Here is an 81,537-nt window from a genome sequence, read left to right as displayed (position 1 = left end):
GATCGACCTGAGAAATAGGTCGATCATCATGGGTAAAGGATGTTAAAAAGTGTTCACCATGTCCTTGAACACCTGTCTACCATGTCCCCGGTCTGTACACTCCCACAGGGAGAGGGAGCCGTACGGAGCGGAAATCAGGTACGGCAAACAATCGTAGCACGCTCTCAATCACTCGAACATTTTGTGCTCTCCTTGGAAAAATTCACAGACCCGTTTTTCACCTTGCTATAACATCCTTTTTTACCCGCTCAGGAAAAGAAACGATGAAAACGCAGGTTCGTCTTGCTCTGATTGGTGATTACCGCAGCGAAGCCGTTGCCCACCAAGCCATCCCCGTCGCTCTCCAACTTACCGCTTCACACCTGAATCTTGATATCCAATCCCAATGGCTCCCAACAGAAACGTTGAGCGATGTCTCTGCCCTACAGGGTTACGATGCTATCTGGGTAGTCCCTGGCAGCCCCTATCGCAACGATGACGGGGTCTTTATGACGATCCGCCATGCTCGCGAGCAGAACATCCCCTTTCTAGGGTCTTGCGGTGGGTTTCAATATGCGGTGGTGGAATATGCGCGCAATGTGATGGGGTGGCACGATGCTGGTCACGCGGAGACCGATAGCGGGGGCCGCTTGGTGATCGCACCGCTGAGTTGTTCACTGGTTGAGAAAACCGGCACCATCCTGTTTCAGCCAAATTCACTGATCGCCCGCGCCTATGGCAAGCTGGAGACTCACGAAGGCTATCACTGTAACTTTGGTGTTAACCCTGAATTTGTGGCGGATTTGCAGCAACACCCACTGATCATCAGTGGGCATGACATTGAAGGCGATGTCCGCTCGGTGGAGCTGCCAGGGCACCGTTTTTATGCCGCTACCCTATTCCAGTCAGAACGCGCAGCGTTACGTGGGGAGCTTTCTCCACTGATTGTGGCCCTGATCCAGGCCGCTCGTTAAGCCTTGCCGGGGGCTAGCCCAGCCCCTAATTACCACATTAACCGGCCAATCAAGGGTGCCCCGATCACGGTGATAATCCCCGCTAACATCATCACCAGGCTAGACACCACACCTTCCTGCTGGCCTATCTCATAGGCTCTGGCGGTACCGGCACCGTGGGAAGACGCACCAAACCCCGCCCCTTTCGCCAGACCGCTGCGCACCGAGAGGCGCAGGAACAGAATATCGCCTACCGCCATCCCAAACACGCCAGTGATCACCACAAACAGTGCCACCAAGTCAGGTTGGCCGCCCATCTGTTTCGCCGCTTCCAGCGCGAACGGTGTAGTGATGGAACGCACCGCCAAGCTGCGCTGCACCTCATCAGGCAACGTCAACCAACGGGCCAACCACACCGAGCTGTAAACGGCTACCACCACCGCGGTAAATACCCCGGCGCTGAGAGAAAGCCAATGGCGGCGAATAATATGCAGGTTTTCATATACCGGCACGGCAAAGGCGATAGTTGCCGGGCCAAGCAACCACAGGAGCCAGTGCGTTTCGCCGATATAGCTCTGATACGAGATATGCGTCACCACCAGCAATAGCACCAATACCATCGGCGTCAGCACCAACGGCATCAACAGCAGGCTACGGCGGCGGCGGTAGAGCCTTTTATTGGCAAAGTAGAGTACCAATGTCACCACCAGGCAGGTGATGCTGAGGATCACGTCATTCATTACGCATTTTCCGCCGTTGCAGCCAGATCTCGAAACGATAAACGCGATCCACCACCAGCCCGGTCGCTCCCAGCGTCAGCATGGTGCTGATGGCAATCACCAGAAAAATCTTCCAGCCCTCCACCATCAACAGTTGGGCATAGTTCACCACCGCCACCACCGCTGGTACAAAAAACAGCAGCATTTCGGCCAGTAGCCAACGCGACCCCGCTTTTACCCAGTTGAGCGGCAAAATGCGCAGCAGGATCAGCGCCAGCAGCATCAACATGCCCACGATGTTGGCGGGCAAAGGCAGATGAAACTGTTGCACCAGCCGATCGGCAAGCAGGAATAACAAGGCATACAGCACCACTTGAATAGGTACCTGTAAGCGAGTCAGCAAAGCAGGCGCAGCACGGCGTAACGCCAGAGACATGAAAGCAACCTCAGAAAAAATCAAGGCTTACAGTATACGCAGCCGGGAAACCCTGCCTGAAATGAATTAAAATCATCAACATCATGCCGTAAGGGAATAGTTTCCCAGCGGCACCGCCTTCAGGAGAGCCCAAAGTGGATGTCCGCACCCTGCGTTATTTTGTGGAAGTGGTCCGCCAGCAAAGTTTCACCCGCGCGGCTGAGAAACTGTTTGTTACCCAACCCACCATCAGCAAGATGTTGCGCCATCTGGAAGATGAGTTGGAGTGCACACTGCTGGTGCGCGAAGGGCGCAAGCTGCACCTCACCGACAGCGGACAAGCGGTTTATCAGCGCGGCCTGGCGATCCTGGATGAGTTCCGCCAGTTGGAGGCCGAACTGGAGGACATCAGCTCGGTGAAAAAGGGGGTGCTGCGGCTGGGTATTCCACCGATGGTCGGCAGACAGATCGCCGGTTTGATCCGTCAGTTCCGCCAGACCTATCCGGGTATCGAACTGAAGATCTCCGAACTGGGCGGCCTTTCGGTTGAACAGGCGGTGTTAACCGGAGAGTTGGACCTGGCGATGACGATACTGCCCGCAGTATCTGACCAGCCGTTGACCTTTTTGCCCCTGCTAAGCCACCCGATGTGTGTAGTTGTGCCCAAGACGGCACACTGGCTCAACCGCACCAGCATCGCGATCAATGAGTTGGCCGAGTGGCCAATCCTGATTTATAACGAAGACTTCACGCTGTATAAAATGCTGATGGCAGCTTTTCAGCAGGCGGGCTTCGAACCCAAGATTGCCGTACGCAGCGGCCAGTGGGATTTTCTGGCAGCGATGGTGCAGGCCGGCGTGGGAATTGCCACCTTACCAGAGCCAGTCTGCCAATGGCTGGATAAAGAAAACCTGATCTGGCTGCCGCTGGAGCCACGAATGGAGTGGCAAGTGGGGCTGATCTGGCGCCAGGGCAGCTACCTTTCCCACAGCGCCCAGGCCTGGATTGCCTGCTGCCGGGAGTATTGGTCATAGGCGCATAAGATGAGGGGGGATTAGCTTTTACTGACAACCCAGGGTCCCCCTATCATTCCATAACGGCAGCAAATTCACGTCATAATCCCCTGCTATACTTCGGCTAATGCTCACCAAAAATCACTAAAAAACCGCTGATTTACTCTTCCGGCCAACGAAAGAGACAGCATGCCCCTTTATTCAGCCGGATGGAAAAGATATGCAGCGGAAATCCCTCCAGAGTATCGCGCCTGGCCTGATGAACCTGCTCGCTTACGAGCGTAGCTGGTTGAAACCTGATATCCGAGCTGGCCTCTCGGTGGCGGCAGTGGCATTACCGGTGGCGATTGCCTACGCCGAGTTGGCTGGCGTGAGCGCCATCGTCGGGCTTTACTCCTGTATTCTACCGATGATCGCCTACGCCATTTTTGGCTCATCGCGTCAGCTTATCGTCGGGCCTGATGCAGCCACCTGCGCGGTCATCGCCGCAGTAGTCACTCCGCTAGCGGCTGGCCATACCGAACTGCACTGGCAATTGACCATCGTGATGACCCTGATGATGGGAACCTGGTGCCTGATTGCCAGCCGCTTCAAGCTGGGTGCCATTGCAGATCTGCTGTCACGCCCGATCCTCAATGGGTTGCTCAACGGCGTGGCGCTTACGATTATCGTCAATCAGATCAGCAAGATATTCGGGTTTGCCTCGCCCTCCAGCGAGCTGATTGAACGCATTTACGCACTGCCGGTTAACTTACTCAACAGCCATTGGCCCACGGTGCTTATGTCACTGCTGACGCTGCTGATCCTGCTTGGCGTCCACTATGCCCGGCCTAACTGGCCCGCCCCGCTGTTCGCCGTGGTGCTGACGACGGCGTTGACCTGGGCGGCGAATTTGCCACGCTTTGGCATTGATACGGTTGGGGGCTATACCGGTGGCGGTTTGCCCATGGTGTCATGGCCTGATTTTAAACCCGGGCTGCTGCGCGATCTGGTGATCCCGGCACTCAACCTGGCCGTAGTCAGCTTTGTCAGCATGATGCTGACCACCAGGAGCTTTGCGGCAAAAAATGGCTACGAAGTTGACGCCGACAGTGAGTTTCGTGCGCTGGGGCTGGTGAATATCGTCTCCGGGCTTTCACAGGGATTCGCCATCAGCGGTGCCAACTCCCGTACCGCCGTTAACGATGCCAACGGCGGCAAAAGCCAGCTGGTCTCGGTGATTGCCGCGCTGGCGATCGCTTTGGTCGTGGCATTTTTTAGCGAGCCGCTGCAGTTTATCCCCATATCGGTACTCGGCGTGGTGCTGATTTACGCCTCTTGGTCGCTGCTGGATATGCGCAGCATTTTCCGGCTGCGCAAACGCAATCGCCCCGCGTTCTATCTGGCGCTGTTTACTTTCTTGAGCGTGCTGCTGGTAGGGATCATTCCCGGCATTGGGCTGGCGGTGCTGCTGGGTCTGTTGCAGTTTCTACAGACGGTTTTCCGGCCCACCGAGCAGCTACTGGGGGTCAATGCAGACGGTATGATCCATTCGCTGGGTAAGAGCAACGGCGTCCAGCCGGTCGATGGCGTGCTTATGTACCGCTTTAATTCGCCGTTGACCTACTTTAACGTCGCCTATTTCAAGCGGCGGATCACCAATCTGGTAGATGGATCGCAGGACCAGCCACGTTGGGTGGTGATTGACGCGGTGGCCAGCTTCACCCATGCGGATATCAGCGTGCTCGCGGCCGTCGAAGAATTGAAGCGGGATCTGCAACTGCGGGGGATCGGCCTGGTACTTGCAGGCCGCCGTACAGAGCTGACACGTTGGTTTCGCCTGGATCGCTCCGGCAGCAAGGAGAATAAACTGATCCTGGTTCCCGACCTGTATCTGGCGTTAAAGCTGATCCAAAGCAAGGAGAGTAAAGCGCAAGGGGAACGAGATGCCGAAGCCTTGGCGGAGTAAGATAGGGGCCGCATAGCGGCCCCCGTAAAGATGTGGTTAGCCTTCTCGCTCAACCAGCAAGGCTTCCAGCAGATCGAGATCGTGCAGCAGTTTTTGCAGCGTCTCGTTGCTGATTTTTTGCGTGGCGCGCAGGTGATAAAGCTCACCACGCTCCGCCCGCAAGGCGGTCAAACGGAAACGCCGCTCGAGGTTTTCCAGCGCCAGCGCATTTTCGATATCATCTTTACTGGCAATACGCCGCCGCAACATTCCGGTCACCCTGGAACTGACCTCTTTGAGCACCTGCGGATCGAGGTTTTCCTCGGTGTCTGCCACCAGCCGTTCTTCCATCTTGTTGATGCTCTCAATCGCCACCTCGGCAGCCATGGCAATCGCCATGCGCTCTTCGGTCTTGCTGGCGCTCTTGTCTGCGACATGCACCCCGCGCAGCAATAACGGCAACGCCAGTACGCCAACGATCAGTGACAGCAAGATCACCCCGGCGGCGATAAACACCAGCTGATAGCGCGCCGGGAAGGCGGTGCCATCGCTAAGTAACAGCGGGATAGAGAGCACACCGGCCAGCGTAATCGCCCCACGTACGCCAGCGAAAGAAGCGACCCACAACTCACGTATGCTGTAATCGCCAAACTGTAGAGGGCGCTTTTTCATAAAGCGATTGCTGGCCTTTTTCATCACCCACAGCCAGCTGAAACGCAGCACCAGCAGCGCGGCGTAGATAATCGCCACATCGGTGAACAGATACCAGGTCTCGATAGTGGGATCCAGTTCAGCCTGCACAATCGAGGTTTCCAGGATCCCCGGCAGTTGCAGCCCCAACATGATGAACACCATGCCGTTGAACACGAACTCCAGCATCGCCCAGACGCTGTTAGCACGCAAACGCATGGCCAGTGGTGCGTTACGGATCACGCCAGACTGGCTGATGGTCATCCCCGCCGCGACGGCAGCCAGAATGCCGGACACGCCGATATGTTCGGCAATCAGATAGGAGGCAAAAGGCAACAGCAGCAGCAACACAATCTGCGTGGCCGGATCGTCTCCGCTCCAACGGCTCATCACGCGCAGCGATTTACTGTAGGTCCAGGTCACCGCCACACCGGCGAGCAAACCACCGATCGCCACCTTCAGAAACTCCATGGAGGCACCACCGACGGTGAACACCATGGTGCCCATCGCCACCGCGATGGCAAATTTTAACGATACCAGGCCGGAAGCGTCATTCATCAACGCCTCGCCTTCCAGCACACTCATGATGCTTCTGGGAATGCGCCCTTTGCCAACAATACCACCCAGTGCAACGGCATCGGTAGGTGACAACACCGCCGCCAGCGCAAACGCAGCAACCAACGGAATACCCGGTACCATCATGTAAATGAGGTACCCAACGCCGACAACGGTGATCAACACCAGCACCAATGCCAGCCCCAGTATTTCACGCCCGTGGTGCAGGAATTCGCGTGTCGGTGTTTTCCAACCATCGGCAAACAGCAATGGCGGAATAAACAGCACTAAAAACAGTTCAGGGTCAAAATCAACGTGCAGCCCGAAATTCGGCCAGGCTAACAGGGCCCCAATGGCAATTTGCATCAAGGGTAACGGGATCTGGAACGGCAACATGCGTGTTACCACCCCAGACAGGGAGACCACCAGGATCAAGATGAGGATTGTAAAAAATATTTCCATGCTTTCCTTAGACTCTTAAGTTCAGATCACCAAAGCGCGCGGGTAATAGTGTCCGAATAGTAGATCACTTTTTTTCTCAGTTATAAAGCTTGTTGTGCCTTTCAAAACACGTCGCAGCAAATAGGGAGAATAGTCTGAAGGAAATGAACAACGGGGCCGGAGGATGGCCCCGTAGAAGAAAAGCTTAAATTGCCCAACCACCCGCATAGAATGCCACCAGCGCAACCGCGATTAACACGGTACCGATGTTCAGCCTGCGCCATTCACCAGAGAACACGCGGCCAATCACCAGCGAGCTGAAGCCCAGCATGATGCCAGTCACGATGTTACAGGTCAGCACGATAAACACCGCGCACAGCAAACCGGCCATGGCGTCGACAAAGTCGTCGAAATCCAGCTTGGTGACGTTGCTCAACATCAGCAGGCCAACGTACATCAGCGCAGGAGCGGTGGCGTACACTGGCACCAGGTAGGACAGAGGCGACAGGAACAGGATCAGCAGGAACAACAGCCCGACCACGGTGGCCGTCAGACCGGTTTTACCGCCTGCCGCCGTACCTGCAGCAGATTCGATATAAACCGCGGCAGGTGCAGCCCCAACCAACCCGGAGAAGATGCTGCTCAGGGAGTCAGAAGTCAGCGCTTTGCCACCGTTAATGATCTGGCCATCTTTATCCAGCAGATTGGCCTGCCCAGCGACCGCACGGATGGTGCCCGTGGCGTCGAACACCGCAGTCATTACCAATGCCAATACGCTCGGCAGCACCACCGGTTGTAACGCCCCCATGATATCCAGGCTGAAGATCAGCGATTTACCATCTGGCCCCGCCAGGCTAGGCATGGCAAATAGCCCTTGATATTTCACCGCAGGATCAAAAATCAGACCGATAACCGAAATGGCAATAATGACCAGCAAGATACCGCCTGGCACACGCAGTTTTTCCAGGCCGAAGATCACCGCCAACCCGATTAACGTCATCACCACTGGAAACGAGGTAAATGCCCCCAGCGCGACCGGCAAGCCATCCAGCGGATTTTTCACCACCAGGCCGACACCGTTAGCCGCGATCAACAGCAGGAACAGGCCGATACCAATACCGGTGCCGTGCGCCACTCCCATTGGCAGGTTACGCAGGATCCAGGAACGGATACCGGTAATCGAGATGATGGTAAACAGGATCCCCATCAGGAATACCGCGCCCAGCGCCACGGGAATGCTGATCTGCTGACCTAGCACCAGGCTAAAGGCGGTGAACGCCGTCAGTGAAATGGCACAACCAATCGCCATCGGCAGGTTGGCCCACAGGCCCATCAGCAACGATCCCAACCCGGCAACCAGGCAGGTGGCAACGAATACCGCAGTCGGTGGGAAACCGGCTTTACCCAGCATGCTGGGAACCACGATCACCGAGTAGACCATCGCCAGGAAGGTGGTTAACCCTGCCACCACTTCCTGACGCACGTTGGTACCCCGTGCTGTAAGTTTAAAATACGCATCAAGCCCGCCTTTGGGTGTCACGGCGTTATTTGCTTGAGAATTCGACATGTTGCTGTCCCCTGTTTTTCATTGCTGCCAGCCTGGATGAAATGGCTTGTTATCCCACTGATGCATGGTCATTACGAAACCGTTTCCGTCACGTTCGCTTCCTTACCCTTCAGGAACGCGGCAACAGACGCCGTGTAAAAGGCAAACGTTTAACTCTCATCGCATGCAGCGGGTGATTTATGATGGTCTTATCCCCAAAAATCCCAAACGCTACCGGGTGGGATTTTCAAGGCAAACGATTATCTAGCCTTCTATGCCGTCTGATCAACTAAAGATCGCGACAATTTATGCAAAAACGTATTGGGATCGCTCATTGTTGAAGATGTGAGGTTTATCACATTACGACCTGAAGAGGAGAGATCGCCCCGACAGCTTGGGGCGGAAAAGATTATTGCGATTGCATCGCCTGCTCATCCATGTACATCAACTCCCAGATATGGCCATCCAAATCCTGGAAGCCATGGCCATACATAGCGCCGTAATCCTGTGGCTGATTATAGGTATTGCCGCCAGCGGCAATGGCTTTGCGTACCAACGCATCTACCGCAGCACGGCTGGGTTGCGACAGGCAAATCAGCACTTCCGTCGCTTTGTTGGCATCACTGACAGGATTGGGGGTAAATAGCTGGAATTTCTCGTGAGTCAGCAACATCACGTAAATACTCTCACTCACGACCATGCAGGCGGCAGTATCATCGGTAAACTGCGGGTTGAAGATAAACCCCAGTTGTCGGAAGAACTCGATAGAAGCGGGCAAATTGCTGACGGGCAGGTTAACAAAAATTTGCGTAGCCATGGGCTACCTCCTATGAAAGTGACCCTATCGAGTATAGTTCAAGCCTTCAACCCAGTACGCTAAACGGCCCACCCTGTTCCAGAGCCCGCTGATACGCAGGACGCGCGTGAATGCGTTGCAGATAGCCTTGCAGTTTCGGGCACCCGTCCAACCCGCCTCGCCCTGCTAACGCCTCCACCGGGAAACTCATCTGGATATCCGCAGCGCTGAATTCATTGCCTACAAACCAGGTGCTTTTATTCAGGTGTTGCTCCAGATAATCGCGATGCGTGGCAATCTGCTTATCCAGATACTCTTTCTGTACCCCTTTGCCGATCGCCCCGGCAACCGGGCGTATCACCCATGGGATTGGCGGGTGTCCTAAACGGCTAAACACCAGTTTCATTACCAGCAGCGGCATCAACGACCCTTCTGCATAGTGCAGCCAATAGCGATACTCCTGGCGAGCGTGGAAATCCGTGGGAGTGAACAACCCTTGTGCATCATAGGCCTCCTGCAAATATTCTATAATGGCGCCCGACTCCGCCAGCGTCAGATCGCCGTCTACTACTACCGGCGATTTGCCCAACGGGTGGATCTTTTTCAACTCGGGCGGTGCCAACATGGTGGTCTTATCACGTTGATAACGCAGAACCTGATAGGGAACACCGAGCTCCTCCAGGAACCACAAGATGCGCTGCGAACGCGAGTTATTCAGATGATGTACGATAATCATGATTTTTCTCCCTCAGCGGCCTGGAGCCGTTGCCACACCAATTCGCCAATCTGCACGCGGTTATCCAGCTGCAACGGTACGGTGCGTAATGTGAGTTTATCGTCAGTGAAACTGTAGAAGCGGATCTGCTGGCTACCCAGCCAGTTGGGGAAAGAACAGCCCTCGACCCGATGAATGACGCACTGTTTACCTTCATCAATCCGATAGCGGCCAAAGTAACAAAGCATATTCACAAAGGCAGGGCGGATCTCTCGATCGCAGCCCTGCGCCAAATCCTCCGAGGCAAACCTTGGCCGCGTTGCGCTATAGAGCTGCGCTGCCATGGTGCCGTTGGCCTCATAGTTGAGCCGCCCCAACACCTGCTCGCCCAAAGGGTGATGTATGGCCCCATCCTCCCCTTTGAATATGGAAGAAACCAGCGCCCAACTGCCAATAAACTGGTCTGCCATCATCACATCCCCCTCTTAAACGCCCTGGTTAAAAGGTAGTTGTGATTTCAACTATCGCCAATGATGCCTATGATTGAGTTTGATGATCTGCCCCCCAGCCTTATTCACTCACAAATAGGACAGAGAAAGCACCATCATCAGGACATAGGCAATGGTTAATTGCACACAGTTTCTTTTGATTATCTGGAACGGCGTCACCCCTACGAAGCCAGACACGGCGATAATAACGCCTGAAATTGGCGAAAAGCTCCGTCCTAAACTGGCTGAAAAATGCAACGGTACCAACATCTTAAACACCGAAATACCCGCACCTTTCGCCACTTCAGCACTAAGAGGAGCAAAGGCATTAAACACCGTCCCGGTCCCCATAATCACTGAGCCACAGAAAATCAGCAAACTAAACAGAACGACGATGACCGTGGCATAGTGACCCTCATTAGGAATAAAGCCAAACAGCGTATCAATAAAGCCAATTTTTATAATCCCCGCCACCAAAACCTGAGCACAAAGCAGAATAGAGACCACGGTAATAAAAGACTGCCCCATCTGATCGAATAGCCCAAGCACCTTATCGGTTGATTTCTTGAGGTCGAAGGTTCTGATTGAATCAATCAGGAAAGCAATAAAGAACGATAAAATAATCGCCGAAACCACATCAATTTTAATTTGCAAATAAGAGGGGAGATACTCCTCCACCAGACTGGAGAAAACGAAGAGAATGATCATTGGAACGACAGGCAGCAGAGCATAGTACGTCGGAACATGCTTGGAAATGTCAGCGTCCTTGGCATGATTTTCGTTATCATCTTCATTTACAGCTTCTTTTCTGTCCCAGTATGCCTGCATCACCATATGAGATATCCCGATGACAACGAAGAGGATGGCAACAATAGGAACCTGCTTATCCACAAAGAATGAAAACAGGTCATATCCAGTGAGTTCGGAAATCAGCACGCTCCCGGTAGCGGATGGCCCATAGTCAATACATATGCCAGAGGCAATCACTGAGGCTACAGCCGCTTTTGAACATCCAATAGAACGTAAAACCGGATATAGCGTTGTGAGCATCAAGAGAGCCAACCCTGAAGGGCTTGAAATAAACAAGGCTAAAACCTGCATCAGGATATAACAACAGCCTAAAAGTACGTACTTCGCATTGATTCTCTTGAGGGGCTTAATACAAACCCCGACCAGTTTTGCCGACGCGCCAATATCGTTCATGTATCTTGAAAAGCCGGCAATAACCATAATAATCAAGCCAAGCTTGGAAATACTATCGGAAAAAAGCACTTTTATTTCAACGAAAATATCAATGAATTTGGAACCAGACGCTGCCTTGGTAATACTGACATCAGGAAAGGCAATGACCGTTGCTATCAAGAGAATAATGCCCCCGGTTAAAATCACAGCTTGAGCATAGTATTTCTTTGCGATGCCAGCGCAAACCAACACAATCACCAGAAAGGTGATAGCAAGAATAAAGGGCTTGTCACCGAACAGGTGCTTCAACGCGCCCAGCGCTATTAACCCCATGATAATAAACAACATCGTTTTAGCTTGATTCAACATTACCCTTTGCATGATGACTCACCTTTGCATGAAGTAGCACCCGACAACTATCATTACCTTTATGATATGATCACATGACAAATAAAACATGTGATAACGATCTCAAAAGCAATAAAACGCAATAAAACGGCAGTTACCGGTTGACTACGCTGCTTTTTCACACCAATAATCAAAAAAGGAATACATACATAACCAAAATGTAATGAGAGGTATGTTATGAATACGGGTATGTTCGAATCATGCATCACAGGTCACTGGTTCAATCCCCAAGCTGTTGAACTGTGGTCTGATGTTAAAACTATACAAGCATGGCTAGATGTCGAAGCGGCTCTTGCTCAAGCACAGGCAAAACTGGGGATCATCCCCGAAGAGTGTGCGCAAAAAATTACTCAATCCGCTAACGCAGATTTGCTGAACATTGACGCTATCAAGCAAGGGATCCGGGAAACTTGCCACCCGTTCGTACCTGTCTTAAGAGAGTTTGAACGTGTCTGTGGCAAACAAGCTGCAGGCTATATTCACTGGGGGGCCACGACTCAAAACATCTTTGATACGGCTGCGTCTTTACAGCTTCGTGCCAGCCATAAGCTCATCACCGGTTATCTGGAAAAGGCATTGCTCTCTTTTTCCGCACTGGCTTTAAAATCAAAGAGCTACACCCAGGCGGGAAGAACTCATGGGCAGCACGCCCTGCCAATCACTTTTGGCTTTAAGGTCGCGTCATGGTTTGCTGAACTTCAGCGCATCAAAAGCAGGCTCTCCAATGCCACGTCAGAGGCTTTTACTGTCAGCCTGGGAGGGGCTGTAGGAACCTTCTCCGCCATGGAAGGCAAAGGTCGGGAGATTCAAGAGGGCATGGCTGCCTTACTTAATCTGACATCCAACACGATCCCGGTACGCACCTCCAGCGACTCACAAACACATTACGTCGCCATTCTTGGGCAATTGGCGAGCTTTACTGAAAAGGTCGCTCAGGAAATCATTTTCTTGCAGAGAACGGAACTGGCCGAACTGGAAGAAAGTTTCCATCATGGCAAAGTTGGCAGCTCCACGATGGCCCAGAAGCGTAACCCGCAAAATGCGCAAAACCTGGTTGGCCTATCACAATTGCTACGCGCTCGTGTTCCCCTATCATACATGGCGATGATCAAAATGAATGAAGGTGACGCTGCGGAAAGTAATGTGATGGATGTCACGCTTCCCGAAGTGGCTATTCTGGCAGTCTCGATCAGTGAAAATCTGTTTAAACTGATCGATGGATTACAGGTTTATCCGGAAAAAATGCTGGAAAACATCAAGCTGACCAAAGGCCTTATTCTCTCAGAATCTATCATGATGGCTCTTGCCAAAGATATTGGCCGTGCCGAAGCACACCATATATTGTACGAAGCCGCCATGGAGTCGGTGTTAACTGGCGCAGCGTTTTCCGATTGCATTCGTGCTCAACTCATCAAGGAAGATGTCGTTGCAACAATAGATATCGATAAATTACTTGATGAGGCAAGCTATATCGGGGAAGCCGAGAGCTGTGTTGATTTTGTCTTGCAAAATGTAAAAAGATAAACAGCGCTTTACCCATGCTGCCACAGGTCTATCCGAAGGGCTCATTTATATATCAATGAGCTCTTTCTTCATTTTGACAAATGTTGTATAGACTGCAAATGATCAGTCACATACTCTACGTAATCACTGCAGTAGGGGTTTAAGATATTGGGCAGATAGAAAAAGGCCATTTCATCGTAAATCTCCACATCAATGTCTTTGACAATGATGTTATCGTTGAACTGATGGATGACTGGGAAATTTGGCACCAAACATAACCCCAGATTTTCATTGACAAAATTCAGGGCCACCAGCGAATCCGACACCTCTGCTATAACGTTGGTTTCCACACCAGAACCACTGAATGCTTTCATAATTTTGGAAAACAAAATATTCCTTGTGGTATACATGATAATATTTCTGAAATTAAAATCTGAAAGCACCAGCTTTTCTTTCTTTGCCAACTCATGATTTTTGTGCATCATACACACAATTTTGGATTTAAATATTGGCTCTATCGTTAATTCTGCCAGGTTGTTATTTATATCCGCATTTGCCAGTGCAATATCGGCCCGCCCTTCTCTGAGCAAATTCATCATATCGACAGAATTCACCACGCTAAATGAGACTTTGACATTACTTCTTTCTTTAGCATAGCGAGCTGTCAGGGGGGCGAGATAGGAATACGCAATGGTTGGGGTCGTGATCACTTTTAACGTCTTGCTGGACTTACTGGCCCAATTGTTATCATCTATTCTCTCGAGGGAGTTAAAGATATTAACAATTTCCTCATAGAAAAACAGAGCATCTTTGGTGGGGTTCAGGCGCCCTTTCTCACGGGTAAATAGTGTCTTACCCAACTTTTCTTCAATACTGGCCACCGCCTTACTGACTGCGGGTTGGCTTATTCCAAGGGACTCAGCAGCCTGGGTCGCAGAACCTTTTTCAATAATAGCCTTGATAATTTCAAAATCTCTCAAAGAGGCCGATCTTATCGATAGATTATTCTTCATGCCTGCTTCCCGATACATAGCTTAACGTTAGTGGGCTGACCTAACTGGTTGGTCATTGTAACAAGGAAAATGAGTAAAACTGAAGAAGAAACAAGCCTCAGCGCCTGTTCGCCTAAAGGATAATGTGTTGCCCCCCTCCCCTTTAGATACCCAATAAATCGTGCCGCCTTCATGATAGACACTTCTCAAGTGGCCAGTTAGCAGATAGCTACCCTTTCAACTTTCGCCCCCTCTCAATGATTCAGTTTATTTGATGTAGATACTCAAAACTATCCGATTTTCCATTCCCGCCAAGTGGCCTATCATTCAACACATCGAGAGACAACAGCCTCTCACCTAACAAAACCCCTGAGGATTGAATCATGAAAAGCATCAAAATTTTTGCTACTGCTGTACTGTTAACTTCCGCTTCTTTCGCCAGCATTGCCGCTGACCAGCTCACCAGCCAACCTGCTGCCGACGCACAAAAAATCGGTGTGGTTTCCGTAAGCGGTGCCAGCAACCTGAGCGCTCTGGAAGCCGAACTGGCAAGCAAAGCCGCCGCATCCGGTGCCAACTCTTACCGCATCGTGTCCGCCGGTGGCCAGAACAAGCTGTACGGCACCGCAGAAATCTTTAACTAATCGTCAGATTATGAGCCCCGCAAGGGGCTTTTCGCGTTTTAACCGGTAGTAAAAACCGGAACAACCAGACTACTCTATAATGTAACCCATCCCCGCCAGCCAACCGGCACATGGCCCATTTTGGCAATCCCCTGCCTGCGTTTTCCCAGATACTGCAGTTGCTATTTATCACCATCACAACTTTTGGAGAGATATCATGTCGGTAACCCAACTTCTGTCAGGCCGAGTGGCTTTTGTCCAAGGTGGTTCACGCGGTATCGGTGCAGCCATCGTTAAGCGCTTGGCACGTGAAGGCGCAACCGTCGCTTTCACCTACGTTTCATCCTCCGATAAAGCCAATGAGGTGGTTGAAGCTATTACGACCGCTGGCGGTCAAGCCATTGCCATCCGTGCAGACAGTGCCGACGCTGAGGCTCTGCAACTGGCGATACGCCAGACGGTAAACAGCTTCGGCAAGCTGGATATTCTGGTGAACAACGCGGGCGTGCTGGCAATGGGTAGTCTGGCGGAATTGTCGTTAGCAGATCTGGATCGCACGCTGGCCGTTAACGTCCGCAGCGTATTTGTTGCCAGCCAGGAGGCAGCACGCCATATGAACGACAACGGTCGCATTATCAATATCGGCAGCACCAACGCCGAGCGCATGCCGTTTGCCGGTGGGGCGATCTACGCCATGAGCAAGTCGGCGCTGGTTGGTTTAACCAAGGGCATGGCTCGCGATCTGGGCTCGCGCGGCATTACCGTCAATAACGTCCAGCCCGGCCCGGTAGATACCGATATGAACCCGGCAGATGGCGATTTTGCCGAACAGTTGAAACCGATGATGGCCGTTGGCCGTTATGGTAAGGATGAAGAGATTGCCAGCTTTGTGGCTTATCTGGCGGGGCCAGAGGCGGGATATATCACCGGTGCCAGCCTAACGATTGACGGTGGCTTCTCGGCGTAATGCCTTCTAAAGTAAAAAAGCCCCAAAAAGGGGCTTTTCGTTTTGAACCTGAAGACAATCAGAACGGAATATCGTCGTCAAAGTCCATTGGCGGTTCGTTGCTGGCTGCTGGTGCGCTGTTTTGCGCTGGGCGAGCCTGCTGCTGTTGACCACCGCTGAACTGGTTGCCACCCTGTGGCTGCTGAGGTTGACCCCAACCGCCCTGCTGGCCACCCGCTGGAGCGCCGCCGCCTGCTGGAGCACCACCACCTTGGCGGCCACCCAACATCTGCATGGTGCCACCCACGTTGACCACGATTTCGGTGGTGTATTTTTCTACGCCCGCCTGATCGGTCCATTTACGGGTCTGCAATGCACCCTCGATGTAAACCTGGGAACCTTTACGCAGGTATTCACCCGCCACTTCTGCCAGCTTGCCGAACAACACCACGCGGTGCCATTCCGTTTTTTCTTTCTGCTCGCCAGTAGCCTTGTCACGCCAGCTTTCGGAGGTCGCCAGGGTAATGTTGGCAACTGCGCCGCCATTAGGCATGTAACGGACCTCAGGGTCTTGACCCAGATTCCCGACCAAAATTACTTTGTTTACGCCTCTGCTGGCCATGTTCGATCTCCCGATGAGTCATTTAAGTGGATTCAGACCACATTTTGGATAGTCTAAACCACAAATTGTAGCATGCCACCTGCTTAGATTATACCTGCGAAGTGCCTTCCAAAAATGTCTCTGCGAACGACCTTGTTGCATTCGTATACTGGATATTCATTCAGGTTTTTTTGTGCCATAATTATGCGTTTCGTACTGGCCGAGCCGTTTTTTTGCGCAACAGATCACATAATCGCCCACAAAAAACGCAGACAGGCGCGGTGTATCATCAAGACGGGAAGTGTAAATGGACAATATCGAAGTTCGTGGTGCTCGAACCCACAATCTCAAAAACATCAACCTGATTATCCCGCGCGACAAGCTGATCGTCGTTACCGGTCTATCAGGTTCCGGCAAGTCCTCACTGGCTTTTGATACACTGTATGCCGAGGGGCAGCGGCGCTACGTTGAATCGCTCTCTGCCTACGCTCGCCAGTTTCTTTCGCTGATGGAAAAACCGGACGTCGACCATATTGAAGGTCTGTCCCCGGCGATCTCCATCGAGCAAAAATCGACCTCGCATAACCCGCGCTCCACGGTCGGGACCATTACCGAGATCCACGATTACCTGCGCCTGCTGTTTGCCCGCGTCGGCGAACCGCGTTGCCCGGATCACCACGTTCCGTTGGCGGCACAAACCGTCAGCCAGATGGTGGATAACGTGCTCAACCAGCCGGAAGGCAAACGCCTTATGCTGTTGGCACCGGTGGTGAAAGATCGTAAGGGCGAACACACCAAAACGCTGGAAAACCTGGCAACCCAGGGCTATATCCGCGCGCGCATCGACGGTGAAGTGTGCGATCTCTCCGATCCGCCAAAGCTGGAGCTGCAAAAGAAACACACCATTGAAGTAGTGGTGGATCGTTTCAAAGTGCGTGACGATCTGGCACAGCGTTTGGCCGAGTCGTTTGAAACCGCATTGGAACTGTCCGGCGGTACCGCCGTCGTCGCCGATATGGATGACGAAAAAGCCGATGAACTGCTGTTCTCCGCCAACTTTGCTTGCCCCATCTGCGGCTACAGCATGCGCGAGCTGGAACCCCGGCTGTTCTCGTTCAACAACCCAGCCGGCGCCTGCCCAACCTGTGACGGACTGGGCGTGCAGCAGTTCTTCGATCCTGAACGTGTGGTACAGAACCCCGAGCTTTCTCTGGCCGGTGGCGCTATCCGCGGTTGGGACCGTCGTAACTTCTATTATTTCCAGATGCTGCGCTCGCTGGCGGAGCACTATAGCTTTGATGTAGAAGCCCCGTTCAGCAGCCTGGATGCCAACGTGCAGAAAGCGGTACTGAGCGGTTCGGGCAAAGAGTCGATCGAATTCAAATACATCAACGATCGCGGTGACACCACCGTGCGCCGCCATCCGTTTGAAGGCGTGCTGCATAATATGGAGCGTCGCTACAAAGAGACCGAATCCAGCGCGGTGCGCGAAGAGCTGGCCAAATTTATCAGCAACCGTCCTTGCGCCTCATGCCGTGGCACACGCCTGCGTGAAGAAGCCCGTAACGTGTTCGTGGAAGATACTACGCTGCCGGAGATCTCTGAGCTCAGCATCGGCCATGCCATGACCTTCTTCCAGAATATGAAACTGAGCGGTCAACGTGCCCAGATCGCCGAGAAGGTGTTGAAAGAGATCGGCGATCGTCTGAAGTTCCTGGTTAACGTCGGGCTGAACTACCTTTCACTGTCACGCTCTGCGGAAACGCTGTCCGGTGGTGAAGCCCAGCGTATTCGCCTGGCAAGCCAGATCGGTGCTGGCCTGGTAGGCGTGATGTACGTGCTGGATGAGCCTTCCATTGGCCTGCACCAGCGCGATAACGAACGCCTGCTGGAAACCCTGATCCACCTGCGTAATCTGGGCAACACGGTGATCGTGGTAGAGCACGACGAAGACGCGATCCGCGCGGCCGACCACGTGATCGATATCGGCCCTGGTGCCGGTGTTCACGGCGGCCAGGTGGTAGCGGAAGGTACCGTCGATGACATCATGGCCCAACCGGATTCACTGACCGGCCAGTTCCTTAGCGGCAAGCGCTCAATCGCCATTCCGGCCGAACGCGTGCCCGCCGATCCGACCAAGGTGCTGAAACTCAGCGGCGCACGCGGCAACAACCTGAAAGACGTGACGCTCACGCTGCCTGTCGGGCTGTTTACCTGCATTACCGGCGTTTCCGGTTCCGGCAAGTCAACGCTGATCAACGATACGCTGTTCCCGATCGCCCAACGCCAGCTCAACGGTGCAACCATTGCCGAAGCGGCTCCTTACCGCGAAGTGACCGGTCTGGAACATTTCGACAAGGTGATCGATATCGATCAGAGCCCAATTGGCCGTACGCCACGCTCTAACCCGGCCACCTATACCGGGATCTTCACCCCGGTGCGTGAACTGTTTGCCGGGGTACCTGAATCCCGTACCCGTGGCTATACGCCGGGCCGTTTCAGCTTTAACGTCAAGGGCGGCCGCTGCGAAGCCTGCCAGGGCGATGGCGTGATCAAGGTAGAGATGCACTTCCTGCCGGATATCTACGTGCCTTGCGATCAGTGCAAAGGCAAACGCTATAACCGCGAAACGTTGGAAGTGAAGTACAAGGGTAAAAACATCCACGAGGTGCTGGAAATGACCATTGAGGAAGCCCGTGACTTCTTCGATGCCGTACCCGCCTTGGCGCGTAAGCTGCAAACGTTGATGGAGGTTGGGCTTTCCTATATCCGTCTCGGGCAGTCGGCCACCACCCTTTCCGGTGGTGAAGCGCAGCGTGTGAAACTGGCGCGTGAGCTGTCGAAACGGGGCACTGGCCAGACGCTGTATATTCTTGATGAACCCACCACCGGCCTGCACTTCGCCGATATCCAGCAGTTGCTGGCGGTGCTGCATCAGTTACGCGATCAGGGCAACACCATCGTGGTGATTGAACACAACCTGGACGTCATCAAAACGGCGGACTGGATCGTCGATCTGGGGCCGGAAGGCGGCAGCGGCGGCGGTGAGATCCTGGTGTCCGGCACGCCGGAAACCGTGGCCAACTGTAAAGAGTCCCATACCGCGCGATTCCTGAAACCGATGTTGCAGAGATAAAACCGTGGCCAACATGCCGAACCCCCAAGCTCGGCGTGTTGGCCGTTATTACGGCGCAACCTGGGGACAGCAATAAGTTTCCACCTTAGAAGGGCGGGAGCGGATTTGGGGTTTTAACTGTCACACGGATAGGTAAAACGCTTAACGTGCCGACTCAGTGGCCAAATCACACTCACCGCCAAAACTCGGCATTATTTATCTGAGGCTAACATCTTCTCATATCGGCCAGGTTATCCCCCCCATGCCTGCACCTGTTTCAATTCAAATTCGGCTTCGGCTAATTTTCTCTGTCGTTTAGCAATTTTGCTCGGCTTGCCTTTGAGCTGTGCTTCATACAGCTCTTGTTTTCTTTTTTCTACTTTTCGTTGCTTCTTGGCAATTTGATACTGGCGATCAAATTCAAACGGCTGAGCGGCTGGCGCATAATCGTATCTATTATAACGACCTTGATAACTACCGTGGCAGTAGGTCTGCACATTGGCCAAGGCCCGATTAAGCCCCTCAACACGATGGACATTGCCATAACGCGTCGCGTAATCAAGCTGCTCTCGCAGTTTTTGTTCTTTTATTGCACAATTTGGCGAAGCTAATGATAACGAGGAATAAACGAGCAGCGGCAGTACCAAAAATATTGAATGATGCAGTTTCATAGTTAAATTTCCTTTTAGCAGGTTCCCCCTAGGGATCCCTTATCCTTATTTGCCTTTAAGCAGATTAATATAGACGCATTAATAACACAGTCATAATTTAGATTCCAATGAGAACTCTCTTAATTAACTGCGCCGTACTATTGCAAATAAATTATCAACCTATTTTCATCAGTCTTTAAATTATTACCAATTAATATAAAATAATCCAATCAGCGGAATTAACCACAAAAAAAACCTTGCCAATCCTGTTTCTCAGAACTAAATAACGCAGTAAACAACATTGACCTACAAAATAAAATTTCCCCATAGATATCGGGGTACGTAGTCCTCTTGGCCTGTCGCCACTCTTGAGCCAACAGGCCTGGCCACCTATAAATTCAAATGCGCAGCTCTTGGCGCACCTGATCGGGCAACCCTTCCAGCACCAACCGATATGAGCTGTCTATCAAGTGATAAAACTGCGAGTTGGGCAGGTTGCCATCCAGAAATACTGCGTTCCAATGGGCTTTATTCAGATGTTCGCAGGGGACGATTTCCGGATGCTGCTCACGCAGGCTTTCCGCCAGTTCCGGGCTGCTTTTGATCGCCAACGCCGGGCGACCCTGCACTTCACACACCATAGCGAACATGACATCACCCACCTTGATCTGGCTGGCCTGCCATTGGTTTTGATCGCTTTGGTGTGCGCCAGGTTTCGCCATGCAGTATTCCAGCAGTGCTGAGTTATTCATTGGGTTATTCCCCGAAAGACACAATGCGGCGCGAACCACTGTGAGTATGCTGTTGCCAGCCAGATACCCTGCCAGTCAGCTAGAGAACCGCGCCTGGTCGCTGAAAGCAAGGCTTTATGGCGCATACGAAAAGTCTGAGCGCCCTCAGTCAGTATATTCTTTATCCCGTTGGCGGCAACCGCCAGCACCCAGAAACAACAAGGGGCGATATCGCTATCGCCCCTAAAATCACTGCATTCAGGCCGTTACTGCACCGCAGCAAAGGCCTCGGCCACTTGACGAACGTTATTGTGGTTAAGACCCGCCACACACATACGACCGCTGTGGATCAGATAGACACCGAACTCTTCACGCAGCCGATCAACCTGAGCCGCGCTGAAGCCGGTGTAGCTGAACATTCCGCGCTGCTCGAGCAGGTAATCGAAGTTACGCTGCGGCAATGCCCCTTTGAGCGTTTCGACCAGCGCTTTACGCATCTCCAGAATACGGCTGCGCATGGACTCCACTTCGGCCAGCCATTGCGCTTTCAGCTGCGCATCGTTCAGCACTTTTGCCACCACCTGCGCACCGAAGTTCGGTGGGCTGGAGTAGTTACGGCGCACGGTCGCTTTCAACTGCCCCAGCACGCGTTCAGCAGCTTCACTGCTTTCACACACCACAGAAAGCCCACCCACGCGCTCACCGTACAGCGAGAAGATCTTCGAGAATGAGTTGCTCACCAGGCACGGCAAACCGGCAGCTGCGATGGCGCGAATGGCGTAGGCATCCTGATCCATTCCGCCGCCAAAGCCTTGATAGGCGATGTCGAGGAACGGGATCAGTTCACGTTCGGCGATCACTTTAACCACCTGATCCCACTGGGCATTGGTAAGATCGGAACCGGTCGGGTTATGGCAGCAAGGATGCAGCAGCGCAATGCTCTTGGCTGGCAACTGTTGCAGCGTGCTCAGCATGGCATCAAATTTCACCCCCAGCTTTTCACCGTCGAAATAGGGGTAAGTATTCACTTTGAAACCAGCACCACCAAAGATGGCTACGTGGTTTTCCCAAGTCGGATCGCTGACCCAAACCTGAGAATCCGGGAAATAACTTTTCAGGAAGTCGGCCCCGACTTTCAACGCACCAGAGCCGCCCACGGTTTGAATGGTGGCGATACGCCCCTGTTGCAGCATGGGATGTTCGGCACCAAACAACAGCTGTTGGATTGCGCTACGGTAAGGCTGTAGGCCTTCCATCGGCAGGTAGACCGAGGCTCCCTGTTCAACGCTGTTAAGTTGGGCTTCAGCAGCGGCAACGGCCTTCATCTGTGGGATGATGCCTTGCTCGTTGTAGTAAAGGCCAATACTCAGGTTCACCTTGTGCGCACGGGGATCTTTTTTGAATTTTTCCATCAGCGACAGGATCGGGTCACCTGCATAGGCTTCAACATTCTGGAACACGGGTTGGTTCTCCTGATTTTGGTTGTTCGGACACTGTCTAGGCCCTGCACCCTCCACCTTGATTAGGGCTTTTGGGTCTGCGACAGCACCACGGTCAATTGAGGGACACAGCCTACTATAGCCACAAATTGGCGTTGGGTTTTAGCTTTATCTCGCCACCGGAAGCAAACCGTTTTCTTTGATCCGTTCCAGCACCACCGCCGTTTTGATATGTCCGACGCTTTTATGGCGGGAAAGCGTCTGGCTGATAAACTCACTTAACGTGGGCAGATCTGCTACCGCTACTTTCAGCAGGTAGTCGGCATCGCCGGTGGTTTTATAAACGTCAACAATTGCGTCCACTTCTGCCAGCATCTGATGGAAACTGTCGATCAGCTCTTGGGTATGGGTCAGCAGGCTTACCTCTATCAGCCCCACCAGCCCCAATCCCACCGCCTCCGGTGCCAGCCGGGCATGATACCCTTTGATCAACTGGGCCTGTTCCAGGCTGATACGGCGGCGCGAGCATTGCGAGGCCGAAAGCCCGACCAGTTCGCTCAGTTCCTGATTGGTCAGACGACCATTGGCCTGTAACAGCGTCAGGATTTTCATATCAAAATCGTCAATGTTGTACATAGCCACCTGTAAAATGTGTTAATAAATGTTGACGCTACAGACTAGCAGCTTTTTTAGCCTTGCAACCATCGGTGCTGGCGGGTTGTGAGAGACATAGCAGCAAAGCCAGCTTCCTTGCTCAGAAATGGCATAAAAAACGGCCAAATTACGCAAACCAACAACAATTAACGGCAAAACCGCGCATAAAACCACAAATGTATTTGTCGACATGAAAAGGAAATTTGATGAAAAAACTATTGCCTCTCGCCTTGCTGGTCGCCACCGGGAGCGCCAGCGCACAATCCAATCTGGACAAGGTATTGCAGCAAAAAACGCTGACGGTCTGCACCACCGGCGATTACAAGCCCTACACCTTCCTGAAAGAGGATGGCAGCTACGAAGGCATTGATATCGCGATGGCAGAGTCGCTGGCCAACAGCCTGGGAGCCAAGGTGAAATGGGTAAAAACGACCTGGAAAACCCTGACACCTGACTTTGTGGCCGGGAAATGTGATATCGCCATGGGGGGGATCTCAGTGACGCTGGAGCGCCAAAAGCAGGTGTTTTTTGCCGAGCGGCTTGATACCGATGGCAAAATCCCGCTGGTGCGTTGTACCGACGTGAAAAAATACCGCACCGTTGAGCAGATTAACAAACCTGCAGTGCGGCTGATCGAGCCTGCCGGTGGCACCAACGAAGCCTTTGTCCGTGCCCATCTGCCCAAGGCCAACCTGACGTTGTCCCACGATAATATGGGCATTTTCCAGCAGTTGGTGGACCGCAAGGCCGACGTGATGATCACCGATGCCTCCGAAGCCCTGTACCAGCAAAAGCGCTATCCCAAGCTGTGTGCGGTGAACCCGGATAAGCCGATGCAATACGGCGAGAAGGCCTATATGCTGCCGCGTGATGATATGAGTTGGAAGCTGTATGTCGATCAATGGCTGCACTTGAGCAAGGCCAGCGGGGAGTACCAGAAGATTATCGGCCAGTGGCTGGCGGTGAAGAAGTAAGCTGACGAATGCCTCCTCATCTTCTCCCGCAGGGAGAAGATGAGGGGAATTACTCGCCGATATATTCCATCGTTACGCGCTGGGTCAGCTTGGTGATCAGCTCATAGGCGCTGATGCCGCTAAAAGCAGCCACCCGTTCAACCGGCAGCTCATTGCCCCACAGCACCACTTCATCACCCACTTTATCGCTGGCATCCGGCCCCAGATCGACGGAAATCATATCCATGGAGACACGGCCGACAATCGGTACTTCACGTCCGTTCAGCCATACCGGCGTGCCAGAAGGCGCACTGCGTGGGTAACCATCGCCATACCCCATCGCCACTACGCCCAGGCGGGTATCTCGTTCACTCACCCATAGCCCGCCGTAGCCTACCGGCTCCCCGGCACGATGCTCACGCACGGCTATCAGACTGGATTTAAGCGTCATGGCAGGTTGCAGCCCAAAGTGATCGGCATAGGGCTCCTCCAACGGGGATACGCCATATAGGATAATCCCTGGGCGTACCCAGTCAAAATGAGCCTGTGGCCACAGCAAGATCCCGCCGGAAGCCGCGATCGACTTCAGGCCCGGCTTATCATTGGCGAAGCGCTCAAAGCAGCTGATTTGCTTTTCGGTCGCATCCACCAGCGGCTCGTCGGCACGGCTGAAATGGCTCATGATATTGACCGGCTGCACCACGTTGCGACAGGCACTCAAACGCTGGTAGAACGCCTCTGCCTGTTCCGGACGCACGCCCAGACGATGCATACCGCTATCCAGCTTCATCCATACCGACACCGGGTGCGCCAATTCAATCTGCTCCAGTGCCTCGAGCTGTTCGATGCTGTGAACGGCGGTTTCGATATTATTCGCCACCAGCGCGGGCAGATCTTCAGCACAGAAGAACCCTTCCAACAGCAGGATCGGTTTAACGATGCCACCGGCACGCAGCATCAACGCTTCGCCGATACGCGCTACGCCGTAACAGTCAGCATCTTGCAAGGTGTGAGCCGTTTCCAACAGGCCATGTCCATAGGCGTTGGCTTTCACCACGGCAATCAGGCGGCTTTGCGGCGCCAAGCGACGGATCTGTTGCAGGTTATGTCGCAGGGCGCGGCGATCGATGACAGCAGTTGCCGCTTTCATTTCAATTCCTTAGCTGATTATTCATCATCATATTGTGGCCCCGCATAATTATCGAAGCGCGACCATTGGCCGTTAAAGGTCAGGCGTACGGTACCGATCGGGCCGTTACGCTGCTTACCCAGAATAATTTCGGCAATCCCTTTCAGATCGCTGTTCTCGTGATAAACCTCATCACGGTAGATGAACATAATCAGGTCGGCATCCTGCTCGATGGAGCCGGATTCACGCAAATCGGAGTTAACCGGGCGCTTATCGGCACGCTGCTCCAAACTACGGTTCAACTGCGACAGCGCCACCACCGGCACCTGCAGTTCTTTCGCCAAAGCTTTTAGCGAGCGGGAAATTTCGGCAATCTCCAAGGTACGGTTGTCGGAGAGTGACGGCACACGCATCAACTGCAGGTAGTCGATCATGATCAGGCTGATCCCGTCATGTTCACGGAAAATACGCCGTGCGCGGGAGCGCACTTCGGTGGGCGTCAGGCCAGAGGAGTCGTCAATATACATATTGCGCTTCTCCAGCAGGATCCCCATGGTGCTTGAGATCCGCGCCCAATCCTCATCATCCAGTTGGCCGGTACGGATACGGGTCTGATCCACGCGCGACAGCGAGGCCAGCATACGCATCATGATCTGGTTGCAGGGCATCTCCAGGCTGAAGATCAGCACCGGTTTATCCTGCGTCATCGCAGCGTGTTCGCACAGGTTCATCGCGAAGGTGGTTTTACCCATTGCCGGACGGGCCGCGACGATGATCAGGTCAGACTTTTGCAGACCGGCGGTTTTCTTGTTGAGATCGTGATAGCCGGTGTCTACGCCGGTGACGCCGTCGTGCGGCTGTTGATAGAGCTGCTCGATACGGGCGACGGTATCTTCCAGAATACGTTCGATGCCTTTAGGGCCTTCATCTTTGCTGGCGCGGTTTTCCGCAATCTGGAATACCCGGGATTCGGCCAGATCGAGCAGATCTTCACTACTACGCCCTTGCGGATCGTAACCCGCATCGGCGATTTCGTTGGCGACGGAGATCATTTCACGGACGACCGCTCGTTCACGCACGATATCGGCATACGCACCAATGTTGGCCGCACTAGGGGTGTTTTTCGATAATTCTGCCAGATAGGCAAAACCGCCCACCGTCTCCAGATCGCCCCTCTGTTCCAACGACTCGGACAGCGTGATCAGGTCGATAGGCCGGCTCATCTCCAGCAGACGCTGCATTTCGGTAAAGATCAGGCGGTGTGGGCGGCTGAAGAAGTCGTTGGCGACTACGCGCTCCGCCACGTTATCCCAGCGTTCGTTATCCAGCATCAAACCGCCCAACACGGACTGCTCCGCCTCCAGCGAATGTGGCGGCATCTTCAGCCCTTCCATCTGGCGGTCTCTGGGTTCGTACGTGTTTGTCTTGTTGGTTGGTTTTTTGCCTGCCATGAAGCCTATTCTTTATTCAGTTGCGAATGGGGGGTAGCTGACGCAAGAGTATACGTGATTTTCAGTCATGATTCCCTGCGCAAAAAAGGATTAATCACTGCGCAACGGGCTAGATAGTCTGGGCTGATAAGCGTAGGGTGAAAACAGCCATTTAAACGAGGTAGCGACATGTCAAAACGCATCCAATTCTCCGCCACTGGCGGCCCGGAAGTGCTGCAGTATGTTGATTTTACTCCTGTCGATCCCGCAGCGGGGGAGGTTCAGGTCGAGAACAAGGCGATCGGTATCAACTATATCGATACCTACGTACGTAGCGGCCTGTACCCACCGGCAAACTTCCCAAGCGGGTTAGGAACCGAAGCGGCCGGGGTGGTCATCAAGGTCGGGGCAGGTGTCAGCGCGGTCAAACCGGGCGATCGCGTGGTTTATGCCCAGTCCGCACTGGGTGCCTACAGCGAAGTTCACAACGTCCCGTTGGAAAAGGTGGCTATCCTGCCGGATAACCTCACTTTCGAACAGGGTGCTGCCTCGTTCCTCAAAGGGTTGACCGTACATTATCTGCTGCGCCAAACCTATGAGGTCAAGCCAGGCGAGGTATTCCTGTTCCATGCCGCCGCCGGGGGGGTTGGGCTGATCGCCTGCCAGTGGGCCAAAGCGTTGGGTGCCAAACTGATCGGCAGCGTGAGTTCTGACGAGAAAGCCGAGCAGGCAATGCGTGCCGGCGCGTGGGCCACCATCAATTATCGCCAGGAAAACATCGCCCAGCGCGTAGCTGAACTGACCAACGGCGAAAAGGTTAACGTGGTCTATGACTCCGTAGGGCAAAGTACCTGGCAGGACTCATTGAACAGCCTGAAGCGCCGCGGACTGATGGTGAGCTTTGGTAATGCCTCCGGCCCGGTTACCGGCGTCGATCTGGCATTGCTCAATCAGAAAGGCTCACTTTACGTCACCCGTCCTTCGCTCAATGGTTACATCACCAACCGTCAGGAATTGCAGTTTGCCAGTAACGAGCTGTTTTCGCTGATTGGCAGCGGTGCGATTAAAGTTGATGTCAAAGCGACACAGAAGTTTGCTCTGGCAGATGCCCTGCGGGCACACCAGACCCTGGAAAGCGGCCAGACCAGCGGCTCCAGCCTGCTGATCCCTGGTCTGTAACGCCAATAAAGAAAGGGCCCCATCAGGAGCCCTTTCTAGTTTACTGCGTTTTGTAGGGGTAGAGCAGAGTCCGCCAGAGATGGGGGTTGCTTTAAGCAACACTCTTGTCAGCTCTCGCGGTGATGAAAATGATTAGCATCACAGCTGCGGGAGTCATCCTAGCAGCCTCGATAAGTAAAAAATATGTTTAATGTGCCGCATTCGCATTTAAAACATCAAGCTGTGATCCCCGCCACACTGGCAAGCAATCTGCAGGGTGAATTTCAGCGTGACTGACTGATATTTAGGCAAAAAATCTTAATAGCGCCGTATCTGTGGTTTCTGCATAGAGCGGTATATCCACACGCCAACCACCGCCAGGATCAGCCACGGCAGCAGTTTAAACACCATGGCAAACAGCCCGCCCAATAGCATAAAAGCCGCGGCCACAAATAACGCAGCCATCACGCCCAACAGTGAAATACCGGTTACCAGCAGCATGGCGACAAAGCCGATCAGAAAGAACAGTTCTAACATAGGTTGCTCCTTGGCAAAACAATAGGTCTGTCTTGTTCTTTACAAGAAACGTGCCAACTTGAAGGTAATGATAACTTATTGAAATAATGAAAAAATGGCGCCACACCGGGTGACACCATTAGTCAAAAAAACCAACTTTTAGTCAAGTTTTTTGCCGATTATGCCATTTCAGTGCGCGGTGAGCGCACCAATGCCAAAGCCTGTTCGACGGTGCGCACATCAGCTCCTGGTTTATGGGCATTTTCACTCAGATGACGGCGCCACTGCCGCGCACCAGGGATCCCCTGGAACAAACCGAGAATATGGCGAGTGATGTGGCCCAGATAGGTGCCGTTCGCTAGCTCGCGCTCGATATACGGATACAGCGATTCGATAATCGCCACGCTGTCCATCACCTCGCTCTGGCGGCCGAAAATCTCGCTGTCCACCCGCGCTAGAATGCCTGGATTCTGGTACGCCTCGCGCCCCATCATCACACCGTCCAGATGTTGCAGATGCTGTTGGGCCTCTTCCAGCGTTTTCACGCCGCCGTTGATCGCAATGGTCAGCGCCGGGAAGTCACGTTTCAACTGATAAACGCGCGGATAGTCCAACGGAGGGACTTCGCGGTTTTCTTTCGGGCTCAGGCCAGAAAGCCAGGCTTTACGGGCATGAATGGTGAACATATCGCATTCCCCACGCCCAGCAACGGTAGAGATAAAATCGCACAGGAACTCATAGCTGTCCTGGTCATCGATGCCAATACGGGTTTTTACCGTCACCGGGATCGACACCACGTCGCGCATCGCCTTGATACAGTCGGCCACCAAGGTCGCCTGCCCCATCAGACAAGCACCAAACATGCCGTTTTGTACCCGATCTGACGGACAACCGACGTTTAGGTTGATCTCGTCATAGCCACGCTGCTCCGCCAGTTTGGCGCAGTGCGCCAATGCTGCCGGATCGCTCCCCCCTAACTGCAATGCCACGGGGTGTTCTTCCTCGCTGTATGCCAGATAGTCACCTTTACCGTGGATGATCGCACCGGTGGTCACCATTTCTGTGTACAGCAGCGTTTCCTTGCTCAGCAGACGATGGAAGTAACGGCAATGGCGATCGGTCCAGTCCAACATAGGAGCAATGGAGAAACGATTGGCGGCGTATTGGGTGTTGTTAATATCTTTCGTCATGCTGAGTTACTGGCTACCTGATAAGTCCGGGACTCGACAACCGACGCGCTGTGCCGATGCCGCAAACGGCTATTATAACGACAATCCACGCTCTTGGGAAAATCGTCGTTCATCCTGATTAGGATCTCAGAGCGATAACGTTTTCACACGACCTTATTCCAATTGTCGGATCACGCGGCACGGCTGCCCAAGCGCCAACACGTTAGCCGGAATATCCTCGGTCACCACGCTGCCCGCGCCGATGGTGGTGCCATCACCAATGGTGACTCCAGGCAGGATCACTACGTTGCCGCCAATCCAGACGTTACTGCCAATCACCACCGGCCTGGCTGAGGTATGGAACGGAAAATCGGCATTGCCGGTAAACCGCTCACTGGCCTTGAGAGGGTGGCTTGGCGTGTAGATTTGCACGTTCGGGCCAATCAGCGTGTTATCGCCAATGGTGATGGTGTTGCAGTCAAGAAACACCGCATTGACGTTGATAAAACAGTTCCTGCCAATGCTGATATGCTGCCCGTAGTCGCACCAGAACGGTAATTCAATCCAGCTGTCATCCCCCCAGGCCGCAAGCAGCTCACGCAACAGACGCTGTTTCTCTTCAGACTGATGTGAATCCAATGCTGTTAGCTGTTTAGTCAGGCTCCGCGCCCGATGGTACATGGCAATCAGCTCATCATCACGACTGTTATATACCTCGCCGCGCAGCAATTTCTCTCTTTCTGACATCCCAGGCTCCTGAAAGGTTTGGCTCCATATGGGTTATACCGCCGTGCCCGAGTGGAACCTATGACATAAAGCGGCAAACCGTGACCTGCATCTCATTCTGCCTAGTCTTGCTGCGGAAAATCGCCCTATTAGCCGCGTTATCCAGGGAAAGCGGGGCAACCCTCGGCGATTGCGTTGAAACATGATAAAATCGGCTTCTTTGCATAGCCGGATAATTGCCATGAACTCAACCAACCAGGAAAAGCTGCTCGCGCAGGCTGAACAACTCTGTCAGCAACGCAACGTGCGACTGACCCCGCAACGGCTGGAAGTGTTACGCCTGATGGCTGAGCAACCCGGCGCCATCAGCGCTTACGATTTGCTGGATTTACTGCGTGTGGCGGAGCCGCAGGCCAAGCCACCTACGGTCTATCGTGCACTGGATTTCTTGCTGGAACAGGGGTTTATCCACCGCGTTGAATCGGCAAACAGCTATGTACTGTGCCACCACTTCGAACAACCTATGCATACCTCTGCCCTGTTTATCTGCGATCGCTGCGGACAGGTCACGGAGCGTACTACCGAAGGGGTGGAAGAAACCTTGCAGAAACTGGCTCAAGAATCAGGGTTTGTGCTGCGGCACAGCGTAGTGGAAGCCCACGGTCTGTGTTCTGGCTGTGTGGTGGTAGAAAATTGTGAGAACCAACACGATTGCGATCATGACCACAGCATTGTGGTAAAGAAAAAATAAGCGGATTAGATTGCAGGAGGGAGCGGGTACATCCTTGTTCCCGTGGCCGTGGCAGGGGGGAAATCTGCCAGGCCGGATGGTGTCGTAGCGCCGCAATACTCAGCGGCTCATCGCGCTACCAACGATACTTGCTGTGTTCTTCCCAGGCTTTGACTTCTTTTTCGGCTGCCTCTTTCTGGTAGCCATAGCGTTCCTGGATTTTACCGACCAGCTGTTCGCGTTTCCCTTCGATCACGGTGATATCGTCATCGGTCAGCTTGCCCCATTTTTCCTTCACTTTACCTTTAAACTGCTTCCAGTTACCGTCGGCTTGATCTTTGTTCATAATCTCTCCGTTACTCTTGGTTGTCAGTTTTAGATAAATCTGGCTGGACTTAACTGAGTCAAATTTAAGGTTATCTAATGCGTCCGTTGCCAATTAAGCGCGGGCTTAATTCGCCAGCCACGTGATTAACTATAGTCACCCATCACGAAAAGTGCTCGAAAATCAGCATGAAATAGGGTTGGGAAAAGTCTTAATAGCAAAAAACGCCATTAAAACAGTAAGCAAGCGAACTAAAACAGCCCCGAGCACATGTAACTAAATGTGAATGACCATCCCATATCATCAACTAGCCTGGCCTATCCATCGCTAATGGGGGGATGAAAACCAGGTGCCCTGCACGCTATGACGATGCCAAACCCAGCCCAAAGCAGCCCCGCGCAGTGCCAGGAATACCGCCAGAGCCAGCCATAAACCGTGGTTGCCCAATACCGGCAGGGTGAACAACGTCAGCCCGTAGCCCACTGCGGCTACCGCCATGCTGTTACGCATTTCTGCGCCACGGGTGGCGCCGATAAACATGCCATCCAGCAGGTAGCACCAAACCCCCACCAGGGGCAGCACTACTTGCCAAGGCAGATAATGATTTGCCAGCGCACGCAATTCCGGCAGCGAGGTTAAGCCCGCCACGATCTGCTGCCCGGCAAACAGATAAATAACGGCAAAACCACAGGCAACCAGGCAAGCCTGCCGACAGGCTGCACGCCATACTTTATGCAGTTGCCGCCCGTCCCGCGCACCATAGGCGTGGCCGGAATGGGCTTCCACCGCGTAGGCAAAACCATCCAGCGCGTAGGCGGTAAAGGTCAGTAAATTCATCAGCACCGCATTCACCGCCACCACTTCTCCGCCCATACGGGCTCCCAGAATGGTTAACGAGGCGAAACACAGTTGCAGTAATAACGAGCGCAGCATAATGTCGCGGTTAAGTGCCAGCAGGCGGCGCAGATCCCCACGCCAGGCGGTACGCAGCATCGCCAGCGAAATCCCCCGCATGCGTAGTACCCGCCATGCTAACCACAAACCCAGCAGCAGCGTGGAGTACTCCGCAATCACCGTGGCAGCCGCGGCCCCCTGCACGTTCCAACCCAACCCCATCACCAGCCAGATATCCAGCACGATGTTCAGCAGGTTACCGACGATCAGCAAGATCACCGGCGCCCGCACGTACTGAACTCCCAGCAACCAGCCGAGCAGCACCATATTGGCCAACGCCGCTGGAGCGCTCAGCCAGCGGATCTCCAAAAATAGCCTGGCCTGCACCAATACTTCCCGATCGCCCCCCACAATGTTCAGCGCCAAGGTGATCAATGGGGCTCGCAACAGCACAATCGCCAGCCCGGCCACCAGCGCCAACAATAACGGCTGCATAAAGGCGCGAGCCAGCCGGTAGGGATCTTGCGCCCCCAGCGCCTGCGCAGTCAGCCCGGTGGTGCTCATACGCAGGAACAGCAACAACATAAACAGGAAGCTGGTGGCCATTGACCCCACCGCGACCCCGCCAAGGTAGCTAGGGCTATCGAGATGGCCGATAACGGCGGTATCCACCAGGCCAAGCAAGGGGACGGTAATATTGGAGAAGATCATCGGCAACGCCAGACGCCACAGAGCTTTGTCGGTGTCACTGGTGAAGGCAGAAAGCAGGCGCATGGCGATATGTTCCCGTAAAAGCATGGATTTTAGCGTAGCTTAGAAATGACATCGCCCCAGAGATGGGGCGAAGTTTGCCGTTTTAAAGGGCTGTAATACGAGGTAAAGCGGTTAGATCCAGTCGCCGTTGCGGATCACACCCACCGCCAGGCCTTCGATGGTGAAGTTCTGCTGGCGCAGATCGACCACGATCGGTTGGAATTCACTGTTTTCTGGCAGCAGTTCGACGACGTTACCGTGTTTCTTCAGGCGCTTGACCGTGACCTCGTCTTCAATACGGGCGACGACAACCTGGCCGTTGCGTACGTCTTGAGTCTTATGCACTGCCAGCAGATCGCCATCCAGGATGCCGATATCTCGCATCGACATGCCGCTAACGCGCAGCAGGAAATCGGCATTAGGCTTGAACAGTGAAGGATCCACCTTATAGTGCCCTTCAATGTGCTGCTGAGCCAACAGAGGTTCACCGGCAGCCACACGGCCCACCAGAGGTAACCCCTCTTCATCTTCCATCAGCAAGCGGATACCGCGTGATGCACCGGAGATGATCTCGATAACGCCTTTGCGAGCCAGCGCCTTCAAGTGCTCTTCTGCAGCATTTGGTGAGCGGAACCCCAGGCGCATTGCGATCTCGGCACGCGTCGGTGGCATGCCCGTTTGCGAAATATGATCGCGAATCAGGTCGTAGACCTCTTGCTGTCTGGTAGTTAGTGCTTTCATTCCGCCCCCTGTTTGTTTATACAGTCTTGCTGTGAGTATATACAGCTAAGTCTGGATTGGGAACCGAAGAATAAATAAAAATCAGCAGGTAGCGAGCGGGATCGCAACGATGCCTGCCGGTTTTCACGCCAAATGCTGCCAAAGTACCGAAGCCCAAACGAACAGCGCCAGAATGATTGCCAGCGATACCGCCGCCGAGCCCATGTCTTTGGCCCGCCCGGAAAGCTCGTGATATTCCGTACCCACGCGATCGACAACGGCCTCAATCGCGCTGTTGAGGATTTCGACAATCATCACCAGCAGCACCGAGCCGATCAACAAGATGCGCGCTATTGCCCCCACGTCCAGCCAAACCGCCACAATGATAGCGACTACCGTCGCCACCAGTTCCTGGCGGAATGCGGCTTCGTTCTGCCAGGCAGCGGTTAAACCTTTATAGGAATAGCCCGCAGCTTTAATGATACGCGTCAGGCCAGTTGCTTGATTTGCCATAGTTAAGAACGCCTTTCTCCAAGATGGATCATGTACCCGTCGTGTTGCAGTTGCAACGTTCCTGACAGATTTGCCAGTCCAATCACATTTTTATCGCAGCGCAGTATACAGCAAGGTTGGAATACCTTAATCACCTAGCTATGTCATACCAATGCCGCGAACGCATGAATGCGCTAGAGCGGCCAATTTGATATCCATCAGGTATAATTCAACTATGTACTTCCATTGCCGTGAACGGCCGTGGATTTCCCAACGCCACAGATCTGCTACCCGGTTTCTGGTATGCTTGCGGCGAATTGCTAACAAGAGGCTTCACGTTGTCATGTCAGGTTGGCGTAAAATCTATTATAAGATATTGAACTTACCACTAAAAATGTTGGTAAGAAGTAAGGTTATCCCTTCAGATCCGGTCACGGAGTTAGGGTTGGATCCCTCACGACCGATTTTGTATGTTTTACCTTATAATTCCAAGGCGGATTTACTCACCTTGCGCACCCAGTGTCTGGCGCAAGATCTGCCCGATCCCCTTAATCCGTTGGAAATCGATGGCGCCGTGCTGCCAAGCTACGTGTTTATCCACGATGGCCCACGCGTATTCCGCTATTACACCCCCAAAGAAGAATCGGTAAAACTGTTCCACGATTATCTGGATCTGCACCGCAGCAACCCGGATCTCGATATTCAGATGTTGCCGGTTTCTGTGATGTTTGGCCGCTCCCCAGGGCGCGAAGGCCACGGCACGCCGCACCTGCGCCTGCTGAACGGCGTACAGAAGTTCTTCGCCGTACTGTGGCTGGGGCGCGACAGCTTTGTCCGTTTCTCCAACACCGTGTCCCTACGCCGGATGGCGACCGAGCACGGCACCGATAAGACCATCGCGCAAAAACTGGCCCGTGTCGCCCGCATGCACTTCGCTCGTCAGCGCCTGGCCGCCGTTGGGCCAAGCCTGCCTGCCCGTCAGGATCTGTTCAAAAAGCTGCTGTCCTCCAAGGCGATTGAAAAAGCGATCGAAGACGAAGCGCGCAGCAAAAAGATCTCCCACGAAAAGGCCCAGCAGAACGCAATTGCGCTGATGGAAGAGATTGCCGCCGATTTTTCCTATGAAACGGTGCGCCTGTCCGACCGCGTGTTGAGCTGGACCTGGAACCGGCTGTATCAGGGTATCAACGTCACCAACGCCGAGCGTGTGCGTCAGTTGGCGCAGGATGGCCACGAGATCGTCTATGTGCCGTGTCACCGCAGCCATATGGACTATCTGCTGCTGTCCTATGTGCTCTACCATCAAGGGCTGGTGCCACCGCATATCGCAGCGGGTATTAACCTGAACTTCTGGCCTGCCGGGCCGATATTCCGCCGCCTGGGCGCGTTCTTTATCCGCCGCACTTTCAAGGGCAACAAACTCTATTCCACCGTGTTTCGTGAATACCTCGGTGAGCTGTTCACCCGTGGTTACTCGGTAGAATACTTTGTTGAAGGTGGGCGTTCCCGTACCGGCCGCCTGCTGGAACCGAAAACCGGCACCCTGTCGATGACCATTCAGGCCATGCTGCGCGGCGGTACCCGTCCGATCACCCTGGTGCCGATTTATATCGGTTACGAGCACGTGATGGAAGTGGGTACTTACGCCAAAGAGCTGCGTGGTGCGACCAAAGAGAAAGAGAGCCTGCTGCAAATGGTGCGCGGCTTGCGCAAGCTACGCAACCTCGGCCAGGGCTACGTGAACTTTGGCGAACCGCTGCCGTTGACTACCTACCTGAACCACAACGTCCCGCATTGGCGTGAATCTATCGACCCGATCGAAGCACAGCGCCCAAGCTGGCTGACGCCTGCGGTCAACGATCTGGCGGCTCAGATCATGGTGCGTATCAACAACGCTGCCGCCGCCAACGCCATGAACCTGTGTTCTACCGCGCTGCTGGCCTCACGCCAACGTTCGCTGACCCGTGAGCAGTTGCTTGAGCAGCTGGAATGCTACTTACAGTTAATGCGTAACGTGCCTTATGCACCGGACGCCACCGTACCAACACAAACGCCAGACCAGTTGCTGGATCACGCTTTAAACATGAACAAGTTTGAAGTGGAGAAGGACAACATCGGCGACATCATCATTCTGCCGCGCGAGCAGGCGGTGCTGATGACGTACTATCGCAACAATATCCATCATATGTTGGTACTGCCTTCACTGATCGCGTCTATCGTGATGCATCACCGACGCGTCTCGCGCGTTGAGCTGCTGCGTCAGGTCAGCCTGATCTATCCGATGCTGAAGGCAGAGCTGTTCCTGCGTTACGACAAAGAACAGCTAGCCGAAGTGCTGCAACCGCTGATCGAAGAGTTGATACGTCAGCAGCTGATTTGTAGCAAAGGCGATGAGCTGGTGCTGAACCCTGCGCGCATCCGTCCGTTGCAGCTGTTGGCCGCTGGCGTGCGTGAAACCTTGCAACGCTATGCCATCACCATGTCGATCCTCAGCGCCAACCCAAGTATCAACCGGGGTGCCTTGGAGAAAGAGAGCCGCATTATGGCCCAGCGTTTGTCGGTGCTGCATGGCATCAACGCGCCGGAATTCTTCGATAAGGCGGTGTTCTCCACCCTGGTGGCGACGCTGCGTGAAGAAGGCTTTATCAATGATATTGGCGATGCGATCCGCGAGCACACCATGGAGGTTTACACCATGTTGAGCGATCTGATCACCCCGGAAATCAAGCTGACCATCGAAAGCGTGAGCATGCCGGAAGAAACCAATACCCCAGCGCTGGCGGCTGAAGTAGTAAAAGAAGACGAGTAACTTGCAGGCCCGTTACCACGAAAAAGGCATCCGATAATGGATGCCTTTTTACTTTTTGCGTTAGGCAAATCACACGTAGCTAAGTGCAATACCGATGAACAACACCAAGCCAACGTAGTTGTTATTCAGGAAGGCACGGAAGCAGGCATCGCGCTCGCGGCCAGCCACCTGCTTTTGCTGATGGATAAACAACGCCCCGGCCAGCAACAGCGACCAGTAAAACGCGCCCCCCAACTGCATCAGATAACCCACCCATAACATCAGCAACAACGTAGCAAACTGCAACAACCCGACGATCAGCTTGTCATGGCGGCCAAACAGCACCGCGGTGGACTTGATCCCAATCTTCAAATCGTCGTCACGATCGACCATGGCATACAGGGTATCGTAAGCTACCGTCCAGCAAATGTTGGCCAGAAACAGCAACCAGCAGCTCAGTGGCAGCGACTCGCTGACAGCGGCATAGGCCATCGGGATCGACCAGCCAAACGCCGCCCCCAACACCACCTGAGGCAGATTGGTCACCCGCTTCATAAACGGGTAAACCCAGGCCAGCGCCAGAGCCGCCAGCGACAACCAGATGGTCATGGCGTTCAACGTCAACACCAGCGCAAAGGAAACCAGCACCAGCGAGACAAACAGGATCTTGGCCTCTTTTTCGCTGACGCGGCCGCTCGGCATCGGGCGGCCAGCGGTGCGTTTCACATGCCCATCGAAAGCGCGATCGGCATAGTCATTCACCACGCAACCCGCAGCACGCATCAGGAAAACGCCAAGCACAAAGACCAGCAATACCGACGGCGAAGGAACTCCCCCCCCTGCCAACCACAATGCCCACAAGGTGGGCCACAGCAACAATAGCGTGCCAATCGGCTTATCGATACGCATCAGATGGCAATAGGCCTGCCATTTGCTTTGAATCACGCTCCCTTCCAAAGTTCTTTCTCCCCTAATTATGCCGGAGTGCCCTTTTCCACCGCATACAGTGGAGAGGCCGGTAGAAACAGTTCCGTCAGTAACAATGGTTTTCCCGCCAGACGGAGGCGAGAACGCCGCGCCCACAGCTCCTTCTGCTGGCCAACATGGATATAATCACGAGTCAGGCTTTCACTGCTGAACAGATAACGGCCCAGTGGTAACGTCCCCAGATCGACCAGTGCCAGATCCGGCCCGGTCAGTGTTTCCTGTGGGATCACCGTACGCCCCAGCAGCCAAGGCTCGCCGTCACCCAGCAAGACGATCTCACGCAGCCAATAGCGCTCGCTATGTGGCAGATGAACCGCCTCTTCGGCAAGCTGGTCACGAGTGATGAAGCATTCACGCTGAGGTTCTACCTGCACGCGGCCACAATGGCGCTCAAAACGGCGGGTCATGGAACCTAACTCCATCAGCCAATCGCTAACGGCGGCAGGTATTGAGGAATGTTCAGACAGCCACTCAATAGGCGGCAGGATGGGCTCCCTAATGTCAGACATTATGCTACTCCAGGCCGGAGGCTACGTGCCGCGCCAAGCCATACAAACTGTTAACAGAAATTCATTGTAACGCAGAAATGCAAAAGCGGCAGGCAGATTCGTGACGTAACGCGTCCCCCATTATCAAGGGGAAAACGGCAGGCTGTCGTAGTGGAAGATGTCATAACGAAAGGGAGTTCGCGCTGTTGGCGCCGGGCTTGGGCAAGGAAGCCCCCGTCTGCTGGATATAAATAACTTGCGGATGAAAAAAGGTACGCCGAAGCGCACCAATCATCAAGCCAGCATCGGTAGCGTGGGGGATTACCCCTTGCCTTTCACGCTGCCAATAAACGTTTCACGAGCGGTGGTGGAACCCAGTTTTTCAGCCTCATTCATCAGTTTCAGCGCCTTATCAATATCCCCCGCCTTGACCGCCTGTTTGATGCCGTTATTGAAGTAAGCCTCGGTATCATTGAGCATCGGCTCTACCGGTGCGGTGGCAACCGCTGCTGGTGCCGCAACTGCCGGAGCGGTGGCACCCACCACGACCGGAGGCGTTGCCGGAGCCGATTGCAGCATGCCAATCATGATGTTGCTGGCCCCTTGTTCTGCTGTCACCTTCAGCTTCAACGTGCCGCTGGTGCTGTGGCTGGCGATCGGATCCGGGATGTCCGGTACCGCGTTACCCACCCCTTGGGCGTAGGCTTTGGCCGGGTTGGTCAGGATGGTGGTTTTAGCCAGATCCTGCTGGGTGGTGTACACCAACAGATAAATCTGTTTTTGCCCCAGCGCAGGGGTCAGTTTCAACGTGCCCTCCAGCCGATCGGCGGACATCACGCCCGGTGGCTGGTAAGCGAAATAGCTGCTCGGATAATAGGCCGCCGGGCGCATATGTTCATCCAGCACCAATACGCTTGGGGCATAGATTGAGTTTTTATTGGCCAGACTGCTCAGTTGGATTTCCAGCGATCCCCGATCGGCCGGCAGCGCAAATGCGGCAACGGCCCCCTGGATCTGGCCCTGGTTGATCTGTGGGCTGACGGTATTGAGTTGGACATCCTGGGTCACCGGCGGTACCAAGGGCTGCCAAGGCAAACTTTGCAGGGTGGCGGCACTGATGGCCGGTGCGACAGAAACGTTGGCCGGAGTATCGGCATAGGTCGCCAGCGGTGCGCCAACGGTCAACGCCAGAGACAGGCAGAGTGACAGTAGATTTTTTTTCATTGTTATTACCCTCTCGCTTTAAGCGTGTATCCCGGCAGCGGGCAGGCAAGCGCACTATTGCCGGTTAAACGGTAAGAGGGAGGGCGTGCAGACGCCCTCCCGTCAAGCCAGTATTACCACCAGATTTCCATCTGGGCACCGAAGGTGACTTCGCTGTCTTTACCACGGCTGAAGGTATGCATGCTGGTATCGTTATAAGCCGTACCTGCGTTGTAGCCCGCACCGGAATCGTTGTTTGCGTAGCCCCACTTCTCATCCCAGTTGGCGTAGGTCGCAAAGACACGGATCGCCGGACGTGACCAGATGCTGTTACCCGCTTGCCACTGTTGTGCCAAGGTGACTTTGTATTGGCCGTTGCGATCGCCAGTACGTTGAGACTTCACGTTGTCGTAGCCAACTTCCATCAGGGTGCTCATGATTGGCGTCCATTTGTACATTGGGCGCACGCCCACGGTGTACCAGGTGGTGCCGTTGTCATTGTCGCGGTTAACGTCCTGATACATGGCAACGTACATCATTGCCCAATCATCGTTGAAGTCGATGGCACCGTGATCCAGCACGCGGATCATCTTGCCGTTGTTATCAATGGAAGAGCCTTGGCTGCGGCCGTTGTTCTGCGCAGTCATGGAATCGGTAGCGTACTGCACCGTGAATTTGTTGAAGCCGCCCAGGATGCTCTGGGTATGTTCCGCAGTAAACATCCAACCGTCTTTACTTGCCCCGTCGACCAGGTGGTAACCGTCTTGCTCATTGGCACGGCCATAATCCACACCCAGTTCCAACGTACCGCCAGGGTTCAGCTCAAGGCCAGCCAAACGCAGGTCGTAGGTATCGTTGACGGTTGGACGCTCGTCACGTTGATTGTCGATATAGCCTAAGGAACCACCGGATTCTGTGTTACGGGTCACGGCAGCAGACAGCTTGCCGAAGCCCAGATCGATATTTTCCAGACCGGCACCAGGACCTGAGATGTCCCAGTAGTAGAAGTCGATCATATGGACGTCATGACGTTGATAGAAGCGCTTACCGGCCCACATGTTGGCACCTGGCAACGCGTCGATCAGGTTTTTACCCTGCACGTTAACTTCACGGAAGGCCGGGCTTGTGGATTCCCAGTCAGACTGTTGCGACACGGAATAGGCCACGTTGGTGTCGAAGTAGAAGCTCTTGTCGCCCTCTTTCCACACTTCCTGGCCCAGTTTCAGTTCCGCATAGGTTTCACATTCGTTACCCAGACGGTACTTACTGCTGGCACCGGTGGTCTGGAAACACTGTTGCTCACCGCCGCTCCCGGTCCAACCGATACCGGAACGTGCGTAGCCGTGGAAATCCACCGCCATCGCTGATGAGGATAAGACACCGGCGGCGACAGCCAGAGTCAGAGGAAGTTTGCGCAGAGTAGTCATCATTATTCTCCTGTTATACAGACCTTGATGCTTTAAACACCCGGTTCCTGATGCAGCCGTTTACACGCCGTCCCGTCCTCGCGGAACAGGTGGCAGCGGTGTGGCGGCAGGCCGATGGCGAATGTTGCACCTTCTTCTACCAGCACCACGTCGTTCTGGCGGTAAACCAGGTTTTGACGAATTGCCGGAATTTGGATGTGGATTTGCGTCTCGTTGCCGAGCTGCTCAACCACCTGTACCTCACCCATCAATGTCACTTCAGATTCGGAACTCGGTAACAGATGTTCTGGCCGGATGCCCAACGACAGGTTGGCCCCAACCTCAATGCCCTCTCCTTCAACCGGTAGCCATACCAATTGGCGATTGGGCATCGGCAGTTCGATCTGTACCCGCAGCGCTTCCACACCGGTCACTTTCACCGGCAGGAAATTCATTTTTGGCGAGCCGATAAAGCCCGCGACAAAGCGGTTGGCCGGGTAGTGATAGAGTTCCAGCGGCTTACCGATCTGGGCCACACGCCCGGCGTCCAGCACCACGATTTTGTCGGCCAGCGTCATCGCTTCGACCTGGTCGTGGGTGACGTAAATCATGGTGCGCTGCAGCCGCTTGTGCAGACGTGAGATCTCAATGCGCATCTGCACCCGCAGTGCGGCATCCAGGTTGGAAAGTGGTTCGTCCAGCAGGAATACATCGGGTTCAGCCACCAGCGTACGGCCAATCGCCACACGCTGACGCTGTCCACCGGACAGGGCTTTTGGGCGTCGGTCCAGCAAATGCGCTAATTGCAGCACTTCGGACACCTGATTAACCCGCTGATTAATTTCCGCTTTTTTAGCCCCGGCCAGCTTCAGGCCAAACGACATGTTGTCGGCCACGGACAAATGCGGATACAGCGCGTAAGACTGAAACACCATGCCGATGCCGCGCTCGGAAGGCGGCACCTCATTCATCCGTTTTTCGCCGATGAACAGATCGCCAGAGGTAATATCCTCAAGCCCGGCGATCATGCGCAGCAACGTTGATTTACCGCAGCCGGATGGCCCGACAAACACCACAAACTCGCCGTCATCGATAGTCAGATTGACGTCTTTGGAAATCACGACCTCGCCGAAGGCCTTATAAACGCTGCGCAGTGTGACGCTAGCCATGCGTTACTCCCCTGCTTTCGCAGTTAACATTTCGTGTGAAGATGGCGGAACCGAAGCCCGCCAAGACCCATTGATGACCCTCTTGCTGCGCACCGTACTGCCATGCCATAGGCTTGGTCGCCTCAGCCGGTGCGGTCGGCTGAGTATAAGGCTGTAGGTTGATCAGCGCTTCAAGGCATTGATCCTGATGGGTAATAAGTAAGCGAATAACGCCATTTTCCTGGCTAATCTGGTTCAGAGCACCGCATTGGATCACCGGGTGCTGACGCAGGGCCAACAGAGCCTGGCAGTAACGTAAGGTTGAATGGTGGTCGTGTTGCTGGCGGCTGATGGCCAACGCACGGTGTTCTATCGCAACCTGTTGGTACCAGTGGATCTCTCCTGCGGTGACCTGCTCCGGCGCTTCATGCCAAGGCATCGGGGTTTGTGCCCCCTGCGGTTCTTGCAGATCCGCCGCGTGTGGCAAGCCCAATTCTTCGCCCTGATACAAACAGATAGGAGCGGGCAGCAATGCCAGCAGGGTCAGGAAAGCCTGCGCAGAACGCAGATCGCCTTGCCCCCAATGGCTGACCACCCGCGGCTGATCGATTTCGCCAGTGCTCCAGACTTTTTCGCCCAGTTGGTGACGATGCGTATGTAATACCTCCACCAGCTTTTCGCAGCTGAACGGCACCACTTCCAGCGCCAACGCGCTGCGGGCATAGTGCTGTTCGGGAGCGGCACTGCGGCAGATACGCTGAGTGCCTTCACTGTGCCAAAGTGCCAGCCCGTGCCCGGCCACTTCCGCTCCAGCCTCTGGCGATAACGCCTGCGGCAATAGCAGCCCGTCCACCGCCAGTGCTTTCAGATAGGGCAATGCCGCCATCATGCCGCGCACGTCGCCCACACCATCGCCGTTTCCATCGCGGAAACTGACCGGATGGATCCGGTACAACGTAGGGTGAGTAGCGGTACGCACTGGTGACATAGGTCCGGGTTCCTGCAGCGTTAGGCGGTAAAAATCAATGTTGCCAATAGTGGGGTAATGGCAAGGAGGGGTAATCATCCGTAACAGGATTTTTCATGGGGGAGGAGATGGGAGGATGAGAGAACGACGATGCGCGGCGAAAGTTCCCGGCAGAAGGCAAATCTGTGATCTTCCTTGCAAAAATAGCCCTGCCTTTTAGTGTCCGACACCACAGAATAGGGCGGTTTGCTAGCTGGATCACACTACTCAGGCATGGGGCGTAGACGGGGGGAGGATGAGAACACAGCGGGTTGTGACCCACTATTAGCGCGTAACCGCTCTCCTTACCGCAGTCCCCACAGAAGGATTGGATTTATGAATCGCACAATGACAACAACCGTACGCACGCTGGCGCTTTCAGCATTAACGACGCTGGTGCTCTCCTCCTCCGCTTTCGCCAAAATAGAAGAAGGCAAACTGGTTATCTGGATCAACGGCGATAAAGGCTATAACGGCCTGGCCGAGGTGGGTAAAAAGTTTGAGAAAGACACCGGCATCAAAGTGACCATCGAACACCCGGACAAACTGGAAGAGAAGTTCCCGCAGGTTGCCGCTACCGGTGACGGCCCGGATATCATCTTCTGGGCTCACGACCGTTTTGGGGGCTACGCGCAATCGGGCCTGTTGGCAGAAATCCACCCTTCCAAAGCCTTCCAGGAAAAAATCTATCCGTTCACCTGGGATGCGGTACGCTTTGACGGCAAGTTGATCGGTTACCCGATCGCGGTGGAAGCCTTGTCGCTGATTTATAACAAAGACCTGATCAAAGAAGCGCCAAAAACCTGGGAAGAGATCCCGGCGCTGGATAAAGAACTGCGCGCCAAAGGCAAAAGCGCCATCATGTGGAACCTGCAAGAACCCTACTTCACCTGGCCAGTCATTGCCGCCAATGGCGGTTATGCCTTTAAGTTTGAAGATGGCAAATACAACATCAAAGACGTGGGCGTAGCCAACGCCGGTTCACAGGCTGGCCTGCAGTTCATCGTCGATCTGGTGAAGAACAAGCACATCAACGCCGATACCGACTACTCGATTGCCGAAGCCGCTTTCAACAAGGGCCAGACGGCGATGACCATCAACGGGCCTTGGGCCTGGACCAACATCGAGCAAAGCAAAATCAACTATGGCGTCACGCTGCTGCCAACCTTCCAAGGCAAACCATCCAAGCCGTTCGTTGGCGTGCTGACCGCAGGCATCAACGCCGCCAGCCCGAACAAAGAACTGGCGACCGAGTTCCTGGAGAACTACCTGATCACCGATCAGGGCCTGGCTGACGTTAACAAAGATAAACCGTTGGGTGCCGTGGCGCTGAAATCGTTCCAGGAACAGCTGGCAAAAGATCCGAAGATTGCCGCCACCATGCAGAACTCGCAAAACGGCGAAATCATGCCAAACATCCCGCAGATGAGTACCTTCTGGTATGCAATGCGTAGCGCCGTGATCAACGCCATCACAGGCCGCCAGACGGTGAAAGCCGCACTGGAAGATGCTCATACCCGTATCACCAAGTAATACCCTGGCCATTGGCGGGCTGTGATGCCCGCCTTTGCCCTGCTGTGTGAGAGGCCGTTGGCCTCTCGCGGTAACACCTGAAAGGAAAGCCCTATGCAACTTGCTCACGCCGGAACACCCGCGCGAAAAAAATCGAAGTGGTGGCAGAGTGACATACTGAAATGGCTGATTGTCGGCCTGTTCAGCCTGGTGACCTGCTATCTGATTGTGGTGATGTATGCACAGGGAGAATATCTGTTCGCCATCCTGACGCTGGTGTTGGTCAGTGCAGGACTCTACGTGTTCGCCAACCGCCGTGCCTATGCCTGGCGCTACGTCTATCCTGGCGTCGCCGGAATGGGGCTGTTCGTCCTGTTCCCGCTGATTTGCACCATCGCCATCGCCTTTACCAACTACAGTAGCACCAACCAACTGACCTTCGAACGCGCTCAGTCGGTGCTGATGCAACGCCAGTTCCAGACCGGTAAAACCTTCACCTTCGGGCTGTATCCGGCAGAGAACCAACAGTGGCGTTTGCAGTTAACTCATCCAGATAGCGGCCAACTGCTGATTTCTGCGCCGTTTAGCCTCAACGCCAGTGAGCCACAAACGTTGAAATTGGAGGTAGAAAGCGCTGAGCCTGCCGGTGAGCGCGCAACGCTGCGCGTGATCACCCAGAATCGCCAGACGCTGAGCCAGATTGTTGCCATCCTGCCAGAAGGTGGCGAGCTGCGCATGAGTTCCCTGCGCCAATTCTCCGGCACCAGCCCGTTATACACGCTAGCCAAAGACGGCAGCACGCTGACCGATAACCAGACCCAGGTACAGTATCGCCCTAACCCGGATATCGGTTTCTATCAGGCCATCAACGCCGAGGGTAATTGGGCCACCGACACCCTCAGCCCGGGTTATACCGTCACCATCGGCTGGAAAAACTTCTTACGGGTGCTCAACGATGAAGGCATCCAGAAGCCGTTTATCTCCATCTTTGTCTGGACCATTATTTTCTCGGTGATGACCGTGATCCTCACCGTGGCCGTAGGCATGGTGCTGGCCTGCGTGGTGCAGTGGGAAGCGCTGAAAGGCAAAGCGGTGTATCGGGTATTGCTGATCCTGCCCTACGCGGTGCCTTCGTTTATTTCCATTCTGATTTTCAAAGGGTTATTTAACCAGAGCTTCGGTGAAATCAACCTGATGCTCAACGCGCTGTTCGGCATTAAACCGGCCTGGTTCACCGATCCACTCACCGCCAAGAGCATGATCCTGGTCGTCAATACCTGGCTGGGTTATCCGTACATGATGATCCTGTGTATGGGCCTGCTGAAAGCCATTCCCGACGATCTGTATGAAGCCTCGGCAATGGACGGCGCCAGCCCGATGCAGAATTTCTTCCGTATCACCCTGCCGCTGCTGATCAAGCCGTTGACGCCGCTGATGATTGCCAGCTTTGCCTTCAATTTTAACAACTTCGTGCTGATCCAACTGCTGACCCGCGGCGGGCCAGACATGATCGGCACCACCACACCGGCCGGCTATACCGATCTGTTGGTGAGCTACACCTATCGCATCGCGTTTGAAGGCGGTGGGGGTCAGGACTTCGGGCTGGCGGCGGCCATTGCCACGCTGATTTTCCTGTTGGTTGGCGCACTGGCGATCCTGAACCTGAAAGCCAGCAAGATGAACTTTGACTAAGGGAGAACGACAATGGCCATGGTGCAACCCAAATCCCAGCGCGTACGCCTGTGGATCACCCATATTCTGATGCTGAGCTTTATCGCCCTGATCATGTTCCCGTTGCTGATGGTAATAGCGATTTCGCTACGCTCCGGTAACTTTGCCACTGGCAGTCTGATCCCGGATCAGATCTCCTGGGACCACTGGCGGCTGGCGCTGGGGATGAGCGTCACCCAGGCGGATGGCAGTATCACCCCACCGCCTTTCCCAGTGCTGTTATGGCTGTGGAACTCGATTAAGGTCGCGGCGATCACCGCAGTGGGAATAGTGACGCTCTCTACCACCTGTGCCTACGCCTTTGCCCGCATGCGTTTTCGTGGCAAAAGCACCCTGCTGAAAAGCATGCTGATCTTCCAGATGTTCCCGGCTGTGCTGTCTTTGGTTGCACTGTACGCCCTGTTCGATCGCCTGGGACAGTACATTCCGTTTATCGGCCTCAATACCCATGGCGGTGTGATATTCGCCTATATGGGCGGTATTGCGCTGCATGTCTGGACCATTAAAGGCTACTTCGAAACCATCGATAACTCGTTGGAAGAAGCCGCCGCACTGGACGGTGCCACACCTTGGCAAGCGTTCCGCCTGGTGCTGCTCCCCCTTTCAGTCCCGATCCTGGCGGTGGTGTTTATTCTGTCGTTTATCGCGGCGATCACCGAGGTGCCGGTGGCTTCACTGCTGTTACGTGACGTGAACAGCTACACGCTGGCCGTCGGCATGCAGCAATACCTCAATCCGCAGAACTATCTATGGGGTGACTTCGCCGCCGCAGCGGTGTTGTCCGCCATTCCGATCACCGCAGTATTCCTGCTGGCGCAGCGCTGGTTGGTCGGTGGCCTGACGGCGGGAGGAGTGAAAGGTTAATTTATGCCACTGCAATACGTTTGATGTACTTTGCTTCTCTCTATGAACTGTGTCTTTGGCGGCCTTCGCTGGGCCGCCATTTTTATGTTTACTCCCGCTTCAGCCGATCGGTGTTGGCCAGATACAAGGTCACCACCAGTACTAATATGGCGCCGGAATAAATCAGCGTGTCGAAAGGGTTCTCATGATCAACGATGATCAAACGAATAATCGCGGTAATGCCGATATAGATAAAGTAGCGCAGCGGGAAGTGATAACCCGACTCAAAGTATTTAACAATCAAGGCGATAAACTCAAAGTAGAGGAAATAAATCACGATCCCCTCAATCAGCTGATACGAAGAAGACTCCTCGTTGCTGACGAATAATACTTTCGCCAAATGAAAGGTTTCTTTGACCAAAAAAACCACCAAAATCGCCGCCAATAGCAGCAACCCCACGTTTAGTACCCGCTGCAGCCCTTTTGCGATCATCAATGATCGTGATGTTTTTGCCATGACTTCTCCCGTCGTTCGGCTAGTTATTAGTGCAGAAATGCCTAATGGGCTTTTTCCTAAAGTTGCTCTGAGGGTTTATCTTCAGGCGAATTACCCTATTTTCAATTAGTTGTGTAAATTGATTACGCTTGTATATATTTGTAGCAAATTGAAATGTCCTCTATCATGGGCGTAGTCTCAGGCATTATGCCTCTAAATTCCCGTAATCTAGAAAGGAACTTTCATGCGAGCTAAACTCCACGCACTGGTCGCGGCAGGCCTTTTCACCTGTTCGTTTGCCAGCTACGCCGGCGGACTGGTGACTCCTGATAACGATCTGCGCAATGACCTCGCCTGGTTATCCGATCGCGGTGTGATTAACGTCAGCCTGTCTACCTGGCCGCTAAGCCAGGAAGAGATCAACTCGGTGCTGGCGCAAGCCAAGCCGGTGACCAACACAGAAAAAACCGTCATTGACCGCGTACAGCGCCGGGTGGGTGACTTAAAAGCCAATGTTACCGTCACCGGTTATACCTCTACCGACAAACCGGGCACGCCGCAGGGCTTCGGTCAGAGTCACTATGCCGACAGCAGCCTGACCATCGGCGCCGGCGCCAACGGTGAGTTCTGGGACGTGCGTCTGCAAGGTGCCGTAGAAGGCGACCAGCGCGTCTCTGATGGCTCCAAATTCAATATGAACGGTTCATACGGTGCCATCAAAGTGTGGAACCAGTGGCTGTCATTCGGTGAGGTCTCTCAATGGTGGGGTCCTGGCTATGACGGCAGCCTGATCCGTTCCGACGCGGCACGCCCTGTGGCTGGCTTTATGCTGCAACGAGCCGATCAATCCCCGTTTGAAACGCCTTGGCTGTCCTGGATTGGTCGTTGGCAATATCAGATCACCGCAGGCCAGTTGTCACAATATACTGCTGTTCCTGATACCAAACTGTTTGGTGGGCGTTTTACCATGATGCCAACCAATTTTCTGGAATTAGGTGCATCGCGTGTAATGATGTGGGGAGGGGATGGCCGCCCACAATCCTGGAGCTCATTCTGGGATGCTTTATCAGGCAATGATAATACCGGCGACAAATATAATGACCCTGGTAACCAATTAGGCGGTTTCGATTTCAAACTTAAGCTACAACCTCTAATCGGCATGCCTGTCAGCCTGTATGGTCAAATCACGGGTGAAGATGAGGCCGGAATGTTACCGTCTCACAACGCATATTTAGTTGGCTTAGAGGGGCATCCTGAGTGGGGCCCGACTACTATCAACTGGCATATCGAAGGGGCTGATACTCGCGCCAATGGCAAGTCTAATAACGTTATGTATACCCATTACGTTTACAGAGATGGCTACTATCAGCAAGGCTACCCTCTGGGCCACGCCATGGGTGGTGATGGACAGATGTTATCTGGCCGCGTAGAGCTGGTGCTGGATGATGGCCAGCGTTGGAGTACTCGCTTGGTATACGCAAAAGTGAATCCAAATAACCAGAGCATCAACCAGGCATTCCCGAAATCCGACACGCTGAAAGGCATTCAGTTGGGTTGGGGCTATAACTTCGCTTCACAAGTGAAGTTTGATACCAGTCTGTGGTACACCGATAACAACAACAGCACCGCCGATGACGTGGGTGCCGGTGTCAGCATGGCAGTACCAATCAATCTGTAATCCCTACAGATATCAAAAAACCCGCCGCGGCGGGTTTTTTATTGGCGGCTATTCAGAGCAACTTAACGCCAGGCTTTAAAGCGATTGATCAAGCCGTTGGTTGAGGTGTCATGGCTGGTCACCGCTTCTTTACCCGCCAGTTCCGGCAGAATACGGTTAGCCAGCTGTTTACCCAGTTCTACGCCCCATTGGTCAAAGGTGAAGATATTGAGGATAGCGCCTTGGGTGAAGATCTTGTGCTCATACAGGGCAATCAGGCTACCCAGGCTGAACGGAGTGATCTCACGCAGCAGGATGGAGTTGGTTGGGCGGTTGCCTTCAAACACTTTGAATGGGGCAACGTGCTTGACCTCTTCCGGCGTTTTACCCTGTGCGGCGAATTCTTCCTCAACCACGTCCAGAGATTTACCGAACGCCAGCGCTTCCGTCTGTGCGAAGAAGTTCGACAGCAGTTTGGCGTGGTGGTCGCTCAATGGATTATGGCTGATGGCCGGAGCGATAAAGTCGCAAGGCACCAGCTTGGTCCCCTGATGGATCAGCTGATAGAACGCATGTTGGCCGTTGGTGCCTGGTTCACCCCAGATAATCGGGCCGGTCTGGTAATCTACCGGATTGCCGTTACGGTCAACGTATTTGCCGTTAGACTCCATGTTGCCCTGTTGGAAATAAGCGGCAAACCGGTGCATATACTGGTCGTACGGCAGGATCGCTTCGGTTTCTGCGCCGAAGAAATTGTTGTACCAGATACCGATCAGCGCCAACAGCACCGGCAGGTTTTGCTCGGCAGGCGTCTGGGCAAAGTGCTTGTCCATCTCATGCGCGCCGCTCAGCAGCTGCTCGAAGTTTTCAAAACCCAAAGACAGCGCGATAGACAGGCCGATTGCCGACCACAGAGAGTAACGGCCCCCCACCCAGTCCCAGAATTCGAACATATTGTCGGTGTCGATACCAAACTCGGCCACCGCTTTACCGTTGGTAGACAGCGCGGCGAAGTGTTTCGCGACGTGCTGCTGATCGCCAGCGGTGTTCAGGAACCAGTCGCGCGCGCTGTGGGCGTTGGTCATGGTTTCCTGAGTCGTGAAGGTTTTAGACGCCACCAGGAACAGCGTAGTCGCCGGATCCAACGGTTTTAGCGTTTCGGCGATATGGGTGCCGTCTACGTTGGAAACAAAGTGCATGTTCAGGTGGTTTTTATAGGGGCGCAGCGCTTCGGTTGCCATATAAGGGCCAAGATCTGAGCCGCCGATGCCGATGTTGACCACGTCGGTAATCGGTTTGCCGGTGTAACCTTTCCAGTCGCCGCCAATGACGCGGTCGCAGAACTGTTTCATCTTCGCCAGCACCGCATTGACTTCTGGCATCACGTCCTTGCCATCAACAATGATTGGCGTGTTGCTGCGGTTACGCAGGGCAACATGCAGCACGGCACGATCTTCCGTACGGTTGATTTTCTCACCGGAGAACATCGATTTGATCGCGCTTTGCAGGTCGGTTTCTTTCGCCAGTGCCTGCAGCTTCTCCAGGGTTTCTGCGGTGATGCGGTTTTTGGAGTAATCCACCAGCATCTGATCGTTGAAAGTGGCAGAGAACTTGGAGAAACGCTCACTATCCTGAGCAAACAGGTCACGGATCTGGACGTCTTTGATTTGTTCGAAATGTTGCTGCAGGGCTTGCCAAGCAGCGGTTTGACTAGGATTGATATTTTTCATAGCGGCGCTCTTATGCTTGAGAATGAATATGAGGTGATGGACCGATTGTAGCCTGTTCGACTGTGATTATGATCTCTTTTCTTGCGATAGGCGTTAACTCTCAGACTGCCGCACCCCATTTTTACCTTTCCACAACAATCTGCTGATATTTCACCTAACAGCCTGTTATCACAACGCTGAAACGTCCCTCTCACCACGCTTTTCTCTTGATGCGCAGTCCGCAATATTCGGTCGCTCTGCTCCCCGCTGAGCGCAGATGAAAATCCCTCAGCGTCTTCCCGTTGACAGTAGCCAATAAACCCGTTATTCCTAACAGCCTACTTGCACATCCACTGTGCAAGCCAGAAGAGGCGCGTCGCCCAGGTAGAGTGTCAGAGGAGCCATTATCCGATGACGGCACTGGAGGGGGAGCGACGCCGAGGCGAGATGCTTACGGCAATCATCACGTCGGCTACAGGGGCTGAATCCCCTGAGTTGTCACCATGGGCTGCTCTGTATGAGCAGTCAGCAAGGTGGGGCGCTTCTGGGTGTATCGTAGCCTCAACCTCTACGCCTGCTCCCTGTTTACCGCTCTTCCCTTGTGCCAAGGCTTATGGAATTAAATGCCAATTTGAATGGCGTCCCTGACACGAGGTTTTACATGACTCAAGCAGCACCCCAAAACGCAACCGTAGTAGCCAAATTCGGCGGCACCAGCGTGGCCGATTTCGAGGCGATGAACCGCAGCGCCGACGTGGTACTTTCTAATCCCGATGTCCGCTTGGTGGTTCTGTCCGCCTCTGCCGGTATCACCAACCTGTTGGTGGCCCTGGCCGAAGGCTGCGAAACCGACAAGCGCAACGAACAACTGGCCGAAATCCGCCGCATTCAATACGCCATTCTCGATCGCCTGGATAACCCGATGGTGGTTCGCGAAGAAATCGACCGCATGCTGGAAAATATCACCACGCTGTCGGAAGCCGCTGCGCTGGCCACCTCTGCCGCACTGACCGATGAACTGGTTAGCCATGGCGAGCTGATGTCTACCCTGCTGTTTGTGGAAATTCTGCGCGATCGTAAGGTACAGGCAGAATGGTTCGATGTGCGTAAAGTGATGCGTACCGACGACCATTTCGGCCGCGCCGTACCGGACAGCGCCGCGCTGACCGAGTTGGCTCAAACCCTGTTGAAGCCGCGCCTGCAACAGGCGTTGGTGATCACCCAGGGCTTTATCGGCTGCGAACCCAAAGGCCGTACCACTACGCTGGGCCGTGGTGGCAGTGACTTTACTGCGGCCCTGCTGGGTGAAGCATTAAACGTCAGCCGCGTGGATATCTGGACTGATGTTCCGGGTATTTATACCACCGACCCACGCGTGGTGCCTGCCGCCAAGCGTATCGATAAAATTGCCTTTGAAGAAGCGGCGGAAATGGCCACCTTCGGTGCCAAAGTGCTGCACCCGGCCACTCTGCTGCCTGCCGTTCGCAGCAACATCCCGGTCTTCGTCGGCTCAAGCAAAGATCCTGCCGCGGGTGGTACGCTGGTGTGCAATACCACGGAAAACCCGCCGCTGTTCCGCGCGCTGGCCTTACGCCGCAAGCAAACCCTGCTGACGCTGCACAGCCTGAACATGTTGCACGCGCGCGGCTTCCTGGCCGAGGTGTTCAACATTCTGGCCCGGCATAATATCTCGGTCGATCTGATCACCACTTCCGAAGTCAGCGTGGCATTGACCATGGATACCACCGGTTCCACCACCACCGGAGGCAGCCTGCTAACCACCTCTCTGCTCACCGAACTGTCCTCGCTGTGCCGGGTGGAAGTGGAAGAAAATCTGGCACTGGTCGCCCTGATCGGCAACAAGCTGTCACAGGCCTGCGGCGTCGGTAAAGAGGTATTCGGCGTGCTGGACCCGTTCAATATCCGCATGATCTGTTACGGAGCCAGCAGCTATAACCTGTGCTTCCTGGTGCCGGGCGATGATGCGGAGCGCGTGGTACAAACGCTGCATCACAATCTGTTTGAATAAGCCCCTCACCCTACCCCTCTTCCACAGGGAGAGGGGATTGAACGTGCCACAGGTTAATATCTGCACCTACCTGTAGCTCCGGACTCGCCCCCTTTCCCCACCACAGTACAACAGGCATCCCTGGACGCCATATCGGGAGAGGGCCGGGGTAAGGGGAGATTGATTGGCCTTAACTGAATCTACAGAGGCTCAGCGCACTGGGCCCACCACAACACACACCATTACACCCGTTCAATATTGGCAAAGGATAACCTCTCTCATGCTGGCAAAAATCACACGCTTATTCCCATTATGGGCCGTGCTGCTGTCCATTGCGGCCTATTACACCCCGTCGACCTTTACCGGTATCAGCCCTTACGTCAGTACGCTGCTGATGCTGATCATGTTTGCCATGGGCGTCACTCTGCGCCTGGATGACTTCAAGCGTGTGCTGTCGCGCCCCGGCCCGGTAGCGGCGGGGATCTTCCTGCATTACCTGATTATGCCGCTGGCCGCCTGGCTGCTGGCGATGCTGTTCCGTATGCCGCCGGATCTCTCCGCCGGTATGGTACTCGTTGGCAGCGTAGCCAGCGGCACCGCCTCCAACGTGATGATCTATCTGGCTAAAGGCGATGTCGCCCTGTCGGTGACCATTTCGGCCGTTTCTACGCTGGTTGGTGTCTTTGCCACCCCGCTGCTGACACGCCTGTATGTCGATGCCGAAATCAGCGTGGATATCATGGGGATGTTATTCAGCATTCTGCAGATCGTGGTGATCCCGATTGGGCTGGGCCTGATCGTCCACCACAGCTTCACCAAAACCGTCAAGCGGGTTGAGCCCTATCTGCCAGCCCTGTCGATGGTGTGTATTGTGGCGATCATCAGTGCGGTGGTGGCTGGCAGCCAGAGCCATATTGCCTCGGTAGGCTTTGTGGTGATTATTGCGGTGATCCTGCACAACGGGATCGGGCTGCTCGGGGGCTATTGGGGAGGAAAAATGCTCGGGTTCGACGAATCTACCTGCCGTACGCTGGCTATTGAAGTCGGTATGCAAAACTCCGGGCTGGCGGCAACGCTGGGCAAGATTTACTTCTCACCGCTGGCCGCACTGCCGGGCGCACTGTTCTCGGTATGGCACAACCTGTCCGGTTCACTGCTGGCGGGTTACTGGTCTGGCCGCCCGATCAAGAAAGTGGATTAATGGCAAACAGGCACACAAGGGGCGCTGCATGCGGCGCCCCTACCCATTCACCAACATTGCCACTTTGTCATCAATCTGAGGGCCATCAACGGCCCTTCATTCACTATGGCGTTCTAGGACTTTCCTCCCAGTCACGGTCATCGTCCTTCTCATCCTGATCCAGTGCATTATAGGCCACCGCGCAGAACAACGAGTTAAGCCGCTTCATATCCCCCAACAGCGCCAGATGCAGCGAGCTGGTTTCGATACTTTGCACGTTTTGCTGATGCAGGCGATCGACGTGCGCATGGGCATAACGACGATCCAGAATGCGGAAACGGTGCTTGGAGCGGCGTAACCGCTTGGCACTGGTGATATCACCGGAGAGAAACACCGACAAGCTAAGGCGCAGATTGTCAGTCAACTTTTCATGCAGTTGGTCCAGTTCGGCCAGACCTTCGGCGGAGAACGAACTGCGCGCGCCATGTGATTGATCCGCCACATCACTAGCCATACGTTCGATAATATCGCCAGCCTGCTCCAGATTGAGGGCCATTTCGATGATCTCCGCCCAACGGCGTGAATCCGCCTCTCCCAGGTCTTCCTTCTGGATCTGCGCCAGGTAAAGTTTGATGGCGGTATACAACACGTGAACGTCATCGTCCAGACGGCGAACTTCTTTGGCCTGGATGCGCTTACCATGCAATACCTCATGGTGCAGGATCATCATATGCTCTATCACATCCCCCATCCGTAGGGTTTCGCGCGCCGCATTGGCCAGTGCCAAACTTGGCGTATCCAGGGCACTGACGTCGAGGTGGCGTGGCCGCAAACGGGGATCTTCTGTAGGAGCATCGACGATCCACGTTTCGCACAGGCGGGCCATCGGCCCTGACAACGGCACCTGTAGCAGACAACGCACCAGGTTGTAGAACATGTGGAAATAGATCACCAGTTCCTCTGCATTACCTGGCAGCCGCTCAATACCGTGCGCAATCAGGGAAACAAACGGCAGTACCAGCGCACTACCCAGCAGTTTGAATAACAGGCTACCCAACGCCACGCGACGTCCTGCGGCATTCTGGCCGCTGGTGTTCAACATCACCAACAGGCCGCTGCCCAGGTTGGCACCAATCACCAGGCACAGCGCCACCTGTAGAGAAATCACGCCCGAGGCGGTCAACGTCGCGGTCAACAGCACAGCTGCCAGGCTGGAATAGCTGATAATGGCAAACAGGGCACCGATCAGCGCGTCAAGCATTACATCGCCGGTCAATGACGAGAAGATCACTTTGACGCCATAGCCCTGTGTGATCGGCGTAGCGGCGGCCACAATCAGTTCCAGCGCCAATACAATCAGGCCAAGACCAATAGCGACGCGCCCCATCTGGCCTACGCGGGTTTGCTTGCGGCTAAGGAATAAAATCACGCCGACAAAAATCAGCAGCGGCGAAAGCCAGGAGAGATTGAACGTCAGCACCCGCGCCATGATCGCCGTGCCAACATCGGCCCCCAGCATAATCACCAGCGCAGGCCCAAGACCCACCAGTCCTTGAGCCACAAAAGAAGAAACCAGCAATGCCGTCGCATTACTACTCTGCACCAACGCGGTTACGCCAATACCTGCCACAAAGGCCAGCGGCTTTTTCTCTATGCTGCTGCTCAGAACCTGGCGCAGATTGGCACCATAGACCCGCATGATGCCGGTCCGGACGATATGGGTTCCCCACACCAGCATGGCAATGGCGGAAAGCAGATTAAGAAGGGTCAACACGGAAGGCTCGCTCCATTGACGCCCGGCAGGCACCACAGGCTATCCCGCCTGCCAGACGCCAGTTAAGCAGGATAGCGGCAAATCGCTTATTGCTATCAAGAAGGAATACTCTAGAGGGAGAGCGCACCATGCATTATCAATCAATGCGACAGCGAAATCATGCAACTACCCGGAATATAACAGTTTCCAATTGTAGCCTAATTTGGCTGCCCTCGGGCGAAAATTGGCCACGGACGCGCAAAAACTGTGCAATATCAATGAACTCTGACACGCGAGTGTTATTCTAATCATTACACTTCAACCCTTGGTAAACAGAGCTGATGGAACACCCTGGTTTTGCAGCCATTATCGTTGGCGGCGGCGTTGCGGGCTGCACTGCAGCGCTATTATTGGCACGCGCGGGCATCAATACTTTGTTACTGGAGCGGGGTACTCAGGCGGGCAGTAAAAACGTTAGCGGTGGCAGGTTATACTCCCATGTCCTGGCCAATCTGCTGCCGAATTTTGCCGCTACCGCCCCTCTGGAACGTCATATCACCCAAGAAAGACTCTCAATGGTGAGCGGCAATAGCGCGGTGACGCTGGATTATCGCCATACCTTGCCCTGTTCCTACAGCCTGCTGCGCGCCCGTTTCGATCCCTGGCTGATGGCGCAGGCGGAGGCCGCCGGGGCGCAATGCCTGACCGGGACACCGGTCGATGAACTGATCGTGCAGCAAGGCCGGGTGGTCGGCGTTATGACGGCGGGTGAAGCGTTATACGCCAATACGGTGATCCTGGCAGAAGGGGCCAATACGCTGCTTGGCGAGCATGCCGGAATGCAGCCAAAGCCACCAGCAGCAACGATGGCGATCGGCGTGAAAGAGGTGTTGGCACTGCCGCGCGAACGGTTGGAAGATCGTTTCGCATTGGAGGATAACCAAGGTTGCGCCTGGCTGTTCGCTGGCCAGCCCACGCAGGGGAAAATCGGCGGGGGTTTCCTGTATACCAACCGAGATAGCCTGTCGCTCGGCGTGGTATGCAATCTTTCCAGCCTAACAGAAAGTAAAATCGCCCTGCCGCAGATGCTGCAACAGTTCAAACAGCACCCTGCCGTGCGGCCATTGCTGAAAAATACCGAGCTACGTGAGTACAGCGCACATCTGATCCCCGAAGGGGGAGCGGAAAGCATGCCACCGCTGTTTGGTCCTGGCTATCTGCTGGTTGGCGATGCCGCACGGTTATGTATTAATACCGGGCATACCGTGCGGGGTATGGATCTGGCGATGCTATCAGCACAGGCGGCAGCGGAAACCTTGATTGCCGGGCAAGAGTTGCAGCATTATCCCTTGCGACTACAGCAAAGTTCACTCTGGGCGCTGATCCAGCAATATCGCCGCCTGCCGGAGATGATGCTGCAATCGCCACATTGGTTTAACCGTTACCCGCAGTTGGCAGCCGATATGCTGCAAGAGATGTTTGAGGTCAATGGAAATGCCCCCACACCGTTGCGCAAGCTACTATGGCGCCACGCGCGCCGCATCGGCCTGAAGCAATTACTGAAAGATACTGTCAATGGAATGCGCAGCCTATGAACCAGCCCGATCTCAGTCACAACCATTATCAGGGGGATCACACCGATCCACACATCATCCTGGCCGATGCACAGGATCGTACGATGCTGATGCGTTTGGTGATCGCCTGCCCCGCCGGGCTGTACCAGTTCCAGCCGGACGGCAGCCTGCGTTTCGACGTACAGGGTTGCCTGGAATGTGGCACCTGCCGCCTGCTGTGCGGGGAAGAAACCATCACCCGTTGGCGCTATCCGCAGGCGGGCAACGGGATTGAGTTTCGCTTCGGTTAACAGACGTGGGCCAGAGCCTCTAACACCTCGTGCATATCACCCACAATCCCTACGTCGGCCTGGGCAAAAATAGCCGCTTGCGGATCCTGGTTGATCGCCACAATCAGCTTGCTATGGCGAATACCAATGGCGAACGCCGGAGCACCGGAAACCCCGGCAGCAATGCACACCTCGGGGGCAATGATGGCACCGGACATGCCCAGCAAGCGATCCATCTCGCACCAGGCGTTCATCACGACCGGCCTGCTGGCGGCCAACTCTGCGCCCATGTTGGTCGCTAGCTGCTGCATCTGGACAACCTGCTGGGCACCGCCAACGCCTTCCCCGATGGCCAGCACGTAGCGCGCCCGGCTCAGTGGTGACGCCGCGGGTTGCGGTGAACACGCCGAGGCCAGTATCCACTCGGCATCGGGTATATTGGCTGGCTCAAAGCGTTTGGCTACCACCGCACCTGGCACTATTTCCACGCTTGCCGCACTGCTTCGGGCCACGCTCAGGCACAAAGGTTCCCGTGTCATCTCCAGCTCGGCGGTGAGATTGTTGCCATAGACGGCTTTGGTTACCCGACATTCGCTGCCGTTAATTTGCGCCTGTTCCACCGCACAACAGGCAGAACCGCCACTCCGGCAGGCCAGGCGCGTGGCCAACTCGCCACCTTCATCACCAGCAAACAGCAGTAATCGCGGGGTGAAAGCTTGCCACATCTGCTCCAATACCGTTAATCGCGTCTCTGCCAGCCGGGGAGCGTTAACCCAACGTATTTGTGCCACCTCACCGTCCAGGCATGGCAGGCTCTGTGGCACCTCATCGCTGAATAGCCAGAGCTCCAGGCTCTCTGCAGTAAGCTCGCTCAGCCGCAAGAACTGATTAATCTGGCTGGCCTGCGTAGGAAAGTTGGGGGCATCCGCATCCAATATCAGTGCAATATTCATGATGGCCACCGTTCACGGAGATAATCCTGGCACAACCGCTGCACTTTCTGCTCAACGCTGTCCCCCTCAATCACTACCCCGGCGCGACGATGCTCCACATAGCTTAAGCCACACAATTGCACATCACTGGCAGGTTGCTCGGTTATTGCCAGGTCGGTGGGTGACAAACGTTGGACCTGCCGTTTACCCGCCGCCAGCTTCTGCTTTAACGTGGGAACGCGTAACGCACTCGCCTGTTGCGAGTTCCCTACCACCAGCACTAAAGGAGGCATCACCGTCATCACCTCCTGCCCGTAAGCCGTTTGCCGAGTAACCCGTAAGGCCCTCACTTCTTCTGCCGCAGCTAATTGGCAAACGCCGGTGATACAGGGCCAGCCGAGGCGTTCTGCCAACAGCAAAGGCGTTTGGCTATTTTGCCCTTCCAGGCTTTGCGCCCCCATGACGATCACCTGTTGGGATCCCATATGCTGCTGATAGGCCGCGATTAGGGCGGCAACCGTTGCAGGGTTAAAACGCAGATCCCACTCCGCAGGAGGCTCAATGCGTACCGCCTGCTGATATTCCAGCGCCATCAGTTGCTTCAGCGCCGGTTCGGCCATAGCATCGGCGACCGTCAAGACGCTCAGGTTAAGTTCCCTCTCATCACGCAGCATCAGCACCATTTCCGCCGCGCTTTCGTCATAGCCGCTTAACAGACGTCGGGCAAAGCGGGTATCAATCTGCAGCCGCTCATCGGGTTGCCAATCGCTTTTTGCCAACATGCCCAGATCCGGTGCGACCTTAATCGCCAACAGCAGGTTCATCCGTTTCTCCTGTCAGTGGGCGATTAACGGCTTTACCGAGGAGGCGCCCACCAGCGTCATATCCTTGGTTTCCGGTGCCCACATGATCGAAACCACCGCCCCTAGCACCAATACGCCAGTCAGGATCAGCATGGTGCCTTGCAGCCCCAACGAAAGCATCGACAGCGGCAGCAAAGCGGTGCCAATGGCCGAACCGAGCCGGCTCATCGAGGTGGCAAAACCGACCCCCAGTGAACGAATATCGGTCGGGAAGCTTTCCGCCGGGAATACCCCGACGAGGTTACTGACCGCCGAAATCGTCAGCGTAAACAAAGCAAACAGCATTAACATGGCCCCCTGACCCGGTGGCACAAAGGCCAATGCCCCCAGGCTGGCAGCCAGGATCCAGAACGAGCCAATCAGGAAGCGACGGCGCGGTAGCCATTGGGTCAGGGCAATTCCCATCACCGCCCCCACCATCAGCAAGCCATTAAGCAGCAGATCGGTGGCGAAGCTTTGGCTCTGCCCAAGGGTGGTCAGAATCGAGGGGAGGAAGGTATAGATGGCGAAATAAGGGATCACCAGGCAGACAAAGAACAGGCTGTTGAACGCGGTGCGTCGCCAGTAACGCGGTGAAAACAAGGTGTGCATATGGCGTGCGGTTTCGATCGGAATTTCGTCATTGAGGATCACCTGCGGACCAAAACAGCGCAGCACTACCAGATGAGCCTCGGCGATGCGCCCTTTGCGCATCAGCCAACGTGGCGACTCTGGCGTTCCAATGCGTAATAGCATAATCAATAACGCAGGCACGGCGCTTGAAGCCAACAGCCAGCGCCAGGACTCCGGCCCCAAATCGGCAAGGAAATGGCCAGCAAATCCGGCGGCGACGTAGCCTAACGTCCAGATCACGCTAAAGGATCCCAACAGGATGCCGCGATGCTTACGCGGAGCAAACTCGGCCAGCATGGTATGGCCTACGGCGTAATCTCCCCCTAGCCCGATCCCGACCAATACCCGTAGCCAGAATAGCTGTTCCGGCGTAGTGGCGAAAAATTGCATCACGGAGGCCAACGTGATGATGACAAAACTGAAGCTGAAAATTTTCTGACGGCCAATATGGTCGGAAACCCAACCCAATACCAGGCTGCCAAGGAACAGGCCAATCAGCGCCGAGCTGCCGATCATTCCTTCCCAAAACGGCGTCAGCCCCATCTGCGGCTTGAGCTGGGCCAGCGCAAAACCGATCACTCCCAGTACATAGCCATCGGTGAGGTGAGCGCCAAAGGTCAGCCCCGCCATTTTGCAGTGAAAGGCGTTTAGCGGAATATCATCCATGCGCACTTGCCGAGGCAGCCGTGTTGTCATCGTTACCCCCCAATGACTGTGCGAAAGGCCCGGCAAGCCGGGCCAGATAGGATTGTTATTTTTCAATTGGATAAATGGTGCCGGTATTCATGATGCCATTCGGGTCGTACACCTCTTTCAGCGCCTTGAGGATGTAGTAGGCACTGCCGTGTTCATCCTTGGTCCAGTGCACACGGTGTTTACCGATGCCGTGGTGATGCACCATCGAACCGCCCTGTTTGATGGTCTCCTCCACGATGATTTTATTCAGTGGATTGTGATACTTGTCGATCTCTTCTTCCGGCTTGCAGTCCACCACGTTGTAGTCGTACACAAAGTACATGTTGGTGCCGTTGATGTAGCTGTGTGACGAGTGGCCGCCCAGCATAGTGATATCACCGGCATGTGGGAACTCATCACGGATGCGGCGGATCACATTCTCGTAAATCGCATTGATACAGCCCCAGTCGCCGGAAACCTCGGTGGTGAAGCCCATATTGTTGGTCTTCATGATCTGTACACGTTCTGCCGCCACTTTTTCCGGGCCCCAGTTCAGATTGTTGAACCAGGATTCAATCAGCTTGCTGTCGACCTTTTTACATTCCGGATAGCGTTTAACGATCTCATCAATCCCCGCGCCGGTCGCCTGCGCAATCCCTTTGGCCCCTTCGGCCATAAAGATCAGCACACATTTGCCTTCGGCAAAGTGGGTAAAATGCTGGGTCCCGTCTTCTGCGTCATACAAGCGGGCAATGGAAGGGCGATAGCCTTCGACCATCACTTCCCGCAGGATATCGAAACCGGTTGGCATGTTATCGAGGATGTAACCGTAGAACAGGTTGTTTTCCGGCATGTATTTGAAGATTTTCACCGTCACTTCGGTGATAAAACACAACGCCCCTTCGTTACCGATAATCACATGGCGGATATCCGGGCCAGCGGCCCGGCGTGGCACGTTTTTAATCCGGGTGATGTTGCCGTTCGGAAATACCGCTTCCAGCCCAACCACCATGTCTTCGATCGCGCCGTACAGCGTAGAGAACTGGCCGATACTGCGTGTTGCCACCAGGCCACCCATCTGGGCCAACGGTTTGGACTGCGGAGAGTGGCCGGTCGTATAACCCTGGGCACGCAATTGATTTTCCAACACTTCCAGCGGTACGCCGCACTGTGCCGTGGCCTGCATATTGCGGATATCAATGTTGATGACCTTATTCATTCCCGAGCCATCCAGCACCACGGAATTCTTCACTACCGTTTCCAACCCGCCCTCGGTGGCCGAAGCCCCGGTGCGCGGTACGCCAGTAATGCCGTGCTTATTCATAAACGCCAACACATCGGACACTTGCTGAGTGTCGGCCAATTTAACCACGGCGGCAGGCAGTGGCTGGGTAAACACGCCATGAATATCAGCATATTTTCGGAAACGGTCTACGCTGTTTTTCTGCAGCACTTTTTCGTCGGTAATCACCCGCTCTGGGCCAACAAGTTCTTTTAACTGAACAACAATTTCTTCACGGGACAGAGACATAAATAACCCTTCCTAAATTAAGAATAGATAAAATCGGCTTAAGTAAAATTAAAAGGAACCACCCATTAATTTAGCGAACCAAATAACCACCATCGACAACCAATAAATGGCCATTAACATAATCAGAGGCTCGACTGGCTAAAAATACCATCGCTCCCATCAGATCCTGCGTTTCACCCCAACGATTAGCCGGAATATGGTCAAGAACACGCTTATTCGTTTCTGGATTTTTACGCGTTTCGACCGTAATATCTGTCGCATAATAGCCCGGTGCAATGCCATTCACCTGTATATTGTATTGCCCTAATTCATCGCAATAGGCCTTGGTAAAACCTGCCAGCGCATGCTTAGTGGCCGAATAAGCCGGTGACCATTGGCCGCCCAGATAAGAGAACAGGGAACAGATATTAATTATTTTCCCCTGCTTTTTCGGGATCATGATTTTTGCCGCTTCATAGCTCAATTCAAAGGCAGCAGTCAGGTTGATATCGATCATCGGATCCCAGTCTGCGCGGCCAAAATCCAGTACCTTATTCAGCTTACAAATACCGGCGTTGTTCACCAGGATGTCCACCGAGCCGCAGGTCTCCAGACACTGGGCAATCACTCTGGCAGGCGCTCCTTTCTCAGTAATGTCCACCTGCATAAACTCAACTTTCACCCCTTGCTGCTCAATCATTTCGCGGGTTTCGCCCTTATCCATGATAAAGCTTGGAATGAACAGGTTGGCACCGGCTTTGGCCAACGCCATGGCAAATGCCTGCCCCAGACCGCTGTTGCCACCGGTGACGATCGCGGTTTTGCCTTTTAGCGAGAAGAAATCTAACGAGAACTCATTTAACGCGTTTATTGACATGATTTTGCCCCTTGGTCTGGAAAAAACGCAAAAAAAAAGAGAAAAGCAACCTCCCTGCACTTGGCAGAGAAGTTACTTTTCTCTTCATCTCTAGTAACTGGCAAAAAAAGTAACACATAGGGTCAAGGTTATTCCGTGACGCCTATCACAGTTTCATTTTTTCCAGGTCAGATTGATATTAAAGTTTATTTATTTCGCAGTATCTCGGTGAATTACTACGCAATCAGATCCCACCTAATGTCCCCTACTTCGGTTTTGTGATAACTCTCACAGATGAATTATAGGTTGCCGTGCTATTTATTATCGCAGTTACTGAAAGAGACGAAGAGAAAAGTAACTTCCTGCACTGCGGGAAGCTTGCTTTTCTCTTTTTTTGTTTAACGCGATGTACCCAATAACGGTTAAAAGACGGAGAGCACACCAAACATTAACCATTAATGGGTGTATTTATGCGGAACTTCACCATGGAAAAAAATAATTCCCACCGTTGGTTAACGCTGGCAATAATAAGTATCAGCGGCGGAGTAAGTTTCGATCTCGCCTATCTGCGTTATATTTACCAAATCCCAATGGCCAAGTTTATGGGGTTCTCCAATACCGAGATCGGCTTGATTATGAGCACCTTCGGTATCACCGCAATTATTCTGTATGCCCCTAGTGGGATCATTGCTGATAAGTTCTCCCATAGAAAGATGATGACCTTCGCGATGATCGCCACCGGCCTGCTGGGGTTGCTGATGGCGGTCTATCCGCCGTTCTGGGTGATGATCCTGATCCAGGTCGCCTTCGCGATCACCACCATCCTGCTGTTGTGGTCGGTCTCGATCAAGGCGGCCTCGCTGCTCGGTAACCATGAAGAGCAGGGCAAAATCATGGGTTGGATGGAGGGGTTACGCGGCGTGGGTGTGATGGCCCTGGCCGTATTCACCATGTGGATCTTCTCGCTGTTTGCTCCGGAAAACCCCAACAGCCTGAAGGCAGTGATCCTGATCTACAGCGGCGTATATATCCTGTTGGGCATGCTCTGCTGGTTCTTTGTCACAGATGGCTTTGTCACCAGTGACGAGAGTGAAAAACCGCATAAATTCAGCCTGGGGGATATTCTCTCGGTGCTCAAAATCAGCACCACCTGGTATTGCAGCATGATCATCTTTGGTGTCTATACCATCTACGCCATCCTCAGCTACTCCACCAACTACTTGACCGAAATGTACGGTATGACCCTGGTCGCCGCCAGCTATATGGGGATTGCGATCAACAAAATCTTCCGGGCCATGTGCGGGCCACTCGGTGGGATCATCACCACCTACACCCGGCTGAAATCGCCAACGCGAGCTATTCAGTTACTGGCGTTAGTCAGCCTGGCCACCCTGGCCGTCTTGCTGATCACCAACCAGAACCCGACCTCGGTCGCCGTGGGGATTGGCCTGATCCTGTTGCTGGCCTTCACCTGCTACGCCTCACGCGGGCTGTACTTTGCCTGTATCGGCGAAGCCAGAACGCCAAAATACATTATGGGCACCACCGTGGGGATCTGCTCGGTGATCGGCTTCCTGCCCGACGTGTTTGTTTACCCGGTTATCGGCCACTGGCAGGACACGCTGCCCGCCGCCGAGGCTTATCACAATATGTGGCTGATGGGGTTAGGGGCAACCTGCCTGGTCGTGGTGTTCACCTTCCTGCTGTTTAACAATATCAAGCGCGCCGGTGCCAAAAGCACAACAACACAGCCGGTCACCGAATAATTATCTCAAGGAGTTGCGACATGAAGAGCAAGTACCTGATGGGTGTGGACGTGGGCACCCAGAGCGCCAAAGTGGTGATTTTTGATCTGGACGGCAACGCAATTTGCGAAGGGAAACAGCAGTTACGCAAGATGGATATCCCTGCCCCGCTGCTGGCAGAACACCCGGACGACGATCTGTGGGATTCGCTTAAGGTGGCTTTCCGCCGCGCCATGCAGCGTTTTGGCGAACGTGGTGGCAAGCCGCAGGACATTCTGGCGATGGGCATTTGCATCGTCCGCTGCTGCCGGGTGCTGTTGAAGGATAACGGTGAGCTGGCCTATCCGGTGATTAACTGGATGGACAAACGCCTGAACAAGCCTTACGAATATATCAACGCCTATCAGGGCGTGCGTTATGTAACGACAACTTCGGGTTACATCACCCATCGCCTGACCGGTGAGTTCAAAGACACCTGCGCCAACTACATCGGTTGGTGGCCGATGGACAATGACCGCCTCGATTGGAGCACCGATCCCGCCGTCTGGCAAAGCTGTAACCTGACGCGCGACATGGTGCTGGACGTGGTGAAACCCGGTGAAATCCTCGGCCACATCACTCAGCATGTGGCGCAACAGCTCGGCATCCCCGCAGGTATTCCGGTGGTGGCTACCGCACATGACAAAGCGGTTGAAGCGCTGGGAGCCGGTTCGCTAGATGAAGGCGTTGCGCTGATTTCCCTCGGCACCTATATCGGGGCCATGGTACACGGCCATGCCAACGTGAAGGACGCGCAAAACTTCTGGCCGTTCCAGGCCTCGATCCCTGGACGTTACCTGTATGAGTGCATGGGCGTGCGCCGTGGCATGTGGACCATCAGTTGGTTCCGCGATCAGTTTGGCGCAGCCGCACTGTCGGATGCCCATGACGCCGGGACCAGCATTGAGGAGTTACTGAATCAGGAAGCAGAGCGCGTTCCTGCAGGTTGTGAAGGCCTGATCACCGTCCACGATTGGGCACCACCGTCTGAAGCGGAATTCCGTAAAGGGGCCATGATTGGCTTCGATGGCCGCCATACCCGTGCCCATATGTACCGTTCGGTGCTGGAGGGCATTGCCTTCACCATGAAAAACCATATGGACAAGATGGCGCTGGAGCTGCAAACCCCGTTCAAGCACCTGATTATTTCCGGCGGCGGGGCCAACAGCGATCTGTTTATGCAGATCTTTGCCGACGTGTTTGGCATCCCCACCAGCCGTAACGTGATGAAAGGCTCCGCAGCGGTGGGCTGTGCCATCAACGCCGGAATGGCGGTGAACGTCTTTAGCGATTACGAACAGGCCGCGCAGAAGCTGGTACGAATGGGGGACAGTTTTGCACCGAATATGGCTAACCATCGGTTCTACAATCAGTTGAATCAGCAGGTGTATCAACAGGTAAACAAACATCTGGATCCGCTGCTACAGGCACTCAGTCCTTTAGTCGACTAAAAGGCAGGGGCACCGGCATTCGGTGCCCTTACTCTTACAATTTCAACTTCCATACGTCGTGATTGGTGGTGGCAACGGCGATGGCCCCGGCATTCAGTGCGGTTTGCGCATCATCCTCATCACACACCAAGCCACCGGCAATGATCGGCAAGTCGATCTTTTCTGCCACCCAACCGAGCACCTTAGGCATGCAACCCGGCAGGATTTCGATGCAGTCAGGCGTCGATTGCGCCACCTGTTTGTCGATATTGTGGAAGGAAATCGAGTCCATGATAAACAGCCGGTGAATGGTGTAGAAACCTTGCTGACGCGCCGCCTTCACCATCGAGGCTTTGGTGCTGATAATGCCATCCGCCGCCGTGACGATTTTCAGGAAATTAATCACGATCTCCTTGTTGGAGCTGCCTTCCAGCAAATCAACATGCACAAAAGCATATTTGCCCGCGTCCTTCACCTGCTGCACGATGCGGCCAATATTGCAGATATTGCCGTACAGTACCGAGATGATCTGGCAGTCCGATTTGACCGCGATCTGCAGGCTTTCATTATCTTTGACCGCTGCGATCACCGGATGCAGCTTTAACAGTTCTTCGATAGACACGTTGTTCCCCTGTCTCTTTCAGCCTGCTGGCTGCAAATTAGTCCGCATCGTATCCCAGATTCGGGGCCAGCCAGCGCTCTACGTCACTGATCTTCATCCCCTTACGCTGCGCATAGTCTTCAACCTGATCGCGCTGGATCTGTGCCACGGCAAAGTACTTGCTCTGCGGATGGCTGAAATACCAGCCGGATACCGCTGCCCCAGGCCACATGGCGAAGGACTCGGTCAGTTCCATGCCGGTATGGCGATTAACGTCCAGCAACTGCCAGATCTCCGCTTTTTCGGTATGCTCTGGGCAAGCAGGATAGCCGGGAGCCGGGCGAATACCTTGATAATTCTCACGGATCAGCTCTTCGTTACTCAGATTTTCATCGGCGGCAAAGCCCCAATGCCGCTTACGTACCTGCTCGTGCAGATACTCGGCAAAGGCCTCTGCCAAACGATCGGATAACGCTTTGACCATGATCTTGTTGTAATCGTCATGCTTGGCATCATAGGCCGCCGCCAAAGCATCTTCTTCCAGCCCACCAGTAACCGCGAATGCGCCAAAATAGTCGGCTTTGCCGCTGTTTTTCGGGGCCACAAAATCGGCCAGACAATAGTTCGGAAAATCGGTCTTTTCCGTTTGCTGACGCAGGTGGCGGCTAACCACCAACACCTCTTCACGGCTTTCATCCCGGTAGACCTCCACATCATCCCCAACGCGGTTGGCCGGGAACAGACCGTAGACACCACGCGGGTTGAGGCTACCGTTAGCGGCCAACATATCCAGCATTTCGTTGGCATCCTGGAACAGGCGCTTGGCCTCTTCCCCTACCACTTCATCTTCCAGAATGCGCGGGTACTTGCCCGCCAGTGACCAGGTCATAAAGAACGGCGTCCAGTCGATATAGTGGCGCAGCGTGTTAATGCTGGCCTCAACCGGGAACACCCCCAGCTTGTTCGGCACCGGTGGTTGGTAGTTTTCCCAATCCAGCACCATGGCGTTATCCCGCGCCTGTTGCAGGCTGACCGGCGGCGTACGCGGCTTTTTACGCCCGTGCTGGATACGCACGGTTTCGTACTCTTTGCGGGTGCGGGCGACAAACTCGTCCCGCTGGGTGTCTGACAGCAGCGCCGCAACCACGCCAACGGTACGCGAGGCGTTCTGCACGTAGGTAGTCGAGCCGCTGTAGTTCTGCTCAATCTTCACCGCGGTATGGGCCTTGGAGGTGGTCGCCCCGCCGATCAGCAGTGGCAGAGTAAAACCTTGGCGCTCCATCTCTTTCGCCACGTTGACCATTTCATCTAGCGACGGGGTGATCAGGCCAGACAGACCGATAATATCCACGTTCTGTTCGCGGGCGGTTTTCAGGATCTTGTCCGTTGGTACCATCACGCCCAGATCGATAATTTCGTAGTTGTTACATTGCAGCACCACGCCGACGATGTTTTTGCCGATGTCGTGCACGTCGCCCTTCACCGTCGCCAGCAGAATTTTCCCGGCGGTGGTGCCTTTCTGTTTGCTGGCCTCAATGTAAGGTTCGAGATAGGCCACCGCCTGCTTCATCACGCGGGCCGATTTCACCACCTGCGGCAGGAACATTTTGCCCTCGCCGAACAGATCGCCCACCACGTTCATGCCTGCCATCAGCGGCCCTTCGATCACCTCGATCGGGCGATCCGCCTGCTGACGCGCTTCTTCGGTGTCTAACTCAATAAATTCGGTAATGCCTTTAACCAGCGAATACTCCAGGCGCTTCACTACCGGCCAGCCGCGCCATTCAGCCTGCTGAACCGCCACTTCATTGTCTTTGCTGCCCCGGTATTTCTCCGCCAGTTCCAGCAGACGCTCGGTGCCGTCCTGACGGCGGTTGAGCACCACATCCTCAACGGCTTCACGCAGTTCGGTGCTGAGATCGTCATAGATCGCCAACTGCCCGGCGTTGACGATCCCCATATCCATGCCGTTGCGAATAGCGTGATACAGGAACACCGCGTGGATCGCCTCACGCACCGGATCGTTGCCACGGAACGAGAAGGAGACGTTGGACACGCCGCCGGAGATCATCGCGTGCGGCAGGTGGGTTTTGATGTCGGCGCAGGCTTCGATAAAGTCGACGGCATAGTTGTTATGCTCTTCGATACCGGTTGCGACGGCAAAAATGTTCGGGTCAAAGATGATGTCTTCCGGCGGAAAACCCACACGTTCGGTCAGGATCTGGTAAGCACGGCGGCAAATCTCAAATTTGCGTTGGCGGGTATCCGCCTGGCCGACCTCATCGAAGGCCATCACCACCACGGCGGCACCGTAGCGGCGTACCAGCTTGGCATGGTGGATAAAGGCTTCTTCGCCCTCTTTCATCGAGATCGAGTTGACGATGCCTTTACCCTGAATGCATTTCAGGCCCTTTTCGATCACGCTCCATTTAGAGGAGTCGATCATGATCGGGACGCGGGCGATATCCGGCTCACCGGCGATCAGGCTGAGGAAGCGCACCATCGCCGCTTCGGCGTCGAGCATCCCTTCATCCATGTTGATGTCGATGATTTGGGCACCGCTCTCCACCTGCTGGCGAGCCACGGCCAGCGCCTCGTTATACTTTTCTTCTTTAATCAACCGTTTGAATCGGGCCGAGCCGGTAACGTTAGTACGCTCACCTACGTTGACGAACAGCGATTTGGCATCAATATTCAGCGGTTCCAGGCCGGACAGGCGGCAAGCCACCGGTAACGCTGGCAACTGCCGTGGCGGTACGCCGTCAACCGCTTTAGCCATCGCGGCAATATGCGCCGGAGTCGTGCCACAGCAGCCACCGATGATATTGAGGAAACCGGCATGCGCCCATTCGCCCACCTGTTTGGCCATCTCTTCGGCATCGAGATCGTATTCACCAAAGGCATTGGGCAAACCGGCATTCGGGTGGGCAGTGACATAGCTTTCAGAGATACGAGACAACTCCGCCACGTATTGGCGTAATTCATCCGGGCCGAGCGCACAGTTCAGGCCAAAGGTCAGCGGTTTGACATGACGTAGCGAGTTGTAGAACGCTTCCGTAGTCTGGCCGGAAAGGGTGCGGCCAGAGGCGTCGGTGATAGTGCCAGAAATCATGATCGGTAAGGTCACACCCAGCGCTTCAAACTCGGTTTCGACCGCAAAGGCCGCCGCTTTGGCATTCAGGGTATCGAAGATGGTTTCGATCATGATCAGATCGACGCCCCCTTCCACCAGCGCACGGGTTGATTCGCGGTAAGCCTCTACCAACTGATCAAAAGAGACATTACGGAAAGCTGGATCGTTAACGTCGGGGGAGATAGAGGCGGTACGGTTGGTTGGGCCCAGTACACCAGCAACGTAGCGCGGTTTTTCCGGGGTGCGCGCCGTCCATTCATCAGCACAAGCACGAGCCAGCAAAGCGGCCTGGTAGTTAATTTCCGCGGACAGCGACTCCATATGGTAGTCGGCCATCGCGATAGTGGTCGAGTTGAAGGTGTTGGTTTCGAGGATGTCGGCCCCCGCCTCCAAGTAACCGTTGTGGATCGCAGTGATCACCTCCGGCTTGCTCAACACCAGCAGGTCGTTATTGCCTTTCAGATCGCTTTGCCAATCGGCAAAACGCTCACCGCGGTAGTCTGCCTCCTCCAGCCGATAGCTCTGGATCATGGTGCCCATACCGCCGTCCAACACTAAAATACGCTGCGATAGCTGCTGACGCAGTTGTTCCACTCGATTTATCACTGTAGCCCCTTCACACCCGATTATCCGCCCGACGACTTATTACCCCACATCCCAATGTTGTAGCGGCGCGGCACGCTGCGCCCGTCATGCATCCTGCAACTTGAAAGATGGAGGGTCTGACATCCTAGCACAGGTTATGGCGGCAAAGGTGCGAGCGGGTATTGAGAGTTTTTCAGGTTCGCCGAGCAACAGATCCGATGAGCGGAGAAGCAACTTGCAATTCATACTCAAAAAACGAAAATGAATTCCATCATACGGAAAGCATAAGGTGAATCATGGCCACTCCCGTTCCCGCCAAACGCGGTAAAAAACCCCGCGCCGCCGCGCCCGCCACCAGCACGGCGACCGGCCAGGTCCAGTCACTGACCCGTGGTCTGAAACTATTGGAATATATTGCCGAAGCGCAGGGCAATGTGGCACTGACCGATCTGGCCCAACAGGCCGGGTTGCCCAACTCCACCACCCATCGCCTGCTGACAACCATGCAGCAGCAGGGTTTTGTTCGTCAGGTGGGCGATCTTGGCCTGTGGACCATGGGGGCACATGCGTTTGTGGTGGGCAGCAGCTTCCTGCAAAGCCGTAACCTGCTGGCCATGGTGCATCCTACGCTGCGCCGCCTGATGGAAGAGTCGGGTGAAACGGTCAATCTGGCGGTGATGGACAAAGCCGAGGATCAGGCGGTGATTATCGATCAGGTGCAATGCACCGCGTTGATGCGCATGTCGGCCCCAATTGGCGGCAAGCTGCCGATGCATGCTTCTGGTGCGGGCAAAGCCTTTCTGGCCAGCATGCAAGACGATGAGGTAACCCGGCTGCTGCATAAAAAAGGCATGCACACCTATACCCCGCATACGCTAACGCCACATAACCTGAAAGAAGGGTTAGCGGTGATCCGCAAACAGGGATTTTCGTTCGACGATGAAGAGCATGCCCTTGGCTTACGCTGCCTGGCCGCCTGCATCTTTGATGAGCACCGCGAAGCCTTTGCCGCCATCTCCATCTCCGGCCCGGTATCGCGCATTACCGACGATCGCGTAACTGAGCTGGGTGCGCTGGTGATCCATGCGGCAAAAGAGATCAGCCTTGAGTACGGCGGCGTACGGTGATTAGACGGGCGCAGCATTCGGCGCCCGACGTCATGAGCAAATCCCCGCTGTTATTTTTCTGTATCGCGCTGTAGAGACTTTGTTTCGCATCCTGCGAAAAGTATGAATTCGATCACAATTAGCGATCTTGCCACCGAAAGCCGATTGCAACCTTTGGCGCTTCCCTCGACAATGTTACCGATAACATGTTACCGGTAACAATTAACCGTCAAATAATACAGCTTCAACAGACTATGGCTCGCAGGTGGGGGAACCAAACCATGACCAATAATCAGAATCGTGTTTACGTCATTATGGGCGTTTCCGGCAGCGGTAAGTCCGCCGTCGCCAGTGCCGTGGCCCAACGGCTATCCGCCAACTTCCTGGACGGTGACTTTCTCCATCCTCGCTGCAATATCCAGAAAATGGCCTCAGGCGAACCGCTCAATGATGACGATCGCGCACCCTGGTTGGCTGCCCTGAACGACGCCGCTTTCGCCATGCAGCGTACCAATGCAGTCTCCATCATCGTCTGCTCTGCGCTGAAAAAACATTATCGCGATCGGCTGCGAGCCGGTAACGACAATCTGTCATTCATCTATTTGCACGGCGACTTCCCAGTGATCGAAGCTCGGCTGGCTGCCCGCAAGGGGCATTTCTTCAAGCCCCAAATGCTGGTCACTCAGTTCGCCACTCTGGAGCAGCCGGGCCAAGATGAAAGTGACGTCCAGGCGATCGATATCGATCAGCCGCTGGATGCGGTGATTGCCGACACAGTGCGACATATCCAGAGTTTTCTGCCGCAAGAAGCCTGTGCATAACGAGATGTTCTGAACAACATAACTAGCCCTCGCCGCGCGCATTAGGGCTGCATTGTGAGGATGGTATGATTAACAGCACCCTGGCACGTGTAACACAACGCATCATTGAACGTTCAAAAGAGAGCCGAGCTTCCTATCTGGCACGTATTAGCTCAGCCCGTACGCAGACGGTACACCGCTCACAGCTAGCCTGTGGCAACCTGGCTCACGGCTTTGCCGCCTGCCAGCCCGACGATAAAGCCGCCCTGAAAAACATGGTGCGCAGCGATATCGCCATCATCACCGCTTACAACGATATGCTCTCTGCCCACCAGCCTTATGAAAGCTATCCACAGAGGTTAAAACAGGCGCTGCACAGCGTTGGCGCCGTTGGCCAGGTCGCAGGTGGTGTGCCAGCAATGTGCGATGGCGTGACACAGGGGCAGGACGGTATGGAGCTGTCGTTGATGAGCCGCGATGTAATTGCCATGTCCGCAGCCATCGGTCTGTCCCATAACATGTTCGACGGCGCATTGTTCTTGGGTATCTGCGACAAGATTGTGCCAGGGTTGGTGATGTCTGCCCTGTCCTTCGGCCATTTGCCTGCCGTATTTGTGCCTGCCGGGCCGATGAGCAGCGGCCTGCCGAATAAAGAGAAAGTACGTGTGCGCCAGCTGTATGCCGAAGGCAAAGCCGATCGCCATGCGCTGCTGGAAGCCGAAGCTGCCTCTTACCATGGGATTGGCACCTGCACCTTCTACGGCACCGCCAACACCAACCAGATGGTGATGGAAGTGATGGGCCTACATCTGCCCGGCGCCTCTTTCGTTCATCCAGACACGCCGCTGCGCGATGCGCTCAATGATGCTGCCGCTCGCCAAATCACCCGCCTGACAGAAACCGCCGGTAATTACCTGCCGATAGGCCAATTGGTGGATGAAAAAGTGGTGGTTAACGGCATCGTATCGCTACTGGCCACCGGGGGATCGACCAACCTGACGATGCATATGGTGGCCATGGCTCGCGCAGCAGGCATCATCATCAACTGGGATGACTTCTCTGAGCTTTCCGATTCGGTGCCACTGCTGTGCCGCATCTACCCCAATGGCCCGGCGGATATCAATCAGTTCCAGGCGGCAGGCGGTGTGCAATTGGTCGTGCGTGAGCTGCTGAACAATGGCCTGTTGCATCAGGATGTGCATACCGTCGCCGGTTTCGGCCTGGAACGTTACACCCAGGAACCTTGGCTGGACAATGGCCAGCTAGCCTGGCGCGACGGGGCAGTAAGTTCGCTGGACGCTAACGTGATTGCCAGCATAGCCAAACCGTTCGAGCACCATGGCGGCACCAAGGTGCTGGCCGGTAATCTGGGCCGGGCGGTGATGAAGACGTCGGCGGTGCCTGCTGATAATCAGATTATCGAAGCCCCGGCGATCGTATTCGAAAGCCAGCACGATATCGTCCCTGCCTTCGAAGCAGGCAAACTGGATCGGGACTGCGTAGTGGTCGTACGTTTCCAGGGGCCGCAGGCCAATGGCATGCCTGAACTACATAAGCTGATGCCACCGCTCGGGGTATTGATGGATCGCGGCTTCAAGGTAGCGCTGGTAACCGATGGCCGCCTGTCCGGCGCTTCCGGCAAGGTTCCTTCCGCGATCCATGTCACCCCGGAGGCGTACACCGGCGGCATGCTGGCCAAAGTACAAAGCGGCGATATTATCCGGGTGAATGGCCGCACCGGCGAGCTGCAACTGCTGGTCTCGGAAGAAGAGCTGGCCCAGCGCACTCCCTATCACCCCGATCTGAGCGCTGAAAGGATCGGCTGTGGCCGTGAACTGTTTGGTGCGTTACGCACCCAGCTTTCCGGGGCCGAACAAGGTGCCTGCTGTATCACGTTTTAATCCTGGCCATGGCCCAGCTTGCTGGGCCTGCTGCTATCAGCCAGCCTGCGCGTACCCCGAAGGCAGACGCTGGCTGAAACGCCGCTTTTTACGGTAGGCAAACACATCCTCGACATGCCCCTCCTTGATGCGCTGCTGCAATCCTCGCCAGTAGTCCGCTTCGAACAGATCGCTGTGCATCTCTTCAAAGACCTTGCGGATACGCCGGTCGCCACACAGGAAATGGCGGAATTCTTCGGGGAAAACGTCGTTGGGTGAAATGCTATACCAGGGTTCACTGGCCAGTTCATCTTCCGGGTAGCGCGGCGGCGGAATATGACGGAAGTTCACTTCGGTCATGTAGCAAATCTCGTCGTAGTCGTAAAACACTACGCGCCCATGACGCGTCACGCCGAAGTTTTTGAACAGCATATCGCCAGGGAAGATATTGGCTGCAGCCAGCTGTTTGATCGCATTACCATATTCTTCGATGGCGTCATGCATTTGCCGTTCGTCTGCCTGTTCGAGATACAGGTTCAGCGGTGTCATCCGACGCTCCATATACAAGTGCTTGATGACCACACGATCGCCGAGATCTTCCAGCTTTTCCGGCACCTCGCGCTGCAACTCCGCCAGCAGTTGCGGGCTGATGCGCGCCTTATCCACTACAAAATTCTCATATTCCTGGGTATCGGCCATCCGCCCGACGCGATCGTGCTCTTTTACCAGTTGATAGCAGGCCATCACCTGCGCCTGCGTAACCTCTTTCTGCGGCGCAAATTCGTCTTTGATCACCTTGAATACCCGATCGAAGGACGGCAGCGTAAACACCAGCATCACCATACCTTTCACGCCCGGCGCAATAATGAATTGCTCCTGCGACTGGGCCATAAAATTCAGGTATTCGCGGTAGCATTCGGTTTTACCATGCTTCTGGCAGCCGATCGCCATATACAGTTCGGCGGTGGTTTTACCCGGCAGGATCTCCCGCAACCATTCGACCATCGCCGCTGGTAATGGGGCATACACCATGAAGTAGGAACGGGCGAAGCCAAACACGATGCTGGCTTCGGCCTTGCTGGTCAGGCAGGTATCAATGAACAACGCGCCGGACTCGCTGTGGTGGATCGGCAACAGAAACGGGTAAACCCCGTCGGCCACGCGCAGCTTACCGACCAACCAGGCCGCCTTGTTACGGTAGAACAGCTCATTACCAATTTGGAACGTCGCTCCAGCTAGCTGTTGGGAGCTGAAGGTTTGCAGTAAGGCTTGGGTGATATAGCGAATATCGCGTGGCAGATCTTCCCATGGCAGACGCAGCGGCAAGTCGATCAACAGGCTGTGAAGCATGGCGGCCAAATCACCGTTGGGGGTAAAATCACGGGCTAATGGCCTGGGGATATCACGAAAGCGCCGTTCGGGCTGCGAACTGAAAACGAACAGCTTGTCCGGGGTTAAATCCCGATGTTTGAACAGCCGACAGTAAACCGAGTTGAAGAAGCTTTCGGCAATTTCAAAACGCGGGTAGTCGGGCAACAGCTCGGTATAAACCGCCTTCACCCTATTGGGGAAGTCCGCATCGTAATATTTCTGCCCGGTGATACATTTCAGTTGCTCGACCACCAGACCGACGTGGTGATCGTAAAGGTGGATACGTCGTTTCATCGCCTGTTGTACGGCGGGCCAGTCTGCCTGCTCAAAACGCTGCTGCGCTCCGGCCGTGACTTCAAGAAAGCGGCCATATTGCGCATCAAAGCCCTGCAGGATCGTCTGTGCAATCAACAGCTCCAGTTTTTCCGCCATCTTTGCCTCTGCCATTCAGGAATGAAACAAGAGCCTGACACCGCGCCAGGCCCTTGGGGATCAGAACTGCTGTTCTTCGGTGGAACCGGTTAGTGCCGTTACCGAGGAAGCGCCCCCCTGAATAATGGTGGTGACTTTATCGAAGTAGCCGGTCCCCACTTCCTGCTGATGCGAAGCAAAAGTGTAACCACGCTCGACCGCGGCAAACTCTGGTTGCTGCACTTTTTCGACATAGTGCTTCATGCCTTCACCACGTGCGTAAGCGTGTGCCAGATCGAACATGTTGAACCACATGCTGTGGATACCGGCCAGCGTGATGAACTGGTATTTATAGCCCATGGCGGACAACGCGTCCTGGAAGCGGGCGATAGTCTGATCGTCCAGGTTCTTTTTCCAGTTGAACGACGGTGAGCAGTTATAGGCCAACAGTTTGCCCGGGAACTTGGCATGGATCGCATCGGCAAAGCGTTGCGCAGCTTCCAAGTCCGGCGTTGAGGTTTCGCACCACACCAGATCGGCATAAGGCGCATAGGCCAGCCCACGGCTGATCGCCTGCTCAATACCGGCATGGGTACGGTAGAAACCTTCGGCGGTGCGTTCACCAGACACGAAGGCGCTGTCATACGGATCGCAATCGGAGGTCAGCAGGTCTGCCGCGTCCGCATCGGTACGGGCAATCAGCAAGGTTGGGACACCGAGAACGTCAGCAGCCAAGCGCGCCGCAACCAGCTTCTGGATAGCTTCCTGGGTCGGTACCAAGACCTTGCCGCCCATATGGCCACACTTCTTCACCGCCGCCAGTTGATCTTCGAAATGCACCCCGGCGGCACCGGCTTCGATCATCGCCTTCATCAGTTCAAAGGCGTTTAGTACGCCGCCAAATCCGGCTTCGGCATCCGCTACGATCGGCAGGAAGTAATCGGTATAGCCTTTGCTGCCCGGTTCAATCTGGTTTGCCCACTGGATCTGATCCGCCCGACGGAAAGTATTGTTGATACGCTCAACCACCGTCGGGACAGAGTCGACCGGGTACAGTGATTGATCGGGATACATGGCGGCAGCGGTGTTGGCATCAGCCGCTACCTGCCAACCGGACAGGTAGATCGCTTCGACGCCCGCTTTCGCCTGTTGCAGCGCCTGGCCACCGGTCAGCGCCCCAAGGCTGTTCACGTACCCTTTGCGGGATTTGCCGTGCAGCAACTCCCAGAGTTTCGCCGCTCCGTTTTGCGCCAGCGTGCAAACCGGATTGACCGAGCCACGCAGGTTGATCACGTCTTCGGCGCTGTAAGGGCGGGTGATGCCTTCCCAGCGTGCTGATTTCCATTCCTGTTCCAGCTGTTGGATCTGTTGGGTACGAGAGGTCGTCATATTTTTATCCTTTTCAATACTGTAGGGTTAAAGGTCAGGAACGGTTTCAGGCCAGTAATTCGTAGCCGGGTAAGGTCAGGAAATCGATTAATTCGTCTTGCGTGGTAATACGCTCCATCAGCTGTGCCGCCTCTTCGAAACGGCCTGCGTGATAACGCGCTTCACCCAGTTCTTTACGTACGACCTGCATCTCTTCCTGCAGCATCTGGCGGAACAGGGCTTTGGTTACCTGTTGGCCATTGCTGAGACTTTTCTCGTGATGGATCCACTGCCAGATTGAGGTACGTGAAATCTCGGCGGTGGCGGCATCTTCCATCAGGCCATAAATCGGTACGCAGCCATTGCCGGAGATCCAGGCTTCAATGTATTGCACCGCCACGCGGATATTGGCGCGCATACCGGTTTCGGTACGCTCACCGTCACACGGTTCCAGCAGTTGCGCCGCCGTGATAGGAGCATCGCTCTCACGCAATACATCTAGCTGGTTCTGCCGCTCACCCAGGATGCGGTTAAACACTTCCATCACCGTATCGGCCAGACCTGGATGTGCCACCCAAGTCCCGTCATGGCCATTGGTCGCTTCCAGTTCTTTATCCGCGCGTACCTTGCCCAACACCACCGCGTTTTGCTCGGCGTCTTTGCTGGGGATAAACGCCGCCATTCCGCCCATAGCAAAAGCACCGCGGCGGTGACAGGTCTTGATCAGCAAGCGAGAATAAACACTGAGGAAAGGCTGGGTCATGGTGACGGACTGACGGTCCGGCAGCACCCGATCGCCATGGTTCTTCAGCGTTTTGATATAGCTGAAGATATAGTCCCAACGGCCACAGTTCAGCCCGACGATATGATCGCGCAGGTGATACAGGATCTCGTCCATCTGGAATACCGCAGGCAGGGTTTCAATCAACACCGTGGCTTTGATAGTGCCGCGCGGTAACTCGAAGCGATCCTCGGTAAAACTAAAGACTTCGCTCCACCAGGCAGCCTCCTGCCAGGACTGGGTTTTCGGCAGGTAGAAATACGGACCACTGCCTTTTGCCAGCAGTTGGCGATAGTTATGGAAGAAATAGAGTGCAAAATCGAACAACCCGCCAGGAATCGCTTCCCCCTGCCACTGCACGTGTTTTTCCGGCAAATGCAGGCCGCGCACGCGGGCAATCAACACCGCTGGGTTGGGTTTGAGCTGGTAAATCTTGCCGGCTTCGTTGGTGTAAGAAATGGTGCCGTTTACCGCATCGTGCAGGTTGATCTGCCCGTCGATAACCTTGTCCCAACTTGGGGCCAGCGAGTCTTCAAAGTCGGCCATAAACACTTTGACGTTGGCATTGAGGGCGTTGATCACCATTTTGCGTTCAACCGGACCGGTAATCTCAACCCGACGGTCGCGCAAGTCAGCGGGAACGCCGCGGATCTGCCAGTCGCCCTGCCGAATGGAATCCGTTTCCGAAATAAAGCCAGGCAGCTCGCCACGATCGATTTTCTCTTGCCAGCTGGCGCGTGCCGCCAACAGTTTATTGCGTTGTGGCGTAAATTTCCCCACCAGTTCAGCCAGGAACTCGACCGCGTCATCCGTCAGTATCTGCCGCTCTGCAGAGCCGAAAGCCTGTGTAAACGCTAATTCTGTGCCTACCATCTGTTGCGTCATTGTCTTGATCCTTTCCATCATTCCACGCCGCCATTACAGGCCAGGCGAAGCATTGTTGTCGGAAATCGGGTGAAAAAAAGACCGCCAACTGGTCAGATGTCATCCCGCAGGATCCTAGAATAACTAACAAAAACTAAAAATCAAAAACGATTTCCATTTTTTTAATAAATATTTTATTAACCTTTTATTATCAATTGATTAGATTATTTATCATTTATGGCAAACTAGGAAACCGGTTCCATTGCGAACGAGAAATACCAGTAATGCATTGTTTTTAAATGAGTTATCGATGCTGAAACGTTGCAGATTTGGCAGGGAAAACGGTGGGATAAACCAGGGTGGCCTCGATTCAGCCACCCGTTACAGAGAAAAATGTTACTCGAGGGTAGGATTCATATGACGCAGATCGAACGGCGTGATCTGGTAAACGTAGTAGTTCAACCAGTTGGAAAACAGCAGGTGACCATGGCTTCGCCATGAAGCTGCGGGGGTCAATTCGGGGTTATCATCGGGGAAATAATTTAGCGGTACGGTCGGATTGAGGCCTGCATCGTTATCGCGACAATACTCGCCCGCCAACGTCAGGGTGTCATATTCCGGATGCCCGGTGACAAATGCCATGCGTTTATCCTTGGTGGCGAACAGATAGGCACCTGCCAGCTCTGATTCTGCCAGGATATCCAGATCGGTGTACTGCCGCAGGATCTCGGTTGGGAAATCGGCATAGCGGGAGTGAGGAGCCAGGAAGGTTTCATCAAAACCCCGGGTCAGCAAGGCATGCTGGTGCAGCGTACGATGCTGGTACACCCCAGAGAGCTTCACCTCTCGTGTCTTCTTTGGAATGCCGTACAGGATGTTTAACGCGGCCTGCACTGCCCAACAGACAAACAGGGTTGAAGTCACATGATCCTTGGCCCACTCGATCACTCGCTCGATCTGCGGCCAATAGGCGACATCACAGAAGTCCACCAGGCCCAGCGGAGCGCCGGTGACGATCAGCCCGTCAAAGTTCTCATTCTGGATATCTTCAAAGTTACAGTAGAAATTATTCAGGTGCTCCGTAGGCGTGTTCTTCGACTCACGGCTATCGATGCGCAGTAGCTGAATATCGATCTGCAATGGCGAGTTGGAAAGTAAACGCAGGAACTGATTCTCCGTTTCGATCTTTTTCGGCATCAGGTTGAGAATAAGCACCTTTAACGGCCTGATTTCCTGTGTTTTTGCGCGTGAGGATGTCATGACAAACACGTTCTCATTACGCAATAAATTGACCGCAGGTAACTCATCAGGAACACGAATCGGCATTGCTTACCCCTCACATATCCGTTTATACGTTTAGACTTCTAGATGCCCGAAGATAGCGCTTTTTTAGCGTCATGTCGAGGATTCAACGGGAAGGTGAAAATGTTTCATCGCCAGGCAGGGAGGGCTGTTCGTAAATAGTAAGCAGGGAGTCTTTTGTCTGTTTAGTTGGCAGTCGTCCCCTCACCCTAGCCCTCTCCCCCAGGAGAGAGAACCGATCGAGTCCGCTGACATTCCTGCGCAATATCCCATCTTTCTTCTTACTCCCAGCATCCTGAAGCGGCACGAGCTCACCCACAACGCCGGGCTGCTCACACTGGTGTTCCTGATGTTCTCGGTTGGTGCTGTGGGAGAAGGTTGGGGTAAGGGGGTATCTTCTGTTTTTGACCCATAGCAAAAAGGCCATCCTTGCGGATGGCCTCTTGGCTTAATTGATGCTTGGCAGTGTCCTACTCTCGCATGGGGAGACCCCACACTACCATCGGCGCTACGGCGTTTCACTTCTGAGTTCGGCATGGGGTCAGGTGGGACCACCGCGCTATTGCCGCCAAGCAAATTCTTTTGATTCTTTTCTTTCTGCCGAACTTCTAAACCACTTAAATAAAGTGGTGCTGATACCCAGAGTCGAACTGGGGACCTCACCCTTACCAAGGGTGCGCTCTACCAACTGAGCCATATCAGCACACTAATTTGATGCCTGGCAGTGTCCTACTCTCGCATGGGGAGACCCCACACTACCATCGGCGCTACGGCGTTTCACTTCTGAGTTCGGCATGGGGTCAGGTGGGACCACCGCGCTATTGCCGCCAGGCAAATTC

General features: G+C 54.4%; 67 protein-coding genes, 1 tRNA gene, 2 rRNA genes and 1 riboswitch. Of the genes, 24 read left to right on the top strand and 46 right to left on the bottom strand.

Going from position 1 to position 81,537, the window contains the following annotated elements:
- The first annotated feature begins 263 nt into the window (after positions 1–263).
- Complete coding sequence (locus tag A6U95_RS13530; RefSeq protein WP_065684863.1) at positions 264–953, top strand: CTP synthase; 690 nt, start codon at positions 264–266, stop codon at positions 951–953.
- Between the two features lie 29 nt (positions 954–982).
- On the opposite strand, the gene A6U95_RS13525 is transcribed toward A6U95_RS13530, so the two are convergent.
- Together A6U95_RS13525 and A6U95_RS13520 are read right to left on the bottom strand one after the other, a co-directional pair.
- Entirely contained in the window at positions 983–1,672 is a 690-nt protein-coding gene (locus A6U95_RS13525; protein ID WP_065684862.1) for an LrgB family protein, read from the bottom strand.
- The gene (locus tag A6U95_RS13520; protein ID WP_065684861.1) at positions 1,665–2,087 is read right to left on the bottom strand and encodes a CidA/LrgA family protein; all 423 of its coding nucleotides are present in this window, start codon (positions 2,085–2,087) and stop codon (positions 1,665–1,667) included. Before A6U95_RS13520 ends, A6U95_RS13525 begins: the two co-directional genes overlap by 8 nt.
- 134 nt (positions 2,088–2,221) lie before the next feature.
- On the opposite strand from A6U95_RS13520, the gene A6U95_RS13515 reads away from it, so the two are divergent.
- Entirely contained in the window at positions 2,222–3,100 is an 879-nt protein-coding gene (locus A6U95_RS13515) for a LysR family transcriptional regulator (RefSeq protein ID WP_059199017.1), read from the top strand.
- 199 nt (positions 3,101–3,299) lie between these two features.
- Positions 3,300–5,027 (top strand): SulP family inorganic anion transporter, encoded by a 1,728-nt coding sequence (locus A6U95_RS13510; RefSeq protein ID WP_065684860.1) that lies wholly within the window; start codon positions 3,300–3,302, stop codon positions 5,025–5,027.
- A gap of 36 nt (positions 5,028–5,063) precedes the next feature.
- Here the strand turns inward: A6U95_RS13510 and A6U95_RS13505 are convergent, their stop codons facing one another.
- The 6 genes from A6U95_RS13505 to dcuC form a co-directional block, all read right to left on the bottom strand.
- Positions 5,064–6,713, bottom strand: a complete 1,650-nt coding sequence (locus A6U95_RS13505) for a Na+/H+ antiporter (protein ID WP_024483960.1) — start codon at positions 6,711–6,713, stop codon at positions 5,064–5,066.
- 184 nt (positions 6,714–6,897) lie between these two features.
- Positions 6,898–8,259 carry an NCS2 family permease gene (locus A6U95_RS13500; RefSeq protein WP_039995975.1) on the bottom strand — a complete coding sequence of 454 codons (1,362 nt, stop codon included), beginning with the start codon at positions 8,257–8,259 and terminating at the stop codon, positions 6,898–6,900.
- A 388-nt stretch (positions 8,260–8,647) separates the two neighbouring features.
- Positions 8,648–9,055, bottom strand: coding sequence for a VOC family protein (locus A6U95_RS13495; RefSeq protein WP_065684859.1), 408 nt, complete (start codon positions 9,053–9,055; stop codon positions 8,648–8,650).
- A gap of 46 nt (positions 9,056–9,101) precedes the next feature.
- A complete protein-coding gene (locus tag A6U95_RS13490; RefSeq protein ID WP_065684858.1) occupies positions 9,102–9,770 on the bottom strand; it encodes a glutathione S-transferase in 669 nt (222 codons plus the stop codon).
- The gene (locus A6U95_RS13485; protein ID WP_065684857.1) at positions 9,767–10,222 is read right to left on the bottom strand and encodes a lipocalin-like domain-containing protein; all 456 of its coding nucleotides are present in this window, start codon (positions 10,220–10,222) and stop codon (positions 9,767–9,769) included. Before A6U95_RS13485 ends, A6U95_RS13490 begins: the two co-directional genes overlap by 4 nt.
- 105 nt (positions 10,223–10,327) lie before the next feature.
- Positions 10,328–11,800, bottom strand: coding sequence for a C4-dicarboxylate transporter DcuC (dcuC, locus tag A6U95_RS13480; protein WP_065684856.1), 1,473 nt, complete (start codon positions 11,798–11,800; stop codon positions 10,328–10,330).
- A 204-nt stretch (positions 11,801–12,004) separates the two neighbouring features.
- On the opposite strand from dcuC, the gene A6U95_RS13475 reads away from it, so the two are divergent.
- Entirely contained in the window at positions 12,005–13,351 is a 1,347-nt protein-coding gene (locus A6U95_RS13475; RefSeq protein WP_024527996.1) for an adenylosuccinate lyase family protein, read from the top strand.
- Between the two features lie 68 nt (positions 13,352–13,419).
- Here the strand turns inward: A6U95_RS13475 and A6U95_RS13470 are convergent, their stop codons facing one another.
- Positions 13,420–14,343, bottom strand: coding sequence for a LysR family transcriptional regulator (locus A6U95_RS13470; protein WP_065684855.1), 924 nt, complete (start codon positions 14,341–14,343; stop codon positions 13,420–13,422).
- Positions 14,344–14,705: 362 nt separating this feature from the next.
- Here A6U95_RS13470 and A6U95_RS13465 point away from each other — a divergent pair, with 362 nt between their 5' ends.
- Positions 14,706–14,966 (top strand): YdgH/BhsA/McbA-like domain containing protein, encoded by a 261-nt coding sequence (locus A6U95_RS13465; RefSeq protein ID WP_065684854.1) that lies wholly within the window; start codon positions 14,706–14,708, stop codon positions 14,964–14,966.
- 196 nt (positions 14,967–15,162) lie between these two features.
- A complete protein-coding gene (locus A6U95_RS13460; protein WP_065684853.1) occupies positions 15,163–15,912 on the top strand; it encodes a 3-oxoacyl-ACP reductase family protein in 750 nt (249 codons plus the stop codon).
- A gap of 58 nt (positions 15,913–15,970) precedes the next feature.
- On the opposite strand, the gene ssb1 is transcribed toward A6U95_RS13460, so the two are convergent.
- Complete coding sequence (gene ssb1 / locus A6U95_RS13455) at positions 15,971–16,513, bottom strand: single-stranded DNA-binding protein SSB1 (RefSeq protein ID WP_024483970.1); 543 nt, start codon at positions 16,511–16,513, stop codon at positions 15,971–15,973.
- A gap of 286 nt (positions 16,514–16,799) precedes the next feature.
- Between ssb1 and uvrA the strand changes: the two genes are divergently transcribed.
- Positions 16,800–19,628: an excinuclease ABC subunit UvrA gene (uvrA, locus tag A6U95_RS13450; protein ID WP_024528000.1), complete on the top strand. Its 2,829-nt coding sequence runs from the start codon at positions 16,800–16,802 to the stop codon at positions 19,626–19,628.
- Between the two features lie 230 nt (positions 19,629–19,858).
- Here the strand turns inward: uvrA and A6U95_RS13445 are convergent, their stop codons facing one another.
- From A6U95_RS13445 to A6U95_RS13430, 4 genes are all read right to left on the bottom strand, one after another.
- Positions 19,859–20,278 carry a DUF1090 domain-containing protein gene (locus A6U95_RS13445; RefSeq protein ID WP_024528001.1) on the bottom strand — a complete coding sequence of 140 codons (420 nt, stop codon included), beginning with the start codon at positions 20,276–20,278 and terminating at the stop codon, positions 19,859–19,861.
- A gap of 377 nt (positions 20,279–20,655) precedes the next feature.
- Positions 20,656–21,009, bottom strand: a complete 354-nt coding sequence (locus tag A6U95_RS13440; RefSeq protein ID WP_021180803.1) for an MmcQ/YjbR family DNA-binding protein — start codon at positions 21,007–21,009, stop codon at positions 20,656–20,658.
- A 245-nt stretch (positions 21,010–21,254) separates the two neighbouring features.
- Entirely contained in the window at positions 21,255–22,448 is a 1,194-nt protein-coding gene (locus A6U95_RS13435; protein ID WP_024483973.1) for an amino acid aminotransferase, read from the bottom strand.
- A 147-nt stretch (positions 22,449–22,595) separates the two neighbouring features.
- Entirely contained in the window at positions 22,596–23,063 is a 468-nt protein-coding gene (locus tag A6U95_RS13430) for an Lrp/AsnC family transcriptional regulator (protein WP_065684852.1), read from the bottom strand.
- A gap of 224 nt (positions 23,064–23,287) precedes the next feature.
- Between A6U95_RS13430 and A6U95_RS13425 the strand changes: the two genes are divergently transcribed.
- Positions 23,288–24,055: a transporter substrate-binding domain-containing protein gene (locus tag A6U95_RS13425; RefSeq protein WP_065684851.1), complete on the top strand. Its 768-nt coding sequence runs from the start codon at positions 23,288–23,290 to the stop codon at positions 24,053–24,055.
- A gap of 49 nt (positions 24,056–24,104) precedes the next feature.
- Here the strand turns inward: A6U95_RS13425 and alr are convergent, their stop codons facing one another.
- Entirely contained in the window at positions 24,105–25,184 is a 1,080-nt protein-coding gene (gene alr, locus A6U95_RS13420) for an alanine racemase (protein WP_065684850.1), read from the bottom strand.
- Between the two features lie 17 nt (positions 25,185–25,201).
- Entirely contained in the window at positions 25,202–26,614 is a 1,413-nt protein-coding gene (dnaB, locus tag A6U95_RS13415; protein ID WP_024483977.1) for a replicative DNA helicase, read from the bottom strand.
- Between the two features lie 168 nt (positions 26,615–26,782).
- Between dnaB and A6U95_RS13410 the strand changes: the two genes are divergently transcribed.
- Complete coding sequence (locus tag A6U95_RS13410; protein WP_065684849.1) at positions 26,783–27,772, top strand: quinone oxidoreductase; 990 nt, start codon at positions 26,783–26,785, stop codon at positions 27,770–27,772.
- Between the two features lie 297 nt (positions 27,773–28,069).
- Here the strand turns inward: A6U95_RS13410 and pspG are convergent, their stop codons facing one another.
- From pspG to A6U95_RS13395, 3 genes are all read right to left on the bottom strand, one after another.
- Entirely contained in the window at positions 28,070–28,288 is a 219-nt protein-coding gene (pspG, locus tag A6U95_RS13405) for an envelope stress response protein PspG (RefSeq protein WP_021180810.1), read from the bottom strand.
- Between the two features lie 158 nt (positions 28,289–28,446).
- Positions 28,447–29,457, bottom strand: a complete 1,011-nt coding sequence (dusA, locus tag A6U95_RS13400) for a tRNA dihydrouridine(20/20a) synthase DusA (RefSeq protein WP_024528008.1) — start codon at positions 29,455–29,457, stop codon at positions 28,447–28,449.
- A gap of 153 nt (positions 29,458–29,610) precedes the next feature.
- Complete coding sequence (locus A6U95_RS13395; RefSeq protein ID WP_065684848.1) at positions 29,611–30,183, bottom strand: sugar O-acetyltransferase; 573 nt, start codon at positions 30,181–30,183, stop codon at positions 29,611–29,613.
- A gap of 220 nt (positions 30,184–30,403) precedes the next feature.
- Here A6U95_RS13395 and zur point away from each other — a divergent pair, with 220 nt between their 5' ends.
- On the top strand, positions 30,404–30,913 hold the full coding sequence (zur, locus tag A6U95_RS13390; protein WP_065684847.1) for a zinc uptake transcriptional repressor Zur: 510 nt from the start codon (positions 30,404–30,406) through the stop codon (positions 30,911–30,913).
- 115 nt (positions 30,914–31,028) lie between these two features.
- Here zur and A6U95_RS13385 read toward each other — a convergent pair whose 3' ends face one another.
- The 4 genes from A6U95_RS13385 to A6U95_RS13370 form a co-directional block, all read right to left on the bottom strand.
- Positions 31,029–31,238 (bottom strand): CsbD family protein, encoded by a 210-nt coding sequence (locus A6U95_RS13385; protein ID WP_024483982.1) that lies wholly within the window; start codon positions 31,236–31,238, stop codon positions 31,029–31,031.
- 306 nt (positions 31,239–31,544) lie between these two features.
- Positions 31,545–32,885, bottom strand: coding sequence for an MATE family efflux transporter DinF (dinF, locus tag A6U95_RS13380; RefSeq protein ID WP_065684846.1), 1,341 nt, complete (start codon positions 32,883–32,885; stop codon positions 31,545–31,547).
- A gap of 111 nt (positions 32,886–32,996) precedes the next feature.
- On the bottom strand, positions 32,997–33,605 hold the full coding sequence (lexA, locus tag A6U95_RS13375; RefSeq protein ID WP_021180815.1) for a transcriptional repressor LexA: 609 nt from the start codon (positions 33,603–33,605) through the stop codon (positions 32,997–32,999).
- Between the two features lie 123 nt (positions 33,606–33,728).
- Positions 33,729–34,097 (bottom strand): diacylglycerol kinase, encoded by a 369-nt coding sequence (locus A6U95_RS13370; protein WP_021180816.1) that lies wholly within the window; start codon positions 34,095–34,097, stop codon positions 33,729–33,731.
- Between the two features lie 322 nt (positions 34,098–34,419).
- Between A6U95_RS13370 and plsB the strand changes: the two genes are divergently transcribed.
- Entirely contained in the window at positions 34,420–36,885 is a 2,466-nt protein-coding gene (gene plsB / locus A6U95_RS13365) for a glycerol-3-phosphate 1-O-acyltransferase PlsB (RefSeq protein ID WP_065684845.1), read from the top strand.
- Positions 36,886–36,954: 69 nt separating this feature from the next.
- On the opposite strand, the gene ubiA is transcribed toward plsB, so the two are convergent.
- From ubiA to A6U95_RS13335, 6 genes are all read right to left on the bottom strand, one after another.
- Positions 36,955–37,821, bottom strand: coding sequence for a 4-hydroxybenzoate octaprenyltransferase (ubiA, locus tag A6U95_RS13360; protein WP_065684844.1), 867 nt, complete (start codon positions 37,819–37,821; stop codon positions 36,955–36,957).
- A 17-nt stretch (positions 37,822–37,838) separates the two neighbouring features.
- Positions 37,839–38,360 (bottom strand): chorismate lyase, encoded by a 522-nt coding sequence (ubiC, locus tag A6U95_RS13355; RefSeq protein WP_065684843.1) that lies wholly within the window; start codon positions 38,358–38,360, stop codon positions 37,839–37,841.
- A 300-nt stretch (positions 38,361–38,660) separates the two neighbouring features.
- A complete protein-coding gene (gene malM, locus A6U95_RS13350) occupies positions 38,661–39,563 on the bottom strand; it encodes a maltose operon protein MalM (protein WP_065684842.1) in 903 nt (300 codons plus the stop codon).
- Between the two features lie 113 nt (positions 39,564–39,676).
- Entirely contained in the window at positions 39,677–40,969 is a 1,293-nt protein-coding gene (locus tag A6U95_RS13345) for a maltoporin (RefSeq protein WP_024528015.1), read from the bottom strand.
- Between the two features lie 32 nt (positions 40,970–41,001).
- Complete coding sequence (malK, locus tag A6U95_RS13340; protein ID WP_059199032.1) at positions 41,002–42,117, bottom strand: maltose/maltodextrin ABC transporter ATP-binding protein MalK; 1,116 nt, start codon at positions 42,115–42,117, stop codon at positions 41,002–41,004.
- Positions 42,110–43,084 carry an alpha-amylase family glycosyl hydrolase gene (locus A6U95_RS13335; RefSeq protein WP_065684841.1) on the bottom strand — a complete coding sequence of 325 codons (975 nt, stop codon included), beginning with the start codon at positions 43,082–43,084 and terminating at the stop codon, positions 42,110–42,112. Before A6U95_RS13335 ends, malK begins: the two co-directional genes overlap by 8 nt.
- A gap of 354 nt (positions 43,085–43,438) precedes the next feature.
- On the opposite strand from A6U95_RS13335, the gene malE reads away from it, so the two are divergent.
- The 3 genes from malE to malG all read left to right on the top strand — a co-directional run bounded on the left by malE (position 43,439) and on the right by malG (position 47,209).
- Entirely contained in the window at positions 43,439–44,635 is a 1,197-nt protein-coding gene (malE, locus tag A6U95_RS13330; protein WP_024528018.1) for a maltose/maltodextrin ABC transporter substrate-binding protein MalE, read from the top strand.
- Between the two features lie 93 nt (positions 44,636–44,728).
- A complete protein-coding gene (malF, locus tag A6U95_RS13325) occupies positions 44,729–46,306 on the top strand; it encodes a maltose ABC transporter permease MalF (RefSeq protein WP_065684840.1) in 1,578 nt (525 codons plus the stop codon).
- A gap of 12 nt (positions 46,307–46,318) precedes the next feature.
- Positions 46,319–47,209 carry a maltose ABC transporter permease MalG gene (gene malG / locus A6U95_RS13320; protein ID WP_024483994.1) on the top strand — a complete coding sequence of 297 codons (891 nt, stop codon included), beginning with the start codon at positions 46,319–46,321 and terminating at the stop codon, positions 47,207–47,209.
- Between the two features lie 88 nt (positions 47,210–47,297).
- On the opposite strand, the gene psiE is transcribed toward malG, so the two are convergent.
- Positions 47,298–47,705: a phosphate-starvation-inducible protein PsiE gene (psiE, locus tag A6U95_RS13315; RefSeq protein ID WP_025119581.1), complete on the bottom strand. Its 408-nt coding sequence runs from the start codon at positions 47,703–47,705 to the stop codon at positions 47,298–47,300.
- A 223-nt stretch (positions 47,706–47,928) separates the two neighbouring features.
- Here psiE and A6U95_RS13310 point away from each other — a divergent pair, with 223 nt between their 5' ends.
- Positions 47,929–49,362, top strand: a complete 1,434-nt coding sequence (locus A6U95_RS13310) for a capsule assembly Wzi family protein (protein ID WP_065684839.1) — start codon at positions 47,929–47,931, stop codon at positions 49,360–49,362.
- 62 nt (positions 49,363–49,424) lie between these two features.
- Here A6U95_RS13310 and pgi read toward each other — a convergent pair whose 3' ends face one another.
- The gene (gene pgi, locus A6U95_RS13305; RefSeq protein ID WP_065684838.1) at positions 49,425–51,071 is read right to left on the bottom strand and encodes a glucose-6-phosphate isomerase; all 1,647 of its coding nucleotides are present in this window, start codon (positions 51,069–51,071) and stop codon (positions 49,425–49,427) included.
- Between the two features lie 337 nt (positions 51,072–51,408).
- A riboswitch (Lysine riboswitch) is annotated at positions 51,409–51,602 on the top strand.
- Positions 51,603–51,711: 109 nt separating this feature from the next.
- Between pgi and lysC the strand changes: the two genes are divergently transcribed.
- Positions 51,712–53,079, top strand: coding sequence for a lysine-sensitive aspartokinase 3 (gene lysC, locus A6U95_RS13300; RefSeq protein WP_065684837.1), 1,368 nt, complete (start codon positions 51,712–51,714; stop codon positions 53,077–53,079).
- 259 nt (positions 53,080–53,338) lie between these two features.
- The gene (gene panS, locus A6U95_RS13295) at positions 53,339–54,259 is read left to right on the top strand and encodes a ketopantoate/pantoate/pantothenate transporter PanS (RefSeq protein WP_024483999.1); all 921 of its coding nucleotides are present in this window, start codon (positions 53,339–53,341) and stop codon (positions 54,257–54,259) included.
- Positions 54,260–54,362: 103 nt separating this feature from the next.
- On the opposite strand, the gene A6U95_RS13290 is transcribed toward panS, so the two are convergent.
- Complete coding sequence (locus A6U95_RS13290; RefSeq protein WP_024528025.1) at positions 54,363–56,012, bottom strand: Na/Pi cotransporter family protein; 1,650 nt, start codon at positions 56,010–56,012, stop codon at positions 54,363–54,365.
- A gap of 320 nt (positions 56,013–56,332) precedes the next feature.
- On the opposite strand from A6U95_RS13290, the gene A6U95_RS13285 reads away from it, so the two are divergent.
- Together A6U95_RS13285 and A6U95_RS13280 are read left to right on the top strand one after the other, a co-directional pair.
- Complete coding sequence (locus A6U95_RS13285; protein WP_065684836.1) at positions 56,333–57,586, top strand: FAD-dependent oxidoreductase; 1,254 nt, start codon at positions 56,333–56,335, stop codon at positions 57,584–57,586.
- Positions 57,583–57,855 (top strand): 4Fe-4S dicluster domain-containing protein, encoded by a 273-nt coding sequence (locus A6U95_RS13280; protein ID WP_065684835.1) that lies wholly within the window; start codon positions 57,583–57,585, stop codon positions 57,853–57,855. The genes A6U95_RS13285 and A6U95_RS13280 overlap by 4 nt, the downstream gene beginning before the upstream one ends.
- Here the strand turns inward: A6U95_RS13280 and A6U95_RS13275 are convergent.
- The 5 genes from A6U95_RS13275 to A6U95_RS13255 form a co-directional block, all read right to left on the bottom strand.
- Positions 57,852–58,787 (bottom strand): electron transfer flavoprotein subunit alpha/FixB family protein, encoded by a 936-nt coding sequence (locus tag A6U95_RS13275; protein ID WP_065684834.1) that lies wholly within the window; start codon positions 58,785–58,787, stop codon positions 57,852–57,854. The genes A6U95_RS13280 and A6U95_RS13275 overlap by 4 nt on opposite strands.
- Entirely contained in the window at positions 58,784–59,590 is an 807-nt protein-coding gene (locus A6U95_RS13270; protein ID WP_065684833.1) for a hypothetical protein, read from the bottom strand. Before A6U95_RS13270 ends, A6U95_RS13275 begins: the two co-directional genes overlap by 4 nt.
- A gap of 12 nt (positions 59,591–59,602) precedes the next feature.
- Positions 59,603–60,937 (bottom strand): MFS transporter, encoded by a 1,335-nt coding sequence (locus tag A6U95_RS13265; protein WP_065684832.1) that lies wholly within the window; start codon positions 60,935–60,937, stop codon positions 59,603–59,605.
- A 55-nt stretch (positions 60,938–60,992) separates the two neighbouring features.
- Positions 60,993–62,447: an FAD-binding oxidoreductase gene (locus A6U95_RS13260; RefSeq protein ID WP_065684831.1), complete on the bottom strand. Its 1,455-nt coding sequence runs from the start codon at positions 62,445–62,447 to the stop codon at positions 60,993–60,995.
- A gap of 70 nt (positions 62,448–62,517) precedes the next feature.
- The gene (locus A6U95_RS13255) at positions 62,518–63,303 is read right to left on the bottom strand and encodes an SDR family oxidoreductase (RefSeq protein ID WP_065684830.1); all 786 of its coding nucleotides are present in this window, start codon (positions 63,301–63,303) and stop codon (positions 62,518–62,520) included.
- A gap of 464 nt (positions 63,304–63,767) precedes the next feature.
- Here A6U95_RS13255 and A6U95_RS13250 point away from each other — a divergent pair, with 464 nt between their 5' ends.
- Positions 63,768–65,048 (top strand): MFS transporter, encoded by a 1,281-nt coding sequence (locus A6U95_RS13250; RefSeq protein WP_065684864.1) that lies wholly within the window; start codon positions 63,768–63,770, stop codon positions 65,046–65,048.
- A 20-nt stretch (positions 65,049–65,068) separates the two neighbouring features.
- A complete protein-coding gene (locus A6U95_RS13245) occupies positions 65,069–66,517 on the top strand; it encodes an FGGY family carbohydrate kinase (RefSeq protein ID WP_065684829.1) in 1,449 nt (482 codons plus the stop codon).
- A 34-nt stretch (positions 66,518–66,551) separates the two neighbouring features.
- Here A6U95_RS13245 and A6U95_RS13240 read toward each other — a convergent pair whose 3' ends face one another.
- A complete protein-coding gene (locus A6U95_RS13240; protein WP_065684828.1) occupies positions 66,552–67,118 on the bottom strand; it encodes a glycerol-3-phosphate responsive antiterminator in 567 nt (188 codons plus the stop codon).
- A gap of 37 nt (positions 67,119–67,155) precedes the next feature.
- Positions 67,156–70,836 carry a methionine synthase gene (gene metH, locus A6U95_RS13235; RefSeq protein ID WP_065684827.1) on the bottom strand — a complete coding sequence of 1,227 codons (3,681 nt, stop codon included), beginning with the start codon at positions 70,834–70,836 and terminating at the stop codon, positions 67,156–67,158.
- Between the two features lie 275 nt (positions 70,837–71,111).
- On the opposite strand from metH, the gene iclR reads away from it, so the two are divergent.
- From iclR to edd, 3 genes are all read left to right on the top strand, one after another.
- Positions 71,112–71,942: a glyoxylate bypass operon transcriptional repressor IclR gene (iclR, locus tag A6U95_RS13230; protein ID WP_024484007.1), complete on the top strand. Its 831-nt coding sequence runs from the start codon at positions 71,112–71,114 to the stop codon at positions 71,940–71,942.
- 260 nt (positions 71,943–72,202) lie between these two features.
- Positions 72,203–72,742, top strand: coding sequence for a gluconokinase (gene gntK, locus A6U95_RS13225; RefSeq protein ID WP_065684826.1), 540 nt, complete (start codon positions 72,203–72,205; stop codon positions 72,740–72,742).
- Positions 72,743–72,807: 65 nt separating this feature from the next.
- Positions 72,808–74,622 (top strand): phosphogluconate dehydratase, encoded by a 1,815-nt coding sequence (edd, locus tag A6U95_RS13220; RefSeq protein ID WP_065684825.1) that lies wholly within the window; start codon positions 72,808–72,810, stop codon positions 74,620–74,622.
- Between the two features lie 36 nt (positions 74,623–74,658).
- Here the strand turns inward: edd and aceK are convergent, their stop codons facing one another.
- The 7 genes from aceK to rrf (A6U95_RS13180) form a co-directional block, all read right to left on the bottom strand.
- Positions 74,659–76,404, bottom strand: a complete 1,746-nt coding sequence (gene aceK / locus A6U95_RS13215; protein WP_065684824.1) for a bifunctional isocitrate dehydrogenase kinase/phosphatase — start codon at positions 76,402–76,404, stop codon at positions 74,659–74,661.
- Between the two features lie 60 nt (positions 76,405–76,464).
- A complete protein-coding gene (gene aceA, locus A6U95_RS13210) occupies positions 76,465–77,772 on the bottom strand; it encodes an isocitrate lyase (protein WP_021180852.1) in 1,308 nt (435 codons plus the stop codon).
- Positions 77,773–77,818: 46 nt separating this feature from the next.
- Entirely contained in the window at positions 77,819–79,417 is a 1,599-nt protein-coding gene (gene aceB / locus A6U95_RS13205) for a malate synthase A (protein ID WP_065684823.1), read from the bottom strand.
- A gap of 375 nt (positions 79,418–79,792) precedes the next feature.
- Positions 79,793–80,722, bottom strand: a complete 930-nt coding sequence (gene metA, locus A6U95_RS13200) for a homoserine O-succinyltransferase (RefSeq protein WP_065684822.1) — start codon at positions 80,720–80,722, stop codon at positions 79,793–79,795.
- A gap of 433 nt (positions 80,723–81,155) precedes the next feature.
- Positions 81,156–81,271: ribosomal RNA gene (gene rrf / locus A6U95_RS13190) — 5S ribosomal RNA — on the bottom strand.
- A 54-nt stretch (positions 81,272–81,325) separates the two neighbouring features.
- A tRNA-Thr gene (locus A6U95_RS13185) sits at positions 81,326–81,401 on the bottom strand.
- 13 nt (positions 81,402–81,414) lie between these two features.
- Positions 81,415–81,530, bottom strand: a 5S ribosomal RNA gene (gene rrf, locus A6U95_RS13180).
- Positions 81,531–81,537 lie beyond the last annotated feature (7 nt).

Source organism: Serratia sp. 14-2641, assembly GCF_001692375.1.
GTDB lineage: Bacteria > Pseudomonadota > Gammaproteobacteria > Enterobacterales > Enterobacteriaceae > Chania > Chania fonticola_C.
Note: the sequence above shows the minus strand (reverse complement) of the source record. Positions and strands in the feature narration are given on the sequence as shown.

Coding starts and splice junctions, on each gene's coding strand:
- pspG (WP_021180810.1), bottom strand. CDS start 28,288: ATGTTAGAACTGTTCTTTCTGATCGGCTTTGTCGCCATGCTGCTGGTA.
- A6U95_RS13245 (WP_065684829.1), top strand. CDS start 65,069: ATGAAGAGCAAGTACCTGATGGGTGTGGACGTGGGCACCCAGAGCGCC.
- A6U95_RS13255 (WP_065684830.1), bottom strand. CDS start 63,303: ATGTCAATAAACGCGTTAAATGAGTTCTCGTTAGATTTCTTCTCGCTA.
- A6U95_RS13460 (WP_065684853.1), top strand. CDS start 15,163: ATGTCGGTAACCCAACTTCTGTCAGGCCGAGTGGCTTTTGTCCAAGGT.
- A6U95_RS13285 (WP_065684836.1), top strand. CDS start 56,333: ATGGAACACCCTGGTTTTGCAGCCATTATCGTTGGCGGCGGCGTTGCG.
- panS (WP_024483999.1), top strand. CDS start 53,339: ATGCTGGCAAAAATCACACGCTTATTCCCATTATGGGCCGTGCTGCTG.
- malF (WP_065684840.1), top strand. CDS start 44,729: ATGCAACTTGCTCACGCCGGAACACCCGCGCGAAAAAAATCGAAGTGG.
- pgi (WP_065684838.1), bottom strand. CDS start 51,071: ATGAAAAATATCAATCCTAGTCAAACCGCTGCTTGGCAAGCCCTGCAG.
- A6U95_RS13525 (WP_065684862.1), bottom strand. CDS start 1,672: ATGAATGACGTGATCCTCAGCATCACCTGCCTGGTGGTGACATTGGTA.
- A6U95_RS13500 (WP_039995975.1), bottom strand. CDS start 8,259: ATGTCGAATTCTCAAGCAAATAACGCCGTGACACCCAAAGGCGGGCTT.
- A6U95_RS13270 (WP_065684833.1), bottom strand. CDS start 59,590: ATGAACCTGCTGTTGGCGATTAAGGTCGCACCGGATCTGGGCATGTTG.
- A6U95_RS13335 (WP_065684841.1), bottom strand. CDS start 43,084: ATGTCACCAGTGCGTACCGCTACTCACCCTACGTTGTACCGGATCCAT.
- aceA (WP_021180852.1), bottom strand. CDS start 77,772: ATGACGACCTCTCGTACCCAACAGATCCAACAGCTGGAACAGGAATGG.
- A6U95_RS13485 (WP_065684857.1), bottom strand. CDS start 10,222: ATGATGGCAGACCAGTTTATTGGCAGTTGGGCGCTGGTTTCTTCCATA.
- uvrA (WP_024528000.1), top strand. CDS start 16,800: ATGGACAATATCGAAGTTCGTGGTGCTCGAACCCACAATCTCAAAAAC.
- A6U95_RS13520 (WP_065684861.1), bottom strand. CDS start 2,087: ATGTCTCTGGCGTTACGCCGTGCTGCGCCTGCTTTGCTGACTCGCTTA.
- lysC (WP_065684837.1), top strand. CDS start 51,712: ATGACTCAAGCAGCACCCCAAAACGCAACCGTAGTAGCCAAATTCGGC.
- A6U95_RS13510 (WP_065684860.1), top strand. CDS start 3,300: ATGCAGCGGAAATCCCTCCAGAGTATCGCGCCTGGCCTGATGAACCTG.
- A6U95_RS13275 (WP_065684834.1), bottom strand. CDS start 58,787: ATGAATATTGCACTGATATTGGATGCGGATGCCCCCAACTTTCCTACG.
- dnaB (WP_024483977.1), bottom strand. CDS start 26,614: ATGGCAGGCAAAAAACCAACCAACAAGACAAACACGTACGAACCCAGA.
- ssb1 (WP_024483970.1), bottom strand. CDS start 16,513: ATGGCCAGCAGAGGCGTAAACAAAGTAATTTTGGTCGGGAATCTGGGT.
- dinF (WP_065684846.1), bottom strand. CDS start 32,885: ATGCGCCTGCTTTCTGCCTTCACCAGTGACACCGACAAAGCTCTGTGG.
- A6U95_RS13495 (WP_065684859.1), bottom strand. CDS start 9,055: ATGGCTACGCAAATTTTTGTTAACCTGCCCGTCAGCAATTTGCCCGCT.
- A6U95_RS13395 (WP_065684848.1), bottom strand. CDS start 30,183: ATGTCAGAAAGAGAGAAATTGCTGCGCGGCGAGGTATATAACAGTCGT.
- lexA (WP_021180815.1), bottom strand. CDS start 33,605: ATGAAAGCACTAACTACCAGACAGCAAGAGGTCTACGACCTGATTCGC.
- alr (WP_065684850.1), bottom strand. CDS start 25,184: ATGAAAGCGGCAACTGCTGTCATCGATCGCCGCGCCCTGCGACATAAC.
- A6U95_RS13465 (WP_065684854.1), top strand. CDS start 14,706: ATGAAAAGCATCAAAATTTTTGCTACTGCTGTACTGTTAACTTCCGCT.
- A6U95_RS13260 (WP_065684831.1), bottom strand. CDS start 62,447: ATGTCTCTGTCCCGTGAAGAAATTGTTGTTCAGTTAAAAGAACTTGTT.
- A6U95_RS13440 (WP_021180803.1), bottom strand. CDS start 21,009: ATGAATAACTCAGCACTGCTGGAATACTGCATGGCGAAACCTGGCGCA.
- edd (WP_065684825.1), top strand. CDS start 72,808: ATGATTAACAGCACCCTGGCACGTGTAACACAACGCATCATTGAACGT.
- A6U95_RS13345 (WP_024528015.1), bottom strand. CDS start 40,969: ATGACTACTCTGCGCAAACTTCCTCTGACTCTGGCTGTCGCCGCCGGT.
- aceB (WP_065684823.1), bottom strand. CDS start 79,417: ATGACGCAACAGATGGTAGGCACAGAATTAGCGTTTACACAGGCTTTC.
- dusA (WP_024528008.1), bottom strand. CDS start 29,457: ATGACGAAAGATATTAACAACACCCAATACGCCGCCAATCGTTTCTCC.
- A6U95_RS13250 (WP_065684864.1), top strand. CDS start 63,768: ATGGAAAAAAATAATTCCCACCGTTGGTTAACGCTGGCAATAATAAGT.
- malE (WP_024528018.1), top strand. CDS start 43,439: ATGAATCGCACAATGACAACAACCGTACGCACGCTGGCGCTTTCAGCA.
- aceK (WP_065684824.1), bottom strand. CDS start 76,404: ATGGCGGAAAAACTGGAGCTGTTGATTGCACAGACGATCCTGCAGGGC.
- A6U95_RS13385 (WP_024483982.1), bottom strand. CDS start 31,238: ATGAACAAAGATCAAGCCGACGGTAACTGGAAGCAGTTTAAAGGTAAA.
- malM (WP_065684842.1), bottom strand. CDS start 39,563: ATGAAAAAAAATCTACTGTCACTCTGCCTGTCTCTGGCGTTGACCGTT.
- A6U95_RS13530 (WP_065684863.1), top strand. CDS start 264: ATGAAAACGCAGGTTCGTCTTGCTCTGATTGGTGATTACCGCAGCGAA.
- A6U95_RS13470 (WP_065684855.1), bottom strand. CDS start 14,343: ATGAAGAATAATCTATCGATAAGATCGGCCTCTTTGAGAGATTTTGAA.
- A6U95_RS13425 (WP_065684851.1), top strand. CDS start 23,288: ATGAAAAAACTATTGCCTCTCGCCTTGCTGGTCGCCACCGGGAGCGCC.
- zur (WP_065684847.1), top strand. CDS start 30,404: ATGAACTCAACCAACCAGGAAAAGCTGCTCGCGCAGGCTGAACAACTC.
- metA (WP_065684822.1), bottom strand. CDS start 80,722: ATGCCGATTCGTGTTCCTGATGAGTTACCTGCGGTCAATTTATTGCGT.
- dcuC (WP_065684856.1), bottom strand. CDS start 11,800: ATGCAAAGGGTAATGTTGAATCAAGCTAAAACGATGTTGTTTATTATC.
- A6U95_RS13445 (WP_024528001.1), bottom strand. CDS start 20,278: ATGAAACTGCATCATTCAATATTTTTGGTACTGCCGCTGCTCGTTTAT.
- plsB (WP_065684845.1), top strand. CDS start 34,420: ATGTCAGGTTGGCGTAAAATCTATTATAAGATATTGAACTTACCACTA.
- ubiC (WP_065684843.1), bottom strand. CDS start 38,360: ATGTCTGACATTAGGGAGCCCATCCTGCCGCCTATTGAGTGGCTGTCT.
- A6U95_RS13310 (WP_065684839.1), top strand. CDS start 47,929: ATGCGAGCTAAACTCCACGCACTGGTCGCGGCAGGCCTTTTCACCTGT.
- A6U95_RS13430 (WP_065684852.1), bottom strand. CDS start 23,063: ATGTACAACATTGACGATTTTGATATGAAAATCCTGACGCTGTTACAG.
- malK (WP_059199032.1), bottom strand. CDS start 42,117: ATGGCTAGCGTCACACTGCGCAGCGTTTATAAGGCCTTCGGCGAGGTC.
- psiE (WP_025119581.1), bottom strand. CDS start 47,705: ATGGCAAAAACATCACGATCATTGATGATCGCAAAAGGGCTGCAGCGG.
- iclR (WP_024484007.1), top strand. CDS start 71,112: ATGGCCACTCCCGTTCCCGCCAAACGCGGTAAAAAACCCCGCGCCGCC.
- gntK (WP_065684826.1), top strand. CDS start 72,203: ATGACCAATAATCAGAATCGTGTTTACGTCATTATGGGCGTTTCCGGC.
- A6U95_RS13370 (WP_021180816.1), bottom strand. CDS start 34,097: ATGGCAAATCAAGCAACTGGCCTGACGCGTATCATTAAAGCTGCGGGC.
- A6U95_RS13410 (WP_065684849.1), top strand. CDS start 26,783: ATGTCAAAACGCATCCAATTCTCCGCCACTGGCGGCCCGGAAGTGCTG.
- A6U95_RS13265 (WP_065684832.1), bottom strand. CDS start 60,937: ATGACAACACGGCTGCCTCGGCAAGTGCGCATGGATGATATTCCGCTA.
- A6U95_RS13490 (WP_065684858.1), bottom strand. CDS start 9,770: ATGATTATCGTACATCATCTGAATAACTCGCGTTCGCAGCGCATCTTG.
- A6U95_RS13280 (WP_065684835.1), top strand. CDS start 57,583: ATGAACCAGCCCGATCTCAGTCACAACCATTATCAGGGGGATCACACC.
- malG (WP_024483994.1), top strand. CDS start 46,319: ATGGCCATGGTGCAACCCAAATCCCAGCGCGTACGCCTGTGGATCACC.
- A6U95_RS13505 (WP_024483960.1), bottom strand. CDS start 6,713: ATGGAAATATTTTTTACAATCCTCATCTTGATCCTGGTGGTCTCCCTG.
- A6U95_RS13475 (WP_024527996.1), top strand. CDS start 12,005: ATGAATACGGGTATGTTCGAATCATGCATCACAGGTCACTGGTTCAAT.